The following is a 115,343-nucleotide window of genomic DNA, read 5'->3' on the forward strand; positions in this document are numbered from 1 at the left end:
GCGATGATCATCGGCGCGACCGTGTCCGCCGCCACGTCCGTGCCCCTGGAGAACGCCCTCGGCGGCTGGCGCGGCTCGCTGGCCTCCTGGGCGCTACTGGCCGCGGTGGCCGCAGTGCTGTGGATACCGCAGGCGGTCATCGCCCGGCGCGGCGTACGCCACGGCCAGCCCGCCGCCACCCGGAACCCGGCCGCGAACCCCACCTCCCCGACTGCCGACCCCGCCGCCTCGCGTCTCTCCCGCACCCCGCTGGCCTGGCAGATCACCCTGTTCATGGGGTCGCAGTCGTTCGTGGCGTACGTCGTGATCGCCTGGCTGCCGACCGTCTTCACCGACAACGGCATGAGCAAGTCGACGGCCGGTCTGATCTTCGCTTACAGCACGCTCCTCCAGGGTGTCGGCTCCTTCGTCGTGCCACTGCTCGCCGGGCGGATGCGGCAACAGCGGCTGCTGGCGGTCAGCGTCGCGTCGTTGATGGCCTGCGGCGTCGTCGGTCTGTTGGTCGCGCCGGCGGGCGGGGCCTGGCTGTGGGCCACACTGCTCGGCCTCGGGCAGGGCGGCGCGCTCGGCCTCGCGCTGACGATGATGGTGCTGCGCGCCCGCGACGCCCACACCGCCTCCCGGCTCTCCGGCATGGCTCAGACCTGGGGATACCTGTTGGCCGCCGCGGGCCCGCTGGCTCTTGGCGCGCTGCACCAGGTCACCGACGGCTGGACGCTGCCGCTGCTCCTGCTGCTGGGCGTCTGCGCGGGCCTGGCCGCCCTGGGTCTGGGCGCGGGCCGCGACCTCAAGGTCTGAGCGACCGGCCGCGCCCCGGGCCGGTGGGCCCGCCAGAAACCCACCGGCCCGGTGCGGGCCCACTCCACGACGGCCCGCCCCGGCGTCCCGCTCACTTCACCTCGCTCAACCTCCCGGTCGCCACGTCGAAGACGAATCCGCGCACGGCGTCGGTGTGCGGCACGAACGGGCTTGCCTTGATGCGTCGCAACGACTGCCGCACGTCCTGCTCCACGTCGCCGAACGCCTCCGCCGCCCACGCCGGCCGGATACCCGTCTCCTCCTCGATCTGCTGCCGGAACGCGTCGTCGGTGAACGTCAGCATCCCGCAGTCGGTGTGGTGGATGAGCACGATCTCCCGTGTGCCCAGCAACCGTTGGCTGATGGCCAGCGACCGGATCTCGTTCTCGGTGACCGCGCCTCCGGCGTTGCGGATGACGTGCGCCTCTCCCTCCTGGATGCCCAGCGCCGCGTACACGTTCAGCCGCGCGTCCATGCACGCCACCACCGCGATGTTGCGCGAGGGCGGCAGCGGCAGCGGCCCCTGGAAGGTGGCGGCGTACGTCTCGTTGTTGGCCAGGTACTCATCGGTGACGGACATGACACGACCTCCCGTAGCAACGTTCTGTGAGCGTCACAGCACGGTACGGGTCCGCGAAACACCCACGGAAGCCGCCAGGCCCCGCGTACACGCGCCTGTAGCACGCCCGCAACAACCCGACCCCGCACGCTAGTTGACTCCCCCCGCACCTCGCCTCCCGCGCGGGCCGGATGACCGGCCGGACCTCCACCGCCCCCCGGCGAACGGCTCACCGACCGGCCCCGATGAACCACCCCGCAGGGCTACTCGGTGGGCGGCCCGGCGAGCCGGTCGAGCCCGCGACAGGTTGGCCGGCCAACCTGTCGCGGTTACGTCCGCCCCTCGCGCGCCACCTCGTGCAGGCGCTGTGTGTCCACGTCGTAGACGAAGCCCCGCACCGCCTTCTTGTGCGGTACGAACGGGTTCACCAGGACCCGTGCCACCGACTGTCGTACGTCCTCCTCAAGTCGCTCGAAGCCCTCGGCCGCCCACGGTGGTCGGACGCCCGTCTCCCGCTCGATGTCCCGCTTGAACGCGTCGTCCGAGAGGCCGAGCATCCCGCACTTGGTGTGGTGGATCAGCATCACCTCGCGCGTCAGCAACTCCCGCTGACTGACCACGAGCGAACGGATCGCGTCGTCGGTGGCCGCGCCTCCCGCGTTGCGAATGACGTGGGCTTCGCCGCGTTCGAGGCCGAGCATGGCGTAGACGTCGATCCGCGCGTCCATGCAGGTGATCACGGCCAGGTGCTTGGTGGGTGGTTCGCCGAGGAGCGCGGCGGCGGGGGCGAGCGCGTACGACTCGTTGTTGGCCAGGTAGACGTCGGTGACGGACACGGGGAGCCCTGCTTTCTGTAGCCGACTCCCCGCACCGTAGGAACTCCCACGGCCGTACGGAACGCGCGCGCCGACACGTACACGCGAGGGCGGTACCGCGCACCCGCCAGCCGGCCGCATCCCCGTCCCGACCAGGCCGACCCGCGCCGGACGCCCCAGCCCGACGTGCGCCCGGCCTCCGCCACGACCTCTCCCCGGTGCCGCTTCCTCAGTGCCGCTCTCCCAGCCTCCCTCCTCGGTACCGCTCGCGTCGCCTCCTTCCCCTTGGGTGCTGCTCGTGTCGGTGGCTCCCCCTCTTTGCGCCGTGCTCGTCGGTGCGGGTCAGACGGTCAGGCCGGGTGCGGGGGTGGCGTCGGTCCGGCTCAGGAGCGGGTGGACGCCGAGGCGCTCCAGGGCGTGGCGCAGCTGTTCCGTCTCGGAGGGGGGCAGGGGGAGCAGGGGCGGGCGGGGCTGGCCGACGCCACGACCCCGGAGCTCCAGGCCCGCCTTGATCGTCCGTGGGAGACCGTGGCTGACGATGAGCTTCAGCAGGGGCAGCAGGTTCGCCCACATCGCGTCGGCCCGCTCCGGCTGGCCGCCCGTCGCCGCCTCGTACAGGTCCCGGCACGCGCGCGGGGCCAGGTTGGGGGCCGCTGTGCACCAGCCGACCGCGCCGGATCGGAAGGCGTCCAAGGCCAGCGGATTGCTCCCGTTGTAGACCGACAGCGCGCCGTCGGACAGCTCGCGGAGGGCCCGGAAGCGTGTCGCGTCGCCCGAACTCTCCTTGACCATCGTCAGATTCGGGATGGCACGGGCGAGAGCCGCCACCGCTCTCGGCGGCAGGTCCACACCGCTGGTGGCCGGGTTGTTGTAGAGCATGACCGGCAGGTCGCTCGCCTCGGCGACGGCGGCGAAGTGCCGTGCCAGCTCCGCGTCGGTCAGCCGCCAGTACACCTGCGGGAGCACCATGATCGCGGTGGCCCCGTGCCGGGCGGCCACCCGGGCCCGGCGTACCGTGCCCCGCGTGCTGAAGTGCGCCACACCGACCACGGTGGGCACCCGCCCGGCAACGGCGTCCAGCGTCGTCTCGCAGACCGCGTCCCACTCCGCCTCGGTCAGATAGGCACTCTCGCCCGTGCTGCCCAGCGGGGCGATGCCGTGGCTGCCCGCGGTCACCAGGTCGTCGGCGAGCCGACGCAGCGCGTCCAGGTCGAGCCCGCCGTCGGGGGCGAACGGGGTGACGGGGTAGGAGATGATCCCGGTCAGAAGTGGCTTCGCCATCAGAGGTTCACCTCTCCCGTGACGCAGTCGGGGTGACGGCGCAGCGCCTTGCGCGCGTAGTAAGCGAAATTGGCCTGGTTGCGGCGCTCGGTGGAGGTCCAGTCGTGGGCCTCGCGGGCCAGCTCCGGAGGCAGCGGCTTTATCGTCCCGGCCGCCATGGCCAGGAGTTGCAGGCGGGCCGCACGCTCGATCAGGAGCGCCAGGTTGCACGCTTCCTCGACAGTGGTCCCGGTGACCAGCTGGCCGTGGTGGGCCAGCAGGATGGCCCGTTTGTCACCGAGGGCGGCCGAGATGATCTCGCCCTCCTCGTTGCCGACCGGGACGCCGGGCCAGTCCTTGAGGAAGGCGACGTCGTCGTAGAGCGGCGTGGTGTCCATCTGCGAGACCACGAGCGGGACTTCGAGCATGGCGAGCGCGGCCGTGTGCAGCGCGTGCGTGTGGACGATGCAGTGCACGTCCTCGCGGGCGCGGTAGATCCAGGAGTGGAAGCGGTTGGCGGGGTTGGGCATGCCGTCGCCCTCCAGCACCTGGAGGTCCTCGTCGACGAGCAGGAGGTTGTCCTCGGTGATCTCGTCGAAGCCGAGGCCGAGGCGCTGGGTGTAGTAGGTGCCGGGCCGGGGTCCACGAGCGCTGATCTGGCCGGCCAGTCCCGAGTCGTGACCGCCGTCGTACGCGATACGGCAGGTCAAGGCGATCTTCTGACGCGTGGTGAGCTTCGAGTCCGCGAAGTGGCCGTTCATCAGCCGCTCGGCGCGGTCCACGAGCACGGTCTTCGAGTCCCGCAGCGTGTTCGCCATGGTCTGCTCCAGTTCCGGGGCACACGCCGTCGCCGGCAGGCCCACCGTCCGGTGCTGTGGCACAGCACCACCGAGAGGAAACTGTGTTCACCATAGGACACCAGGTGTCATGACGGCAAGGGGTGTCCGCCACGAACCCGCGCGGCCGGTTCCGACTACGCCACCGACGGCTGTGCCAGGTCGACTCCGAGGCCGGTGCGGTTCGGCGCGTACCGCTCGTCGCCCACCGCTCACCGGCTGGCACCGCCCGCCGTTCGGAGCTCGCTCGGCCGGGCTCGTCCGGGGTGGCCGGGACATACTTGGGTTCCCGCCCGGCCGATGCCAGCCCGCGCGGAGCGGTGTGCGAAGGGGAGAAGACAGTGATCAATCGGGTCCGGCAGCTTCGTAAGGAACGACTGCTGACACTGGAGGCTCTCGCCGAGCGCTCCGGGGTCACCAAGAGCTACCTGTCCAAGGTCGAGCGCGGCCAGAGCACGCCGTCCATCTCCGTCAGCGTGTCACTCGCCAAGGCCCTGCACGTCCCGCTGGGCAACCTGTTCGCCGACGCCACGGAGCCCTCCGAGATCACCGTCACCCGCGCCGGCGAACGTCAGGTGCTCTCCTCCGACGAGGAGCCCGGCAGTCGGTACGAGGGGATAGCCCTGGAGGCCCGCGACAAGCGGATGACGCCCTTCATGCTCTATCCGCCACACGGGGGACCCGCACCGTTCCGGGACCACCCGGGCGAGGAGTTCGTCTTCGTCCACGCGGGCAACGCCGAGCTCATCTTCCCCTCGATGATCATTCCCCTCGGCCCCGGCGACTCCGTCTACTTCCAGGCGACCACCCCGCACAAGGTCCGCTCCACCAGCGCCGAGCGTGCCGCCGTGCTGCTCATGGTCAGCGACGACCGCGACGCGGCGGAGACCGCTCACCCGCACCTGCCCTGACCCCCACCCGCCAGTCGGGCACAGACGCCGCCATCCCCAGCCCGCCCGCACCGCCGCGCTCCGGCCGAGTCGGCCCGCTCAGCCGGCCCGGTGCACCTCCACGCCCTCGGGCAGGCCGAAACGCTGGAGCAGGTCCGAGTACCAGCCGTCCCGCAGGGCCGTTTCGACCGGCTCCGGCTCGCAGCACGTCAGCCCCGCCTCCTTGGCCCAGGCCAGCGCCCCCACGACGGCCCGCGCCCGCTGGTAATGAGCCGGTGTCACCTCGTACGCGGCGGCTGCCTCCTCGCTGAACACGCCCTCCCAACGGCGGCCCGACGGCGTCGCCCCGTACGCCACCGCGCAGTCCTCGTCCCGCACGTAGATCGCCATCGCGGGCGCGCTGGTGGTCGCGACGACCTCCGCCACCGACGGGCTCGGCCGCGCCCCCCAGCGGTCGTTGAGCCACAGCTCGCGCCAGTCCCCCCGGACGTACTCCGCCAGGATCGCGCTCCCGTGGGCGACGACGGCGGACTCCTTCGACAGCGTGTCATCGCCCTTGGCGACGATGATCCAACCCGAGTACCCCATGCCTCAGACGCTACTCGCCACCTCTGACAACACCCCCTGCGTGAGCCCCACTCCTGAAGGTCAAAAGCTGTTCAACCTTTGGCTTGTGCCGGTGGCGCGCGGATGGCCCGCCAGGCACGACCATCAGCCAGTGACATGCACATGGCTATACGGTGAAGAGTCAACAAACGGGCTCACGCGGTCGATCACACCACGCGCGCGGGTGAGTTCGGCACACGCGGAGCGGCTCGTACGGGAAGCCCGACCGCGCCCCCGTACGAGCCGCGCGCCTCGTACGTCTCAACTACCCCGCACCCGAGGGCGACCGGGGCCGTACGTCACTCCTCGCCGGCCAGCGTGAGGCCGCGCAGCTTCTGTCCCGCGTACCAGGTGGCGACCACCGTGACGCCGATCAGCAGCACCACGGCCGCCGGCAGGCCCACGTCCGAACGGATCACGTCGCCCTGGCCGATCCTCTCGGCCGCCGCCAGCGACCACTGCTGGACGCTGAGTTGGCGCGCGCCGGAGACGTACGTGCCGAACACGGACTCCCACACCAGCGCGTAGACCAGACCCGCGACGACCGCGTGCTTGGTGACGGTGCCGAGCAGCAGGAAGATCGCGCTGTAGGCGATGGAGGCCATGGCGGCGGCCGAGGTGTACGCGCCGGCGATGCCCTGGCTGTTGCCGTTCAGGATCAGGCCGGCGATCAGGGTGGGTATCGCGGAGAAGGCCATCGTGACGCCGACCGCGACGAACAGCTTGGTGACGATGATCGTCGGCCGCTTCACCGGCTTGGCCAGCAGATACACCACCGAACCGTCGTCGATCTCCGGGCCGATGGCGCCGGTGCCCGCGATCACGCCGATCAGCGGGACCATCACGGACAGCGCGAAGCCGCCCAGGATGGCGTCGGCGGTGTCGTCGTCGGCTCCGGTCATCACCCGGATCGCGATGGAGATGACGATCAGCAGCGCGGGCAGTGAGCAGAGGATCAGCGCGCGGCGCCGGCCGAGCAGCGCCCGGTAGGTGAGCCGGGCGACCGTGGGGTTGTACATCGCTGGGGCTCCTTGCGTTATGCCGCGACGAGGTAGGAGAAGACGCTCTCCAGGGACTCGTCCGATGGCGAGACCGTGAGGAGCCTGATGCCGTGCTCGCGGGCGACGCGCGGCAGGAGTTCGGTGAACCGGTTGAAGTCGACGGCCTGGACGCGCAACGCGCCCTCCGCCGTGTCCACCTCGATGCCCGTCGTCGACGCGTCCGCGATCAGCGCGGCGGCCAGCGCCCGGTCATCGCTGGAGCGCACCAGGTAGCGGTGCGGGCGGTCGGTCATCAGGCGGCGGATCTTGCGGAAGTCTCCCGACGCGGCGTGCCGGCCAGCGACGATCACCTCGATATGCGCGGCCAGTTGCTCGACCTCCTCGAGGATGTGCGAGGAGAACAACACGGTGCGTCCCTCGGCGCCCATGCGCCGCAGCAGATCCATGAGCTGCATCCGCTGACGCGGGTCCATGCCATTGAACGGCTCGTCGAGCAGCAACACCGACGGCTCGTGGACCAGCGCCGACGCCATCTTCACGCGCTGGCGCATGCCCTTGCTGTACGTGGAGATCTTCCGGCCCGCCGCGTACTCCATCTCCACCGTGGCCAGCGCCCGCCGCGCGGCGGCCTTCGGCTCCGCCAGCCCGTGCAACTCGGCGTTGGCCAGCACGAACTCCTGCCCGGTGAGGAAGTCGTACATCGACTCGCGCTCGGGAACGATGCCGATGTGCCGGTAGCTCTGCTCGTTGCGCCAGATCGGCGTGCCGTCCAGGGTGACGGAGCCGGTGGACGGCGCGAGGAAGCCGCCCATCATGTTGATCAGCGTGGACTTGCCCGCGCCGTTGGGGCCGAGTAGACCGGTCACGCCCGGACCGATGGTCATCGTCACGTCGTTGACGGCGACGACGTTCCCGAACCAGCGGGAGACGTTGTCGATGAGGACAGTACTCATGGGCGCGGCCCGTTCCTTCGAGGGGTGGTGGCGAGGGCGGGGCCGTGGGCGGCGGGGTGACCAGGGACGTGCAGCGTCCTCAACCGGTCGGCTACGGCCACCCCTCGATCGGCCGGGCGCGCCGGGTGGTCCTGGCTGGTCACAGGCCGACCTTCCGGTAGCGACGGACCAGCAGCCCGTACGCGCCGGCGGCCAGCGCGGCGTACACCAGCAGGTAGACGACGCCCACGGCGGCGTCCGGGCCGTACTCGCCGGGTGCGGCGGACGTCGCGGCCAGGAAGGCCGAGCCGATGCCGTCGATGAGCGTGATGGGCGAGAAGAGGCCGAGCCACTCGATCGCCCCGCTCTCCGCCTGCTCGTCCGCGATGCCCTGCATGACGCTGACGGCGCCGTAGGAGATGGTCAGGACCGCGATGATGGCGGCGACGCCGAAACCCCGGCGCGGCGTGAGCGCGGCTATCACCAGGCCGATGCCGGCGAAAAGAATCGAAAGCAGAGCCACGGAGACCATTCCCTGTGCGAACCCCTTCGTCTGGTCCACGAAATCGAGCTTGGCGAGCAACGCCCCCACGTAGAGGATCGCTACGGGTGTCGCGGTGAGCAGGAAGATAGCCGAGGCCAGCGCGGCGAGCTTCGCCACCACGTAGTCCACGGTCTCGATCGGCCGCGAGAAGTACAGCGGGATGGTCTTGAACCGCAGATCACGCGAGACCGATTGTGGCGCCTGCGAGGCGACGAACAGACCGATCACAGCCTGCAGGATGATCGCGTACCGCGTGTACTCGACCGGAAGCTTGTTGACGTTGGTCGCCACGGCGACCGCCACGATGATCCCCGCGGGCAGGCACATCACACCGAGCAACAGCATCGGCAGCACCTTGGACTTGGCGGAACGGCCCAGTCCGTAGGCGCCGCGCAGGCTCTGTGAGAAGAGCGACCGGCGGGCGTAGGCGCGACCGAGGCGCGGGCCGTCGTAGTGCCGGTAGCCGATGTTGTGGATGACATCGGCGGTCGGCGCCGCGCCGCGCGCGGCCTGCCACGCGCCGGCTTGCGCCGAACCTGCCCGCGTGGTGCCCGACCGCGTCGTGCCGGCTGGCTTTTCAGGCGACATCGCCGCTGCCTCCTTCCTGGTGCTGACGCGCGGCGTGCCGCTGCGCGGAGTGCTGATGGGCGGGGTCCGCCTGCGCGGCGGCACCCCGGGCGGAGGTGGCCTGGTCCTCGGCCGTGGGGCCTGGGGCCGTGCGGCTCGGGGTGGCATGGCTGGGGGCGGCCTGGGCCGCCGGATCGGCGCGGAAGACCTCCGCTATGCGGTGCCTGCGCTGCTCCATCCGCACCAGCCCGAGCCCGAGCCCGGCGACCGCGTCCCGCACCGCGTCGTAGGTGTCGTCGCCGGTGACCTCGACGAACAGCACCCTGGCCGACGCCGGCGAGCCGTCCGCCTCCCGCTCGGCCGTGGCGACCGCGAGGCCGGCCCGCTCCAGCGCGTCGCGCAGCGCGGTCGTGCCGTCCGGGTGCGTGTCGCTGTCCGTGACCTCGACCGCGAGCGACGCCGTGGCCTGGGTGAAGTCGTCCGTCGAGGACGATCGCAGCAGCGTGCCGCCGTCGATGACAACCACGTGGTCGCAGGTACGCTCCAGCTCGCCGAGCAGGTGCGAGGTCACCAGGACGGAGATGCCGAAGTCGGTGTGGACGCGGCGGATCAGGCCGAGCATCTCGTCCCGGCCGACCGGGTCGAGGCCGTTGGTCGGCTCGTCGAGCAGCACGAGCTGCGGGTCGTGGACGAGCGCCTGAGCGAGCTTGACCCGCTGCTTCATGCCGGTCGAGTATCCGCCGATGGGGCGGTACCGCTCCTCGTAGAGGCCGACGTGGCGCAGCGTGTCAGCGGTGCGCTCACGGGCGGCGGACGGTGGCAGTCCCGACATACGCGCCATGTGCACGACGAACTCCGTCGCCGACACGTCCGGTGGCAGACAGTCGTGCTCCGGCATGTACCCGACGCGTTCCCTGATCGCCCCGCCCTCGCTGGCGACATCGAGGCCGAGCACGGCGGCCTTCCCCTCACTGGCAGGGGAGAGGCCGAGCAGGATCTTGATCAGCGTGGACTTGCCGGCGCCGTTGGCGCCCACCAGTCCGGTCACGCCCGGGGCGATGTCGAGGGAGAGCCGGTCCAGCGCGGTCACCCGGGGGAACCGCTTGCTCAGACCTTCGGTAGCGATCACAGTCACGTGTTCGAAGGTAGTGCCGGTCACCGTTTCCGGCGTCCATCCAGAGGTCCCCACCTCCTACGACTGGAGTCGTAGAGGCCCGTAGGGGTACAGGCTCGAAGGAGAACACCCGTTGTACTCCTTGGTCGCTATCCATGGGTCTGAGCTGGGGTTTTCGTCCAAGGGTCACCCTCGGTGGACAGGTGGGGGCGCGGGGGCGACACGACCCGGCGCACGGGCGAAGGGCCGCCCACAAAAGAGGCGCACCACCGGGACGGGAACGCGCCGGGGCGCGGAATGAGTGACGCGAGAGCCCGTCGGGCGGCCGTGTGACGACGGTCCGGTGGGGCGGCGGGCGGGGCGCCTGGGCCTGTGAGGTGCGGTGGGGGCGGGCGGGCTCGTGGGACGGGTCGAGGACCGGACCCGGGGGTGGCGGCGGGGCACGAGACGCCCGCGCTTCCGGTGTTACCCACGGTTTTCCACAGGCGGGTCGGGCCTATTGACGTAGCCGCCAGCCATTGTCACATTCATCAGTGTCAAGTTGCGGGGCCGGAACAGGGACACTCCCCCGCGTCTTCCGGCCCTGTGGGCTGGCCTGCGGGCCAGGTCGGGGCCGGGGGGCGCCGGGGCCTCATCGCTCAGGGACGGACGGGAGCCATGACCACAACGGTGGACGATCGACTCGGCACGCGCGGTGCCGGACTCGCGCCCGAACTGCGCGGTTTCCGCGCGGTGCAGCGGCTCGCCTACGAGTGCGCGGAGGCCGTCGCCGCACAGCTGCGGCCCGGGGTGACCGAGCGCGAGGCGGCGCGGATGCAGCGCGAGTGGCTGCGCGAGCGGGGTGTGCGCGACTGGTTCCACCTGCCGTTCGCCTGGTTCGGCGACCGCACGGCCTTCACCGACTTCCGCGTCCCGCTCCAGTTCTTCCCCACCCGGCGGGAGCTGGAGCCGGGCATGCCCTTCATTCTCGACATGGCCCCGGTGTTCAACGGCTACACGGCGGATATCGGGTACGCGGGGTGCCTTGGCCCCAGCCCACTGCACGACAGGCTGGTGGCCGACCTGGAGGCACACCGCGAACTGATCCTGCGTGAGGTGCGGGAGCGGCGCCCGCTGCGCGAGATATACGAGGACGTGGAACGGCTCATGGTCCGCCAGGGCTACGCCAACCGGCACCGCGCCTACCCCTTCGGCGTGATCGCGCACAAGGTGGACCGGGTGCGGCAGCGTCGCTGGTCGCCGACGGCGTTCGGGTTCGGCACCCAGAGCCTCAAGGGACTGGCCAGCGACGCCCTGCACGGACACCGGGAGGGCTGGTCCCCGCTGTGGAGCCCGCACCGATTCTCCGACCATCCGCCCCGCCCCGGCCTGTGGGCCGTGGAGCCGCACCTCGGATTCCGGGGCGTGGGAGCCAAGTTCGAGGAGATCCTGGTCGTCACCGACTCCCGGGACCCCGAGCAGAGCGCGTTCTGGCTGGACGACGATCTGCCGCACGTTCGGCGCTGGGCGGAGGAGAAGGCCGTGTGAGCGCGGGCGACACCAGCCCGCCCGCGTCCGACCTCGCCGACGCGACCGGGGCCGCGAGCGAGGGCGGCCGACCGCCAGTGAGGACGGCGCCACGGGGAGCCCGATCGCGGATGGTGAGTCCGCGCGCGGCGAACCCGTGAGGGTGGGGATGTGCACGGCGGCGCAACGAGGGAAGGCGGCGAAGCGGCGGGGCGGTTGAATCCGCCGGGGCGGTGGACGGCTCCGGCGGGACGACGGCCGGTAGGGCCACGGCAGCGAACGAGGCCGTGGAAGCGAGCGAGAGGGAGGCGAACACAGTGGCAGCGAGCACCGGTGCGCGGGGCACGGTGGCAACGGGGGCCCTGGCCGGGGCGACCGAGCGGTGGGTCAGCACGGGCGGGGTGCGGTTGTGCGTCGCCGAACTGGGCGACCGCCAGCGCCCGACCATCGTCCTGGTGCACGGCTTCCCCGACAGCAAGGAGGTGTGGAGCGAGGTCGCCGGACGGCTGGCCGACCGGTTCCACGTCGTCCTGTACGACCTGCGCGGCTGCGGCCGGTCAAGCGCGCCCAGGCCCCTGCGCGGGGGGTACACGCTGGAGAAACTGACCGACGACTTCCTGGCCGTCGCCGACGCGGTCAGCCCGGACGAACCGGTGCACCTGGTGGGGCACGACTGGGGCTCGGTACAGGGCTGGGAGTTCGCCACCGTGGGGCGCACCGAGGGTCGTATCGCGTCCTTCACCACCATGTCCGGCCCCAGCCTGGACCATCTGGGCATCTGGCTGCACAAGCGGGCCGTGCGTCCCACGCCCCGCCGCGTCGGCCAGCTCCTCGGCCAGGGCGTCAAGTCCTGGTACGTGTACGCCTTCCACACCCCCGTGCTCCCCGAAGCGCTGTGGCGCGGACCGCTGGCCAAGGCGTGGCCGAAGCTGCTGTCCCGCGTGGAGAACACCCCCGGCCGTGGGGAACCCGGTGGCGACTACCCGACACCCTCGCTCCCGCGCGACGGAGCCCGCGGGGTGTGGATGTACCGGGACAACGTGCGTGCCCGACTGCGCCGCCCGCGTACCGACGCCTACGCCCACGTGCCCGTGCAGCTCATCCACCCCACCGGCGACGTCTTCGTCTCCGAGCGGGTCTTCGACGAACTCGACCAGTGGGCACCCCAGTTGACGCGCCGCCGCCTGGCCGCGAAGCACTGGGCGCCACGCACCCGTCCCGACCAGATCTCCGCCTGGATCGCGGAGTTCGTCACCGGCGTGGAGGACGGCGCGTCCGCCAGGCAGCCGCAGGCCAAGAGCGCGTACGCGGCTCGGTTCGGCGGCCAGTTGGTGCTGGTCACGGGCGCCGCCAGCGGCATCGGCCGAGCCACGGCGTTCGCCTTCGCGGAGGCGGGCGCGCGGGTGGTGGCCGTGGACCGGGACGCCGAGGGTGCGGCCCGTACCGCCGAGCTGGCGCGCCTCATCGGCGCCCCACGGGCCTGGAGCGAGGCCGTCGACGTCTCCGACGGGGACGCGATGGAGAAGCTGGCCACCAAGGTCGCCGACGAGCACGGAGTGGTGGACGTGCTGGTCAACAACGCGGGGATCGGCATATCCGGCCCGTTCATGGACACCCGCCCCGAGGACTGGCAACAGGTGCTCGATGTCAACCTGTGGGGCGTCATCCACGGGTGTCGCACCTTCGGTAGGCAGATGGCCGATCGTGGCCAGGGCGGCCACATCGTCAACACGGCCTCCGCGGCGGCGTTCCAACCGACCCGGATGCTGCCGGCGTACGCCACGTCCAAGGCGGCGGTACTGATGCTCAGCGAGTGCCTGCGCGCGGAGCTCGCGGACAAGGACATCGGCGTCTCCGCGATCTGCCCCGGCATCGTCAACACCAGCATCACCACGACAACCCGCTTCGTCGGCGTCGACAGTACGGAGGAGCAGCGCCGCCGGACCCGCAGCACCCGCCTGTACGGCAAGCGCAACTACCCACCGGAGAAGGTCGCCGACGCGATCCTGGACGCCGTGGCCCGTAACCGGGCCGTGGTGCCCGTGACCCCGGAAGCGCGCGGCGCGTACCTGATGTCCCGCTTCACGCCCAAGGTCCTCCGTGGTCTGGCCAGGCTCCAGCCCAAGGACTGACCCCGCCCGCAGGCCGGGCCCGCCACCAGCCACCGTGTCACGCACGGGCACCAGGAGCGGGCCGTTGGCCGGCCAACCGCACCACGCCGACCGCACCCCACCCAACCCGGAGCAGCCCGTCCAAGCCGGCCAGCTCAGCCCGGCCCAGACCAGCCCGAGCCGGGACAGCTCAACCCGGGCCAGCCCAGTCCAAGCCAACACGACCCAGCCCGAACGAACGACACGATCTGGCCTGGCCCGGCCCAACCCAACACGGCCCGGCCCGCCCCGGACCTGAGCCACCGACCAGCGGCCGCCAACCACCAACTCCCTCCCTCACGAACGACCGAACCGCCGAACGACCGAATCACCGAATCACCGAACCGCTGGACGACCGAACCGCCGGACGACTGAGCCACCGAACGACCGAACCGCCGGACGACTGAACCGCTGAGCTGAAGGAACGGAAAGAAAGGGGTAGGACGTGTCGGAACCGTCCGCCGAGCCGGCCGCGTCCCCCGAGTACCGGATCGAGGACCTGGCCCACCACAGTGGCGCCACGGTCCGCACGATTCGGGCCTACCAGGACCGTGGCCTGCTGCCCAGGCCCGAGCGGCGGGGTCGGGCCAACGTGTACGGGGGCGAGCATCTGGTCCGACTCCAGCGGATCGCGGCCCTGTTGGAGCGGGGCTACACCCTCTCCAGCATCAAGGAACTCCTCGCGGCCTGGGACGCGGGCCAGGATCTGGGCGGGGTGCTCGGCCTGGTCGCCGAGGTCGAGGGGCCGTGGACGGACGAGAAGACCGCCCGGATCACCCGGGCGGAGCTGGCCGAGCGGTTCGGCGGCGACCCCGACGAGACGGCCATCGCGGAGGCCGCTGAGCTGGGCATCCTGGAGCCCGACCCCGGGGACCCGGAGGTGTTCCTGGTGCCCAGCCCCCAGGAGCTGTCCGTGGCGGCTGAACTGCACGCGGCCGGGGTGCCGCTGCTGGCCATCGCCGACCACGTACGGGAGCTGCGCGGCCAGATCGAGCACATCGCGGTCCGCTTCCTCGACTTCACCACGGAGCACGTGTTCCAGCAGTACCTGGACCACCCCCCGACCGACGCCGAGGCCCAGGAGGCGGCGTTCCTCATCCGCCGCTTCCGGCCGCTCGCGCAGCAGACCATCGACGCGGAGCTGGCCCGTGCGATGCGCTCGGTGGCCACCCGTTACCTGCACCGGCACCTGGGCCAGTTCGGCCACCTGCCCAGCCCAGCCCCCACCCCCGCCACGGCACCCCGGCCAGGACCGCGACCCGAGCCCCGACCCGCCGACGCACCGGCGACCAGACCCTCACCACGGGAGGCCCGACCACAACTTGAGGACGACGCGGCACAGGTGGCGCTGCCCAGCGAGACCCTGCGCGCGGTGCGCGAGTTGGTCGGCGACGCGCACGCGGCCACCTTCATAGCCGGCGCGGCGGAGCGCGAGGTCTGGGCCCGCCGCATGGACCGCCTGACCCCACCCGAGCCACCCCGACCAGGGCCGAGTGACTGAGCCGTGGCGAGCCGAGCCGGCCCTGCCGGGAGACGGGCCGCCCGTCACGCGACGTCGTATCCGAGCCCCGTACGGCATCATGGGAAGGCATGAGACCCACGGATGAGCCACCCGGTTCGAGCAGCGGAAACAGCGAGCACGGAGTGGGCGGGGCAGGGGCCGGCGACCCTCGGATCGACAGCACCGAGCGTGCCGTGGCCGCCGTGGTGGCCGTGGCGGAGCGGTACGGGCGTCAGGTCGACGTGGAGCACTCCATCGGTGCCGACCAGTCCGGTCGGCGACTGGCCGCCGGTGCCTTCACCGTCACCGACCCGGACGGTTCGCTGCCGCACGAGGCGTTCATCGAGTTGCCGGGCCGCCCCGAGGTCCAGGTCCAGGTGTTCAGCGAGGGCGACGCCACCGTCACCGTGGACGAGGTGGAGTTCTCCGGTGTACCGCGCGCACAGCTACCCGCCTTCCTCGACTCCGTCTACGGCGGGCGGGCGTGGGTGCGGGCCCGGACGTTCACCCAGACACTGATCATTCCGCTGCCCGGCGACGTCACGTACAAGGAACTGCTGTTGGGCCCGTGGAGCCTGACGCCCTGGCTGCGCAGCGTCACCCGGTGAACCCACGACCCGCCGAGCCCGCGGTCCACTGACCCACCACCCATCGAGTCCGACCCGACCGAGGCCCAACCCCACCACCCCACCCTCATCGAGCCCCGCCCGGCCGAGCGCCCCCGACCCCGCCCCGTCCGATCGAGCCCGCCCCCGCCGAAGTGGCCACCGGCTGGGTTGGCCGTCACGGCGCGCACCCGTCGCATGGCTGGTACGCCACCTGCCGGCGTCTGAGCCCGTCCCCGCCCTCTCCCGCCCACGCGGTCGACAGCCGGCGCGCGGCACCCTGGGCTCAGAGGCCCGGTGCCCCCCACACCGGGAACCAGCGGCCCAGGTCCTTCTCGATCCGCAGGTCGTCGGCGAGCAGGGCGCGGGTCTGGAGTTCGAGGCCGTTGTCCCGCTTGTCGCTGGCGTCGGGCAGCGGGGCGAAGGGGTAGAAGGTGCCGCGCTTGTAGAGGTAGACGAGGGCGAGGGGGCGGCCTCGCGCGTCGCGGAAGCTCAGCAGCGAACAGAGCAGTTGCGGCCCGAACCCGCCGTCGCGCAGTGTGGTGTTGACCGCGTGCAGGTCGTTGACCAGGGCCGCGGTGTCGTCCGGGGCGTGTTGGGTGAGCAGCCAGGTGAAGCCGTAGGCGTCCTGGCTGAACTCGACCGGGATGCCGCCGCGCTCGGCGTCGGCGTCGAGCAGGTCGCGTACCTCGCGTTGGAGGCCGGCGAACGCGCCGCCTTCCACGCTCGCGAAGCACACCGAGCCCTGCCCGGTCGGCGTGAACCCCGCACCGGCCTCCAACGTGATCGCCGCCGACGGCAGCGCGAAGAGCTGGTCGAGGTCGGGGCGGGCCGGCTTGCTACGGCCGAGCAGGGCGTCCAGAAAGCCCACGAGAATCGTCCTTCCAGGGTGACGCGGGGCGGTGGGGGTGGCGAGAGGCGGAGCCGGCGCGAGCCAGACCGGCGGGGCGGAGGGGGAGGCGGGAGGGGGAGGGGGAGCCCCCCGTCAGGGCCGGCCCAGTTGGGCGGCGATGCGTCCGAGCTGGTCCAGTCGCTGTTCCAGCGTGGGGTGGGAGGACAGCAGCTTGCTGAAGCTGCTGCCGGAGAAGGCGGGGGCGAAGTAGAACGCGTTGTACGGCTCGGCTCGGCGCAGGTCGCGGGTGGGAATCCGGGCCATCTCACCGGTCACCTTGGTCAGCGCGGCGGCGAGCGCGGACGGCCGGCCCGTCAGCAGGGCGGCGGCGCGATCGGCGGAGAGCTCGCGGTAGCGCGAGAGCAGCCGGGTCAGCAGGAAGCTGATGGCGTAGACGACGGCGCTGACCAGCGGAATGACCAGCAGCGCGATGCCCAGACCGTTGTCCCGGTTGTTGCCCCGGGTCAGGCCGCCCCACAGGGCGACGCGGGTGATCAGCCCGGCCAGCACGCCGAGGAAGGACGCGATGGTCATCACCGCGACATCGCGGTGCGCCACGTGTGACAGCTCGTGCGCGATGACGCCTTCCAGTTCCTCGGGTTCCAGCCGTCGCAGGAGTCCGGTCGTGGCGCAGACCAGCGACTTGCGCTGGCTGCGCCCGGTGGCGAAGGCGTTCGGTACGTCGCTGTCGGCTATCGCCACGCGAGGCTTGGGCATGTCGGCGAGCGCGCACAACCGGTCCACGGCGCCGTGCAGCTCGGGTGCCTGCTCCGGGGTGACCTCGCGCGCGCCCATGCTGAACGCCGCGATCCGGTCACTGAACCAGAACTGGGCGACGAACATCCCTCCCACGAGCAGCACGATCATGGGCCACGCGTTGCCGAGCAGCGCCACCAGAACACCGATGAAGATCACGTAGAGCAGCCCGATCAGGAACATCGTGCTGACCATGCGGGTGGCCAGGCCCCGGTCGGGCGCGAATCGCGTACGCGACATAAGCCCCTCCTCTGCGCTCTCCTACGATTCTCCCCCTTTACGGGGTATTCGTGAGATAAGCGCAGAGCTCGGGCGATGTCTCGCAGCCCATCACCCGGCGCGCAACCGGCCCGCCGGACCGCACCGCGCGGCGCCTGGCGGGGCTGGCGGCTCCGCCATCCGGGGGGATGCGCAGGTGGGCTTACGCCGGGCTCCGCGGGCACGGTGACGGCCACCACCCCCGGTCGGCGAAACCGCAGGTCAGCGAAACCGCAGGTCAGCGGGCCAGGCGTAGAAACGTACGACGGTAGACAGTACGACGGCGGACGCGAGGCCGGGCCGTGCCACCCTGAGCTCAGGCCCCTACCGGTCCCCCGAATCTCGGACCCCCGGCCCCGGGCCCAGACCCCCTGGGCCCCACGCTCCGAGCCACGCGCCTCGGCCTCGCGTCGGCCACGACCCCGCGCCCGTGACCCCGAGCTGTCGCGTCCCCCACTACGCCCCACCACGCCCGCCCGCCCTACCGCGCCCCGTCACGCCCCTACCGCGCCCGTCATGTCCCCCGTCGCGCCGGCGGCGGTGTCTCAGCCTTCGACTCCCGCGCCCCGTTCGACTGGCCGTCGGCGGCCGGGACCGGCTGACGGCCGAGACAGCCGGGCCCGGCCGGGCCGGGGAACGGGTCAGAGGGCGGGTGGGCCACGGCGACACGTAGGCCAGGCGGACGGGTGGACCAGGCAGGCGAGGGGGCCAGAGCGACGGGTAGGCCAGACGGACGGATAGGCCGGACAGGCGAGTGGCCAGAGGGGCGGGTGGGTCAGGCGGGCGGGTGGGTCAGATCGCGCGGAGGAAGGCGCTGGTGGCGACCTGGCCGATCATGCGCAGCCGGGTATCGCCCGCGAGCCGCTTCTCGGTGGCCTCGCGCACGCCGGCCCACCGGCCGTCGCCGAAGTCGTCCATGACGATCACCGCACCCGGCGCGGCGACCCGCTCGGCCCACTCCAGGTCGGCCGCCACCCCTTCGAAGGAGTGATCGCCGTCGATGATCAGGACGCCGTACTGCCGGTCGGACAGCTCCTCGCGGACGGCGGGGTCCTCGGAGAACCCCTTGCGCAGCCGCAGCCGCGCGTCCTCGACTCCGGCGTAGGCCAGGTTGGCGCGCACCACGGCCTCGGTGACGGGGGTGCCCGAGGGGTCGGAGGAGATCTCGAAGCCGGGCTGGAGCTGCACGGGGTTGAGCGGGTCGACGATGGTGAGCTGGTAAGAGAGGCCGCTGCGCAGCAGCTGGCGGGCCATGCCGCCGGCGAACAGCCCGTAGAGCGTGCCGATCTCCAGGACCTCGCCGTTGGGCGGGCCCAGCAGCGGCGTGGCGGCGAGCTTGCCGAGGATGTTGCGGGTGGAGCCGGCGATGCGCCCGACGCCCCGGTTCTCCAGCTCGACCAGGGTCCGGTAGGCCAGAACGGTTTCCTTGTACGCGCTGTCGCGGCCGGTCACCACGGCGATCTGGGCGGCGAGTTCCACGATCTCCTCGCGGCTTGGCTGCCGGTCGGTCAACCTGCCGTCGCGGCCAAGCAGCAGGTCAGTGGAGTGCTTGCGTTGCAGCTCCTCGCGGAGGACGGTGAGTTCACGGCGGGCTGAGCGGAGCTTTCTGTCAATGCGCTGGTCGAGCTGGTCAAGTACGGGCCGCAGCGCGCGACGGGCGGAACGGGAGGCGATCAGTGTGCTGTGGAACTTCACACAGCGGACCCTAGGTGCGCGTCCGGGCGCTGTGAAGCCGTGTCAGCCAGCCGTCGACGGCCGTCAGTCAGATGAACTAGATGGTCAGCGTCCATCCTTCGGGCGTTCACCGAACATTGCCCCCTGAGTCACTCTCCGGCCATCCGATCAACCGGGCCGACCACGCCCCGAGCCCTCTCCCGTCCCACAGTCACTCAACCACCTCGCCCGTAACGCCCTCAGCCCATGACCACCAGCCACGCGTCACGGCGGGCACCGTCACGGCAGCGGGGTCACCGGCGGGTCCGGGCGCCGCGGCGAGGCCGCCGCGGCGAGGCGGTCGCCTCGGATTCCGCCCGCCTCGCCTCGGGCTCCGCCCGCCCTCGCGCCGGGCCGGATCGCCGCCACGTCCGGGCGCCGCGCACCCCGGCGCCGCACTCCCAGACGCCACGCTGCCAGGCCCCGCACTCCCGACGCCATGCCCCCAGGCGCCGCACTCCCAGCTCCCGCGACTACGGTCCCGCGGCCGACGTAGGCTCGGTGCCATGAGCCTGCGCCTGAGCACCGTGATCCTTCCCACCGACCGCTGGCACGAGGGAGGACGCGCGAAGTGGCAGCGCGCCGAGGAGCTCGGCTTCCACGCCGCGTACACCTACGACCACCTCTCCTGGCGGACCTTCCGCGACGGCCCCTGGTTCGGCGCCCTCCCCACCCTCACCGCAGCCGCCACGGCCACGGACCGCCTGCGCCTGGGCACCCTCGTCACCTCAGTCAAGCCTTTTTCACCTATCCCATGTTGAGCTGCTGCGTTGCAGAGGCGGATGAGTCATACATGGTTGAGGGGCCGGAATCGCGCAATCGCGGGACAGCGGTTGAGTGATCGTCTTAGTATGCATTCGTGGTAGTTGGTGAGGATGCCCAGCTCAAGGGCTTTTCGGGGGCGCGCAGAGCCAAGCAGTGGCTCGAGAGCACCATGCGCATCCGTGCCGCCTATGCAAACACGGACTCCCCGTCCTGTGGCCGTCGCCTAACCGTGCCGTGGCCGTATGGCGGCCACACGTTCTCCTTCGACCTGGGGGGAGTAATGCGCGGCGAGCCCTATCATCACGACGCCTTCTGCGCGTAGATCAAGAACTACAGCCAGCCCGGCGATCAGGGAGTTCAGTTCGACGCCTTCCTGGCAAAGTGTTACGTCGCGGCTCAGGCTGGACACCACCTGAGCGATCACTTCATGTGGATCACTTGGGCGCCGTTCCGTGCCAACTCGTGGTCCACGCTTCAGTCGCCGGAGCAGGTTGAGTTGGCCGTTCTGCAAAATTGCGAACGCATCTTCGGTACCGCTGATGTCGCCCAGGCTCGAGAGAAGCTCGATCGCGCTCTTGCGCGGTCCGTCGCGGAACGGCTCTGGCTGATCGTGCTTTCGGAGAAGCAGGAGACGCTCGTGCCTCTCAGGGACTGGGAAGCCATCGTGGCCGCTGAACTCACACACAGGGGGGATGGCTCGTGGTGAACATCGTTGAGCAGTCGATCGCGCAGGCAATGAGCCAACCCGATGATCGTGCCATGGTGAACGGAATCAAGAGTGCTGTGGCCAGCCACCTGAGGAGGCTGGACCCTCATGCCACTGTCACCCTGACCGAGTTCTTCAACCACACATATGTGCCCGATATGGTTGTGCAGTGGCCTACTCAGCCGAGCACTCCCCGAAGGTTCATTTATCTGCGGACCACCTCGAACCAAGACGAGCTACATGATGACTTGGATCGCCTTCCAGTAAGTGAGAGCCCGGTACTGCTGGCTCTTGGACAATTCTCATCTCAGCGCAGTCCAATGGACTCCCCTCTACGTGGTGGGACGGACCCCAAACTGCTGCTTGATACACCGGCCCTTGGCGCCCTGCAGCCGGAAGTTGAACGCCCAGGCCTTCCGCAATTGGTGTCGCGATCCGTCCTCGAAGGTGGACGAGGCAGGCTCGATGGCCCTGAAACCAAGCGGTTTGTTGCCACTGTCGCCAGGGGCGCCGAGGCGGCGCGTGAAGGGGACGCAGAGCCGACTCGTCAGGCCATTCATGCACTAACAGAGCAGATGACAGCCGATGTATCGAACCGCATGTCGGCCTTCCTCGCAGCGCTCTGGCAGGGGAGCGGAGCCACTCTTGCAAGCTTTCCTGGGCCGCAGAGGCTTCTTGGCCAACTTGACGAGACAGCGCTAACGTACCTGCTGGAGTCCGAAGCGATCCCGGACACGCGATTCTGGAACCGAGTGGTCCGAATGCTCAGCCTGTCCACGCTGCTGCGGACAGCTGTTCCCGATTCCGACAACCTGCAGCACCTGATGCGTCAGGCCATCCAAGTGTGGAAGAGTCGGGTATGCATGATTGTGCCGGACTCGGCTCCTTCGGATTCCACTCCATGGCGGTGGCAAGTCAGGTCAGGTCAGGTCAGGTCAGGTCAGCTAATTCTGCAGATCCCAGGCTTCCATGTCATGGCTGCCCAATCCAGGCGTCAACTTCCGTTAACGGAAGAGTATGACCTGCCTCTTCTGAACGAAGTGAGAGCTCGCGCCGCTCGATTTTCTATTCCGCTCACCTCGCTGAGCATGGTGGTCACGAATCGCCACGTAGGATATGGCGGACCAGGGGACGACATCTCCCGCGATGTACAACTCGATGGAATCAGTGATGCTCTTGGGCAGGCAGAGGGTGTTATCGAAGCTGACGCGAAGGTTGCATCTGGCGTGACGCTGCAATGTGCCTTTGGAGCTCGAACGGCCAGTGTGCGTGGCGCTCGTACGCAGGTGCGCCTCGACACGCTGTTTGGCACGACGGTTCGTATGTTGCTTCCGCTCTCGGATGACGAGACCGGGCGGGTTACGGACTTGCTGGGGGCACAAGAGCCGCCGCCGGACCAGCCCTGGACTCAGCCGACATTCGACGATATGTAAATAGCGGGGCGGCGTCGCTCCTCAGCCGAGGCGCTCGATGGCCTCAGTGGCGATGGCCTCGAAAATGCTCAGATCGGCGGCAAAGTCGGAGCCCGGGATCGGCCAGTGGATCACGACCTCGGTGAAGCCGAGCTCTTGGTGGCGGCCGGCGAAGTCGACGAAGGCGTCTACGGATTCCAGTGGCCTGTTCCGGTCGGGGGTGAAGCCGTGGAGCAGGATCTTGTCGAGGTCGGCCACGTCCCGGTCGGCCTCGGCGCACGCCTTGCTGAGCCTCTCGATCTGTCCGCGCAGTGCTTCCACAGACTGCTCCGGGGTGCCTGTCTCGTACAGCTTCGGGTCACCCGTCGTCACCCACGCCTGCCCATGTCGCGCGGCGAGCTTCAGGCCGCGTGGGCCGGTCGCCGCCACCGCGAACGGCAGACGGGGCCGCTGTACGCAGCCGGGGAGGTTGCGGGCCTCCTCGGCCGTGTAGAAGTCGCCCTTCTGTGAGACCGCGCCCTCGGTGAGTAGACGGTCCAACAGCGGCACGAACTCGCCGAACCGGTCCGCCCGCTCCTTCGGCGTCCACGCCTCCTGGCCGAGTGCGGTGGCGTCGAAGCCGCTGCCACCCGCGCCGATGCCGAGGGTGACCCGCCCGCCGGAGACGTCGTCGAGCGAGATCAGTTCCTTGGCGAGCGTCACCGGGTGCCGGAAGTTGGGCGAGGTGACGAGGGTGCCCAGGCGCAGGCGGTCCGTGGCCGTGGCGGCTGCGGTGAGGGTGGGAAGGGCGCCGAACCAGGGGCCGTCGCGGAAGGTGCGCCAGGAGAGGTGATCGTAGGTGTACGCCGTGTGGAAGCCGAGCTCCTCGGCGCGCTGCCACTTCGCGCGTCCTCCCTCGTGCCAGCGGTCGGTGGGAAGGATCACGGTGCTCAGGCGCAGGCTCATGCCGGTGAGCCTACGTCGGAGTCCTAGGGATTCCTGATACGCGTGTGGTTTCGAGGCGTCAGCCTCACCGATCACGAGATGACCCGCTCACAGGAGCTTTCGCCTCGAAGCGCTTGCTCCGCGATCAAGGTGATGCGCGGCTGACCTGCTGGCAGCTGGTCCGGATCAGTTCACCTGGGCAGTAGCGGCGTGATCACGGAGGGCCCGGTGAAGTCGTCGGCGGTGGCGTCCATGACGATCTCGTCGCAGACCTGGCCGAGCCAGTAGCCGGCCTGGCGCATGGCGCCCACGGTGCGGAAGCCGGCCTTCTCGTAGGCGCGGATGCCGGGCTTGTTGGGGGCGAGGACCTTGAGCCAGACCATGCGGAGGTTGGTGATGTGGAAGGCGTAGTCGAGGGTGAGGCGGGTGGCCTGGGTGCCGAGGCCGCGTCCGCGGGCCTCGGGGGCGAGCATGATGACGTATTCGGCGGTGCGGACGGAGTCGTCGGGGAGCAGGGTGGTGACTCCGGCGGGGACGGGTTCGCCACCGACGAGGTCGTAGACGGTGAAGCGGGGGTTACCGCCGCGGAGCTGGTGGGCCATGCCCTCGGTGCGGGCTTCCAGGGACTCGGGGGTCTGGCGGCCGTAACCGACGAGGAGGGCGGGGTCCTGTTCCCAACGCCAGTACGTCTCGACGAGGTCGGAGCGGTAGGGGCCGAGGGCGCAGGTGTCGTCGGAGATCCACAGGATGGGGTCAGTGCTGGTGCTGATGACGGGCTCCGATGGTGAGGGCGGGGCTGAAGGCCAGGGTCGAGGGTGGTTCGGCGGCCGGGGCTCCGTCGTCGGTCTGGATCCAGGCGTGCAGCCGGACGGGGTCGGGTGCGACGCCGTGACACCAGGTGACCGAGAGACGGCGGGAGGCCAGAAGTAGCACGGCGGCGGCTGATTCCTCCAGGCATGCGGTCCGAGCCGGTGAATACCAGCCAGCCCGGCGTACGGCGTTGACGGCCGAGCCCGCCTCAGTGGGGGTGGCCGGGCGGCGCGTGGTGGCTGTGGCTCGCTTGATCACGGCTGTGAGCCGGTGCATGGCGGTGTGCCGGGTACCCGCGCGTTTGATCCCGAGTACGGCTCCGAGGGCGGCCACGGCCGTTGGGGAGGCTATGCCCAGACGGGTCGTGCCCGCTGTGTGTTCGCTGCCACCCCAACTCGCGACGGGTGCCCTGGCGGTCATGGGCAGGGGCCATGGGGTCGGAGCGGTGGTCGGCACCAGAAGGCCGGCGTCGAGGAGTCGCGTGGCGAGGGCGGGCGCCATCGAGTCCAGACGTCCCGTGGTGGCGGCCTCGTGCCACAGGGCGGCGGCTGCGGGGAGAAGGCACTGGACCCGTCCGGTCCGGTAGTCCAGGAGCACCAGGACGTGCTCGAAATCCACGGAGCGGACGTCACCAGGTGCGCTGGCGAATTCGGGCAGGTCAGTCATGTGCGATCCCCACGGGCTCGTACGTCCAGACGGGGGCGGGTTCGCGGTGGTGGGCGACGAGCCAGGCTTCGGCCATGAGCACCTGCTCCACCGTGGCCAGCGGCATCGGCACACCTGCCGCCGATTCCCGCAGGCAGCGGCGGAGCCGGTCCGGTGAGAGGAGACCGAAGGAGGCGAGGTGCCCGTCCGTGAGGGGCAGCAGATCGGGGAGGTTGGCGCGCATCCCCGTGTAGTGGTCGGCCTCGAAGCTGCCCTTGGTGATGCGGGCCGCGACCTCCGGCGGCAGAAGGTCCGTCATGGCACGTCGCAGCAGCGGCTTGTACTCGTGGATGGCCGGGCGGCGGTCGATCGGCGTCCGGAGCACGGCGTTCACCACGACGGCGTCGAGGAACGGGTTGTGGAGGTCGATGCCGCAGCTTCGCGCCAGGCCGGCATCGGCGGTGGCGGTGCGGGCTATCTCGCGGATTTCGTCCACCAGGGTCCGTACGGAGAAGTCAAGACCCGGCAGCTGATCAGGTATCGCTGCGGCCTCATGCGCGGCGGCGAGCAGCTTCCTCCGGGCCGCCGGTTCGGCCCAGGAGGGGAACGGCACCACGGGGAACCAGCGCACCAGCCCGTGATCGTCCCGGCCGGGAGCGCCCACCGTGCGGGCGAGCTCGGCCAGTGCCTCGTGCCGACTGGTTTTGGCGACCGCTGCGGCGTCCTGTAGCAGGGGAAGCGCCGGCCTCCTCCGTAGCCGGGCCCACCCGAAGGCTTCGCCCACCGCGCGTCCGATGCTCCGATGCCGTAACAGGTCGGCGAGTCGGATCGGTGGCTGGAACAGGACGCTGTCGCCTCCGTCGCCGGTCACATGGGTCCGGGTGCCCAGCTGTTCCCTCATCCATCGGAACTGTCCGGTCAGACGGGCCTGGGTCAGGGTCGAGGGCGCGGGCTCGTCGGTCGCGGGGACGGTGGTGATCCGGGTGTACGGGCGGTGCTCGGCGGTCAGCGGCAGCAGGTGATGGGCGATGCGGCCCGCGTGCGCGGCGGCGGTGAGACGGGCGTACCGCAGGTCTGCCCCCGTCTCGACGCCGGCGGGATGGATGGTGATGGCGTTCAGTTCGCTGCCCGGCGGGAGTGCCTGCGCCGCCAGAACGGCGAGGGATGTGGAGTCCAGTCCGCCGGACATGTCACACGCGAGGTTCGGGTCGGCTGCCGTACGCAGGACCACGGCCTCGTTCAGGGCTTGGCGGAGGCGTTGAACCGGTGCGCCTTCGGAGGTGGGGCGCCACACGGTGGCACGGCGCGGGGCGCCACCATCTCTCGGCAGCTCGATCCGGCTGCCGGGCGGAAGCTGCTCCACCCCGGTGAAGAAGGTCCGCCCACTGGAGAGCGCGGGGACCGAGGGCAGGAAGACGGTGCAGGCCAGCCGCTGGGTGTCGATGCCGGCTCCGGTGAGCGCGGCCAGGGCGCGGGCGGAGCTGCACCACACCCAGTCGTTCTCGTGCCGGGTCAGGTAGACGGGCTGGGCGGCGGCCGGGTCGGTGTACAGCACCACCGCCTCTTCGTTCTCGTCCACCACGGTGTACGTGCCGGGCCATCGCCATGTGATGTCGGTGGGCAGCGGGGCGTCCACCAGACGGCCAACCTCCTGGTCCGAGCCGCCGGACCAACCAAGGACTGCGACCCGGCGTCTGCCGCCGCGAGTAGGGGAAACCCGTACTGGTCCCGGGCCGAGCCGCCAGACAGACGAACCGGCGGCGACAGGCTCCGCGCCCGCCGGGCGGGGTCCGGCGGAACGGGCCGTACAGGAACCTCCGAAGATCATGTATTCCTCCAGGGACGGAGTCGGCGAACGGGAAGAGGTGGTGCGGCCCTGCCATGGGCCGCACCACCTCGCGGACGTCAGTTGTACATACGCCGCTTGTCCTCGCTTCCGGTGCCGCCCTGACCCTCGGTCAGCTCGGCGATCTCACCGATCTCGACCGGCAGCAGCTCGTCCTCGGTGTTCACGGTGGTGCTCAGCGGTTCGCTCATGACGGGTTCCCTTCTTCTGGGTGATGGAAAGTGCGGTGGTGCTGACCGATCTACTCGGTGATGTCGCCGCGGATCGGACGATCAAGGGCCGGGGCGGCGCGTCAGGCGCCCTTCCCCGGCGGAGGGACGGTCGGTCGAAGAGGCGTGGGTCGCCGACGAGAGAACAGCCGGTACCGGGTCTGGGGCTGTCGCGGGATCGCGTTCTCGGCCCAGACCCGGTGGCCCACGCCGGTCCGCTGGGCGCCGTGGCGGGTGACGAGCCGGTCGACGAGTAACAGCCCGCGCCCGCTCTCGACGTAGAGGCCTGCGGCTCGGCGGTGTGGCAGGGCGAGCGAGTCGTCGTACACCTCGACAGGACTCGGCGGTGTCCGAGGTCGATGCGTACCCCGACGGTGAGCATGGTCCCGGCGCCGTGCAGTACACCGTTCGCCACCAGCTCCGAGGTGACGGTCGTCAGCGCGATCTCGGAGTCCTCGTCCAGGCGTAGTCCCCACTGGGTGATGAGGTCGCGGAGTCGCCGGCGGCTCAGCGATACGGAGGAAGGGGCACGGGCCAGGAAGAAGCTTCTGCTGCGTATACGCATGACGGACCCCTTCGATGGCCGACGGACCTGGGCGGTGAGGTGGGCCGCGTCGCGGGAGGGTATGGGTCGTCTTCCGCCTGCTGACCGGCCGCTATCCAGTCAACTCCGTGACCGGTCCGGCCTCCGGTGCCAGGAAGGGGTGCGTTTCCGCGTGGGGGGCCGCTTCAGGGGGCCAGGATGAGAGACGGGACTTTCAGACGCTTGGGGGACGGGCATGATGGCACCAGAGGGCATCGGGGTCTTACTGAGGAAAATCCGGGACGACGATGGACGTTCCCGTGAGGAGCAGGCCCTGGTGCTGCAGGAGGCCCAAGGGGGAAAGTGGTTCGACCCGGAGAACCTCAAACGCTGGGAGACCGAACGCCGTCTGCCGACACCGGTGTGGCACGAGCTGCTGGCGAAGGGCTACGGGCGTTCGGTCGAGGAGATCGTCCACGCTGTGGCCGCGAGCAGGCGCTGGCGCAGGCAGCAGCGCCGAGCGGCCCCGGGCGGTGAGGGGAAGGAGGAGGCGGCGGTGGAACGACGACGATTCTTCGGTGTGGCAGCGGTGACGGCGGGAACGGCCGCACTGTCAGGCATCGCCGAGGCACGGCAGGGCATCGACGCCGGCCTCTCCGGGTCCGACGCCGGTGATCTGGCCTATCTGGCGGGCGCTTTCGAGAGGCACCGGGGCGGATACCACGGGCGCGCGCCGAGCGTCGTCCTCGATGAGATGACCGCAGACCTCGGCCTGCTACGAGAGGTCCTCAGTCGCCCGCATCCGGCGGCCACCCGGGCGGAGCTGGCCCGTACGGCTGCGGGTATCACCGGTCTGGTGGCGATCATCCAGCACGACCGGGGAGACCAGCGGGACGCCTACGGATGGTTCGCGACCGCCGAACAGGCAGCCCGGGAATCCGGGGACCGGCACATGCTGGCCTGGGTCCTGGCCCGACACGCCATGGTCCCGCTCAACTACGGGGCGCCGAAGACCGCGGCGGCGCTGGCCATGCGCTCCCGTACGGAAGCCGGGAAGTCCCCGACCGCTGCCGCCGCGCTCGCCGCAGCCGTCACCGCGCGGGCCCTCGCCTCGACCGGGGACCACCAGGCCGCTCTCCGTGCGGTCGCCGACGCCCGTTCCATCGCCGACCGGCTGGACACCTCCCAGGCCGCCGACACCTGGTTCGGCTACCCGTTCCAGAAGCACCACGTCCACCTCTCCCAGGCGTTCACCCTGATGGGCCGGACCCGTGAGGCGTACGAGGAGCAGGAAGCGGCACTCGCCCTGACCCGGTCCCCCTCGGTGATGACACGCGCCCTCCTCTCCATCGACACCGCTCTGTGCCTGTCGGCGGACGGCGATCAGTCGGCAGCGGCGGAGCTGGCTTCGGACGTCTGGACGAGGCTTCCTGAGGCATACCGCCAGGGGCTGGTCCGGTCACGAGCGGAGTCGTTGCATCGAACGATGTCCGGAGCGGCCCAGAGCAGGTTCGGGGACGCACTGGTCGGGCGCTGACCGAGGCCGTCACACGAACAGGGGTGATCACCCGTGCGGTGATCACCCCTGTCGCTTGTTGCCCTCTACCGCCGGGGCCTGGGGCGGGGATCCGCGAGTGGAGTCGCCTTGGTGGGCGACGAGCTGTTGGCGTGTGGGGCGCGCGATAGAAGTACGGCTTGGGTCGTACGGCTGCGGGCTGCTTCGGCGCGACGGTTGGCCGCTGGGTTGCGTGCGGTGTACTGGATGCGGGTGATGAGGACGCGGGCGGGTTGGTGGGCGGTGGTGAGTTCGCGCTGGGCTTCGGCTTCTCGCAGGAGTTGGTGGGGGTGGTGGCCTCGGACTTCGGCATCGGTGGGGGGGTGGGTGCGGCGGGCGGGTTTGACGGCGATGTCGGCGGCGGCGAGGTAGGCGAGGAGTTCCTCGGTGTCGGTGACGTGGGGGATGGCGGCGCGGGTGCCCGTGCGGTCACCCTTCCTCAGTTCCCGCAGGCCGTAGTCCTTCTCGATCTTCAGAGGCGGGGAGGCCGCGGGGGTTGGACCCGACCGGTTTGATGGCGGCGATCACGCGGCGAGACCCGTCCCTGTATCGGTCGGCCAATGGAGAGCTTCGGCGATCAGCTCCAGCAGGTCCTGGAGTTCCGTGAGGCACTGCCGGATGTCAAACGGGTTCCGGTCGCTGTTGAGGGCGTGGGCGACCTGGTTGCTGTTGTGGCTGGTGCGGTTGCGCTGCCGCAGGGCCTGGGCGCGGAACATGTGGGGGTGGCGGCGGTCGCCGGACAGCGGGAGGAACTGATCTCGCTCGACGACGTCTCCGGTGGGCGGGTCACCCTCGGCATCGGCGCGGGTGGCAGCGGCTTCGACGCCACCGCGCTGGGGCAGGAGGCGTGGACGCCGCGGGAGCGGGCGGACCGGTTCGGCGAGTTCGTGCCGCTGCTCGACCGGCTGCTCACCGAGAGCGCGGTCTCGCAGCGGGGTGACTTCTACGCGGCCGAGGAGGCCCGGAACCTCCCCGGGTGCGTGCAGCGGCCCCGGCTGCCGTTCGCGGTGGCGGCGACCGGTCCGCGTGGGCTGAGCCTGGCGGCCCGGTACGGGCAGGCGTGGGTGACGACCGGCGACCCGAAGCTGTACGAGACGGGGACCCCGGAGCAGTCGGTGAAGGCCATCGGGGGCCAGGTCGAGCGGCTCGGCAGCGCGTGCGCCGCGATCGGCCGGAGCGCGGCGGAGCTGGACAAGGTCCTGCTCCACGGCTTCACCCCCGACCGGAACAGGCCGCTGGAGTCCGTGGACGCCTTCGTCGACTTCGCCGGCCGCCACCGGGAGCTCGGCTTCACCGAGATCGTGATCCACTGGCCCATCCCCGACTCCGACTTCGCTGGCGACCAGACCGTTTTCGAGACCATCGCCACCGAGGCCCTCGCCCAGCTCGGCTGAGCGAACGTTCGCCACTCGTCACGCGCGCCCGCCCGCAGGCGAGATGGGGCGCCGTCCCGCGCGGACCACGCCGCCCCACGCCTTCCACGGATCACGCCACCCCGGACGGGGACGAATCCTGCGACCCTTCGGGGCACGTGTGCGGTGGCGAGTCCGGCGAACTGTTGGCGGCGGCGCCCACTCGGAATCGTCCCCCGAAGAACGAGGGGCCGTGCGACGACGATATCGGCCGGGCAATCGAGGCGCGGCGGGAATGCTCGACCAATTCTGTACTACCGTAATGGAGTTCACAGGGAATCGCCGGGGGAGAAGCGTTGAGCGCTCGCATTCTGGTCGCCGAGGATGACGAGAAACAATCCCGGCTGATACGGGTCTACCTGGAACGGGAGGGCAACGCGGTGCAGGTCGTGGCAGACGGTCGCGCCGCGTTGGACAAGGCGCGGTCGAGCCGGCCGGATCTCATCGTGCTCGACGTGATGCTGCCGTACGTCGACGGTCTCGACGTGTGCCGCATCCTGCGGACGGAGCCGGGCACCGAGGACGTCCCCATCCTGCTGCTGACCGCCCGCACGACCGAGGAGGATCTGCTCCTCGGGCTCGACCTCGGCGCGGACGACTACCTCACCAAGCCCTACAGCCCGCGCGAACTGGCGGCGCGGGTGCGGGCGTTGCTGCGGCGCGCCAGGAAGTCCGCGTCGGCCGGGTCGACGCTGCTGCGGGTCGGCGAGATGGAGCTGGACGCCGCGCGGTTCGAGGTCCGGGTCGCGGGCCGGCCGGTGGCGCTGACCTCGAAGGAGTTCTCCATCCTGGAGTCACTGGCCCGCGAGCCCGGACGGGTCTTCACCCGGGCCCAGATCATCGAGCGGGTCTTCGGCTTCGACCACGACGTACTGGAGCGGACCGTCGACGCGCACGTGATGAACCTGCGGCGGAAGCTGGAGGCCCCGGGCGGCCCACGACTCCTGGAGACGGTGTACGGGCGCGGCTACCGGCTCGTGGACCGAACCTGAGCGGCCTCGGGGGCACCGGGTACGCCCGGTTCCGGGAGGTCAGGAGGCCGAGGGGCCGGGAACCCGGGGGCCAGGCGGCCGGGGAAACCGAGGGAGACCGATTCCGGCGCCTCGCGACGTACCCGGCTCCAGGGCGTCGGGACCTGGGTGGGTCGGCGGGCCGGGCGGGTCAGCGGGCCAGGCCCGGGCGCGCGCTCAGGACGATGGTGAACGTCGTGCCCGCCCCGACCGTGCTCGTCACGTCGATGGTGCCCTGGTGGTCGTGCACGATCTGCCGGGCGATCGCCAGGCCGAGGCCGCTGCCGCCGGTCGCCCGGCCCCGTGACGCGTCCGACCGCCAGAAGCGGTCGAAGACGTGCGGCAGGTGTTCCGCGGGTATCCCCTTGCCGGTGTCCCGAATCTCGACGATGGCCAGCTCCCTGTGCGGGACCAGGGTCAGGGTGACGCGTCCGCCGGGCGGCGTGGCGCGCAGCGCGTTGCCGACGAGGTTGCCGACGACCTGGCGGAGCCGGTCCGCGTCGGCGTTCACGTACGCCGGATACGGGGCGGCCACGTCCAGCGTCACGCCCGCCGTCCCGGCGTGGGCGCGGTGCGCGGTGCGGGCGGCTTCGAGGAGGTCCCGCAGGTCGATCTCGGAGCGGTGGTAGGTGAGGGCTCCGGCCTCGGCGAGCGCCAGGTCCTGGAGGTCGTCCACGATCCGCTGCTGGAGCAGCGCCTCCTCGTGGAGCGAGTCGAGCAGGTCGGGTGTCGGCTCGACGACGCCGTCCCGCAGGGCCTCCAGGTAGCCGCGCAGGTTGGCCAGGGGGGTGCGCAGCTCGTGCGCGATGTCGCCGGTGAGACGGCGCTGGCGGTCCTCACCCGCCTGGATGGAGCCGGCCATGCGGTTGAACGCCCGTCCGAGCCGCGCGATCTCGTCTCCCCCGGCGACGGGAACACGCCGCTCCAGATCGCCTTCGCCGAGCCCCTGCGCCGCGAGCGTCATGGCCCGCACGGGCCGCAGCACGGCCCGGCTCAGCAGCAGTGCCCCGAGGATCGTGGCGAGCGCGACCCCGACGGCGGCGACGACGGTGGGGGCGGCGGCGATCGTGGGCGGGGACTCGTTCTGGTACCCGAGGCTCACTTCGAGGCGCGGCGGGGCGACGGAGGCCGTGCGCTCGTTGAAGACGCGCTGGAGGCAGGGGGTGAGCGGCCGGACGGGTTCGCAGTCCCAGGCCACGGTCGCGTCCTGAGCCTGCCGCGGGTCGCGTTCGAGCGGGCTCACCGTGCACGTGGCCGGCCGACTGTCGGTGGTGACCAGGGGGACGCCCATGGCGTCGGTACGCACCGTCACCGCCGCCCCCGCCCGGGTCAGGCAGGCCGCGTCGGCCGCTGTCGAGCGGTACGTCGCGATCGCCACCATGCCCAGCTTCACGGCGACACGCGGCGCCAGGCCCCGGTCGAACCGCAGCACCGGGCGCGGGTCGACCAGGACCGGGGGCTGGCCGCCCAGCGGGCGCGGCGCGCCCCCCGCGAGGGTGTCGGAGTCGGCGAGCGGGACGCCGGACTCCGTGGTGACCTGGATGCGCTCACCGGTCTCCTTCGACAGCGCGCCGACGACCGCCGCGATCCCGTCCCAGGTGCCGTGCGCGAAGCCGTAGGCGCGGAGCTTGCCGGTGACCACGGAGACGTCCTCCTGGCCGGCGGTGACGGCCTCCCGCACCTGCCGGTTGGCCTGGCGCAGGGTGAGCCAGGCGGTGGCCGCGGTGGCGGTCAGGGCGATCAGCGTCAGCAGGGCGAGCACCCGTAACCGGAAGCTCACCGGGCGCCTCCCGCCCCGGGCTCCGCGACATGTGCGCTCAACGAGACTCCTTCGATCGGGTTTCCACGCTACGGGACGGCCGTCCGGGCGCGGAACGTGCTCCGCGAGGGCGCGGAACGGGTCAACGAGGCGCGGGGCGGCGGGAATTGGCTCACACCGCTTTCGCCCTCTCGTGTACGGGAGCGAGTCCGCCGACAGCGGATCACGCTGTTTCCGGAGCGCCATCTGGTGAGCCTCCGAATGGCGCGATGTCCCTCACCGGTCTTTCGCTCGCTCGCCTTTCGGCGACCGCCTTTCAGTCGCCTGCCTTTCCCACGCCGGCCTTTCGCTCAACCGCCTTCCGGCGGCCCGCCTTCAGCCGCCGGCCTTTTCCTCCCCGTCCTTTCGATAGCCCGCGTACGAAACTGAGCCCACCGGCAGCGGATCGCTTTCTTTCGGAGCGTCATCTGGCGAGCCTGTTCACGCCGGATGACGCTCCGCCGCGAGGAACGTCGCGTTGTTCTCCCCCGGGCAGTGGACTCCCGGGTACGGCGCCGACGAACGACACGGCTGGTGGGTCGGACGGAATGTCGGCGGGCGGCCGCCACCGCCGGGTCCGTGGCGGCGGGCTTCCCGACGGCGGCTCGTACCCCGGAGACCCGGCCGTGGCCGCCCCCGCCCAGGGCACCGCCCCCACCCGGGGCACCGCCCCTCATCATGTGCCGGACAGCGCCTCCGTCGGTGCCAGTCCGCTCGCCCGGACCGCCGGGTACAGGCCGGCGATCATGCCGATGAGCAGCGTCGAGCCGATGCCGGCCGCGCTCGCCCACACGGGGACGACCGTCGGCCAGTCCCGGCTGACGGCGTACCCGGCCGTGATCAGCGTCCCGAGTACGGTGCCGCCGAGGCCGCCGATCAGGGACAGCAGTAGGGACTCCGTGACGAACTGCGTGCGGATCTGGCCCCTCGTGGCTCCCAGGGCCCGTCGCAGGCCGATCTCCGGTCGGCGTTCCAGGACCGAGATGACCATGGTGTTGCCGACGCCGACCCCGCCGACCAGGAGTGCCACGCCGCCGAGGCCGAGCAGGAGGCCGGTCAGGGTGGACCGGGTCGCCTCGCGGGCCGCGAGGGCGTCGGAGGGCCGCGAGATCCGCACCTCGCCGGGGTTCGCGGGGTTGGCCGTGGCCGGCAGCACCGCCCGTACCGACACGACCTGGCTGTCCTCCGCGCGGACGTAGACCGTCGAGGGATGCCCGTCGAAGCGGAGGTACGTCCGGGCCGCGGGCCAGCCGACCAGCGCGGCGCTGTCCAGTTCCGGTGCGAGCGGCACCGGGTCGAGGACGCCCACCAGCGAGAACCACCGGCCGCCGAGCCAGACCCGGGTGCCGGGGGTGCGGACGTCGAGTCGCTGGGCGGCGGTCGCGCCGAGCACGACGGCCGGGTACGTCTCGGTCGCGGGGTCCAGCCAGCGGCCCTGGCGGACGTGGCCGCCGACGGCCGGGAGGAGGTCGGAGCCGGCCGCCAGGACGTCGAGGGAGCCGGTGCGGCCGACGGCGATGCGCTCGTTGCGGTAGACGTGTGCCCCCGTCGACCCGGTGGCGGCGACCTGCCGTACGGGCGGGACCCGCCCGATCATCGCCACGGACTCCACGGGGAGTGTGGCCTCGGTACCGTCCAGGGCCTCTCCCGGCGCGACCCGCAGCAGGTTCGTGCCGAGTGCGTCGAGCTTTTGGTCGACCTCGGCCTGTCCGGACCCCGAGATGCCGACCACCGCGATCATCGCGGCGACGCCGATGGCGATGCCGACGGCGGACAGGAAGACCCGCAGCGGGCGGGTCCGCAGACCGGTACCGCCGAGCCGGACGACGTCCACGGGGCGGAGCCGGAGGGCGCGCGGCCGGGCCGGTGACCGCGTCGGCCGCCAGGCGACCCCGGGCTCGGGGGCCGGGGGCTCGGGGGCACCGGCGCGCGGCCGACCGGTCTCGGCGCCCCGCCCCCTGGCGCCCCGCCGGGTGGAGCCCTGCTCGCGGCCGGTCATCGGGGTACTCCGATCGTCGTGCGCCGCGCGATGTCGGCGACCAGACGGCCGTCGCGCATCTCGATACGGCGCGGCAACCCGGCGGCGATCTCGCGGTCGTGGGTGATGACGACCACCGTCGTGCCCGCCGCGTTCAGCTCGCGCAGCAGGGCCAGCACCGTCGCGCCGGACGCCGAGTCCAGGTTGCCGGTCGGCTCGTCCGCCAGCAGCACCGACGGCTGCCCGACCACGGCGCGGGCCACGGCCACGCGTTGGCGCTCACCGCCGGAGAGCTGGTGTGGGAGGTGGTGGACGCGGTGGCTGAGGCCGACCCGTGCCAGGGCGGCCGACGCCCGGGCGCGGCGCCGGCGCGCGGGCACGCCCGCGTACAGCAGCCCGTCCGCGACCGAGTCCAGCACGGGGACGCCGACGGCCAGGTGGAACTGTTGGAAGACGAAGCCGATCCGGGTGGCCCGCAGGGCGGAGACCTCCCGGTCCGACAGGCTCGCTATGTCGTGGCCGTCGACGAGGACCCGGCCCGTGGACGGGCGGTCGAGACTGCCCATCAGGTTGAGCATGCTCGACTTGCCGGAGCCCGACGGGCCGACGATCGCGACCAGTTCGCCCCGTTCGACACGCAGACTCACGTCCCGGACCGCGGCCACACCGCCCGGATAGGTCTTGGAGACCGCCTCGAACTCCACGACCGGGGCCGCACCGCCGCTCACTCGGGAATCCTCACCTTCGCACCCTCGCGAACGGGGCCGCTGACCTCCACGTCCCCGTCGGCGAACAGCCCGGTCCGCACGGCGACGAGTCGGCCGTCCTCGGTCTCCAGGCCGTGTCCACCCTCGGCGAGGGCGACGAGCGCGGCGACCGGGACGGTCAGCGCGTTCCTGACCTCCTTGCCCACGTACTCGACCGTGACGGGCCCGCCCTCCAGCGGGCCGACGGCCTTCTGGTCCTCGATGGTGACGGTGACCGGGATCGTGGCGGCCGGGCCCGTCCCACCGCCCTCGTCGCCGTCGCCGCCCTCCGGCGCGGTCGCCTGTCTACCGAGCGCCGACACCCGGCCCCGTACGGAGTCGCCGTCGGGCAGCTTGATCGCGACGCGCGCGCCCCGCACGGCCCACGCGGCGTCCGAGGCCGAGGCGCCCACGACCACCTTGCGGTCCGTGCCGGTGTACGTGAGGGTGCTCTCGCCGACGGCGGAGCCGAGCCGGGTGCCGGGCCGGCCGATGCGCACCTCGCTCGCGGAGTAGATGACGTCGCCCGCGTCGACCACTCCGGTCTGGTCCACACCGAGCGACTTCTGCCAGCGCTTGACGGCGTCGGACGTACGGCTAGTGAACCTCTCGTCCACCGTGAACCCGCCGTAGCCCAGGGCGGCGAGGTTCGTCTCGAACTGCATGACGTCCATGCCCGTGAGCTCGCGTGCCCCTCGGGAGGGGCCGGGGCCCTCACCGCCTCCGGCGCCCCCGGGTCGCGGTGTGTCCCCCGCTTTCGGCGTGCCGGCCTGGCCCGGCGTGCCGGCGGGCCCTGCTGTGCCGGCGGGGTCCGCTGTGCCGGCGGGGTCCGGGGGCTCGCTGGCCCCGTCGCCCTCGGCCCGCCGCCGCCCGGCCGGTTCCTGGTCGCCGGAGCGCGGCTCGTCCTCCTGGGCCGACAGCCCCAGGGTCCGGTACATCGGCAGGCTTCCGTACATCAGGACCACCGGCCGGTCGTCGACCCGGAGCAGCGCGTCGCCCCGCTTGACCGTGGAGCCCGTCTCGGGCAACCAGGTCACGGTTCCCTCCGCCTTGACGGGCAGCGGCAGTTCCGTGCCGTATCCCAACTGACCCTCCACCGTGGTGCGTTCCGTCAGCGTCGCCCGGGTGACCGGGACGACGGAGCCGGAGCGGGGCAGGGCGCCCGGCTCCCCGCCCGCCCTGCCGCCGAGCCCGAGCGCGCCCACCACGGCGACCGTCGCCACGACGACCACGGCGGCGGCGGTCAGCGCCGTACGCCGCCCCCGCCGGGCACTCGGCGGCGGGGCGGTCGTGCCGGGCTCGTCCTCGTCGCGTGTCACCGTCTCGGTCACCGTCAGCCCCTGGCCGGCGCCGGGTTGGTCGGGGCGCCGATGAGGGGCCCGCAGACGCGGGTCGCGCGCGTCGCGCTGGCCGAGCTCTGGTCCCACTCCGACACCGCGGAGTTGTCGTCGCCGCCGTACCCGTCGGGGCCCGGATCGGGGAAGTCCGGGGCGCCGTTCTTCTGCATGCACGCGGCGTACTCGCGCTTGACCTTGATCTGCTCGGGGGTGAGCTTGGGCCGGCTGGCCGCCTCGACGCTCTCGGGCACGGCGGGCTGCTTCGCGGCACACGTGGTCGACGCTTCCAGGAACTTCGGGTCCTTCTTCAACGCGAGCGCCTGGCCGTCGAGGTCGACCTGCCCGTTCTCGCTCGGATCGGGGATGTCGACGCCGTTGTCCCGCATGCACTTCACCCACACGCGCTGCCCCTTGACGTACGCGGCCAGCTCGTCCCCGGCGTCGCCTCCGCCGCCGGTCGCCCCCGCCGAGACGGCCCCGTCAGCGCCGCCGGCCGAAGGAACCTTCGCGCCGTCGCCGCCGCCGCACCCGGCCAGCGTGAGGGCCAGGGCCGACGTCACCACCGCCAGGAGCACCCGGTTCGTTCTCATCAGTTCTCCGTCTCCTCCTGTCACACCCGGCCGCGGGTGCGGCGGGCAGGGGGACCGTAGGCCGCGAGCCGTGAAGAACCTTTGAAGAACCTGTCACGCGACCATGCGATCGCCTCGCACCCGCGCGGGGGCGTACGGACCGGGGCTGAGGCGTACGCGGCGCACCCGCCCGAACCGCACACCCGGGTGCTCGCGCCCCGCGCGTCCGGGTCCGCCTTCCGGACCCGCGTGCCCGGGTCGTCCGCGCCCCGGGGCATCATGGGCGACCTGACCTCGGCGGCGGGGCGGCGACGGAGCGGGAAGGCCGGGGAGGCTGACCGTACGGGCGCGTGAAGCCCGCTCGCACGCCCGTACGCACACCTGTGCGCGACCATGCAGGAGGATGGAGGCCGTGACTCCAGCTACCGAGCAGCCCAAGCAGCCCGAGCCCGCCACGTTCGCGGGTGCGGAGCCCACGCCCGTGGCGCCCACCATGCCCCGGCTCATCGCCACCGACCTCGACGGCACCCTGTTGCGCGACGACAAGTCCGTGTCCGAACGCACCGTCGCGGCACTGGCCGCAGCCGAGGCCGCGGGCATCGACGTCTTCTTCGTCACCGGCCGCCCGGCCCGCTGGATGAACGTCGTCAGCGACCACCTGCACGGCCACGGCCTGGCCATCTGCGCCAACGGGGCGGCCGTCGTCGACCTCCACCAGGGCATACGGTTCGTCCTGGTCCGCCCCCTGCTCGCCGAGGACGCGCGCGCCGTCGTGCGGGCGCTGCGCGCCGTCGCGCCGGGCACCGCGTTCGCGGTCGAGCGCACCGGCGGCATCCACCACGAGCCGGGCTACCCGCCCCTGTCGTTCGACACCCCCACGACCATCGGCCCGGTCGACAAGCTGCTGTCCGAGGACGCGGACCAGGCCGAGCAGCCCATCCTCAAGCTGCTCGCCCACCACCCCGACCTCGTCCCGGACGACTTCCTCGACCTGGCCCGCACCTCCGCCGGGCAGCACGCGACGTTCACCCGCTCCAGCCCCAGCGCCCTGCTGGAGATCAGCGGCCTCGGTGTCAGCAAGGCCAGCACGCTGGAGCGGTGCTGTGCCGAGCGGGGCATCACCCGCGACCAGGTGATGGCGTTCGGGGACATGCCCAACGACGTGGAGATGCTGAACTGGGCCGGCATGTCGTACGCCATGGCCAACGCGCACCCCGAGGTCCTCGCCGCGACCAGCCGGCACGCCCCGGGCAACAACGAGGACGGCGTGGCGACCGTCATCGAGAGCGTGCTGGGCCGGTAGTCGCCCGGGGTCGCCTCGGGGCCCCGGCGGGGGGAGCCCCGGGATCCCCGACGGCCGGGCGGCCCGGCCGTCGGGTGACCCGCGTCGGGCGCCCCGTCCGTCAGGGGAGCGGAGCGGCCTCCTCCGCCCGGTCGTGTGAGATCGCGGGCGTACGCGTGCGACCGGTGACCGTCAGCAGCGCGACGACGCACGCGGCGCCGAGCAGGATGCCGAAGGCGACCATGAGCGCCGTGGTGTAACCGTGCACGGTGGCCGCGGTCGGTGTGCGGTGGCCCGGTCGGGCCAGGTAGGACGCGGCGGCGCTGGCCGCCACCGTGTTGAGCAGGGCGGTGCCCAGCGCCGCCCCGAGTTGCTGGGCCGCGTTGTAGGCCGCCGAGGCGGCGCCGATGTCGCGCCAGGGCATGTCGGCGGTGGCCAGGCTGGCGGTCGGCGGCATGACACAGCCGAGCCCGAGCCCGGTCAGGACCAGCGCCGGCGTCAGGTACAGCGGCAGGATGTGCGAGCTGTCGGCCGTCAGCCAGGTCAGCAGGAACATCCCGGCCGCCGCCGCGAGCAGGCCCGGCAGGATCAGCGCGGCGGGCGGGACGCGGCCGTGCAGCTTGCCGGCGATCAGCGTGGAGCCGAGCAGCGCGGCCACGGCGTTGATGATCAACGTGAGGCCGGCCTCGACCGGCGAGTAGCCGAGCACCGTCTGCGTGTAGTAGCTCATGAACAGGTAGAAGCCGAACATCGCGACGAACATCAGCGTGATCGCGGCGAACGCGGTGCCACGGGCGCGGTGGACGAGCACGCGGAGCGGCAGCAGCGGGTGGGTGGCCCGCGACTCGACGACGGCGAACGCGGCCAGCAGCACCACCCCGCCCACCAGCGGCGCGAGCACCTCGACCGAGCCCCACCCGTGCGCCTCGGCCTCGTTGAAGCCGTAGACGAGGGCGGCGAACCCGGCCGCGCTGAGCAGGGCTCCCGCGACGTCGAGCCGTCCGCCGTCCCGGGCCGGGCTGTCACGCGGCACCAGGGCCGTGCCAGCCACCGCGAGCAGCGCCAGGGGCACGTTGATGTACAGGCACCAACGCCAGCTCACGTACTCCGTCAGCAACCCGCCCGCGACCAGGCCCAGCGCCGAGCCCGCGGCGCCGACGGCGGCGAACACGCCGAAGGCGCGCCCGCGCTCCCGGGCCTCGGTGAAGGTGATCGTCAACAGCGAGAGCCCGGCCGGCGCGAGCAGCGCGGCGAACACGCCCTGGAGCGCCCGTGCCCCGAACAGCATCTCGGAGTTGGCGGCGGCCCCGCCCAGCGCGGACGCGGCGGCGAAGCCCAGCAGCCCGACGCGGAACGTACGGCGGTGCCCCAGCGCGCCGCTGACGCGCCCGCCGATCAGCAGCAGGCCGCCGAAGGCCAGCGCGTAGGCGGTGATGGCCCACTGCCGGCTGGCGTCCGACATGTCGAGCGCGCGCTGCGCCGACGGCAGCGCGATGTTCACGATCGTGCCGTCCAGGACGACGAGGAGCTGCGCCGTGCTGACCGCCAGCAGCGTCCACCACCGCCGCCGCCCCGCTGAGACCGGCTCTCCCGGCGTGTCTTCCATGACCCAGATACCGCCTAACAATGTATGGGCTTGCCGAACAACGTTAGAGACGGCGAACACCGTACTACACTGACGGGACCGGTCCGGGTCGCCAACGGCGCGCCACGTACGCTCGCGAACGCGCCCCTCGGGGCAGCCGGTTGCACGCACCACGAGCCCTCGCGGCGGGCGCTCGCGACGGGTGGCCGCAGGCCCTCGCCGCGAGGAACGACGGGGCACCAGGGCGCCGGAAGCGGTCGGGTGCGGTCACCCTCCGCACGCGAACGAAGCCGCCTCCGACGACCCAGGCCACAGGACGACCAGCGACGGACCCGACACCACCCACGTCGGACACCACGCGACACGCGGTACGCGGTACGCCGGCCCGTGGTACGCCGTACGCCGGTACGCCTGGTACGCGGCACCAGGCAGCAGGCAGCAGGCAGCAGGCAGCAGGCAGCAGGCAGCAGCGGAACGACCAGGGCGCCCGGGGCGCCGAGCGAAAGGGAGGAACACCGTGGGCGGAGCACGCGGCCAGCGAAGCGGCGACGGCGACGTACGAAGCGTGTGGTTGCGACCGCGCCGCACCGCGCGCGGCGAGCCACCGCTGACCCGCGCGCGCATCGTCGAGGCCGCCGTCGCGCTGCTCGACGAGGAGGGCATCGAGCGGCTCACCATGCGCCGGCTCGCGGAACGGCTGACCGTCATGGCCCCGTCCCTGTACTGGCACGTCGACACGAAAGACGACGTCATCGATCTCGCCGTGGACGCGATCTTCGGCGAGGTGCCCCCGGCCACGGACGGCTCCGCCGACTGGCGGGCGGAGGTGATCACGGTGCTCACCGCGTGGCGGGCCGCGCTGCTCCGCCATCCCTGGGCCGCCGCGGTCCCGGCCCGGCGCCGGCCGACCATCGGCCCGCACTTCCTGGCCTGGATGGAGATCCTGCAGGCCACGCTGGTGCGCGCGGGCTTCACCGACAAGGGCCTGTCCGCGGCGACGTGGGCGCTCTACAACCACGTCATGGGCTCGGCCGCCGCCGAGACGGCCCTGCACATCACCGACGAGGAGCGCCGGGTGGGCCAGGAACAACTGCGGGCCAACAGCGACCGCTACCCGACCCTCGCGGAGCGCGGCTACCTCTACGACGACGACTGGGACGGCAGCTTCACCACCGGCCTCGACTTCCTCCTCGACGGCCTCGCGGCGCAGCTTGCGCGAACACCCTGACCAACAGCCACGGCCCCGGCCGCCCCGCGCTGACCGCGCGCTGCGCCGACCCGCCTGGCGGAGCGCGCGATGTGAGCGACTCGGGTGAGGCCGCTCGACGGCTCAACGCGCTCGCCCCCGGCGGTCAGCGGCCCCGCGCTCCGGGCACCGCGGCACACCCCAGCCCACGTGCCCGCCCCGCCGGCCCGACCAGGGCCGGCTACCGGCCGCCAGCTGCACCGATGCGGACGCGAGGGCGCGCACACGGCTGTCAAACCTCCAGCCGTCGCACAGCTTTCACATCCGGTGAAACCGGGCGGCCCGCCGACCGGCTCCGGCACCCGGCGAGCTCCCCGGCCGACACGCGCACGAGCCGACCACCGGGGAAGTCCGTTCAACTCGCCGGCCCCGCCGCACGGGTCACCCCCGCTCGACCACCGACCCACCGGTCCGCTGACCTGCCGGTTCGCTGACACACCGCCCCATTGACCCACCGACCCACCGCCCCACCGGTCCGCCACCGCTCGGCCACCGAGCCCGCCACCGCTCCGACCGCCGGCCGCAAGCGCCGCTCGCTCCGTCGGTCCCGCCGCCACCCGGCCGCCGGTCCGGCTAGAGCGGTGCCTCCCACGTCACCGTCGTCCCACCACGCCCATGCCCGCTACCGCCCTCGCGGCCAGCGGCGGCGGCCTCGTCGGTGCCACCGCCCCCGCCGACAGCGCCAGCCCCGCCGTCCCGACCCGCGTCGCCGCCCTCACCAGCGCCGGCCTGCCCCCAGCCGCCCGGGAGCAGGCCCGGTCCGTAGCCGCTGGAACCGCCGAGCGCCTCCGCGCGGCGGGCCAGGTTGCGCAGCCCGCTGCGCCGGCCGCCCTCCGCGATGCCCACGCCGTCGTCGGCGACCGTCAGGCGCACCCCCTCACGGCCGTCCGGCAGGCGCACCGTCGCGTCCACGACCACCTCGATACGCGACGCGCGCGCGTGCCGGAACGCGTTGGACAGCGCCTCGCGCAGCGCCGCGATCAGGTTCTTGCCGGTCAGCTCCCCCACGCGCGCGTCCACCGCGCCCACGAACCGGGCCGACGGCTGGAAGCCCAACGGCACGGCCGCCGTCCCGATCTCCCGCAGCACCCGCGTACGCAGCCCGGCCGGCGCCTCGGCCGGGCCCTGCTCCAGGGCGAAGATGGCGGTGCGCACCTCCTGAATGGTGGCGTCCAGCTCGTCCACGGCCTTGCCGATCTTCTCCTGCACCAGCGGTACGACCGCCTTGCGCTGTGCGCTCTCCAGCATCATGCCGGTCGCGAACAGCCGCTGGATGACCAGGTCGTGCAGGTCACGGGCGATCCGGTCGCGGTCCTCGTACACCGCGAGCCGCTCTCGGTCGCGCTGGGCCTCGGCGAGGAGGAGCGCGAGCGCGGCCTGGGCCGCGAACTGCGTGGCCAGCGTCCGCTCGGTCTCCGTGAACGGGCGCGCGCCGCGTTCGCGCGGCGTGCTCAGGATGCCCAGCACCCGGTCGCCGCTGCGGAGCGGCAACATCATGCTCGGCCCGAACCGGGCGGAGATGTCCGTCGTCATGCGCGGGTCGGTCGCCGAGTCCTCGACGAAGACCGGATCGCCGGCCATGAGGTGCGGCACGATCGGCGCGTCGGGTGCGACGACCGTGCCCAGCAGCCCCGCCGGCTCCTCGGCGTCCACCGCCACGATCTCCAGGCCGCCGCTCTCGGTCGGCAGCAGCACGATCCCCGCCGTCGAGTCCGCCAGCCGCCTGGCCTTCTCGGCCACGACGACCAGCGCGTCCTCCGCGTCGCCCGCGGAGAGCAGGGCCGTGGTGATGGCGACCGAGCCGTCGATCCAGCGCTCGCGCTGTCGCGTCTGTTCGTCGTGGCGCGCGTTGCCGATGGCGAGCGCGACCTCGACCGCGAGCACCCGCACCAGGTGCCGGTCCGCCTCGTCGAACGGGCCGCCGTTCTTCTCCGCCAGGTAGAGGTTGCCGAAGAACTCGCCCTGCGCCCGGAGCGGCACCCCCAGGAACGTCCGCATCGGCGGCCGGCTCGGGGCGAACCCCGCGGCCCGTGGGTCGTCCGTCAGTTCACCGAGCGGGACGGGTTCGGGCGGTTGGAGGAGTCCGCTCGGCAGGTGCGGTGGCTCCGCCGGCAGCTCGGCGGCCCGCTCCCGGGCGTCCTCGCCGACGCTGTAGGAGACGAAGTCGGTGAACCGCGTGCCCGTGGCGTTCACGACGCCGATCGCGGCATAGCGCGCGTCGACCAGCTCGGCGGCGGTCCGCACCAGCCGGTCGAGGGTGACGTGCAGGTCGAGGCCCGTGCCGACCGACCGCATCGCCTCCAGCAGGCGCGGTACGCACGCGGTCAGCTCCGACGGCAGGTCCTGCAGGCTGCGCGTGGCGGCGGTGGCCGCCTCCAACGACTCGTGCGCCCCGGCACCCGCCCCAGCGCCGGCCCGTGTCCCCGTCCCGGCACCCGACGCGTGACCGCCACCGCCCGACGCGGCCGGCCCCGGCGTGGCCGCCGTCGCGGCCGGGGGGTCGGCTGGTCCGGTGGGCTGGGTCGCTCCCGTGGGTGCCATGAGAACGAGCGTAGTTAGTCCCTTTTGCCAGGGAAAGGAGGAGCTTCGGCCCGTTGCCGGCGCCACCTCCCTGGCCCCGCCCACCACTCACCCGGCCAACGCCGGCAGCGACACCGGCCCCCGCCACCTAGACCGCCGAGGCGCCCGCGTCGACATGCGGGCCGACACCGTCGCCGACGCCCGCGCCGACACCACCGGCCGGACCCCGGTGAGCACCCGAGCCGGCCCGGCCCGCCGGACCGGCGGGAGCGTCCGAGCGGCCCATACCGCCTGGACCAGCGAGTTCGGCCGACCCACCGTCGCCGCCCGACCGGTCGTACGCTCCCGCGTCGACATGCGTGAGGTGCCGGGTCTCCGTGGCCCGCTCGCGCTCCAGCATGCGACGGAACGGGCCGGCGGAGCGGGCCAGTTCGGCGTACGCGCCTCGCTGCGCCACCCGGCCCGCGTCCAGCACGATCACCTCGTCCACGGCGTCGAGCCCCGCCAACCGGTGCGTGATCAGCACGGTCGTACGCCCCTCGGTGGCCGCGAGCAGGTCGCGGGTCAACGCGTCCGCCGTGGGCAGGTCGAGGTGCTCGGCGGGCTCGTCGAGTACGAGCACGGGGAAGCCCGCGAGCAGCGCCCTGGCCAGTGCCAATCGTTGGCGCTGGCCCCCGGAGAGCCGCGCGCCGTGCTCGCCGACCAGCGAGTCCAGGCCGTCGGGCAGCCCGTCGGCCCACGCCGACAGCCGAGCCCCGGCCAACGCCGCCCGCAACTCGTCCTCGCTGGCGTCCGGCCGGGCCAACCGCAGGTTCTCGCGCAGCGAGCTGTCGAAGAGGTGCGCGTCCTGGGCACACAGCCCGACCAGCCGCCGCACCGCGTCCCCGGACAGCCCCGCCGCGTCCACGCCGGCCAGCGTGTACGTCCCCGCCTCCGCGTCCAGGAAGCGGAGCAGCACCTGGGCGAGCGTCGTCTTCCCCGACCCGGACGGCCCCACGACGGCCACCCGCCGCCCGGCCACCAGCTCCAGGTCGAAGCCGTCGACAGCGGGCCGCCGCTGCCCCGGATGGCGCGCCGTCAGACGCCGTACGACCAGCGGGTACGGCTGCTGTGGCGGGGTCGCGGCCGACTCCGGCTCGCGCACCGGCGCCGGCGCGTCCAGCACCTCGCGTACCCGCTCGGCGGCCCGGCCCACCCGCTGCCGGTAGCGCACGGCGCCCGGCAGCCCGGCCACCGTCTCGAACGCGGCGAGCGGAGTGAGGACCACGACCGCGAGCCACAGCCCGTCCAACCGCCCGTCCGCCACGGCCCGCACCCCGACCCACGCCGTGGCGCAGACGGTGAGACCGCAGCTCAGCGCCGTCAGCCCGGCGCCCAGCGCGCCCGCGGCGGACGCCCGCCGCGCGATCGCGGTGAGCAGCCCGTCGGCGCGTCGCACGGCGGCCGTACGCGCGGGCAGCGCGCCGGCCACCGTCAGCTCGGCCGTGCCGGTGAGCAGGTCGACCACGCGTACGGACAGCGCGCCCCGGGCGGGCGCGAGCTGCCGCTCAGTACGCCGTGCCCACGCGCTGGTCAGCAGCGGCACCCCGACGCCGGCCACCAGCAGGCCCGCCGCGAGCAGGGCGCCCGCCTCCGGCAGCAGCCAGGCCGTGAACCCCACGGACGCGACCCCCACGAGCAGGGCCGAGCCGACCGGCAGCAGCCAGCGCAGGAAGTAGTCCTGGAGCGCGTCCACGTCCGCGACCAGCCGGGACAGCAGGTCACCGCGCCGGCTCTGGCGCAGCCCGGCGGGCGCGAGCCGCTCCAGGCGCCGGTAGACCGCCACCCGCAGATCGGCCAGTACGCGCAGCGCGGCATCGTGGGAGACCAGCCGCTCCGCGTACCGGAAGACCGCCCGTCCGATGCCGAAGGCCCGGGTCGCCGTCACCGCCACCATCAGGTACAGCACGGGCGGCTGCTGCGACGCCCGCGAGATCAGCCAGCCGGAGACGGCCATCAGCCCGACGGCGCTGCCCAGCGCGAGGCTGCCGAGCAGCAGCGCGAGCGCGAACCGCCCCCGCCGCTCCCGACCCACCGCGCGCACGAGCGCCAGCCCACCGCCCCCACCACGGGCGAGGCCCCGGCCGAAGCCACCACGCGACGCGGCCGGACGGTCCGCGCCTCCGGCCCTCTCCGTCGGCCCGGCGTCGGCGACCCGGTCCGCCCGCGCCCCCGCCCGCTCCACCTGCTCGGATGTCGACCACTCCGCTGTCCCCTGCTCCGGCACCACGGGTTCCCCGGCCGTGCGGGCCGGCCCGGACGCCGGTTCCCGCGCCGCGTCGCGGCGCTCCTCGCCCGCGCCCCGGGACCGCGCCCGGACACCGTGAGCCGGGGCCGAGGCGTCGAGTGCGGGCCGCGCGTCCTGTCCGTCGGCCGGCGCGGGACCGTCCGCCCGCCCCACGCGCACCACGCGGTCCGCGATCGTCAACAGGGCCGGCCGGTGGACGACCAGCAGCACGGTGCGGCCGACCGCCAGCCGCCGCACCGCGTCCACCACGAGGGCTTCCGTCTCGCCGTCCAGGTTCGCGGTCGGTTCGTCGAGCAGCAGGACCGGCCGGTCGGCGAGGAACGCCCGCGCGAGCGCGAGGCGTTGCCGCTGCCCCGCCGAGAGACCCGCGCCGTCCTCACCGAGCTCGGTCCGCACCCCGTCCGGCAGGGCCGAGACGAAGTCCAGCGCGCTGGCCGCGCGCAGCGCGTCCCGCACCGCCTCGTCGTCGGCGTCCGGTCGCGCCAGCCGTACGTTCTCCTCGATCGTGCCCGCGAACAGGTAGGGCCGCTGCGGCACCCAGGCGATCTGGTCCCGCCAGCCCCGCCAGCCCGCCGCCGAGAGCGCCGCCAGATCGGTCCCGCCGACGCTCACCGTGCCTCGCTCCACACCACGGCCCGGCCCCGTGAACCCGAGCACCGTGTGCAGCAGGGTCGTCTTGCCGGCACCGCTCGGCCCGACCACGGCCACGGTCTCGCCGGGCGCGACGGTCAGCGAGGTCGCGTCAAGGGAGGGTGCGGTACGCCCCGGGTGTCGCACCACCAGCCCGTCCACCACCAGCGCCGCCGCCCGCGCGTCGGGTACCCGGTCCCCCTCCGACGCACCACCGACCGACTCCGCGCCGGGCGGCACAGCGCCGGGCCGCGCCGCATCGGGCCCCGCCGCCACGCCGGGCCGCCGGGAGCCCTCGGCCCCACGGACCGCGCCGGCCCGGGCGACCTCTCCGGCCGGGTCGGTCTCCAGTACGGCGAAGACCTCGTCGGCCGCCGCCAGGCCCTCGGCCGCCGCGTGGTACTCGGCCCCGACCTGACGCAGCGGCAGATACGCCTCGGGCGCGAGGATCAGCACCACGAGCCCGGCGTAGAGATCCATGTCCCCGTGGACCAGCCGCATCCCGATGCCCACGGCGACCAGCGCCACCGACAGCGTCGCCAGCAGCTCCAGCGCGAAAGACGACAGGAAGGCGATGCGGAGCGTCTTCAGCGTGGCCTGACGGTAGTCGGAGGTGATCGCCCGAATGGACTCGGCCTGCGCCTTGGCACGACCGAAGACCTTGAGCGTCGGCAGCCCGGCCACCACATCGAGGAAGTGCCCGGAGAGCCGCGACAACAGCCGCCACTGCCGGTCCATCCGATGCTGAGTGGCCCAGCCGATGAGCATCATGAAGACCGGGATGAGCGGCAGCGTGATCACGATGATCAGCGCCGACACCCAGTCCTCGGTGACGATCCGGGCCAACACCGCCGCCGGGACCACCACGGCGAGCCCGAGCTGTGGAAGGTAGCGGGAGAAGTAGTCGTCCAGGGCGTCGACGCCCCGGGTGGCGAGCGTGGTCAGCTCACCGGTCCGCTGCGTGCTCAGCCAGCCGGGCCCCAGCTCGGTCGCCCGCGTCAGCAGACGCATCCGCAGCTCCGACTTGACCTCGGCACTGGCCCGATGCGCAGCCATCTCGGTCAACGCGGAGACCACGGCCCGCCCGACGGCGACACCGGCCAGCAGCGCCAGCGGCCTCGCCAAGGCACCGACCGAGTCGCCATCCCGGAAGGCACCCACCACGATCTCGGCGATGAGCATCGCCTGGGCGATCACGAGACCGGCGCCGATGAGCCCGAGAGCCACCGAAGCCAGCAGGAAGAACCGGGTGGCGCGCGCGTACCGCAGCAGCCGAGGGTCGATGGGTTTCACGTGAAACACCGACCTGGTTTCACGTGAAACACGCGCGCGGCCGGTTTCACGTGAAACACGGACGGGCTCTGTTTCACGTGAAACACCCGACCAGCCGAGCGCCACCCGACGGCGCCGACGGTGCCGACGACACCGACCGCGCCAGCGCCGGCCCCGCCACGCCAGGTCATCCCTCGGTCCGCGTCTCGGCCTGTCCCGCCGCGCACGCGTCGCCGCGAAGGCCGGTTCATCCGTCGATTCATGGCGGGTCCGCCCTCAGTGCGCGTCGGCCGGGATGTGCTGGGTGCCGATCCGCTGCCGGAACACCCAGTACGTCCATGCCTGGTAGGCCAGCACGACGGGAGTCATGATGCCCGCGACCCACGTCATGATCTTGAGCGTGTACGGGCTGGAGGCGGCGTTCTCGGCGGTCAGGTTCCAGGCCGGATCGAGCGAGGAGGGCATGACGTTCGGGAACAGCGACAGGAAGAGCATCGCCACCGCCGCCGCGATGGTCAGCCCGGAGAGGGCGAAGGCCCAGCCCTCGCGGCCCCGGCCGTTCAGCACCAGCGCCGCGACCAGCGCGAGCACGGCGACCACCAGCGCCACGAGGCTGCCCGTGCCGCCCGAGTCCACCTGCGTCCACACCAGGAACACCGTCGCCAGACCGGCCGCGACCAGGCCCAGCCACCCGGCGAGCCGTCGCGCCCGGGTACGGATGTCGCCCACGGTCTTCAGGGCCGCGAAGACCGCGCCGTGGAAGGTGAACAGCGTCAGCGTCACCAGACCGCCGAGCAGCGCGTACAGGTTGGTCAGGTCGAGCAGGTCGCCCGCGTAGTTCTTGTCGGAGCCGATCGGCACACCGCGCACCATGTTCGCGAACACCGCGCCCCACAGGAACGCGGGGATCAGTGAGCACCAGAAGATGGCCTGCTCCCAGTTGCGCTGCCAGCTCTCCTCGCTGCGCTTGTGCCGGTACTCGAAGGCCACCCCGCGCACGATCAGGCAGATCAGCACGACGAGCAGCGGCAGGTAGAAGCCGCTGAACAGGGTCGCGTACCAGTCAGGGAAGGCGGCGAAGGTCGCGCCGGCCGCCGTCAGCAGCCACACCTCGTTGCCGTCCCAGACCGGGCCGATCGTGTTGATCAGCACCCGTCGTTCGATGCGGTCACGGGCGAGCAGCTTGGTCAGTACGCCGATGCCGAAGTCGAACCCCTCAAGGAAGAAGTAGCCGGTCCACAGGACGGCAATCAGCACGAACCAGACGTCGTGGAGGTGCATGGTCGGTCTCCGTTCCAGCCGTGTCAGTACGCGAAGGTCATCGGCTTGTCGGCGTCCTCGGCCGCCTCAGCGTCCGTGCCGCCGGGCGCTCCGGGATCGCCGGGCCTCGGGAAGCGCAGCTTCGGGTCCTTCGTCGGCGGCTTCTCGTCGACATCGACCCCGGCCTTGGCGTACTTGGTCAGCAGCCGTACCTCGATCACCGCGAGCACGCCGTACAGCAGCGTGAAGACGCCCATCGAGATCAGCACCTCGGTCTGGCTGACGCCGGGGGAGACCGCGTCGGAGGTCCGCATCAGGCCGTAGACCACCCAGGGCTGACGGCCCATCTCGGTGAAGATCCAGCCGAAGGAGTTGGCGATCAGCGGAAAGCCCATGGTCAGGATGCCGATCCGCCAGGACCAGGTGGTGAAGTAGGCGCTCATCTCGCGGTTCCTGGTGAGCATGAGGCGTGGCACCTCGTCCTCGCCGGTGCGCTTGTCGGGGGCGAGCCACAGCTTTCGCCGCGTGGTCCAGAGGCCGATCACACCCGCGGCGAAGGAGACCATGCCGAACCCGATCATGAGACGGAAGCCCCAGAACGTCATGAAGATGCTCGGGATGTAGTCCTCGGGCTCGCCGCCGTAGAGCTTGGCTTCCTGCTCGGCGATGTCGTTGATGCCGGGCACGGAGGCCGAGAAGTTGTCGTGGGCGAGGAAGGACAGTATTCCGGGGACGCTGAACTCGACGCTGTTGTGGCCCTTGCTCACGTCGCCGATCGCGAAGACGGAGAAGGGCGCCGGCCCCTCGGTCTCCCACAGCGCCTCGGCCGCGGCCATCTTCATCGGCTGCTGCTCGAACATCACCTTGCCGAGCCGGTCGCCGCTGAGCGCCGTGCCCAGCCCCGCGATCACCGCGATCACCAGCGCGGCCCGCAGCGACGCACGCATCGCGCCGATCTGCCGCCGCTGCTTGGTGGGCATCTCCTCGCCCCGGTCCTGGGCGCGCTTGGCACGCAGCAGGTGGTACGAGGCGATGCCGATGACGAACGCCGCGCCGGTGAGGAAGGCGGCGGTCAGCGTGTGGAAGACGACGACCAGGGTGGTGTTCTGCGTGAGCACCGCCCACATGTCCGTCAGCTCGGCCCGCCCCGACGCCTTGTCTATCGTGTAGCCGACGGGGTGCTGCATCCAGGAGTTGGCGGCCAGGATGAAGTACGCGGAGAGCATCGTGCCGATCGCGACGATCCAGATGCACGCACAGTGGATCTTCTTCGGCAGCTTGTCCCAGCCGAAGATCCACAACCCGATGAAGGTGGATTCGAAGAAGAAGGCGATCAGCGCCTCCATCGCGAGCGGGGCTCCGAAGACGTCACCGACGAAGCGCGAGTAGTCGGACCAGTTCATGCCGAACTGGAACTCCTGCACGATGCCGGTCACGACCCCCATCGCGATGTTGATCAGGAAGAGCTTTCCCCAGAACTTCGTCGCGTGGAAGTACTTCTCCTTGCCCGTGCGTACCCAGGCGGTCTCCAGACCGGCCGTGAACGCCGCGAGGCTGATCGTCAGCGGAACAAAGAGGTAGTGGTAGACGGTCGTGATGCCAAATTGCCACCGTGCCAGGGTCTCCGGAGCCAGAGCCAGGTCCACGTCGTGTCTCCTTGCCGTCTTGCTGAGCCGCACGCCGTCGAGGCGATCCGCCCCATTGATCACGGTCAAAGGGGGATGCAACAGGCGCGCTTGTGAACGCGTTCACATTCACAAGGAATTATGACGCACATGCCTTCCCTCCCCCGCACCGGGGGGTGCCCCTCCGTCAACCCCCCGGACCACCCCACACGGCCCGCACCCGGGTGGCCCCGCCCCACCCCGAGCGCCCGCTCCCGACCCCGAGCGAAGCGTCGAACAGCCCCTCAACAGCGCGGAGTACGGCATTCCGGAAGGCCGCCCCCGCCCTCCCACCGCGCCCCCGCCGACCCCATCCGCGCCCGCCGAGCCCCGGCCCGCCACCCGCCGAACGCCACCACGCCACGCACCCCCGCCCCCGCTCTGTGGCGAACCCCACTCGCCCCGCCCGAAGCCAGAAGCCCGTGCCCGGCCCGGCCCGGCACCACGCTTACGCCCGCCGCCGCGCGTACGACACGCCCCACCACGCACCCCGTACGCCCCACACACCCGGCCCCCGGCCACCGAGCGCGCGCCCTGACGAACCCACCCGCCCCCACACAGCGCGAGGGCGCGGCCGAAGCCGCGCCCTCGCACACACCGCCACCGACGCGCCGTACCCCGGAGCCGCACGGGCTCCGGGGTCCGACGGCCCGGCTCAGAGCTCCTCGCGGAACGCCTCCGCCGCCTTCAGGAAGAGGTCGTTCGCCTCGGTCTCGCCGATCGTGATCCGCACGCCGTCGCCCTGGAACGGCCGGACCATCACGCCGCCGCGCTCACACGCCGCCGCGAAGTCCAGCGCCCGGTCGCCCAACCGCAGCCAGACGAAGTTGCCGTGCGAGGCGGGCACGGTCCAGCCCTGCGCGACGAGCGCCTCGTACACCCGCGCCCGCTCCACGACCAGCGCCTCCACCCGCTCGCGCAGCGCGTCCTCGCTACGCAGCGAGGCGATCGCCGCCTCCTGCGCCACCTGCGTCACACCGAAGGGCACCGCCGTCTTCCGCAGCGCAGCCGCCACCGGCTCGTGCCCCACGGCGAAGCCGACCCGCAGCCCGGCCAGCCCGTACGCCTTGGAGAAGGTCCGCAGCACGCACACGTTGGCACGGTCACGGTAGAGATCGAGGCCGTCCGGCACGTCCTCGTCGCGGATGAACTCGCGGTACGCCTCGTCCAGGACGATCAGGACGTCGGAGGGCACCGCGTCGAGGAAGCGCTCCAGCTCGGCCCGGCGGACCACGGTGCCGGTCGGGTTGTTGGGGTTGCACACGAATATGAGCCGGGTCCGGTCGGTGACCGCCGCGAGCATCGCGTCGAGGTCGTGCCCCTCGTCGGCCGTCAGCGGCACCGGCACCGGCGTCGCGCCGGCGATCTGCGTGACGATCGGGTACGCCTCGAAGGAGCGCCAGGCGAAGATCACCTCGTCGCCCGGCCCCGCCGTGGACTGCACGAGCTGCTGCGCGATGCCCACCGAGCCGGTACCGGTGGCCAGGTGCTCGATCGGCACGTCGAAGCGGGTCGACAGCTCGGCCAGCAGCCCGCTGCACGCGAGGTCGGGGTACCGGTTGAGCGCGCCGGCGGCGCGCACCGCCTCCTCCAGAACCCCGGGCAGCGGCGGGTAGGGGTTCTCGTTGGAGGACAACTTGTACGTGGTGGCGCCCCCCGGCGCCGCCGAGGCGGGCTTGCCAGGCTTGTAGGTCGGAACGCCGTCGAGCGCAGCGCGCAGCTTGGGGCTCTTCTCAGACACCGCAGATCCTCCTTGAACCATCCCGGGCACAGCAGTCAGCAACAGCAGACACGCAATACTGTTTACCTTATGAGGATTCCCCGGGGTCCCGTAAAGACCAGGGGGAGCGTTCTTCTTCGTGGAGTGCGCCGGTGGCGGGCGCCGTGGCGCGCGTCACCCATGAGAGTGAGTTGAGACCTCTCCGAAACATAAGCCAATCAGCAGGCGCGACCACCACATGGCCGGGCAGAGACCCAGAAGATCCACCAACTCCCTTGGTTTCCAAGGTTATTAAGGGTTGTTGCTCATGCAGAATCGTGCCTGTTGACAGTGGGCTGCCGATTCCTCCGAACGCACCCCACGAGCCCTACTATCGGCTCGCCATGACAGCAGCAGGGAAGCACCAGGTGAGCCGGTCGGCCGGCCGCCGGTTGGGGCGGGCAGGCATCCGGGACGTGGCCGCCGCAGCCGGGGTCTCCATCACGACCGTCTCTGACGCGCTCAACGGCAAGGGACGGCTACCGGATGCCACCCGCCGCCACGTCCGCGAGGTCGCCGACCGGCTGGGCTATCGCCCCTCCGCCGCGGCCCGCACGCTCCGTACCGGCAAGTCAGGTCTCATCGGACTGACGGTGACCACGTACGGGGATGAACCTTTCACCTTCACCGAGTTCGCCTACTTCGCCGAGATGGCCCGCGCGGCCACCTCCGCCGCGCTGGCCCGCGGCTACGCCCTCGTCATCCTGCCCGCCACCTCACGCCACGACGTGTGGTCCAACGTGGCCCTGGACGGCACCGTGGTCATCGACCCCTCCGACCAGGACCCGGTGGTGGCCGAGCTGGTCCGCCACGGCATCCCCGTCGTCTCCGACGGGCGCCCGGCCGGGTCGCTCCCCGTCACCGCCTGGGTGGACAACGATCACCACGCGGCCGTGTGCGGCCTGCTCGACCACCTCGCCGAGGCGGGCGCGCGCCGTATCGGACTGCTCACCGGAACGACCACGGACACCTACACCCGGCTCTCCACCACCGCGTACCTCTCCTGGTGCGAGCGGGTGGGCCAGGACCCGGTCTACGAGGAATACCCCGCGCACGACCCGTGCGCGGGTGCCGTCGCCGCCGACCGGCTGCTCGCCAGGCCGGACCGGCCCGACGCGGTCTACGGCCTCTTCGACCCCAACGGCACCGATCTGCTCGCCGCCGCCCGGCGCTACGGGCTGCGCGTACCGGATGACCTGCTGCTCGTGTGCTGTAGCGAGTCCAGCGTGTACACCAGCACCGATCCCCCGGTCACCACCCTCTCCCTCAAGCCCCGCCGCATCGGTACGGCCGTCGTCCAGCTCCTCATCGACGCCATCGAAGGCGTGGACGGCGGCGGGCCGATCGAGCAGGTGATACCGACAGAGCTCATCGTGCGCGCGTCGTCACAGCGACGCTCGCCACGCACCACCGTCAGCGCCCCACGCGGACCCGCGGGCGCCTAGTTCCAGCCACTCCCTCACCCCCGGCCCACCGACCCCACCCGCCCTCGCCCCACGCCCCGTGCCCCGCACGGCGCGCCCCGCCCCCTCGCCACACCCGGCCGCACTGAGCCGGCCGGCCCTCACCCGAACCGGTCGGCGCCGCCTCGCGACGGCGTAATGCACCCCTGCCAAGCGGCCAATTCGGGAGAAATGACCGGCGAACCCTGCGCTGGGCCCATTTCGCGACCCCTGGTGCGTCACAACCCCCGACGGTCATTCCTATGATGGGCGGACGACACCGCGGACCGCCGTCGACCAGGCAAGGTCCAGAAGGTGCACGGCGGCGCGATGGTGGAGGGGTCGATGACTCAGGGGGCCGGTCTGGGACCCACGGCACGGACCACGTCTTCGCATCCGGATGCGGAGCCCGACGCGCGACCCGAAGAGCGCCAGGCGGAGCACCCGGCCGCCCAACCGGCGCCCCCCGCCCCGGCGCTGGCCGCGCCCACCGCACCACAGCCGACCCCGCCGACCCACCCGGCCCACGGCACGCCCGGCGCGGAGCCGACGGGGCCCGACGCCGGCCGCACGGCGGGGCCCGACGTGGCCTCCGAGCCGCCGGCGCCCACCCTGCGCATGTCCCACGTCAGCCCCGCCTCCGCGCGGGTGCGACCGCTGGCCGCGCACACCGGCCTGCAGATCGTGCCCCAGGTCCCGGCCTCCGCCCAGCGGGGGCTGGTGCCGCCGCCCACGTCGCCGGCCCAGCGGACACACCGCCCCCCGACCCAGCGCGCGCCCCAGACCTACGCGCCGAACCCGCCCCAGACCTCGACCGGTCCGACCGGCGCGACCGAGCTGAGCGCGACGCACCAGCCGTCCGAGGCACACCAGCCACCGGAGACCCAGCAGCCACCGGCGCACCCGACGCGGGGGGTCGCGCCGCGGCCGGCCTCCGCCTCCCAGTCCGCCACGCGGCAGCCGAGCAATCCGCAGTCGTACGCCCCGGGTCAGGGCTCCGACCACCCGACGACGCCTCCGCGAGGCCAGGTGCCGGTACAGGCCCGGCCGGCCCCGCAGGGCCAAGGGCAGGGTGCCCCGCCGGCCGGGTACGCGCCGGGCACCGTGCCCGCGCCCCGGCAGCCGGTCGCCACCGCGCCCCCCGCCCAGGCGGCGCCAGGCCAAGAAGCACCGGCCCAGGCGGTGCCGGCGCAGGCGGTGCCGCCCCAGGCCACCGCGCGGGCCGAGCACGCCGGCGCGTCCGCCCCCGGGCACAGCGACCCCGAGTACACCCCCACCGAGCGCGACCTGCCCGTCATCGCCCGTGGCGTCGGACCCGGCAGCACCATCGCGGACCTGTCCACGGCCGGTTTCGCCGACCCGGTCGAGCCCGCTCCCGCGCCCGCCGCGGCCCCCGTCGAGCACGACGGCCTGGGCCCGCTGTACGTCGTCGGCGACGTCCACGGCTACCTCGACGAGCTGCGGGCCGCGCTGGCCGAGCAGGGGCTCATCGACGCGGAGGGCAACTGGTCAGCCGGCAACACCCGGTTGTGGTTCCTCGGCGACTTCACCGACCGTGGACCGGACGGCATCGGCGTGATCGACCTGGTCATGCAGCTCTCCGCGCAGGCCGCCGCCGCCGGCGGCTACTGCAAGGCCCTGATGGGCAATCACGAACTGCTGCTGATCGGCGCCAAGCGGTTCGGCGACACCCCGGTCCAGTCCGGCGCGGGCACCGCCTCCTTCCAGGCGGCGTGGCTGCTCAACGGCGGTCAGCGCACCGACATGGAGCGGCTTGAGGACCACCACGTGCAGTGGATGTCGCGACTGGACGCCATGGTCGAGGAGGACGGCCACCTGCTCCTGCACTCCGACACCACCGCCTACCTGGAGTACGGCGACTCCATCGAGGCCGTCAACGACACCGTCACCGAAACGCTCCAGCGCAGCGACGCGGACGAGTGCTGGGACCTGTTCCGCAAGTTCACCAAGCGGTTCGCCTTCCGCGACGAGGCCGGTTCGGAGGCCGTGCGCGAACTCCTCGACACCTACGGTGGCGAACGTCTGGTGCACGGGCACAGTCCGATCCCGTACCTGCTCGGTGAGGTGGGCGCCGAGGACGCCGACGGCGAGGACGCCCGCCCCCTGGTCAGCGGCCCCCACGTCTACGCCGACGACCTCGCCATCGCCATGGACGGCGGCGTGACCATGGCCGGAAAGCTACTGGTCGTGCAATTCCCCCTGCGCGGTTGAGGGTTAGCCCCCCGGGTAGACGGGCACATGAGAATCCCACTCTCGTGCGGTGATTTCGGATAGCACTCTGTTGTCCCGCGCCGCCACGGCTCTACCATCGGCTCATCCGTAGCAGGCTCTCCTCCGTTTCCGCCCGTGACCGGTGAAGCCGGCATCAAGGCCCTACGGAGCATCGGGGGATGCACACATGAACAGCGCTCCACACCTGCTCACCGAGGATCGCCCGGACTTCGAGCGCGTTCTCGACGAGGCGCTGCGCACCACGGAAGCGCATCCTGGCCCGCACCCCGCGAGCCAGCGGCCCACCACACCCCAACTGCGCACGATGGCGCTGAGCGCGATCACCGCCATATCGGCGTGCGCGGCGGTCGAATACGAACGGTACGTCCAGGCGCGCGACGCGCTGCGTACGTCCTCCGCCCCGGTTCGGCCCGGGGGTGAGCGGGGCGAGGCGGACGGCGAGGCGGTCTCGTTGCCCGGGGTCGTGGGCGACGTCGCCGGCGGGTCCGGCGCGGGGCTCGTGGCCGTCCTCGCCGTTCTGGCACCGGTGCTCGCCGGTGCCGCCGCGGTGATCTTCCTGCTCGTCGGCTACGTCCTGCGGGTGTTCGCACCCGACGCGTCCGTCAGCGGCCCGCTGGTCACCGCCGGTTGGGTGTTCGCCGCCTGCGCCGCGATCGGCGTCCTGCTCGCCGCCGCGGGCCTGCTGATCATCGCCGTACGCAACGGCGGCGGCCGACGCTCCCGGGCCAGGGTCGCCGAGGTGGACCAGGCGCGGGCGGAGTGGCATCAGGCCCTGCTGGAACAGGGCATGGTGCCGTTCCTGCGGGAGGCACTGGCCCACGGCGAGACGGCGGCCCCGGGCCGGGTCCGCCCGGCCGAGAGCCCGCCGCCCCACGCCGACCTGCGCACCACCCACTCCGGCTCGGCCGGCCGTACGCCCCATCTGGGCTACAGCCGACCGGGGTTCACCAGCCCCGGAGACGGCGGGGCCGACACCGCCCCCGGACCGCGCTACAGCAGCCCGGACTTCACCGGCCCGGAACTCGGCGGCCAGGACCACCGCTCACCCTGACCCACCCGCCCCCACCACCGCCCGGGCCCCGGCCCCAGCCGGGCCCCGGGCGCCCTCGGGCCATGACGCCGCGGTCCCGCCCCACGCCTGCCTGTACGCCACGCCTGCGCCCGGGCCCGTACTTGCCCCTGGGCCAGCGCCCGTACCCGTACCTGTGCCTGTGCCCGGGTCGTCAGGGCGATCCCCCTCGGGGGGCGAGGTGATGAGCGGCCACTGGCTTCGGCGACAACCAGCCATGGTCGGCACGGGGGTCGAGACGGGCCTCCTGGCCGGATGCCGTCCGCGCGCTCGACTTTCCCCAGCGTTCTCTGAGGAATATCCATCGTGGTCGATGTGGATCACTTCCCCCTACACTTTCTTGACTCAAGCCCGGCTTGAAGATGGGGGATCTGATTCGTGTTCACTTTCGTCATACCCGCCTATAACGAAGAGGCCACCGTAGCCACGATCGTCGAGCAGGCACACAAAGCCGCACAATCGGCCGACCGTGTCCTGGTCGTGGACAGCGCCTCGACCGACGGCACCGTGGAGGCGGCTACCCGGGCCGGCGCGGAGGTTTTGCGCGGGCCACGCGGCAAGGGGGCGGCGATGAGCGCCGCTCTCGCCGAGGTGCGGACCGAGTGGGTCTGCTACCTCGACTCCGACCTCGTGTCCTCGACCGAGAACGTGCCGGCCATGCTGCGTGAGGCGGCGGCGTCCGGCACGAGCGACCATGTCGTCGGCGACTACGAGTACGACTATCCCGGGACCATTCTGAGTTCCACATTCACCATCTACGAGCCGCTTGCCGCCGCGTTCTTCCCCGAAGTCGGCTCACACGGCGCCAACTCCCTGACGGGATATCGAGCGATTCGCACCGCGTCCATCCCGAAGCCACTGCCGTCCGATTTCGGTGTGGAGTCGTTTCTCAACATCTCCGTCGCCGTCGCTGGCGGCAAGGCCAGCGTTTGTCATCTGGGCGTCGTCAGCAGCCGTTTCCGATACAACGGCGGCACCATGGCCCATGAGATAGGCAGGACGATTCTCGACCTGGCCATCGCACACGGCCGCCTGGCGCCGGACCAGCGACCCGCGTGGGACCGGTGGCTGGAAGAAGGCGTCCGCGCCCTCGCCCACCACGAGGCGGACAGCGGCCGTTCGGCCACCCTCGCCCGCCTCTTCGCCGCCGTCCGGCGCCCCATGCCGTCCCGCACCCACGCCCCGGCGATCTGACCCCGAGCGGCCCCGACCGCGCCCGCGACTGACCCGAAGGGCCGGAACAACGAAGGCGCGGCGGAACGCCGGACGTACTGGGTCGCAGAGGCTCGGCGCGAGCGGCGGCTCGGTGTGAACGGCGAACCTCACACCACGGCGCCCGTGCGGGGGCGGGGCGCCTCCGGGCCCTGCCCGGGGGTTGTCCCGTCGCCCGCCGGCGTCGCGTGGCGCGGCGGGGCGCCGCCCCGGGCACCGTGGCCGCCCGGAACGGCGTTCAACCGCCAGGCGGTCAGTCGGCGATGGGCAGGTACACCCGGTTGCCCGCCTCCGCGAACTCCCTGGACTTCTCCGCCATGCCCGCTTCGGCCTCGGCCGCCGCCAGGGTGCCGCCGTGCTCGCGACGGATGTCCTGGGAGATCTTCATCTAGTGGAACATGGCAGAAAGCACCACACGACGAGCTAGCGCGGAGCGTCGCGGACGCTGCGTTGAAGGACGTCGGTCAGCACCCCAGCAGCGGTGGCGAAGTTATTGTCGTCGTGCAACACGATCAACCCGTGGTGGGCCGCGGTGGCGCAGATCATCAGATCGACGGTGGACAGCGCCCGGACAGCTCCACCGCTCTGGGCGAGCCTGAACTGGGCGGACTCGATCCAGCCCCACGTGTTCTTCGGCAGGGGCACATCGGGATACAGGTCGGCGAACATCTCGCCCATCTGTTCGTAGTGGGCGAGGTTGCGGGCGGAGCGCCGGAACTCAGTGCGCTGGGGAGCACACGAGCCGATGACACGGAGATCGATGTCCTCGCCCCACGCGTCGTTCAGGTGCTCTTCGCGCATCAGCCGCCACACGGCGGTCGAGTCCGCGAGGTAGCGGATCACCCGTCCCCCCGCTTCTCGGCCTCATGGAGTTGCTTCCACCCCTCGTAGTCCCACTCCTGAGCGGCCTGGAAGTGCCGAGCCCGCCGGGCGGCCCGCTCGTGTCTCTCGGCGTACTCGCGCAGGGCCTCGTTCACCACCTCCTTCTTGGTCGCGCCCCCGGAGAAACGAAGGGCCTTCGCGAGGGCGTCGTCGTCCAGGTCGATGGTCGTCACGCTCATATTTACCTCCGCTATATAAGACCAATAGCACTCTTGAATATAGCCAAGGCCGCCCGATTCCGGCCCGTGAACGCGCCCGAGCGCCGTCCCGGGTGGGTCGGGACGGCGCTCGGGGGGATGGTGGGTCAGTCGGCGATGGGCAGGTACACCCGGTTGCCCGCCTCCGCGAACTCCCTGGACTTCTCCGCCATGCCCGCTTCGGCCTCGGCCGCCGCCAGGGTGCCGCCGTGCTCGCGACGGATGTCCTGGGAAATCTTCATCGAGCAGAACTTCGGGCCGCACATCGAGCAGAAGTGCGCGGTCTTGGCGGGCTCGGCCGGGAGCGTCTCGTCGTGGAAGGCGCGGGCCGTGTCGGGGTCGAGGGCCAGGTTGAACTGGTCCTCCCAGCGGAACTCGAAGCGCGCGTCGGAGAGCGCGTCGTCCCAGTCCTGGGCACCGGGGTGACCCTTGGCCAGGTCAGCGGCGTGGGCGGCGATCTTGTACGTGATGACGCCGGTCTTCACGTCGTCGCGGTCCGGCAGGCCCAGGTGCTCCTTGGGCGTGACGTAGCACAGCATCGCGGTGCCCCACCAGGCGATCATCGCGGCACCGATGCCGGAGGTGATGTGGTCGTAGGCCGGCGCGACGTCCGTGGTCAGGGGGCCGAGCGTGTAGAACGGAGCCTCTTCGCAGATCTCCTGCTGGAGGTCGATGTTCTCCTTGATCTTGTGCATCGGGACGTGGCCCGGGCCCTCGATCATGGTCTGCACGTGGTGCCGCTTGGCGATGGTGTTGAGCTCGCCCAGCGTCCTCAGCTCGGCGAACTGGGCCTCGTCGTTGGCGTCCGCGATGGAGCCGGGGCGCAGCCCGTCGCCGAGCGAGAACGTGACGTCGTAGGTGGCCAGGATGTCGCAGAGCTCCTCGAAGTTCTCGTAGAGGAAGCTCTCCTTGTGGTGGGCCAGGCACCAGGCCGCCATGATCGAGCCGCCGCGCGAGACGATGCCGGTCTTGCGGCGCGCCGTGAGCGGTACGTAGCGCAGCAGTACGCCGGCGTGCACCGTCATGTAGTCGACGCCCTGTTCGGCCTGCTCGATGATGGTGTCCTTGTAGATCTCCCAGGTCAGCTCCTCGGCCCGGCCGTCGACCTTCTCCAGGGCCTGGTAGAGCGGGACGGTGCCGATCGGGACGGGGGAGTTGCGCAGCACCCACTCGCGGGTGGTGTGGATGTTGCGGCCGGTGGACAGGTCCATGACCGTGTCCGCGCCCCAGCGGGTCGCCCAGGTCATCTTCTCCACCTCCTCCTCGATGGAGGAGGTGACGGCGGAGTTGCCGATGTTGGCGTTGACCTTCACCAGGAACCGCTTGCCGATGATCATCGGCTCGATCTCCGGGTGGTTGACGTTGGCCGGCAGCACGGCGCGACCGGCGGCGATCTCCTCGCGGACCACCTCGGGGGAGACGTTCTCGCGCAGCGCGACGTACTCCATCTCCGGGGTGACCTCGCCTCGGCGGGCGTAGGCGAGTTGGGTGACGGCTTGGCCGTCGCGGCCCCGGCGCGGCTGGCGCGGGCGGCCGGGGAAGACCGCGTCGAGGTTCTTGAGGCCACCGCGCGGCGAGGTGTGCTTGATGCCGTCGTCCTCGGGGCGCAGCGGCCGGCCCGCGTACTCCTCGGTGTCTCCCCGGCCGATGATCCAGTTCTCGCGCAGCGGCGGCAGCCCGCGCCGTACGTCGGTGTCGATGTTCGGGTCGGTGTACGGGCCCGAGGTGTCGTACAGCGTGACGTCCTGGCCGTTGGTGAGGTGTACTCGTCGCACCGGCACCCGCAGGTCGGGCCGCGAACCGCTCAGATAGCCCTTGTGCCATCCGATGTCGCGCGGTTGCCCGTCGGTGTCGTTCGACTCTACGGAGGCAGGCGTGCGTGCGTCCGATACGGTCATGAGACCTACTCCCTACGCCGGCATTACCCGGTAACAGGTTCGGCGGTCGACGCAGCCGTTTCCGTAGTCGGTTCACCGGCGTCGGCCGGTCGTCCCGTACGGAGGTCAGCGCCCTCTCAGCCCGGTGCTCCGAGCTCCCGCGATTGCAAAGGTGCCACCACGCTAACCGCTCCGCGACGGATTGGGCCAGGGGGCCTTGCGATGATCGGTCCATGACTCCCACCGAGCCAGGGCCACCCGGGCGGCCAGGCCCCCACGGCCGGCCGCCCGCCCACACCCCGCCGCCCGGCACCGGACACGCGCGGGGGCCCGGCCCGACCGCGCCGACACCCCCGCCCCCCGGCGTGCCCCCGCGACCGCCTAGCGGCGGCCCCGCCGACGAGGGCGCGGGAACCGGCGGAGGGAGCGGCGTGGGAGCGGGCACGGGGGCCGACGGTCCGTACCCCGGGCGCGGGTCGGGGTACGGACAGGAGCGGGGGCGGGGGCACGGGCCGGTTCCCGGCGCGCGGGGGCCCGACGCGCGCCGGCAGGGGCGTACGGGGCCCGACCACGGGCTGCCGGAGAGCGACCACCAGCACGACAACGGCCCCACGGGGCACGACCACCACCCCGCCCCCACCGGCCACGGACACGGTCACGCACCCGGCCAGGGCCACGGCCACAGTCACAGCCACGGGCCCGCCGCGCCCGTCTCGCGTCAGCTCCGCAAGGTCATCGCGGCGGTGCTCATCCCGTTCAGCGTGGCGGTCGTGGTCGGGCTGGTGGTGCTGTGGCCGGGCGGCGCGCCCGACCACCACGGGCCGTCGGGGCTCGGCTTCGACCGGCACACCGAGTCGGGGCGCGTGGTGCGGGTCGACGAGGTGCGGTGCGCGGACGTGCACGCCCAGCCGCAGGGGCAACAGCCGCCGGGCGAGCAGCCGGGCGATCCGGCGGCCCAGCCCGAGGCCAAGGACGAGACCTGCGAGAAGGCCACGATCGAGGTGACCTCGGGCAAGGGCAAGGGGCGTACGTTCACCGAGATCGTGCAGCCGTCCGCGTCCCGGCACTACGAGAAGGGCCAGAAGCTGATCCTGGCGTACGCCCCCAAGGCGCCGGAGAACCTCCAGTACTCGGTCTCCGACGTCGAACGGAAGCTGCCGATGGCGCTGCTGGCCGGGCTCTTCGCGCTGGCCGTGGTCGTGGTGGGCCGGATGCGCGGGGTCTTCGCGCTGGTGGCGCTCGTCATCAGCTTCGGCGTGCTGACGCTGTTCATCCTGCCGGCCATCCTCCAGGGTTCGAACCCGCTGGTGGTGGCCGTGATCGGGGGCAGCGCGATCATGCTGATCGCGCTGTACACCTGTCACGGCCTGACCGCCAGAACCTCGGTCGCGGTGCTCGGGACGCTGCTCTCACTGCTGCTGATCGGCCTGCTCGGCTCGGTGTTCATCGGCTGGGCGCATCTGACCGGCAACACCGACGACCAGACCGGACTGGTGCACGGCCTCTACCCCGACATCGAGATCCAGGGCCTGTTGCTGGCCGGCATCATCATCGGCTCGCTCGGTGTGCTGGATGACGTGACCGTCACCCAGACCTCGGCGGTGTGGGAGCTGAAGGAGGCCGACCCGTCGGCGCACTGGCGCACGTTGTACGCGGCGGCCATGCGCATCGGTCGGGACCACATCGCCTCGGTGGTCAACACGCTGGTCCTCGCCTACGCCGGTGCCGCGCTGCCGCTGCTGTTGCTCTTCTCGATAGCGGACAGCGGTGTGAGCACGGTCGCGACCAGCGAGATCGTCGCCGAGGAGATCGTCCGCACCCTCGTCGGCAGCATCGGTCTGGTGGCCTCGGTGCCGGTGACCACGCTGCTGGCGGCGCTGGTGGTCTCCGCGGACCGCAGCCCGACGAGCGTTCCCGGCGCGGGCGGTGGCGGCGGAGTCGCCCCGGAGCGCGCCGCTGTCCCGGGGCGCGGGGTCGGGCCCGGCGCGCCGGTGGGTCAGCGGGGCGTGGGTGGCGCGGAGGCCGGAGCGAACCCGGGCGCCGGGCGCGGCGCGGGCGCGGTGGCCTCCGGGCTCGCCTCGGGTCTGCCGGGCCGGGGGAAGGGTCGCCGCCGCCGGGCGAAGTAGCGCGTGCCGGGTGCCGTGCGGCATCGCGTCGGCCCCGGGCGGGCGATGCCGGACCGCCCGGCCCCAGGTGCCGGGCCCCGCGGGGGCGGGCCAGCCGGGTGGAGGCGTCGAACTCCGGCCAGGCCGCCGGGGCCTGGGCCGATGCGCCGGGGCCGGGCGGATGCGCCGAACCCCGGGCGGGCCGGCGCCGGAATCCGGTCGGGCGCGCCCGGCAGAGGCGTCACGCCGCGTCGTACGCGCCGGCGTTGGGTCCCCTGGGGCGGGTCGCGAGGGGCGCGGCGGCCCGGGCGTCGGGGGCGGTCACGCGCGGGGGGAATTCGCGCTTCCGAGTGGCCGGGCGAAAAAACGTCCAGGCAACGCACCGTGACCGACGGCCCGGTTCACCCTGCGTAGCGGTCTCCCGCCAGGATGCGGTCCAGGACCGCGTCCAGGCCGCAGGCCGGATCGCTCGCCTCCTCCTCGCAGCCGAACGGGACCAGTCGGTCCGTCCGGTCCAGGAAGGCCACCAGCGGAGCGGCGCCGACCCGGAACAGGGCTCCCTCGACGCCGACTTGGAGCCGGATCAGCACATCTGACAGCTCGTCCGGGCCCGTTGGGCAGATGTGCACGTCGCCTTCGCCGATGGGCCCGCAGAGCCCGTCGAGGAGCAACTCCCGGGCGAAAGCCCAGCTCACCGGGGCATCGCCGGGCAGATGGAAGGTGAATCGCACGGCATACGGATCGGCCTTGTCGTAGCCGAGATCGACCGGAATGCGGAAGGAGAGATCCTCGGAAACGAGGAAGGTCATCGTCACCTCTGCCTGGACTGTGTCACGCATCGTTCGCCGCCCCGAGTCGGTGGGAATGGCCGGGTTTCAGCCAACCTGGCCTTCTTGACGCCATCGTCCGCTAACACTCAGCGGATCACAAGGAGTGAGTTTTCAGATACTGATAGAGAACGACAGGGAGCTGATGAGCGCTCCGACTCTGGAGCGTAGCGAATCGACAGCGGGGCGGAGTCGTTCCGCTCGAGCCAGGGGGGTGGAAACCGCCAGGGTCGCCGCCGTCCCCCCGGTCGTGAGGGGAAAGGCGGCGCAGGCCGTGCCGAGCGCGTACTCCTCCCGCTCGCAGACCGGCTGAAAACGCCGTCTCGCGGCGGCCTTCTCCCTGAATCCTGCCTCGTCACGCACCGAGTACGGGGTGATGGCCCGCACCGGATAGCGCGCGAAGTGGTCGGCGCGTTCGCTCTCGTCGAGCTGGGCGAGCAGGCACTGTCCGATGGCGTGCGCGTGAGCGGTCTGCCGGAAGTCGGCCCACTCTTCGACGACCGACGCCCCGGGCGCGTCGGCTGTGGCGAGCACCTCGACCTCACCCTCGCGGTAGACGGCGAAGTAGACGGCCACTCCCAGCTCGCCGGCGAGTGTGGTGACGGTGTGCGCGAGGCCCGCGCGCGGGTCCGGGACCGCGTCGGCCGGCCCGGACGCGGACAGCGCCCCCGGGCTGTCGCCCAGCCGGCGGACGGCCTCGCCGTAGCGGAAGACGCCGTGGTCGCGGCGGAGGTACCCCTCGTGGGTGAGGGTGCGCAGCAGGTGGTACGCGGTCGGCAGGGGCAACCCCGCCTCGCGCGCGAGTTGCTTGGCGGGGGCGCCGTCCGCGTGCGCGCCCACCGCTTCCAGCAGGCGCAGCGCCCGCTGGACGGAGCTGATGAGCGTGGGCTGTGTGTCCGCACACGGCCGTCGGCACTGTCCGTGGTCGCGGGCCGGTCGGTGCGACGGTCCCGTGCTTGCTGACGCCACAGTCACCCCCAGAGCTGCGGGCGGGTGGGCACCCCCCGGGCGGGGGCCGTCCCCGCGCTCGCCGCGGCATCCGGCGCGTGCCCGCCGGGGCCGGGCCGGACCGCAACGTTTCCGCACTCTAACCGGAAGAGCGACTTCTATTTCAAGAAGTGAAGGGTTGTCACACGATGCGTCATGTGCAAGGCGGAAACACGCCGTTGAAGGACTGGACCATGGGCATGGGCCGCGTGGCGGCTACCAGTCGTCGCGTGAGGACCGCGAGGAGGAGGTGAACTTGCGCACCACGTACACCAGGCCGCCGATGATGGCGACCAGCAGCAGGGCCCGGAACAGCAACCAGGCGACGAAGCCGACGACGCTGGTGATCAGACCGCCGAAGACCACGATGATCAGAAGGGGCACGACGACCCACTTCACCCACCACGGCAGTCCCTGGAGTATCCGCTTCGCGGCCACGATGGCACCCTGCTTTCTGCTCGCCCTGCTCGATCCCGTGATCTCGCTGCTTCGTTGGAGTCCCCCTCGTACTCCCGATGCTAAGGCGGCGCGGCGACTCGTGGGGCCCGGTCAGCCCTCGTACTCCCCTGAGCCGTCCCCTACGGGACCACCGGCCCCGCCTCGCCCTCACGGGCTACGCCACGGGGGCGGCGGGGCCCCACACGGCGCGGCGCGGGCCGGTCGGGGCAGGGCCCGCCCCTGTCAGGGGCGCCCGCCGCCGACCCGCAAGCCACCCCCGACGCGCGGGCGCCGGCCCGCGTCGGACCGCGCGGGCCGGCGCGAGCGGAAGGACCCCGCCGGCCGGGGCGGCGGGCCCGGTCCGCGCCGGCTCAGCTCTCGGGCGGCGAGAAGACCACCATGACCCGCAGGTCCTCCGTGATGTGGTGGAACTTGTGCGGCACGCCCGCGGGAACGTAGACGACGCTGCCGCGCGCCACCGGCGTGGTCTCGGCGCCCACGGTGATCGCGCCACGGCCGCTCATCACCAGGTAGACCTCGTCCTGCCGGTGCGGCTGCTGCGGATCGACGGTGCCCGCGTCCAGCGCGTACAGGCCCACCGACATGTTGCGCTCCCGGAGGAACTGCAGGTACGCCCCCTGGTTGGCGGCGCGCTCCGCCTCCAGCTCGTCTAGCCGGAACGCCTTCATGCCCTCTCCACCCCTTGCTGTCTCATCTGCAACGATCGCTTCCATGAGGAACTTCGTAGTAAAGACGCTCGCGAACGCGGCGGCCCTGTGGGTCGCCATATGGCTACTCAAAGACATCACCTTGACCGGCGAGAACACCGGTCGCAAGACGCTCACCCTGATTCTCGTGGCCCTGCTCTTCGGGCTGGTGAACTTCATCGTCAAGCCGGTGGTGAAGTTTCTCTCGTTTCCCCTGTTCCTGGTCACGCTCGGCCTGTTCACCCTCGTCGTGAACGCCCTGATGCTGATGCTCACCTCGTGGCTGGCCGACTCGTTCGACCTCAGCTTCCACGTGGACGGCTTCGGTGCCGCGTTCGTCGGCGCGTTGATCATCTCCATCGTCTCCTGGGCCCTGAACGCGGCCCTCCCCGATCAGGACTGACCCACGACCTACGGCCGGCGACCACGGCCGCGACACCCGACAGGCACGGACCCGCGCGCGAGTCTCGCGGGGGCACGGACGGAAGGAAGAAGGCCATGGACAGCCCACCGGAGGAGGACGCTTCGCGGGTCGGGGCGCGCGGCGACGGCACCCGCGCGGTACGGGCGGGACTGCCCGCTCCGGCCGCGTACGAGCCGACGCTGCCCGGACCCGTCTTCGCCGCCCACTTCCACCTGCCCGGCGACGCGGACCCGCTCGGCGGGCCGTACACCTACGGCCGCGACACCAACCCGACCTGGACGCTGCTGGAGCGGGCGCTCACCGAGCTGGAGTGCCCCGCCGAAGCGGCGCGCCCGACCGAAGCGGACCCGGCGGCGACCACCGGGCCGGTGCCGCGCCCCGAGACCGTCGTCTTCGCCTCCGGCGCCGCCGCCATGTCGGCCGTGCTCTTCTCCCAGCTGCGCCAGGGCGACACGGTCGTGCTGCCGTCCGACGGCTACCACCTGCTGCACGGGCTGCGCGAGCGGCTGGCCGGCTTCGGCGTCACCCTACGCACCGCCCCCACCGGGGGCGACGCACAGCTCCCGCTCGTGGCCGGGGCACGGCTGCTGTGGCTGGAGACGCCGTCCAACCCCGGGCTCGACGTCTGTGACGTACCCCGGCTGGTCGCCGCGGCCCGCGCGCACGGCGCGCTGGTGGCGGTCGACAACACGCTGGCCACCCCGCTCGGCCAGCGCCCGCTCGCGCTCGGCGCCGACTTCTCGCTGGCCAGCGGCACCAAGGCGGTCACCGGGCACGGGGACCTGCTGCTCGGGTACGTGACCTGCCGCACCCCCGAGCTGGCCGCCGAGGTGCGGGCCTGGCGCAAGAGCGTGGGCGCCGTCCCGGGCCCGATGGAGAGCTGGCTCGCCCACCGCTCCCTGGCCACCCTGCAGCTGCGGGTGGACCGGCAGGCGGCGAACGCGCTGGCCCTGGCCCGTCTGCTGGCGCAACGGCCCGAGGTCACCGGCCTGCGTCACCCGGGGCTGCCGGGGGACCCCGCGCACGAGGTGGCCAGCCGGCAGATGCTCGGGGGGCGCTTCGGGTGCGTGGTCTCGTTCACCCTCCCCGACCGCGACCGCGCCCAGCGCTTCCTGGCCGCCCTGCGCCTGGTGAGCGACGCGACGAGCTTCGGCGGCGTGCGCTCGACCGCCGAGCGGCGCCGACGCTGGGGCGGGGACGACGTACCGGAGGGGTTCATCCGCTTCTCGGTCGGCGTGGAGGACGCGGAGGACCTGCTCGCGGACGTACGCCAGGCCCTGGACACGGCGGCGGCCGGCGCCACGGTGTGACGCGTAGCGCGCGGCGCGTGGCGGAGTGGGACGCACGGGGCGCGCGCCGCGGGTGAGTCACACGGGGCGCGCGGGAGCGGCGGGGCGGAGAACGCGGCTGGCTGGCAGAACCTCCCCCCTCGTGGCTCTGCCAGCCACGGTTCCACGCTCGTCGAACCGCGCGATCCAGGCTAGTTGACTGTGCGTCAGTGTCCAATCACCCTAGCGACATGAACCTATCGACATATTTATAGTTGAGGGGCGGCGGGGCATCCGATACTGAGGGGAATCGATGGACTTGGCCCTGCTTCGCACGTTCATCGCGGTGTACCGCGCCGGGTCCCTCACCCGCGCGGCCACCCTGCTCGGACTGTCGCAGCCCGCCGTCACCGGGCAGATCCGGTCCCTGGAACGCCAGTTGGGTCGCCCACTGTTCATCCGTGGGGCCCGGGGCGTCACCCCCACCAGCGCCGCCGACGAACTCGCGCAGCGGGCCGCGCCGCACATCGACGCGCTCCTGGAGATCACCGAGTCCGACAGCGCGGACGTCACCGCCCGCCGCACGCTCCACCTGGGCGGGCCACCGGAGTTCACGACGCTGCGCGTGCTGCCCGCGCTCGCCCACCTCACCCTGGACGGGCTGGCCGTACGCACCGCCTTCGGCACGGCCGACGAGCTGTTCGCCGGGGTGTCCGCCAACCAGTACGACCTGGCCATCACCACCACCCAGCCGCGCGGGCGCCTGCTGACCGCGACCCCGCTGTGCGACGAGGAACACGTGCTGGTCGCCGCCCCGCGCTGGGCGGCCCGGCTCGGCACCTCGCTGCTGCGCGCGGGCGGCGGTCCCTCGGTCCTGCGCCACGCGCTGGAACCGGTGCCGATCGTGGAGGTGCACGAGAGCCTGCCGTTGGTCACCGCGTACTGGGCGGCCGTGTTCGACGTGCCCGTCACCGCCTCGGCCACCATCGTCGCACCCGACCTACGGGCGGTGCTCGCCTGTGTGATGGCGGGCTGCGGGCTGGCCGTCCTGCCGCGCTACCTGTGCATGGAGGCGCTGGACAAGGGCGAGGTGGTGGCACTGATCGACCCGCCGGTGCCGCCCCTGCGCACCTACTTCCTGGTCAAGCGCACCGGCTCGCCGGCCCCGCACCTCGCCCGCGTCCACGAGTGGCTGCTGCGCGCCGCCGTCGACTGGTGAGGGGCGCCGGGCCGGGCGAGGGAGCAGCGGATACGGCCGAAGGCCGGTCCGGGTCGGGTGGGGGCGGTGGCCCGCCTGGCCACGCCCGCGACGCCCCTACCAGGCCGATCGGGGTTTCGCGAGGCGCCACGCGCGGCAGACCTCCCCTATGACCGAACGGCCCGTGGTCAAACGCACCGCCCGCGCCATCCTGCTCGACGGCGACCTCGACGCCACGCCCCAGCTCGTCCTGATCAAGCGGACCAAGCCCGGCGAGGCCCCGTACTGGATCACTCCGGGCGGTGGGGTGGAGCCCGACGACCCCACCGTCGTCGACGCCCTGCACCGGGAGGTGGACGAGGAGCTGGGGGCCAAGGTGACCGATGTGGTGCCGGCCTTCGTGGACACCGTGCTGATCGACGCGACCCGCGACGCCCTCCCCGAGCGCGACGTCCCCGACCGGGGCGTGAAGGTCCAGCACTTCTTCGCCTGCCGGCTCGCCTCGATGGACCTGACCAAGCGCCACGGCCCCGAGGTGGACGCCCCGCGCGGTGCGTACGAGGTGGTGCGGGTGCCGTTCACCCGCGAGGGCGTCGCCTCGGTGGACGTGGTGCCGCCGGCGCTCCGTGACTTCCTCGACGCCAACATCGAGGGCGTACGGGCCCTGCTCGCCGGCGACCTCGGCTGACCGCCAGCCCCGCCCACCCCGACGGCGCCCCGCGACGACGGGCCGTACCGGGTGTCGTCGGCGCGGACTACCGGTCGGGCGCGCCGGGCGGCCAGGTCACGGTCACGGGCGGCGCCGGCTCGGCGTCCGCCCGGGGCGGTGGGGCGAGCGAGCGGCCGGCGTCGGGGAGCCCGTAGATGTCGACTGGCTGACCGTATGCGTCAACGGTCGTCGCATAGGTGTCGGTTGGTTGTCGACAGGCGTCGTCGCGCTGTCCGTAGGTGTCGTTCGGATATTCGTATCCGTACGCGTCGGTGGGCGGCCGGTAGGGCTGGTCTGCCGGGGCGTACGCGGTGTGCGGTGAGCCGTACGCCGGGTCGGGTGGGCCGTACGGGACGCCGGGCTGTGCGGACGCCTCCCCGCTGGAGCGGCCGTACGTGCCGTCCGGTGGGTCGTACGCGGTCGGGGGCGGGCCGGCCGTCGGGGGGAAGGCGTCCGTGGTGGGCGCGGGGGCCGCGCCGTACGGATCGGCGGCGGGGGGCGGGTAGGCGTACGCGTGCGGCGCGGCGTAGCCAGGTGGTGCCCCGTCGCCGTACGGGGCGGGCGCGGGGTCGGCCGGGGGCGGGGCGGCCTCCGACGGGGGCCTGGCCGGGGCGTCCGGTTCCACGAACCAGCCCGCGAACGGCCGCTGCCGCGCCTCGTCCTCGTCCCCCGCACGCGGGTGCCGGGCCCGGTCCAGCACCCGCTCCACCGCCTCCTGCCACACGTGGGGTTCCTCCTGCCCGTCCGGGGCAGGGCCGGCGGTCGGGTGCGGCGGGGCCGGCGGCCAGGCCGGCAGCGGGGGCCCGGCCGGGGGCGGCCAGGCCGGAGGCGGCGGCGCCGGGTTGGCACGGTGCCGCGCGGTGTGCGGGGGCGCGGGAGGCGCGGGCCACGTGGGGGAGGGCGCGGCGGCGTGCGGAGGCGCGGGCCACCCGCCCGTGAGCGGGTCGGGGGCGACCCGTTCGGCGGCGAACTCCTCGGGCGGCGGGGCGGCGGGATGCCGCTCGGCGGTGAGGTGGTCGGCGGTGAGGTGGTCGGCGGTGGCGGGCCGCTCCGTCGCGCGAGGTCGCTGGGGCGGGGGGAGCTGCTGGGTGATGAGGTGCCGCTGAGGCGCCGGCTGCCGCTCCGCCATCGGTGCGTCGTACGGCGGACGCGGCGGGGGGAGGTCCTCGGGGTCCTGGTGGGCGAGGTTCTGGTCCCGGTGGGCGGGGGGCCGGTGGGTGGTCGGGTGGGGGTCGGGGGCCGGGCGCCTGTCGGCGCTCCGGCTCTGGCCACGGCGGGCGCGCGCGTCGGCCGCCGCGCCGAAGTAGTCGCCGCCCTTGCGCCGGTGGTCGTCGCTGTCGCCGGCTCGGGCCTCGCCGTGTGCCGTCCGCTCCACCTTGGCCAGGTGCGGGATGTGCTTCGAGCAGTGCACGTACGCCTCTTCGACGGTCACCTCGACCCAGACCGCCGCGCGCCGGCCCGGCACCGGGTCGACCGGCAGGTGCGCGTGGCGCTCCCGCATGGCGTCGTCCGCGACCACCCGCGCCCGGCCGTTGATGTGCAGGCCGATGCGGTCCCGTTGGAAGTCCAGCAGGAGCAGGGCGACGTGGGGGTTCTCCTCGATGTTCCCCAGGCTCGCCAGGACGCCGTTTCCCCGGAATTCGGGATAGGCGACCGTGTGTTCGTCCAGGACCTGGACGAACCCGGGAGCGCCGGCCCGGAACGAACTGTCGCACTCGCCGTTCCTGTCCGAGGTCGCCAGGAACAGCATTTCCTGGCGCCCCACGAACTCCCGCATGCGTGCGTTGAGATGGCCCAGCATCTGCTCGTCGTAGAAACGCCCGGCCCTTTGCTGGGTGCCGAGTTGTTCCTGTAGTACGCGCTCCCCGGCGCTGCCCCACCGTCGCTCGGACGGGTCACCGACATGCGCGTCGGATTCCGTGTGCGGCTGGTGGCGCGGTCCGGGAGCGGTGTTTTCCTGGGGGTCAGCCGTGCCTGCGGCGGCGCGTTCCGACTCGGTCTCCACGTGTTCCACCGTCCCCTGTCCTCATTCGCTCCCCATCCCCCGCTCGTCGCCCCCGCTGTTATGCGCGGTGCCTTCGCGCCGTGCCTAGTCGAGCGCACCCACCAGTTCGTCGAGGGAGTCGTGGCGAATGCGGTGTGGTGGTATGCCGATGCCGCGCAGGGTGGTCACTCCGCTGCGGATCAGCCCGGGTGGCCCGGAGAGGTAGGCGTCGAACGCGGTCCACGGGCCGTGCTCGCGCACGGCGTCCGGGAGCGGGCCGCTCAGTCCGCTGGTGGGCGCGTCCGAGACGACGGGGCGCACCGAGAGCCAGGGATGCTCCCGCTCCAGGCGCGTCATGGTTTCGATGTCGTACAGATCGTGATCGCTCCGGGCACCGTAGAAGACCTCGACCGGTCGCTTTCTGCCGTGTACGGCGACGTCCTCGACCAGTGCCTTGATGGGCGCGATGCCGGTCCCGCCGCCCAGGCACAGCAGCCCGTTGTCGCTCTCGTGGTCCACCACCATCGAACCGGCCGGCGATCCGAGCTTGATCACGTCGCCCGGGTTGGCGTGGTGGACCAGGGAGGTGGAGACCCAGCCGGCCGGCACCGCCTTCACGTGGAAGGACAACAGCCCGTCCGAACGCGGCGCCGCCGCGAACGAGTAGTGCCGCCACACCCGTGGCCACCAGGGCGTCTCCAGGCTCGCGTACTGGCCGGCGCGGAAGGGGTACGGCTGGTCCGGGCGCACCGTGACGACCGCTATGTCCGGTGTGCGGAGCTCGTGGCGCACGATCTCGGCGTGCCACCAGGCCGGCGCGTACAGCTCGTTCTCGGCCGCCGCGTCGATCATCGTCTGCGAGATGGTGGTGTACGCCCGCACCCACGCGGCCTCCGCCGCCTCGCCCCAGGTGTGCGGCGCGTACCGGGCCAACGCCCCCAGCAGGCTCTCGCCGACCGCCGGGTAGTGGTCCGACCGCGTGCCGTACTTGCGGTGGCCACGGCCCAGGTGCCCCAGGTACTCCTCCAGGACCGCCGGTTCGTCGGCGTGCCGCGCGGCCGTGAGCAGGGCCTTGAAGAGCCGGTCGCGCTGGGCGTCCATGGAGGCCGGGAACAGGTCGCGCAGGTGGGGGTGGTTGAGGAAGAGCAGGGCGTAGAAGTGCGAGGTGACCTCGTCCGCGATGGGCTCGATCTCGGCCAGGGTGCGCCGGATGAGCTGGGTGTCGGCCGACGCGCTCGCCGACAGGTCGCCGAACGCCCTCGCCGGGGCGCGGTCGACGGCCGCGTCGCCCCGGAGGGCGAGTGCGCCACCGGCGGGGCCGGCGCCCTCGCGCGGCCGGTCGGAGCCGGGCGCGTCCAGCGGGCGGCGCGCCGGGGCGGGCCACGGCAGGGGTCTCGCGGCAAGCGCCTCCGCCTCGGGCGCCGGCCGCATCGCGGGAACCGAGTGCGCTCCGCGCGCCTGCCGTACGTCCTGGTCGGGGCGGTCCGGCAGGGCGGTACGCGGCGCGGGTCCGACGGGTTCGAGACGGCCCGGCCCGGCGGGTTCGAGACGGCCGGAGGTGGCTGGTTCGAGACGGGCCGGCGCGGCGGGGTGGGGCGGGCCGGGCGGTGTCACGCGGCCCGTCGCGGGCTCGGCGGCCCGCTGGTGTTCGGCGTGCTGGCGCGGGGCGTCGTACTCCCCGGGAGCGGCGCGGCGCGCGGGGGCGGGCGGGGGGAGTTCGCCGCGCCGTGGACCGTCCGGGCGGGGGGCGGCCGGGGCGGTGTGGCCGGGGGCCGGCGGCGCGGCGCCCGCGCCGCGCCCCACCGGCCTGATGGCCGCGACGGAACGCCCGCGCGCCCGCGCGCCCGTGGCCGGCACGGCGCCGCGCGCGCCGGCGTCGTCCACTGGACGGCCGTCCGCGCCCCGGGTCGGTGGCGGCGCGTCGGCTACCTGCCGGGTCGGGGTGAACCAGCCGCGTTCACGGTCGTCGCCATGGTTGTCACCAGAACCACCGGACTCGCTGTCGTCGGCTGACGTGGTGGTCGGAGCGTTCATGGTTGCCTCGCCTCGAACATCTCTCTGCCGGACTTCGTCAGTCTGCGTCGCTGTCGCTCTTCGTCGGGCCCGCCCGCCCGGGCGCGGACACCCGGCGCACGCCTCGCGGCCCCGCCGCCCCCTCTCCCTCCCCGTCGGGGGCTCCTCGTTCAGCGACACGTGTACGGAAAAGGGCCGCCCGCGCGACCCACCCGCCGTGCGGCCCTCACTGGTTCCCACGCGTACCGCGCGGGGCCAGTTCCCGAACCGCTCCCCGCACCTCGCGGCCCGCCGCCCGACCGCCTCCGCCGTCACCCGGCGTGCGCTCCGGCCACCGGACGGCGATACGCCCAGGTGCGTGGTGTTTCGTCGGTCAGCGTGCCACCCGCACCCAGGGCGCGGGGGCAATAGCCCGAACTCCCGCTTCCCGTACTCCCGTTCCCGCTAGGCTGGGCTCACCGGTGTACCCACACAAGGGCGCCGATGACGTTCTCACGTTCGAACGGGTTGACCATACCCGCCCCGGTTGAATGCACAAGTCCCGTGCTCGCCGGCCCCTATGTCCGCCTTATCAGCGCAATTACCGGTGGTTGCCGGTCAATTCGTACGCGGCGCGGAGATCACGCCCCACATACGTATACGAGGCCAGCCCACTCAGGTGCTGGTCAGCGTTGACCGCGACAGTCGTCGGCAGCACCGCGAAGAGTTCGGCGTCCGACATCGAGTCCCCATAGGCCACACATTCCGACCGCGTCACCCCGAATCTCTCACACAGTTCATCCGCGATCTTCACCTTCGCCGCTGGACTGAGGATGCCGCCCGGGCTTACTGGCTCGCGAAAGGGGACGGCCGGAAAAACCGAACCGTACGTCGCATGGGCACCCCACTCCAGCAGACGGCGTACGAAGAAGTCCGGCGAGAGCGATATCACCGCGCACCGTTCGCCGCGCGCCGTGATGTCGGCCCACACCTCGCGTATCCCGGCCAGCCACGGGGCCCCGTCGAACGCCGCGACCACCTGCGCCTCCGTGAGCTCCGCCCACAGCTCCCGTACCCGCGACGCGAACTCCGGCGGCCCCAGCACCCGGCGCGCGAACGCCCGCTCCAGGTCGGCGATCTCCGCTTCGAGGCCCAGTTGCCGGGATATCTCCACGGGCGCGGCCGATCCGTACATCAGGGTGCCGTCGAGGTCGAACAGGTGAAGTCGGGTCATGCCTGTCGAGCGTAGGCGTAGGCACCCGGGGCCGGGGCTGCTCCCTACGGAGGCCCCGGGGATACTCCCGCCGTGCGACGCCGGGCGGGGGCGAAGGCGGCACCGTGAGAGGCATGCGCCAGCTCACCAGGCCCGCCCGTCGTGCCCTTCTCGTCGTCCATGTCGTCGTCTCCGTCGGCTGGCTCGGGGTGACCCTCGGGCTGCTCGCCCTCGCCATCGCCGGGGCCGGGGCCGACTCGGCGGCGGCCGCCGAGGCCGCGTACCGGGCCATGAAGGTCTTCGGCGACTGGCTGATCATTCCGTTGAGCCTGCTCGCCCTGGTCAGCGGGCTGGTCCTCGCGCTGGGGACGCCCTGGGGGCTGGCTCGACACCGCTGGGTCTACACGAAGTTCTGGCTGAACCTGGTCACCGCGGGGCTCTCGGCGTTCTCCCTGCGGGCCGGCATCGACGACGTGGCGGCACGGGCGGCGGCCGGCGAACACGTGGCGGACCCGGTCGATGTGATCGTCCCGCCGGCGGTGGCGCTGGCCACCTACGTGTTCGTCACGGCCGTCTCCGTGCTCAAGCCCTGGGGGCTGACGGCCCGGGGCCGCCGCCACCGGCGTCAGAGCGTCAGGTCCGCGGCCGGCTGACGGGCGGCGTCCTGGGCCGGTACGCGCGCCTCGGGACCGCTTGCCCGGGCCGGGGCCACCGTCGTCGGCGCGGCGTCCGCCGCGACCGGTCCACTCTGGGCGACCGGGTCGCCGGCGCGGACGACGCGGCTGTGCGGGACCGGCCCGGTCCCCTGTCGGCGCTCCAGCCAGGCCGCGAAGACCGCGACGCCCAGGGCCGACAGGGCCAGACCCACGCCGACCACGTTGGGCGCGGTGTAGCCGAAGCCGGCGGAGATGACCAGCCCGCCGAGCCACGCGGCCAGCGCGTTGCCGAGGTTGAAGGCGGCGATGTTGGCCGCGGAGGCCACGGTGGGGGCCTCGGCCGCGTGGTCCATGACACGCTTCTGGAGCGGCGGCACGGTCGCGAAGCCGAAGAACCCGATCAGTACGAGGGTGATCGCGGCGGTGACCTTGACGTGGGCGGTCAGCGTGAAGAGGCCGAGGACCACGGCGAGGCCGACGAGGCTGACGTACAGCAGCCGCATGGTGTGCCGGTCGGCGTACCGGCCACCGACCACGTTGCCCGCGACCATGCCGACGCCGAAGAGCGCCAGCAGCCACATCACGCTGGACTCGGCGAAGCCCGCCGTCTCGGTCATCATCGGCGTGACGTAGGTGATGGCGGCGAAGACGCCACCGAAGCCCAGCACCGTCATCGCCATGGACAGCCAGACCTGCGGCTTGCGGAAGGCGCCGAACTCCTCGCGCAACCGCGCCGCCGCGGGTTCGGGGCGGGCCGGCACCAGCTTGGCGATGCCGAGCAGGCCGAGCACGCCCAGCGCGGCGACGATGAGGAAGGTGACGCGCCAGCCCGCGTGCTGCCCGATGAGCGTGCCGGGCGGGGCGCCGATGACGTTGGCGAGCGTGAGACCCATGAACATGCTCGCGATGGCCCCGGCCCGCTTGTCCGGGGCGACCAGGTCGGCGGCGACCACGGCGCCGACGCCGAAGAACGCGCCGTGGGCGAGCGAGGCGAGCACGCGGCCCACCAGCAGGACGCCGAAGGCGGGCGCCAGCGCGGTGATCAGGTTGCCCGCGATGAACAGTCCCATCAGCATCAACAGCATCTGCTTACGGGTCAGCCGCGTCCCGATCGCCGTCATGAAGGGAGCCCCCACCACGACGCCCAGGGCGTACCCCGTGACGGCGAAGCCGGCGGTCGGAATCGAGACCCCGAAGGCGTCCGACACCTCGGGGAGCAAACCCATGATCACGAACTCGGTCGTTCCGATGCCAAAGGCACCTACGGCCAGGGCCACCAGGGCGAGCGGCATAACGGCACCTTCCAGAACGTTGCAGCCAGCGTGTACAAGCACAGACAATAATTGCAGGCGCGGGATAAATGCAAGCGCGGGCTATTTCGCCGGTGGCCTATCCTGGGTCGTACGACACCGAAGGGGGCGTCTCATGGCACAACAGCTCGGCTCGGCCACGGACTACCGGCACGCCGCTGACCAGGGCGAGGACCAGCACCTGGACCTCGACCCGACCCCGGCGGCCACGCGAGAGACCCACCAGACCTCGACCAGGACCGCCGGGGCGCCCGCGCGCCCACCACGGGCCCCGGCCTCGGCCCATGGCAAGCGACCGGCGCCCCAGGCCGCCGACCGCGACCAGGGACAACGAAGCGACACGGCACCGGCGCCGCGCCCCGGGCGTGCCCTCGCCCAGGGCTGGTGCGCGCTCTCCGCACTGCACAGCCGCCTTGAGGCGCACATCGAGCGCGCCCTGGAGGCGGCGGCGGAGCTGAGCGTGCGCGAGTACTCCGTGCTCGACGTGCTGAGCGACCAGCACGACGGCGAGGGCGGCCATCTGCGCATGAACCAGCTCGCGGATGTCGTCGTCCTCAGCCAGAGCGCCACCACGCGCCTGGTCAGCCGGTTGGAGGACCGTGGCCTGCTGGTCCGCTACCTGTGCCCGACCGACCGCCGAGGCATCTACACCGACGTCAGCGACGACGGCCGAAAGCTGCTGGACCGGGCGCGCCCGGTCCATGACGCCGCACTCAGCGAGGCCCTACAGGAAGCCGCCAAACGCCCGGAATTGGCACCTTTGGTAACGGCTGTCCGTACTCTGGGGCCGACACCGACCCGCGTGTGACCGAGGCGTAGCCTCCGGATCATGAGCGATTTCGAGCAGTCCGGGACGCCCGTCGAGTTTCGGCGGGCGCGCGCGTCGGACATCCCCGCCATCGTGGCGATGCTGGCCGACGACGCGCTCGGCGCCCAGCGCGAGACACCCGACGACCTCGCTCCGTACCAGGCGGCCTACGAGCGGATCGCCGCCGACGCCAACCAGTGGCTGCTCGCGGCCGTCCGGGACGGCCGCCTGGTCGGAACGCTCCAGCTCACGTTCGTCCCCGGCCTGTCCCGGCGCGGCGCCACCCGCTCGATCATCGAGGGGGTGCGCGTCCACGCCGACGAGCGCGGCGGCGGCCTCGGCACGCAGATGATCGAGTGGGCCATCGCCGAGTCCCGCCGCGCCGACTGTCACCTGGTGCAGCTCACGTCGGACGCCACCCGCATAGAGGCCCACCGCTTCTACGAACGCCTCGGGTTCGAGGCGTCCCACCTGGGATTCAAGCTGCACCTGTGACCGCGGCGGCACGCGGCCCGCGCCCGCCGGGCGCGACGGTGGTCACGCCGCCAACGGCGCGGGCGTGCCCGAGCCCGCGATCCGCGATCCGCGATCCGCGATCCGCGATCCGCGACGGGCTCCTGATCGCGGTCGCGACCGCCCCTGACGTGGCGCGTGTCCGCGCCTACGCGCCCACTGCCCCTCGCCGGGATCGCTCGCTCGCGGGGGGGGGGGAGGGCTTGCCGATCCGGCCTGACTGCCGCGTGGTGCGTGCGGCGCGTGGTGCGTGCTGCGTGGTGTGCGGCGCGTGCTGCGTGGTGCGTGGTGCGTGCGGTTCCGGCCTCGTACGGCGCTCGCGGGGTCCTGCCTCTTCCGTCACTCACGGGACCCGCCTCGTCTGGCCTGTGCGCCTCGTCCGCCGCGTGCGGTGCGGTGCGCTGCGCGCTGTGTGGTGTGTGGTGTGCGCCGTCTCCGATGCGCGCTGTCCGCATGGGCCCGACTGGTCCCACCGGCCTCACCGGCCTCGTGTCGTAGCAGGGGAGTGCGTCATGGGGACTCCCGCAGTGGGGTGGGCACGGGAGGGCGGCGGGTCGGGCCCGCCGGGGCGGTCGGGCGGCAGCCGGCGCGTACCAGGGCGGCGCGGGCGGGACTTCGGCATCGGCATCGACATCGACAGCGGGCGGGGTCTCGGCGTCGAGCGGTCCGTACGTCGAGCAGGACCGGGGTCGGGCGGAGCCGTGCGTCACGCAGGACCGAGTGTCGAACCGGGCCAGGCGTTGGGCAGAGCCGGATGTCGGCCAGGGCCGGGCGGCGGGCGGAGCTGGATGTCGACCGCGTAGCCGGGGCCGGGGCCAGGCAGTGGTGTGCGGTCGCTCACGGCTCGCCCCTCGGGTGGTGCGACGCGCGGGTGGTGCGGCGCGCGGGGCTCGGCCATGGGGCGGCCCCCGAGGGGCTTCCCTCGGGGGCCGGTCGCTGGGGTTGGTGGGACTGTGGCGCCGCTGGTGGTCAGAGGGTGTCGAGGTCGATCGCCTGCGCCATGACCCGGTAGCCGGCGTCGTTGGGGTGCTTGTGGTCGCCGCTGTCGTACGCGGGGTTGAGCGCCGTCGGGTCGGCCGGGTCGGCCAGCGCGGCGGCGAAGTCGACATGGTCGTCGAACTCACCCGACGTGCGAATCCACTCGTTGACCCGCTCACGCTTCGCCTCGGCGCGCGGTGTGTGGTACTCGGCGCCCTTGAACGGCAGGATCGTCGCGCCCACCACGCGTACGCCCCGTGCGTGCGCCCGGTCGATCAGCTCGCGGTAGCCCTCGATCAGTTCCGCCGCCGAGATTTGCGGATTGGGCTTGTAGGTGGGCAGGTCCACCTCGCTGAAGCCGATGTCGTTGAGCCCCTCGAAGACGATCACCGAGCTCACCCCGGGCTTGTCCAGCACGTCCCGCTGGAAGCGGTCCCCCGCCCGGTCGCCGAACCAGGCCGAGTCGTTGAGCAGCAGGTTCCCGCCGATGCCGGCGTTGAGCACCGGGCGCGGCCTGCCGGCGGCGGCCAGCCGCTCGGCGAGCTGGTCCGGATAGCGGCGGTCGGCGTCCACCGTGGAGCCGAAGCCGTCGGTGATCGAGTCACCGAACGCGACGACGGTCCCCCGGCGCGCGGCGGCCGAGCCACCCGGGCCGGTGGCCCCGCCCGCACGGCCCGCGTGGGCCGGCCGGCCGCCGGTCAGCTCGACGTCGGAGAGGTAGTACCAGGAGTGGGTGCGCTCGCGGAACGCCTTCCCGGTACGGTCCCCACGGTGGTCGCCCCGGGCGCGGTAGCTGGTCGCGTACGCCTGGGAGTGGAAGGTCGCGGGGCCGGTGGGCTCGGCGAAGTACAGCGTCACGGTCACCGTGTCGAACGCCTTGACCCGCAGCGGGGCCGTGTCGCTGACCCCCTCGGCGCCCGCCGGGATGGTCAGCGCCGTCCGGTCGCCGAACGTCAGCTTCCGCTGCGTGCCCGGCCGTACGGACGCGCCGTCCGCGCCGCGTGCGATGGTCGCCCCGGATATCCGGAGCGGCTGGTCGCCGTAGCGGTTGGAGAGCCTGATGCGGGCGGCGCTGCCACCGTTGGTGACCCGCACCACCTGGCGCACCGTCTGGTCGGCGAAACCCGTCTCGGACCAGTTCTTCTCAAAGCCGGTGCTCGGTCGCTGCACGGGCGCCGCCCACCCCGCTGACCAGTCCGTATGTGCCCGGGACTGCTGGGTGTCAGCCGCACCGACACCGGACGGGGTCGCGGTCGTGAGCCGGGAGTGGGCGCCGGCGACGCCCGATGCGGCGAACACGGCGGTGAGGGCGACAAGCGAGATGGCGAGCCGGGGGGAAGCGGAACGCATGACTGTTCTCCAGGGTGTGAGTGACGCGGCGCCCGTGCGGTCGATGCGCGGTTGCGCCTCGCGAGCCGTCTGGAGAACAGCCTGTGCCGCGCGGCGCCGCGCACCCAGCCACCGCCGGTGCGTACGCGCGTCCCGCGTACCACCAGCAGGGTTAGGCAGGGGCGCTTCGCGCGCGAGGGGGTGGTGTACAGCGGCGGGGGCGGCGCGGAAGGGTGCTCCGCGCGCGGGAGGGGCGGGGGAGCGGCGCGACAGGGGCGCTTCACGCGCGCGAGGGGCTGCGGATGGGGGGCGGGGACGCCGGGTGCGGCCTGGCTCGTGTGGGTGTGTGGGGGCGGCGGGGTGTGTGCGGGCGGGCACTTCGCGGGGAAGGGGCGCGCCGGGTACGCAGAGGGGCGCCGCACCCGGTGCGAAGGGCACGGCGTGTGGTGGGTGGGTGTGTGGTGGGTGGGGCGCCAGGCGCTCAGGTGGGTGCGAGTGCGCAGGTGAGTGCGGGCGCCCGGCCGGATGGGAGGTGCTCGGGTCGGTGCGAGGTGCGCATGGGGTGCGCGGCGCGCACGTGGGTGCGGCGTGGCCGGTGGACGTGTGCGCCGGCGGGGGCGTACGCCGGCGGGGGCGCGGGGGCGCGGTGTCCCCGCCGGCGTCGGCGTGGCGTCGGGGGCGGATCGGGGGCGGGTCGGGGCGTACGGTGCCGAGCCGGGGCCGGCCAGCAGGCGTCAACGGGCGAGTGCGTCCGGGTCAGGGAACCGCACGCGCCGGCCACATCCGGTCAGTTCGAGTCGGCGACGGTCAGACGCCGTGCCAGCCCTCGGGGTCGAGCGTGCCGGGCACGGACTCCGTCGGCTCGTACGGCTGGCGGGTGAAGACGAAGGAGCCCAGGTCGAGATGGGTGCTGGCCGCCGCCCCGGCGGTGGCGTCGGCCGCTTCCGTACGCACGACGCGCAGCGTCTCCCCGGCGTAGTAGCCGTCGAGCCCCGTCCAGGTGCCGTCGGCCTCCGGGCGGAAGCGCGAGCCACGGCCGCCACCCCGCAGCGGGCCGAGTTCCAGCCAGCGGTCGGCGCTCAGGCGGACCACGATGGTGGAGGTGCCCCAGTACCAGGCGCCGGTCAGCGCCAGCAGCTCCGCGTCCACGTCCGGCAGCGGACGCCAGGGCTCCGGTAGCGGCGGCTCGTGCTCGGCGACGATGCGTACCAGGTCAGTGGCGATGGCCGTGGTGAACGGGCCCGACGTGGCGTTCGCCAGCACGATGGCGGCGAGGTTCTCGTCGGGGCTGACCCACACGGAGCTGAGGAAACCGGGCATGGAACCGCTGTGGCCGAAAAGCTCCCGGCCGTCCCGGCGGATCACCTGGAGACCGAGCCCGTACGAGTCCTCCCAGACGGCACCCTCGGGCGCGCTCGCGGGCCGGCGCATCTCGGCCAGCGTCGCGGCGCTCAGTACGCGGTCGTCGCCTCGTGCGAGGAACGTGACAAAGCGGGCCAGATCCGCCGCCGTGGACCACAACTGCCCCGCCGGCCCCATCAGTCCGATGTCCTCCACGGCTTCGTGTTGCACCGCGTCCGCCCATGGGTGCACCGCCCAGCCCCGTGCGTGCGGGGCCTCGGGCAGGGCGGACGTGCGGGTCATCCCGAGCGGCGTCCACACCTCGCGGCGCAGCACCTCGTCCCACGGCGCTCCCCGCAGCCGCTCGACCAAGGCGCCGAGGAGTGCGTAACCGGGGTTCGAGTAGTGGAACGTGTGCCCAGCGGGATGGCGTTGCGGGCGCTCGCCGAAGATCTCGCCCAGCTCGGGGCGCAGGTCACCCGGGGTGCGCTCCCACCACGGACCGCGTGCCTCGGCGGCGAGGCCGCTGCGGTGGGACAGCAGGTCGGCGATGGTCTGGCTGCCCACGGACGGGTCCGCCCCCTCCGCCGCCAGCCGGTCCGCCAGGTGCGTACGAATCGGGTCGGCCAGGTCGAGCAGCCCCTCGTCGCGCAGCCGCATCACCAGCACCGCGACGAACGTCTTGGTGATCGAGCCGATGCGGTACTGCGTGTCGACGTCGGGCGTCTGCCCGTCCAGCGCGCTCCGCACCCCCGACCACACCAACTGCCCATCCCGTACCACCGCTCCCACCACCGAGGGGGCACGTCCCTTGGCCTGTCCGACCGCGACACGGTGCAGCAGAGCGCGACGGGTGGCGGGAAGTAGTTCATCAAGCGGGGCGGTCTCGGTCATGCTGCTCCTCGTCGGTGATCGATCCTGCGGTCCCGTCCCCGGACCCTAACCACCACGGCACACGCCCCGACACCGAGAATCGCGTCCCCGCCCCGCCCGGCCGGAGCGGGGGGGGAGCGGGGGCGGGACAGGGCAGGGTCGGCGTGGGTCCGCGTGAGCGTACGAGGCGCTTGGTGACCGTGACACGTCCGATTCCTTCAAGACCGGGCCCGCCACGCCTGCCTAACGTGATCGCATGACACCTCGATTCGACCTCATCGGCATGGTCGTGGACGACATGGCCACCTCGCTCACCTTCTACCGCCGCCTCGGCCTCGACCTCCCGGCCGACGCCGACGACCAGCCACACGTCGAGACGACGCTGCCCGGCGGGCTGCGGATCGCGTGGGACACCGTGGCGACGGTCAGGTCCTTCGACCCCGACTGGACCCCGCCCCCGGGCGGGGGTCACCGGCTGGGTCTGGCGTTCGCGTGTGACAGCCCCGACGAGGTCAACACGCTGTACGCGGAGCTGACCCGGGACGGGTACGCCGGTCACCGGGAGCCGTGGGACGCTTTCTGGGGCCAGCGGTACGCCGTGCTCCACGACCCGGACGGCAACACCGTGGACCTCTTCGCCGCGCTACCCGACGCCGCACCCGCCCCCTGAATCCGCCCCTGCGCGCCACGGCCCGCGCCCACCGCGCTGGTCTCCGTGGCGGAGCGCTGACCAGCGACGCGACCAGCGCTGCCGCTTGCCACCCGGCAGCCGCACTTGGCACCGACACCGAACCGGCACCGGCACCGAACGTCGGCCGGCGACGGCGACGGCGAGACAGACGAGGCGGCGCGCCGGGCCGCACGCGGGAGTGCCGAACCGCGTGACGGAGCCCGAGGGCGGGGCCCGGTCGCGCGGCGTACGCCGGCGGCCTCGTCAGCCGGCGGCCAGCAGTTCCGTCACCGACACGCCCGCTAAGGCGCGGATCTCGCGGGCGAGATGCGCCTGGTCCGCGTACCCGGCCCGGTCCGCGACCAGGGCGAGCGGCTCCCCCGCGCGGGCCAGTTCCAGCGCGCGCCCCATGCGCAACACCCGGGCCAACGTCTTCGGCCCGTACCCGAACGCGTCCAGACACCGACGCCGCAGCTGCCGCTCGCTGAGCCCGACATCGCGCGCCAGAGCGGCCACCGTGCCACCCGCGCGCAACCCCCGCACCACCCGCGCGTACGACGGCGCCAACTCGCCGCCGCGCGCCGGCCCGGCACGCCACCGCGCGGCCACGGCCGCCTCCAACACCCGGGCCCGATCCGCCTCCGGCCCAGCCGCGACCCGCTCGGCCAACCGCGCGGCCTCCGCCCCCGGCCACACCTGGTCGAGCGGCACCCGCTGGTCCCGCAACTCCGACACGGGCAGATCGAACACGGCCGGTCCCACACCGGGCGCGAACCGCAACCCGGTGTGCGCCGCCCCCGGCCGGTCCGCGAAGAGATGGGCCCGCGTGTCGGGGCCCGCGACCAGGAGCCGCCCCGCGTACCAGATGAGATCCGTACACCCGTCGGGCAGCACCCGTACATCACCGGCGCACGCCGGGGCGCGGCGCTCCCACACCACCGTCCCCGCGAGTCGCGACCGCCGCTCTCGATACATGTCCCCAGCATGCCTCGCCGGCGCCGCCCAGCCCCCGGAGACCGCGTCCCACCAGCGGCGCCGATACCCGACGCCCTTGGTACATTGCCCGCCCGGCTCCCCGACCACCCCGTGGGGGCCCGGTCCGGCGCCGCGCGCCGGCCACGACGACACCCGCCGGCGGGGGCGATGGGGGAGAGCCGCTGCCCGCCGCGCCGGCGCACCCGCGAGGAGAGACGTGAGCCCCGAAACGCAGGCCGACCCGACGCCGGGCACCACACCGGACGCTGCGGCCTGGCTGGAAACCGCCAGCATCGACCCGGCCGTCACCGCCCTGCGCCCCGACTACCGCGCCCTGCTCGTCACCGCCGAGGGGCTACGCCCCGGCCCGAGCGACGCGTTCAGCGAAGCGCTGCTCACCCAGGCCGAGGCCACCGCGCGCGAACGCGTCGGCGACGCGCCGCTGGAGGAGCACCCGCACCTCGCCGCATGGCGCGAGGCGTTCCGCTCCTTCGGCGCCAAACCCCAGCGCACCCGGTCCAGCGCGGAGGCCCTGCTGCGCCGCGCCGCCGACGGACTCCCCCGAGTCGACCGGCTGACCGACATCTACAACGCCGTATCGGTAGGCCACTTCCTGCCACTCGGCGGCGAGGACCTGGACCACTACGCGGGCCCGGTCCGACTGGTACGCGCCGACGGTACGGAGGTGTTCGACACCACCGCCGGCGGCGAACCAGCCACCGAACACCCCTCGGCCGGCGAGGTGGTCTGGCGCGACGACCTCGGCGTGACCTGCCGCCGCTGGAACTGGCGCCAGTGCACCCGCACCCGCCTGACCCACACCACCACCCGCGCCCTGTTCATCCTGGACGCCCTCGGCCCCCTGAACGACCAGGCCCTCTCGGCCGCGGGCACCGCACTCACCGACGCGCTGTCCACCAGCAGCCCCGGCGTCCGCCTCACCACCCGACTCCTACGCGCCACCCCAACCACACCCTGACCTCCGAGCCCCTCGTCTTGGCGTGCGGGCTTGGCGGGGCTTGGCGGGGCTTGGCCGGGGGGGCTCCCCCTCCCCCCTCCCCCTCCCTCCCCGAGCCCCCTCGCCCCACCCCACCTCCGCCTCCATCGGCATCGCGCGTCGTCGAGTGGCCCTGCTCTCGGGCCACTGCTGCCCGGAGGCGCTGAAGGCCCCTACCGGCGTACAGGCGCCTGCCGTGGCGTCACCATTCCGGCAAGGCAAACATTTCGTTCACCATAAGTCGTTGACAACGAACCAGGCCCTCGTCAAGCTGGCCGTATGACTTCGCCCAGTGAGCAGCCCGCCGCGTCCTTCGCGCCGCCGCACCCCGACCAGGCCCGCGCTCAGCGCGTCTACCCCTCGCTCTTCCGCATCGCCGAGCGCCACGCGGCCAGCGACGAGCAGCGTCAGCGGCAGGTACACCCCTCGATCATCGGGGCCCACGAAGCCATCCGGCTGGTCTCCTTCCTCCTCAGCGGCGCCGCGCAGCGCGACGCGGACGAGCCCGAGGTGGACGCCACCGACATCACCGCCGCGCTGACTCTCGTACCGCTGGCTCGCGGCGAGATGGACGAACTGGAGGTCGGCCTCCTCCAGATGGCGCGAGGTCGTGGCATGACCTGGCCGGAGATCGCCTTCGGCCTCGGTCTCGGCACACCGCAGGCCGCCAGGCAGCGCTACGAACGCCTCCTGGCGCGCACCGCCAGCGAACCGGACGACCAGACACCGGACTCGCCCCAGAACTCTCAGCCGAACTGACCCGCACCCCGCACCCCGGACCCCAGCCCCCAACGCCCTGCCCCACCTCGCCGGCACACCGGCCACCACCCGCCACACGAGGCCCGGCGCTCGGCCCCCCACAGCAACCACCAGGCGCCGGCTCCCCGCCAGCCGAGGGCGCCCCGCCACCTGCCACCGGCACTCCCATCTACCGCGGCCAGCCTCACCCCGCCTCTCCTCGGAGGGTCTCGAACACCCAGCCGCGCAGACACCCATGGCCAACCGAAGCCGCCCTCTCGACACACCCTGCCCCCCAACGTGCCCACCCGCGGCATCCCACCGCACGGGCCCTCGCCGAAGGCTCCTCATCGCGGCGCACGCCCACCAACGAGCCCCCTCGCCCCCCCGCTCCGGATGCGCCACCCCAACGCGTCGCCTCAGATCGGACCGAGTCGCCCCACGTCGCACCCTCGCCCGCCACAACGCGGCGTCAGCAACCACCAGGCGTCAACCGAGCTCCCCGGGGCCGTAGTAGGCGGCCGACGCTCCACTGGCCAGGGCCCAGTAACGGTCTCCGTAGGACCAGTGCCACCACTCCGTGGGGTAGTTGACCAGGCCGGCGGAGGTCAGCGCGGTGCCGAGGATGTCCCGGTGTCGGCGCGCATCGGCGCTGATGGTGTCCGCGTGCGTGTAGCAGGCCCCGTCACTCTCCTCGGGCGAGGCGTTCATCCGGGTGCCCAGGTCGAGTTCGCGGCCGTCGTCGTCCGCGAGCGTCAGGTCGACGGCCGCGCCCGCGCTGTGCGGGGCTATCTCGGGCGGTGACACGTAACGGCTGGCCGCCGTGTGGAGCCGTTCGGCCGGCCACTCGGGGTGGGCTCCGCGCAGCTCGTCCGCGTACTCGTCGAAGTACTGGCGCTGCAACGACGGCGGCCGATAGCCCTCGACGAACAGCAGCCGCAATCCCCCGGGGAGCTCCGCCTGCGCCGTGCGGAGCCGGTCGAGCACGCCTTCCCGCAGGTAGGCGAAGGCGCCGACGGCGTCATGCCACTTGCGCTCGTCGACCAGCAGGTGGGCATCCTGGCGCACGTCCACGAGCCGTTCACCGCACTCGTGCACCGGCACCGACGCGACCCGGGGGTCGGACATCAAGACGATCTCAGTCATGACGCCATCATCGCGCGGACTCGTCCAGCGCGGATTTGCCTGTGGATAACCCCGCTCGCGCGGGGACATGAGGTGTCCGACACGGGCGGCGTTCCCGGAGCGCCGACCGGCGCCCCACCGGGGAACACCTCCCAGGAGGGCACTCCCACCTGGCCTTTTCGTTCCGGCCCTCCGTCACCGAGGGCGCGCACACGCGTTCGTGGGAGAGCTGGCCCGTCGTGGGCGACAGCGGACCTCGAACCCGCCGTCGTGCGCCGGCCGTCGCGCCGGGGCGGCGCGCGCAGCCCATGGGCTTCCCTTCCGACCGGCTCGTCAGGACCGCGCGCGCCGCCGCGCGAGGCCCTACTTCACCGTGTACTGGCAGGTCGACTTGCCGCCACGGTTGTCCGCGACCTTCTTGCCGTCCACGGTGATGACGCAGTCCGCCGGGCGGAGCGTGCCACCGGAGTCAGCCACGGAGCCGGGCGCGACGGACACGGCGAGGCCGACCTTCTTCTCGGCCTCGGTCGTCAGCGAGAGCGTTGACGTCTTCTTCCAGGGGAGCGTCACCGTCTCCATCTTGTTGGTGTCCAGGTTGTAGTAGATCTGCGACGAGCCGGTGCCGCGCACCTCGAGGGTGACCTCGCGCTTGACCGGGTCGCTGGCGCTCTCCGCCGCGCCGTCGGCCGTCGGCTTCCCGCTCGTACTGACAGCCTTGTCAGCCTTGTCGGACGTGCTGTCCTTCGACGAGTCGCCGTCGCTTCCACACCCCGCCAGCAGGGCCGTGGTCAGGGCCAGTGCCGCGCCAATGACGATCTTCCGCATGCTTCCCCCTCTTCGAAACGAGCACCGATCGTAGACCCGGCCCGGACCGGGCCCACGCCAGGCACAGAAGTCGGCACAACGCCCCACAGCGGCGACGGCACGCCTCGCGACGCGCACACCCGGCGCCCGCGCGTCCACACCCCCGGCGACGCGCCGGCAACCACACACCCACCCCACAGACCCCACGATCCCGCCGCGACACCCACACCCGTCCCGCGCGTCCAGCACACGCGGCCGACATCCGACGATCCGACGATCCGACGGCACAGCGTCCGGCAGCGCCGGCCTCACCCCCGGTCCACGCACACCGACGCCGACGTGATCGACAGGGGCACCGCCCGAGCTACGCCACCGCGGGAGGGGCCACCACCGCATTCGACGCATGAGCGATCGGACACCGCACCGGACCCAGCAGTCGCCGCGCACCCCGGCCGCACGCCCGCGCCCGGCCGTGACGCCGTCGCGGCAGCCGAGCACCGGGAACTCCCCTGGTCACCCGGCGGACGAAGCCCGCCACCACGGGGAGGACCGGCGCCCGCACCCCCCGTGACCAGCAAAGTCCCCACGGACCGCTCCGATAACATGTTTGAACTCACGGCGATCACCTCATTGCCAACCCTTCACCGAAAGACGCGCAACCCGGTACGAAGGGTGACCAATTAACTGACACCTAACACATCGGCCAAACAATTGATATCTGTAGCCTCGCGGGTATTTTCACGAATAAAAAACAAAACTAAACTTGTCGACTGGCGCCAACCACGGGTGATGCTGTGGGCTGCGGCAAGCGTAGTGACCCTCGCATTCCTTATCGCGCTGGAAATAGCCGCGCGGCACTTCGGCGTACGAGGGCCGATCAGCAACCAGGTGCGAGAGGTAGTTTTCGTCCCCAAATCGGGGCCGCTGCTGTATGCCAGCATGGCGCTGATGATGGTCGTGCTCACCTGGCGGCAGCGTTTCGTCGCCATGGGCGCCGCGATCGGAATCGATCTCGTCTTTCTGCTGGTGCGCTGGCTGGCCGACGCTCAGTTGGGTTTTGGCAACGGCGCACTGTGGGTGCTTTTGGCACACGGAGTCATGGCCGTGGTTCGCCGCACCGGACAGGAACGCCTGCTGCTCCTGAAAGGCGTGGGACTCGGCCTGTTGCTCGTGGCCGGACGCAAGACCGGCGACGCCTGGTTGCTCATTACGTGGAAAACCCGCCCGATGGTGCTCGACCAGTACGTGGCGACCGCCGATCACGCGCTGGGCAACCCGTCCTGGCTGGTCGGCCGCCTGGTCAGGGCCACCGAGCCGGTCGGTCCGCCGATTCTCGGCTGGGTGTACGGACAGCTCGCCGTGGCCGCCGTGATCTTCGCGCTCTACCAGCTTCGTCATGTGGCGAAGGAGCAGCGCTTTCCGAGCCACCACCTGGTGCGCACCTTCCTGGTGATCGGTCTGCTCGGCCCCGGCATTTACATGCTCTTCCCCGTGGTCGGCCCGATCTTCGCCTACGGCGCCGACGGCGGGCACTGGGCGGTCGCCAATCTCTGGCCGGACACCGCACCGCCACTCAATGCGCCAACCCAGATGCCGTTCGACGACATCACACCGCGCAACTGTATGCCCAGTCTGCACACGGCCTGGGCCACCGCGATTTTGATCCACTCCCGCAAGGGACCGCGCCTTTTGCGGTACGCGGGGATATTCTGGTTCGTCGCCACCCTCGGCGCGACCCTGGGATTCGGCTACCACTACGGCGCGGACATTATCGCGGGCGTGGTCTTCGCGGTCACTATCGAGGGCGGAATGCGCGCTATCGATCGTGGTTGGAACCGGGCGGGAATCCAGTTCGTCGCGTACGGCACGGCCGTGTTCGCCGTGTACCTGGTGGCGTACCGCTTCCTGCCGGAGCAGCTGGCCGACCTGCCGTGGCTGTTCGGGCCGCTGCTCGTCCTGGCGATGGTCTCCGTGATCTACGGCTACGTGCGGACGACCCGGCAGTGGGAGCCGAAGCCGATTCCGGCGCCTCGACCGGAAGCCCAGCCGCAACCGCAGCCCGAGCTCATCTGAGCCGTATCACCGTGGTGCGCAGCGCCGTCGCGCGGCTTCGCGCACCGCGTCCAGCCCGCTGACCTTCGGGGTGTCCGATCTCCCGGACCCCCGGAGGCAGCGCCGGCACCCGCGCGAGCCCGCGCCGGCACGGAACGCCGACTCCCGAGCACCCCCACGCCCCGCGCGAGAACGCCGCCGAACCCGTCCGGCCCCGCCCACCCCAGCCGGACGCCACCGCACCGCCCCGCCAGGCCCCACCCTCCACCACGACACACCGCGCCCCGCCCGCCGGCCACCCGCGCCCTGGCCCCCGCGCCCGCCACGCGGCTCCTCGGCACCCGAGGCCCGCCCCCCACTCCGCGCGACACCTCAGCCCTCACCACTCGGCACCCCCCACGCCCCGCACGCGCCCCCGGGCACCGCCAGCACCGCCAGCACCCCAGACACTTCAGGCGCCGCAAGCACCGCAAGCACCTTCGACACCTGGGCGTACGCGCGCCTGGACGTACGCGCCACCCGGCGGCACCGCGCCCCGCGAACGCTTTCGCGGGGCGAAGACAAGAAGAGGGGGAGTGGGCCGCGAAAGACGCGGCCCGTGGAAGGGAAGGTCCGTGGCGACAGACGAGGAACTGCTGGCGCGCTCGGGAACCGACGCGTCGGCCTTCGAACCGCTCGTGGAGCGCCATGCGAAAGCGCTGCACGGCTACTTCGCGCGCCGCGCGCCCGGCGCGGCGGACGACCTGCTGGCCGAGGCGTGGCTACGGGCGTACGCCGGCCGTGGCACCTACGACGCGGCGCGCGGACCGGTCCGGGCCTGGCTCTTCGGCGTGGCCCGCAACGTCCTGGCCGCGCACTGGCGTGACCGGGAACGGTTCGCGCCGGCCGCCGCGCACGCCGGCGAGGCCAGCAGCGACCCGTGGCACGCCGTCGACCGGAGGCTGGACGCGGCGGCGGTCGCGCCGCTGATCCGCCAGACGCTGGCCGAGCTGCCGGCGGTGGAGCGCGAGTTGCTGCTCCTGATCGCGTGGGAACAGCTCAGCCCCACCGAGGCCGCGGCCGTCGTCGGTGTCCCTGCGGGCACGGCCAGGTCCCGGCTGCACCGGGCGCGCACCCGACTGCGCGCGACGCTCGGCCCCTCCGCTCCGCTTTCCCTGACAGGAGACCTCGCATGACCAGGCAGGACAGTCACCAGGACGGCGCGGACCCGCTCGACTTCCCCGGTGCCCGGCGGTTGCGCGCCGCCGGCAAGGTCGCGCCGCCCTCGGCGGAGGCCGTCGCCGCGGCGCTGGCGGCCGTGCGGTCGGCGGCGAGCTCGGCGGAGGGGGGCGGGCCGGTCATCGCCCTCGACCGCGAGCCGGCGGCCACCGTCGTGCCGATGCGCCGGTGGCGCCGGCGCGTACCCGTGCTCGTCTCGGCGGCGGCGGTCGCGGCGATCGCGCTGGGCGTCGCGTTCCAGCCATGGTCGGGTCCGGAGGAGACGGGGAGCTCCCCGGCGGCGGAGCGGACGGGGGCGGCACCGTACTGGAAGGTGCGCACGTTCCAGTGGAACCGGACCGTCGACCCGGGCCAGCGGCCGGACGAGACGCACCAGACGACCTGGGTGAGCCGGAACGGTACGCGCGAGCAGTCCGGCGACGGTCCGGTGCTGGACTACTCCGTGGCGGACGTGGGGGGCACGGTCTATGTCATCGGCGGCAGGCCGATCTCGTGGGACGACCTGCCGAAGCTGCCCACCGACCCGGCGGCGCTGCGGGCCCGGCTGCTGGGGAAGGCCACCGGGGACTCGGCGATCGAGGACCTCTACGACGGCATCGAGGAACTGCTCGCCCGCTCGCCCGCCGAACCGAAGCTGCGGGCCGCGCTGTTCACGGTGCTCACCGAGCTGCCCGGGGCGCGAGTGACGAAGGGGGTGGAGGACAGCACCGGGCGTAGCGGTACGGCTGTCGCCATCGACGCCGACACCTGGCGTCGGCAACTGATCGTCGACACGCGGGCCTTCCACGCCCTGGAGTCCGTGAACACCGCGCGCGAGGACGGCCTGAAGTGGGGGTCGCGGAAGCTCCGCGCCGGCGACCCCCTGCACCGCACCACCTATCTCTCCGTCGGGCCGGCCTGGAAGGCGCCGAAGCCGGTCAGGGAAGCGCCGAAGCCGGCGTAGCGCGGCCCTGTCCGCCGCCCCCGGCGGGCACTGGTTCCGGAGGGGCATCGCGCCCGCGCCTCGGCGCCCCTCCGGAGTCCGGCGCGCGGGCCAGCGCACCGCGCGCCTGGCCGTCGACGACGCGATCCGGCGCGTACCGGCGGCGCGCGCCCGGGCCTGGCCGATCCCGGCCCCGGAGACGACCGTCGGCGCTCCGATGGCGGTCACGACGTACGCCCGGCGTCGCGGGATGCTCGCGGCGCCCCACGAGCCGCTGGCCGAGGACCCGCCCGCTGGCGGTCTCGCGCTCGCCGCCTTCGCCGAGGCTGTGAGCTGCGACTTCTCGCGGTGTCTCACGCCGCTTCAGCTGCGGTCGTCTCGGTTCGCGGTGCGTCCCCGCCAGGCTTGCTGAGGCCGCTCCGGACGGGCAGATGGCTGACCTGCGGTGCCTCACGACCCGCTGTCACCTGGGAGGGCTGTGCGGCCGGCTGTGTGGCCTCCCGTGCCACTTGGCGCCTCGTGATGTCAGGCGGCGCGCTTCACGTGGCGGACGAGCCACATCAGCAGGGCGTCCAGGTCGGCGGCGGCCGAGAGGACCCGGTCGACTGCCTCGGTGGTGTGCAGCCACTGCTCGCAGCCGAGGAGACGGGCGGCGATCAGCGAACGGTGGCGCAGCAGGTTCGTACGGGAGTGGTCCGAGGGATAGCCGCGCGGGAGGCGTTTCATCACGTCCCCGGAGATGTCGTAGCCCTTCTTCCGCACGTCCTCGACGATGCCGGACAGTTCGCGACCACTCCCCTCGGAGGCCACGGCTTTGCGGAACATGTCCACCTGGCCGGGGTCGGGGTACCACCAGGCGCCCTGGATCCGCAGGCCGTCCAGGGAGAACCGGAGGCCGATCTCGATCTTGCGGCCGAGTCTGATCACCGCGCCCTGGTGCTGCCACCACCAGGAGTCGGTGCGGTAGTGCCAGACGGAGAAGTCCTCGTACCGGGGATCGGTGTCCGCGACCTCGTTGAGCAGGGCGATCATCGGCTGCCGGACCAGGCGTTCGCGGTCCGCGCGGTAGCGCTCGCGGGTCGCGTGGGTCGGTTCGCCCTGGAGCTGCCACAACACGTCCATGGCCTGCTCAGGCCAGCCGGTGAAGTGTCCGCGCATGCGCGCAGGTTAGCTCACCCGTGTTCCGCGCGCGCCGAGAGTGAGACGGGCAGGGAACCCCGGTCACGGTGGGAGGTGCTGCGGCGGGGCTAGCCGGTCAGTTCGATGTGCCGTGCGCGGTGGCCGAGTGCGTCGAGAAGCACGGAGAGTGCAGTCGATACGCGGCGGGCGGTGAGATGGTGCGGCCGAGTTGGAGATCCCACACCCGCTCCGGCTACGTCTGCGCCATGTCCACGAACCGCGAGTAGTGGCCCTGGAAGGCGACCGTGATGGTCGCGGTCGGGCCGTTACGGTGCTTGGCGACGATCAGGTCCGCTTCGCCGGCCCGGGGCGACTCCTTCTCGTACGCGTCCTCGCGGTGCAACAGGATGACCATGTCGGCGTCCTGCTCGATCGATCCCGACTCACGCAGGTCGGAGACCATCGGCTTCTTGTCCGTGCGCTGCTCGGGGCCACGGTTGAGCTGGGACAGGGCGATCACCGGTACCTCCAGCTCCTTGGCCAGCAGCTTGAGGTTTCGCGACATGTCCGACACCTCCTGCTGACGGCTCTCGGGTCTGCGAGCGCCGCCGGACTGCATCAGCTGGAGGTAGTCGATGACCACGAGCTGGAGGTCGTTGCGCTGCTTGAGCCGACGGCACTTGGCGCGGATCTCCATCATCGACAGGTTCGGCGAGTCGTCGATGTAGAGCGGCGCGGCGGTCACCTCGGGCATCCGACGGGCCAGCCGGGTCCAGTCGTCGTCGGTCATGCTTCCGGACCGCATGTGGTGCAGCGCCACCCGCGCCTCGGCGGACAGCAGGCGCATCGCGATCTCGTTGCGCCCCATCTCCAGGGAGAAGATGACGCTCGGCAGGTTGCCCTTGATCGAGCAGGCGCGGGCGAAGTCCAGCGCGAGGGTGCTCTTACCCATCGCGGGACGCGCCGCGATGACGATCATCTGCCCCGGGTGCAGGCCGTTCGTCAGTGAGTCGAGGTCCGTGAACCCGGTCGGCACGCCGGACATCTGGCCGCTGCGGGAGCCGATCGCCTCGATCTCGTCGAGCGCGCCCTCCATGATGTCGCCGAGCGGCAGATAGTCCTCGCTGGTGCGCTGCTCGGTGACGGCGTAGATCTCGGCCTGCGCGTTGTTGACGATCTCGTCGACGTCGCCGTCGGCCGCGTACCCCATCTGCGTGATGCGGGTGCCCGCCTCCACCAGCCGGCGCAGCACCGCCCGCTCGTGGACGATCTCCGCGTAGTACTCCGCGTTGGCGGCGGTGGGCACGGTCTGGACGAGGGTGTGCAGATACGAGGCGCCGCCGACCTTCGTGATCTCACCGCGCTTGGTCAGCTCGGCCGCCACCGTGATCGGGTCGGCGGGCTCGCCCTTGGCGTACAGGTCGAGGATGGCCTGGTAGATGGTCTCGTGCGCGGGGCGGTAGAAGTCGAGCCCCTTCAGGACCTCGACCACGTCGGCGATGGCGTCCTTCGAGAGCAGCATGCCGCCCAGCACGGACTGCTCGGCGTCCAGGTCCTGCGGCGGTACGCGCTCGAAGCCCGAGCTGTCCCAGCCGGTGTCGCGCCCCCGGTCGTGCTGCTCGTCGCGACGTCCGTCACCACGGCCCTCGCCCCGGCGCGGGCGGGGCGCCGTCGGCAGCCGATCACTGGGGCCAGGGTCGGGCCAGGGGTCGTCCATGGGCTCGGGCATGCTCACCCCGCCACCTCCTCCCGTCCGCGACGCGGACCCTCGCCGTGCTGTTCTTTCTTACGGCACGGCTCTGACAAACAGGACGCTCGACTCCGCTTACGGCGCGTCGAGTTCGACGCTCCTCACACCGGAAAAAGAGGGCGGGCGCCGCACCACGGTAGGCCCGCTCAGGCCGTCCGCCAATCTGGTTATCCACAGGCCATGTGGATGATCGAACCCATCCTGTGGAGAACTCCCGAAAAGCTGTGCATGGCGCGGGGGACAGCGCTGTGGACAAGCGCGTACACATCCCGCCCTTACGCCTGTGAGCTGGGGTTTCTTTATCCCGGGGCTGTGCAGGAGAAAAACTTTCCCACTCGGTCGAAGATCGCGACAAACGGCACAGAGGACACCACGGAGAGCAACCCGAAGTAAGGACTACAGCTCTGTTGCGTCTCTTACCTGTGGACGATTAGATTGGGCCACATGACCCAGGCTCCCGTGAAGGACCGGCGCGCGCGCAGCCGCCACGATCGAGAGATCATCGCGCTCGCCGTCCCCGCCTTCGGCGCACTCATCGCGGAGCCCCTTTTCGTGATGGTCGACAGCGCCATCGTCGGCCATCTCGGCACGCCGCAGCTCGCCGGGCTCGGCGTCGCGGCGGCCCTGCTCCTCACGGGCGTCAACGTCTTCGTCTTCCTCGCCTATGCCACCACGGCCGCCGTCGCCCGCCGGGTCGGCGCGGGCGACCTGCCCGGTGCCATCCGCCAGGGCATGGACGGCATCTGGCTCGCCCTGCTCATCGGCGTCACCGTGATCGCGGTGGTGCTGCCCACGGCCCCCTCCCTCGTGGACCTCTTCGGCGCCTCCAGCACCGCCGCGCCCCACGCGATCACCTATCTCCGCATCAGCGCCCTCGGCATCCCCGCCATGCTCATCGTCCTCGCCGCGACCGGCGTCCTCCGCGGCCTCCAGGACACCCGCACCCCGCTGTACGTCGCCATCGGCGGCTTCGCCGCCAACGGCGTCCTCAACGTCACCCTCGTCTACGGCGCCGGTCTCGGCATCGCCGGCTCCGCCTGGGGCACCGTCATCGCCCAGTGGGCCATGGCCGCCGCCTACCTCGTCGTGGTCGTACGCGGCGCCCGCCGGCACGGCGCCTCACTCCGCCCGGACGCCGCCGGCATACGTGCCTGCGCCCAGGCAGGCGTACCGCTCCTGGTGCGCACACTCTCGCTGCGCGCGGTCACCCTCATCGCCACCGGCATCGCCGCCAACCTCGGCGACACCGAGGTCGCCGCGCACCAGATCATCCTCACCCTGTGGAGCCTGCTGGCCTTCGCGCTGGACGCCATCGCCATCGCGGGGCAGGCGATCATCGGCCGTTATCTCGGCGCCGGTGACAAGGAGGGGGCCCGCGCCGTCTGCCGTCGCATGGTCGAGTGGGGGATCGCCTCCGGCGTGGTGCTCGGCGTGCTCGTCGTGCTCGCCCGCCCCCTGTTCATCCCGCTCTTCACCTCCGACCAGGCCGTCCAGGACGTGCTGCTCCCGGCCCTGCTGGTGGTCGCGATCTCCCAGCCCATCTCCGGAGTGGTGTACGTACTCGACGGCGTCCTCATGGGTGCGGGCGACGGCCCCTATCTCGCCGTGGCGATGCTCATCACGCTGGCCGTCTTCGCGCCGGTCGCCCTCCTCGTCCCCACGCTGGGAGGCGGGCTCACGGCCCTGTGGTGGACGATGGCGCTGATGATGGCCATGCGGATGGCGACCCTGTGGGTCCGCACCCGCTCGGGCCGCTGGCTCGTCACCGGCGCGACCCGCTAACCTCCCCGGGCCCGCCCGGCCCCACCTCCACGACAACCGCTGGCCGCAACCCGTCGATGTTTCACGTGAAACGGCGACCCACACCGGGAAACGCCGAGGCCGCTCCCGCGCCCGCTCACGGCCCCACTCCCTCATCGGCGAGGCACCAGCCCCACGCCCACGGGCCGGCCCCCGCCCCACACGCCCCGCAGCCGCACCCCGCCGCACGCGCCCCCAACCGCACCACCGGCGAGTCGACGTCACTCCCCGCATCGTGCCGCCCCCAAACCGACAGCGCTCCCGACCCAGCGCCTCCTACAGATCCGACACCACCTCCCGGATCAGCACCGTTCCACGCGCGGTCGCACTCCACAGGGGACTGTGCTCCACGGGCGGTCGTCGTCCACGGGCGACCGTGCCCCACTGGCAGTCGTGTTTCACGGGTGCCGTGTTTCACGTGAAACGAGCCGTGTCCACACGCCACTGACACGGTCCACAGCTCGCAACCCGTAGCGTGCGGGCATACGAAAGGGCCGCACCCCGTGGGGTGCGGCCCTTCTCGCTGCCGTGCCGTGCGGGCACGGAACGGCGGCGTGCGTGCGATTACGCCGCGACGACCTCGACGCCGACCTTGGCCGAGACCTCGGCGTGCAGGCGCACGGACACCTGGTGGGCGCCCAGGGTCTTGACCGGCGTGCCGAGCTCGATACGGCGCTTGTCCACGTCCGGGCCACCAGCGGACTTGATCGCCGAGGCGATGTCAGCCGGGGTCACCGAGCCGAAGAGGCGGCCGGCCTCGCCGGCACGGGTCACGAGCTGGACCTTCAGGCCCTCAAGCTGGGCCTTGATCTCGTTGGCCTGCTCGATCGTGGCGATCTCGCGGATCTTGCGACCGCGACGGATCTGCGCGACGTCCTTCTCGCCACCCTTGGTCCAGCGGATCGCGAGACCGCGCGGGACCAGGTAGTTGCGAGCGTAGCCGTCCTTGACGTCCACGACGTCGCCCGCGGTGCCGAGGCCGGAGACCTCGTGGGTAAGGATGATCTTCATCTGTCGGTCACCCTTCCCTTATCGCGCGGACGAGGTGTAGGGCAGCAGCGCCATCTCACGGCTGTTCTTCACAGCCGTGGCGACGTCACGCTGATGCTGCGTGCAGTTGCCGGTCACGCGGCGGGCACGGATCTTGCCACGGTCGGAAATGAACTTCCGCAGCATGTTCGTGTCCTTGTAGTCCACGTACGCGGTCTTGTCCTTGCAGAACGCGCAGACCTTCTTCTTCGGCTTGCGCGGAGGCGGCTTCGCCATGGTGTTTCTCCTGTGTGATCAAGAAGGGTGTGATCGCCCCTCGCGAGCTCGCGCTCTAGAAGGGCGGCTCGTCCGAGTAGCCGCCGCCCTGCTGGCCGCCGCCGGAGCCACCGCCCCAGCCGCCGCCACCCTGCTGCTGGCCGCCGCCAGCGGGCGCGCTGGTGGCCCAGGGGTCGTCGGCGGGAGCCCCGCCGCCGCCCTGCTGGCCGCCGCCGGAGCCACCGCCCCAGCCGCCGCCACCCTGGCCGCCACCGCCCTGGCCACCGCCGAAGCCGCCACCCTGGCCCCCGCGACCGGAGGTCTTGGTGACCTTGGCCGTGGCGTTGCGCAGGCTGGCGCCGACCTCGTCGACGTCCAGTTCGTAGACCGTGCGCTTGACGCCCTCGCGGTCCTCGTAGGACCGCTGCTTCAGTCGGCCCTGCACGATGACGCGCATGCCGCGCTGGAGCGACTCGGCGACGTTCTCCGCTGCCTGTCGCCAGACCGAGCAGGTCAGGAAGAGGCTTTCGCCGTCCTTCCACTCGTTGGTCTGACGGTCGAAGGTGCGGGGAGTGGACGCGACACGGAACTTCGCGACCGCCGCGCCGGACGGGGTGAAGCGCAGCTCGGGGTCGTCGACAAGATTGCCGACGACCGTGATGACGGTCTCGCCTGCCATTGGATGAACCTCTCGGCGGGTGTGCTGCTGGCTGCTGTGCTACTCAGGACGCGTCCCGAGCACCGCTGAACGCTTGCGCGGTCAGTGGGTCTCGGGGCGCAGGACCTTGGTCCGGAGGACCGACTCGTTCAGGTTCATCTGGCGGTCGAGCTCCTTGACGACCGCAGGCTCGGCCTGCAGGTCGATGACCGAGTAGATGCCCTCGGGCTTCTTCTTGATCTCGTACGAGAGACGACGACGGCCCCAGGTGTCGACCTTCTCGACCTTGCCGTTGCCCTCACGGACGACGGAGAGGAAGTTCTCGATCAGGGGAGAGACAGCGCGCTCCTCCAGATCGGGGTCGAGGATGACCATCACCTCGTAGTGACGCATGTGGAACCCACCTCCTTTGGACTCAGCGGCCACGGTCGTTCCGTGGCAGGAGGGTCGTGATGCGTAGCACCGGGTGCGTACCAGGTACCCGTGAGGGCTCTGGGCAGACACCGGCGCAGACGGTACACACTACCCGGGCCGGTGCTTCCGGTTGAAATCCAGCCGCGTCTGCCCGCAACCTTGAGTCGATGAGTGTGAGCGGCGTTACTCCTCGCCGCCCCGCGTCCCGCGCAGGACCGGAGGTTTCCCATGGCTCAGACAGCGCGTTCCCGACACGGTCTTCTCTCCTTCCTCGACACCGACGGCCGGCCGCATCCGGTGGAGAACACGTTCGCCGCGGCGACCATCGTGCTGGGTGTGGTGGCTTTCGTCACAGCCATGTTTCACGACCTGCACCTGATCAGCTCCTGGACGGGGCTGGTCGGCATCGTCACCGGCGCCTGGGGGCAGTTCATCTCGGCCACGACGGCCGAGCGGTTCGTCCTGATCATCGGGTTGGGCGCGTCGGCCGTGGGCTTCTTCCTCGGTATGGCGCACGGCGGCCTCTTCGGCGGCGTGCTGGGCTGACGCCCACCGCGGCGCCCGCCGCCCGGTGGCCCCGCGACGGGGCCACCCCGTCGTGGCCGCGCGCGCCGCTCCCGCCCCGCCTCCGACCCGGGCACCTCCACCGCGCCCGGGCCCGTGGGCGGGGCGTCGTACGCCCCTCCTACCAGGAACCGCAAGCGTTCTTCACCGTAGGCCCGGCCGGTGTCACGCCCCGTCGCAGTAGGCTTCGGCGCGAGAGCCGGAGCCCCGACACTGGGGACACACCTGCCGAGGAGCGCCCCGCAATGAGCCTGACCCTGAGGACCATCAGCCGCGAGCAACATCTGGCGTACATCCAGAGTCTGCCGTCGGCGAGCCACATGCAGGTCCCGGCGTGGGCGGACGTCAAGACGGAGTGGCGCTCGGAGAGCCTTGGCTGGTTCGACAGCACGGGCCAGGTCGTCGGCGCCGGCCTGGTGCTCTACCGACAGCTTCCCAAGATCAAGCGGTATCTGGCCTATCTGCCAGAGGGCCCGGTGCTCAACTGGTACGCGCCGAACCTGGAGGACTGGCTGCGCCCGATGCTCGCGCACCTGAAACGCCAGGGCGCGTTCTCGGTGAAGATGGGCCCGCCCGTGATCATCCGGCGCTGGGACGCCGCCGCGATCAAGTCCGGCATCCAGAACCCCGACGTCAAGCGGCTGCGGGACGTCGAGGCCACCCACATCGAGCCGCGCGCCTTCGAGGTCGCCGAGCGGCTGCGGAAGATGGGCTGGCAGCAGGGCGAGGACGGCGGCGCCGGCTTCGGCGACGTACAGCCGCGCTACGTCTTCCAGGTACCGCTGGAGAACCGTTCGCTGGAGTCGGTCCACAAGGGCTTCAACCAGCTGTGGCGACGCAACATCAAGAAGGCCGAGAAGGCGGGCGTCGAGGTCGTCCAGGGCGGCTACGAGCACCTGGGCGAGTGGCAGCGGCTGTACGAGATCACCGCCGAGCGGGACCACTTCCGCCCGCGTCCGCTGAGCTACTTCCAGCGCATGTGGACGACGCTCAACAGCGAAGACCCCAACCGGATGCGGCTGTACTTCGCCATGCACGAGGGCGAGGCCGTGGCCGCCGCCACGATGCTGATCGTGGGCGGGCACGTGTGGTACTCCTACGGCGCCTCCGCCAACCACAAGCGCGAGGTACGCCCGTCGAACGCGATGCAGTGGCGGATGCTGCGCGACGCGTACGCACTGGGTGCCAGCGTCTACGACCTGCGCGGCATCAGCGACTCGCTCGACGAGAGCGACCACCTCTTCGGCCTCATCCAGTTCAAGGTCGGCACCGGCGGGCAGGCGGCCGAGTACCTGGGCGAGTGGGACTTCCCGCTCAACAAGCTGCTGCACAAGGCGCTCGACATGTATATGTCGCGCCGCTGAGCCACGGCCGGCCCGGCACGTCCCGTACGCGCCCCGCCGCCCGCTCGCCCCGCGAGAGCCGGAACCCGCCGGCGTATCCCTTCCCAGCACGACCGCAGACAGAGCCGACTGACGAGAAAGGTCTCCCCCCAGCCATGGCGCTCACCCTCTATGTCGACACCGCGCGGTGGCGGGCCCACCAGCAGAGCGTCCTCCAGCAGTTCCCCGGCATGGTCCCGGTCTGCAAGGGCAACGGCTACGGCTTCGGCCACGACCGGCTGGCCGAGGAGACCACCCGCATCGGCTCCGACATCCTGGCCGTCGGCACCACCTACGAGGCCGCGCGCATGAAGGACTCGTTCAGCGGCGACCTGCTGGTGCTCACCCCCTTCCGGCGCGGCGAGGAGCCGGTGCCGCTGCCCGACCGGGTGATCCGCTCGGTCTCCTCCGTCGATGGTGTGTACGGCCTGGTCAACGCCCGCGTCATGATCGAGGTCATGAGCAGCATGAAGCGGCACGGGGTCACCGAGGAGGACCTGCCCAAGCTGCACCAGGCGATCGAGAACGTCCGCCTGGAGGGCTTCGCCATCCACCTGCCGCTGGACCGCACCGACGGCTCCGACGCGGTGGAGGAGGTCATCGGCTGGATGGACCGGTTGCGCGCGGCGCGGCTGCCGCTGCACACCATGTTCGTCAGCCACCTCAAGGCCGACGAACTGGCCCGGCTCCAGCAGCAGTTCCCGCAGACCCGCTTCCGGGCCCGGATCGGCACCCGGCTGTGGCTGGGGGACCACGACGCGACCGAGTACCGCGGCTCCGTCCTGGACGTCACCCGCGTCTCCAAGGGCGACCGGTTCGGCTACCGCCAGCAGAAGACGGCGGGGGACGGCTATCTCGTCGTCGTCGCGGGCGGCACCTCGCACGGTGTGGGCCTGGAGGCCCCCAAGGCGCTGCACGGCATGATGCCGCGCGCCAAGGGCGTGGCCCGAGCGGGGCTCGCGACCGTGAACCGCAACCTGTCGCCGTTCACCTGGGCCGGCAAGCAGCGCTGGTTCGCCGAGCCGCCGCACATGCAGGTGTCCATCCTCTTCGTGCCCAGCGACGTGCCGGCGCCCCAGGTGGGGGACGAGTTGGTGGCCAGCCTGCGGCACACCACCACGTCGTACGACCGGATCCTGGATCGCTGACCACCCGCCCGGCGGGCGGGACCGGGGCGCTCGCACGCGCCCCGCACCCTGGACGGGCCCCGCGCTCTCGCGCGGGGCCCGTGGTGTTTCACGTGGAACACCGGCCGCGCGCTACTCCAGGTACGTGCCGCCGTGCGTGCCCCGGCCGGGGGCGCTCCAGTGGATGTCCTGGCCCGTCAGGACCTTGTCGGGGCGGCGGCGCAGCGTGAACGCGTCCGGCGCCCCGTCGAGGACGCCGCCCGAGGGGTCGTCGGAGCCGTCGCGGCGTACGGGGTCGTGCTCGGGCCGCAGCACGTCCCGTACGACCATGGCGCACAGGTAGAGCGTGCCGAGCAGGTGCAGCACGATGGCCAGTTGGTAGCCGTCGTCGGGCAGCCCCTGGTGCTTGTCGCCGCTGCCGGTGTACGCCAGGTACATCCAGATCCCGAGGAAGTAGAGGATCTCGCCGGCCTGCCAGACGAGGAAGTCGCGCCAGCGCGGTCGGGCGAGCGCCGCCAGCGGCAGCAGCCACAGCACGTACTGGGGCGAGTAGACCTTGTTGGTCACGACGAACGCGGCGACCACCAGGAACGCGAGCTGCGCCAGGCGGGGGCGGCGCGGCGCGCACAGGGCCAGGGCGGCGATGCCGACGCAGGCCACGAGCATCAGGAGGGTGGCGTAGGTGTTGGCGTCGTCCAGCGGGTTGCCGGAGCGCTGCGAGACGATCAGCCAGACGGAGCCGAAGTCGACGGGCCGCTCCTGGCTGAAGGTGTAGAACTTCGTCCAGCCGTCCCTGATGCCCAGGTCGCCGTTCTGGTCGCGGGTGAGCATGACCGGCAGGTTGACCACGAGCCAGGCGGCGACGGCGCCCGTGGTGGCCGTCCAGAACGCGCGCAAGCGCCCCGCGCGCAGGCACAGCAGCAGCAGCGGGCCGAGCAGCAGCACGGGGTAGAGCTTGGCGGCGGTGGCCAGTCCGAGGAGGATGCCGGCGGCCAGCGGTCGGCCACGGGACCACAGGAGCAGGGCGGCGGCGGTCAGGGCGACCGCGAACAGGTCCCAGTTGATGGTCGCGGTCAGTGCGAAGGCGGGGGCCAGGGCCACCAGCAGCCCGTCCCAGGGGCGGCGGCGGTGGGTGCGGGAGACGCAGACGGCGACGACGGCGGCGCAGACCATCAGCATCCCGGAGTTCACCAGCCAGTAGATCTGGGCCCGGTGCTGCGCGCTGCCGTCGTGCGGCGTGAGCCAGGAGGCGACCTCCATGAACAGCCCGGTCAGCACCGGGTATTCGAGGTAGTCCATGCCCCCGGAGACGTCCTGCGGGATGCGGTCGAAGTAGGGGACGAGGTCGATGGAGAAGCCGCGTCCGCTGTACAGGTGCGGGATGTCGGAGTAGCAGGCGTGCGTGTACTGGGCGGTGGCGCCGAAGAACCAGCCGCCGTCGTAACAGGGCACCTTCTGCGCCATGCCGAGGGCGAACATGCCGATCGCTACGAGCGCGATGATCCGCACCGGGGTCCACCAGTTGACGCCGGACAGCGCCCGGCGCCCCAGGGGGCCGCCGATCAGTTCGCTGCCGGCGGCGGCCACCTCGTCCTCGGCGGTGGGTCGGACGGGGTTCCGGGCGGCGGTGGCGCTCGTGTGGGGGCCGTGGACGCTCGTCATGCGCACATCCTGCCGTACGGGGCGGACGGCGACGGCGAGAGCCGTCGCCACGGGCCCGGGCCCGCCGCCGCGAACCGGGGGGCGCCACGGTGGCCCCGGGTGCCGCCGGCCGGACCCGGGAACGCCACAGGGCGGGCCCGCGAACGGACCCGCCCTGTGCTCTTCGGTGGTGTCGTGGCCCCGTGGCGCCCGGCCCGACCAGGCCGGACGCCGTCGGTCTAGAGCCAGCCGCCGCTGTCGTCCTCGTCCGGGGGCGTCGTGGTCGGGGTGCCACTGCCGCCGGGCCCACCGGGCCCGCCGGGCCCACCCGGGCCACCCGGATCACCGCCCGGGCCACCCGGGTCACCGCCCGGGCCGCCGGGATCACCCCCGGGCCCGCCGTTGTCCCCACAGGTGGGATCGAGGGGTCCGCAGGTGTCGGTCGGCGTCTGCGTGGGCGTCTCCGTCGGCTCCTTCGTCGGCGTCTCCGTCGGCTCCTTCGTCGCCGTCTCCGTCGGCTCCTTCGTCGGCGTCTCCGTCGGCGTCTGCGAGGGCGGCGGTGCCTCGGTGGTGGGCGGCGGGCTGGCGCCGTCACCGTAGATCTTCTCGCCGATCGGGCCCGGCTTGGGGAAGGTCTTCTTCTCCTCGTTCTTGAGCGCTTCCCGCATGTACCCGGCCCAGATCTTCGCCGGGTACGAGGCACCGTGGATGCTCTCGCTGCCGGTGTCGGAGCCCACGCCGTACATCGGCAGGAACTTCTGGTTCTTGGCCTGGTCGTCGACCCGCCACATGCCGATCGCGGTGGACAGCTGCGGGGTGTACCCGGCGAACCACGCCGACTTGTTGTCGTCGGTGGTGCCGGTCTTGCCCGCCGCCTCGCGGCCGATCCGCGCCGAGGTACCGGTGCCCTTCTCCACGACGGTCTTGAGCACGTCGGTGACGTTGTCCGCCACGTTCGGGTCAAACGCCTGCTCGATCTTCTCCTCGTGCGCGTACTCCTCGGCGCCGTCCCGCTCGACCTTGGTCACGGAGTACGGGTCGACCCGCTTGCCGCTGGCCGCGAACGTGGCGTACGCGCTGGCGAGTCGGATCGCGCTGGGCGAGGACGTGCCGAGCGAGAAGGTCGGCGTGATGGAGGCGAGCTGGTTCTTGCTGAGGCCGGCCGCGAGCGCCGCGTCGCGGACCTTGTCCGTGCCGACGTCCATGCCGAGCTGGATGAACGGCGTGTTCACCGAGAACTGCATGGCGGTGCGCAGGTCGATCTTGCCCTTGCTCTCGTCACCGTCGTTGCGCTGGTGCCACTCCTTGCCGTCCTTGTCCAGCCACACCTCGCCCTTGTAGTCCCGCAGCTTCACCTTGTTGTCGCCGTTGTAGACGCTCTTGGGCGAGACCAGGGTGCGTTGCTCTCTGGACTGCTCGGGTGGCAGGGCCGGGTCACGCTTGCCGTCCGTCATGGCCGCGGCCAGCACGAACGGCTTGAACGTCGAGCCGACCTGGACGCCGGTGTCGTCGGCGTTGTTGGTGTAGTGCTCCAGCGCGTTCTTGCCGCCGTATATGGCGAGGATCTTGCCGGTCCCCGGCTCCACCGAGGCGCCGCCGAACTGGACGTGCTTGTCCTGGGGGCGCTTGCCGGGCTTGATGTTCTCCTTGGAGACCTTGTTGACCGTCTTCTCCAGCGCCTGCATCTTCTCGCGGTCGAACGTGGTGTGGATCTGGTAGCCGCCGCGGTCCAACTCCGCCTTGGAGATGTTGGAGTTGTTGATGATGTAGTTGTCGGCGAGGTCGGTGAGGTAGCCGATCTGGCCACCCTTGTTCGTCGCCAGGCGCGGCTTCTGCGGCTCGGGGAACTTGGTGATCTTCTCCCGCTCCGCGCTGTCGAGCCGGTCGACCTTCACCTCGCGGTCCAGCGTCCACGACCAGCGTTCCTCGGCCCGCTTGCGGTTCTTCTCCTTGGTCGCCGCCAGACCCGTGCCACCGGCCGGGTCGTACAGGTTGGGACCGTTGAGTGTGGCCGCCAGGAACGCGCTCTCGCTGGTGGTCAGGTCCTCGCAGTCCTTGTCGTAGTACGCGCGGGCCGCCGCCTGGATGCCGTACGCGCCACGCCCGTAGTAGGCCGTGTTCAGGTAGCCCTCGAGGATGTCGTCCTTGTCCTTGGTGGCGCCCACCTTGATGGAGATGAACAGCTCGGTGACCTTGCGCTTGAGCGTCTGCTCCTGGCCCAGGTAGGTGTTCTTCACGAACTGCTGGGTGATGGTCGAACCACTCTGGGTCTGGCCGCCCTTGGCCATGTTGACCACCGCGCGCGCCACGCCCATCGGGTCGACGCCGGCGTCGTCGTAGAACGACGCGTTCTCGGCCGCGATCACCGCGTTGCGCATCGACTTGGGGATCTTGGACAGCGGCACGATCTGACGGTTGAGGTCGCCTCCACCGGAGACGACCATCTGCTTGCCGTCCTCCCAGTAGTAGACGTTCTTCTGCGTCTTGGAGGCGGCCTGCGCGGTGGGGACCTCCACCACCATCAGCCCGATGCCCACCGCGCCGACCAGCAGCGCGAGGAAGACCAGGAAGGTGCCGGTGACCAGCTTCCAGGAGGGCATCCAGCGCCGGAAGCCCTGTTTGCCCGCCCGTGGATAGTCGATAAACCGCTTCTTCGTCCGGCCCGTCTCGCCGGCTCCACGGCCGCGTCCGCGACCTCCGCCGGCCGGGCCGCCGGTGCCGCCGGCTCTCCGTCCCCCGCCGTGGCCGCCGGCGCCACCGCCAGCGGGCGCGCCGGGCCCGCCGGTACCGGCGGCGCCGTGGGCCGCGCTGGCACCGGCTCCGGCGCCGGCCCCCACTCCCGCGGCCCCGGCTCTGCGGCGGCCCCCACCGCCGCGGGCCGCGCGGCGGGATTCGGCCCGGCCGCCACGGGGCTGGCCCGCGTCGGGTGCTGCGTACGGCTCGGAGCTTGGCCCAGGGCTACTGGGCGGTGGCGCAGCGCGGCGGCCTGGCGGCTGCTGCGCCGCGCGCCGGGCCGCTGCTCGTCCGCCGCCCTGGGGCTGCGGCGGCTTGCGACGGTGCTCGCTCATGGAACGACTACTCCTCGGGCAGGCGCGATCGCCTGGAAGCGGCAAGTGGCTTGCGGTCCCCCCAACGTGCGCACCAGCGCCGAAGGGCGGCCGGACGCACGGCATCCAGGACGAAGACGCCTGGGGGCGTCACACGGTTCCCGGTGGTCTGCATGGCGAACAGAGTACGCACGGTCAAATCCCGCCCACTCATCATCTTCTTTCCAAAACAGGCACGTTGGGTCGCACGAATCGGTGATGTGACCTCGTTCACCGTGATCGCTCTTGTCCCGGGGGGTGCACCGTTCTATCGTCTGGATGTATCGACTCGATACATCAGCTCGGCATAATTCACAGCGGTGGACCACTGGTAGTCGCGGAAGGGGCGGGGGATGAGCAGGCGTTCCGGCGTTCTGGAGTTCGCCGTCCTGGGCCTGTTGCGCGAATCCCCCATGCACGGGTACGAGCTGCGCAAGCGGCTCAACACCTCGCTCGGGGTCTTCCGTGCCTTCAGCTACGGCAGCCTGTATCCCTGCCTCAAGACGCTGGTCACCAACGGCTGGTTGATCGAGGAGACGGCCGGCGCCTCCGAGGACGCCCCCACGACCGCCGGCCGGGTGGTGCCCCCGGCCGCCGCGCTCGGGGGACGACGGGCGAAGATCGTCTACCGCCTGACGGCTGAGGGCAAGGAGCGCTTCGAGGAGTTGCTCTCCCACACCGGGCCCGACGCCTGGGAGGACGAGCACTTCGGCGTTCGCTTCGCCTTCTTCGGTCAGACCTCGCGTGACGTGCGGATGCGTGTGCTGGAAGGGCGGCGCAGCCGCCTGGAGGAGCGCCTGGAGAAGATGCGGGCCTCGCTGGCGCGCACCCGCGAACGGCTCGACGACTACACGCTGGAGCTCCAGCGGCATGGCATGGAGTCGGTGGAGCGCGAGGTGCGCTGGTTGAACGAGCTGATTGAAAGCGAACGGGCAGGGCGCGAACAGCGCCAGCCCGAGCAGGACACATCGCACGACACGGGCGGCCTGCCCCGGCACCGGGGTGGTACCCGGCCGGACCCGTCCGACGATACGACCAAGTGAGGCCCTGCACTCCGCAGGGCTTCGTCGAATACACACAGGGAGCAACCGGAATGGGTTCGGTTCGCGTAGCCATCGTTGGCGTGGGCAACTGCGCCGCCTCGCTGGTCCAGGGCGTCGAGTACTACAAGGACGCCGACCCGGACAGCCGCGTCCCGGGTCTGATGCACGTGCAGTTCGGCGAGTACCACGTGCGGGACGTCGAGTTCGTGGCTGCCTTCGACGTGGACGCCAAGAAGGTCGGGCTGGACCTCGCGGACGCGATCGGCGCCAGCGAGAACAACACCATCAAGATCTGTGACGTGCCGCAGAGCGGCGTCACCGTCGAGCGCGGCCACACCCACGACGGCCTGGGCAAGTACTACCGCGAGACCATCGACGAGTCGCCCGAGGCGCCCGTCGACATCGTGTCGATCCTCAAGGACCGTCAGGTCGACGTCCTCGTGTGCTACCTGCCGGTGGGCTCCGAGGCCGCCGCCAAGTACTACGCGCAGTGCGCCATCGACGCCAAGGTCGCCTTCGTCAACGCGCTGCCGGTCTTCATCGCGGGCACCAAGGAGTGGGCCGACAAGTTCACCGAGGCCGGCGTGCCGATCGTCGGTGACGACATCAAGTCCCAGGTCGGCGCGACCATCACGCACCGCGTGATGGCCAAGCTGTTCGAGGACCGGGGCGTCATCCTGGACCGCACGATGCAGCTCAACGTCGGCGGCAACATGGACTTCAAGAACATGTTGGAGCGCGAGCGCCTGGAGTCCAAGAAGATCTCCAAGACGCAGGCCGTCACCTCGCAGATCCCCGACCGCGAGCTGGGCGAGAAGAACGTCCACATCGGCCCGTCGGACTACGTGGCCTGGCTGGACGACCGCAAGTGGGCGTACGTCCGCCTGGAGGGTCGCGCCTTCGGTGACGTCCCGCTGAACCTGGAGTACAAGCTCGAGGTCTGGGACTCCCCCAACTCGGCCGGCGTGATCATCGACGCGCTGCGCGCCGCGAAGATCGCCAAGGACCGTGGCATCGGTGGCCCGATCCTGTCCGCCTCCTCGTACTTCATGAAGTCGCCGCCGGTGCAGTACTTCGACGACCAGGCGCGGGAGAACGTCGAGAAGTTCATCAAGGGCGAGGTCGAGCGCTAAGCACTCCCACTCGGCACCCTCAGCGCGTGGCCCCCGGGGACGATTCCTCGGGGGCCCGCGCGCTGTGTGAAGCTGTGGGCCATGCCCGTTGTGCGAGGTCTGCGCGTACTCCTGCGGATCGGCGACTTCCGCCGACTGCTCACGGTCCGGCTGCTCTCCCAGGGGGCCGACGGCGTCTTCCAGGTGGCGCTGGCCTCTCATGTCGTCTTCTCACCGGAGAAGCAGACCTCGGCGACGGCTATCGCCTCCGCCATGGCCGTACTGCTTCTGCCCTACTCCCTGCTCGGCCCGTTCGCCGGCGTCCTCCTGGACCGCTGGCGGCGCCGCCAGGTGCTGCTGTACGGGAACCTGGCCCGGGTCGTACTGGCCACGGGCACCGCCGCGCTGATCGTCGCGGAGGTGCCGGACGGACTCTTCTACGCCTCGGCCCTCACCGTCACCGCCGTCAACCGCTTCGTGCTGGCCGGACTCTCGGCCGCGCTGCCGCGCGTGGTGAGCACCGACGAGCAGCTCGTCCTCGGCAACTCCCTCTCCCCGACGGCCGGCACGCTCGCCGCCACCGCGGCCGGTGGCCTGGCCTTCGTGGTCCGCCTCGCCGCACCCGCCGGCGCGGCATCGGACGCGCTCGTCGTCCTGCTCGGCTCCGCCCTCTACCTCTGCGCGGCCCTGGCCACCCTGCGCATGCCACGCGACCTCCTGGGCCCCGACCCGGAACGCCTCCCACCCCGGGCCATGGAGGCACTGTTGAGCACCGCACGCGGCCTGCTCACCGGCCTACGTCACCTCACCGCGCGCCCCACGGCCGCTCGGGCGCTGTACGCCGTGACGCTCATGCGGTTCTGCTACGGGGCCCTCACGGTGATGGTCCTCATGTTGTGCCGGTACGCCTGGAGCGACAACGACTCCGACGGCCTGGCGCTGCTGGGGCTGGCGGTGGGCATCTCCGGCGTGGGGTTCTTCGTCGCCGCGCTGTGCACTCCCTGGGCCGTCGCACGTCTCGGCCCGCTGGGCTGGGTGGCCGTCTGCGGTGTGGTGGCGGCCGTTCTGGAGCCCGCGCTGGGACTGCCCTTCGCCTCAACCCCCATGATGGTCGCGGCCTTCGTGCTCGGGTTCACCACACAGGGCGCGAAGATCGCCACGGACACCGTGGTGCAGTCGAGCATCGAGGACGCCTACCGGGGCCGGGTCTTCTCGCTCTACGACGTGCTCTTCAACGTCGCCTTCGTGGCCGCCGCCGGAGTGGCGGCCCTCATGCTGCCGCCCGACGGCACCTCGACGGCGCTGGTCCTGACCGTGTCCGCGCTCTACGTGCTCGCGGTGAGCCTGGTCGTGTTTCACGTGAAACACGACCGTCCCGCGGTTTCACGTGAAACCGAGCGCCGTTTCACGTGAAACAAAGCACGCTGAACCGCAGCGGCTCCCGTACGCCGTCCAGCGTGCGGGAGCCGCGTTCACACCGGCGCCTCAGTCCTGGGCGGCCCACCACTCCTTGAGCGCCGAGATCGCGGCCTCGCGCCCCATCGGACCGTGCTCCATCCGTAGGTCGAGCAGGTGCTTGTACGCCTTGCCCACCTGCGGCCCCGGGGGCACGTCCAGGATCCGCATGATCTCGTTGCCGTCGAGGTCGGGCCGGATCGCGTCGAGCTCCTCCTCCTTGCGCAGCCGCGTGATCCGCTGCTCCAGCCCGTCGTACGCCTGGGACAGCGTGGCCGCCTTGCGCTTGTTGCGGGTCGTGCAGTCGGAGCGGGTCAGCTTGTGCAGCTGGTCGAGCAGCGGTCCCGCGTCACGCACGTACCGGCGCACCGCCGAGTCCGTCCACTCACCCATCCCGTAACCGTGGAAGCGCAGGTGCAGTTCGACCAGCCGGGAGACGTCCTTGATCAGCTCGTTGGAGTACTTGAGCTTGGTCATCCGGGCCTTGGTCATCTTGGCGCCGACGACCTCGTGGTGATGGAAGGAGACCCGGCCGTCCGACTCGAAGCGCCGCGTCTTGGGCTTGCCGATGTCGTGCAGCAGCGCGGCGAGCCGCAGCACCAGGTCCGGGCCCTCCTTCTCCAGGGCCATGGCCTGCTCCAGCACGATGAGCGTGTGCTCGTACACGTCCTTGTGCCGGTGGTGCTCGTCCCGCTCCAGGCGCAGCGCGGGCAGCTCGGGCAGGATGCGGTCGGCGAGCCCGGAGTCCACGAGCAGCTTGAGGCCCTTGCGGGGGTGTGGCGCCAGGATGAGCTTGTTGAGCTCGTCGCGCACCCGCTCGGCGGAGACGATCTCGATGCGGTCAGCCATGTCCTTCATGGCGGCGACGACCTCGGGGTCCACCTGGAAGTCGAGCTGGGCCGCGAAGCGGGCGGCGCGCAGCATACGCAGCGGGTCATCGGAGAAGGACTCCTGCGGCGTTCCCGGCGTGCGCAGCACCCGGGCGGCGAGGTCCTCCAGACCGTGGTGGGGGTCGATGAACTCCTTCCGCGGGAGCGCGACAGCCATGGCGTTGACGGTGAAATCTCGTCGGACGAGATCTTCCTCGATGGAGTCTCCGTAGGAAACGTCCGGCTTCCGTGAGGTCCGGTCGTACGCTTCCGAGCGGTACGTGGTGATCTCGATCTGAAAGCTCTGGTTCGCCCCGTCCTGGCCGGGCCCCTGCTTCTGACAGCCGACCGTGCCGAACGCGATTCCGACCTCCCAGACCGCGTCCGCCCACGGTCGCACGATCTTCAGCACCTGCTCGGGCCGGGCGTCCGTGGTGAAGTCCAGATCGTTGCCGAGCCGACCGAGCAACGCGTCCCGTACCGAGCCGCCGACCAGGGCAAGTGAGTGCCCGGCCTGCTGGAAGCGGGTGGCGAGATCGTCGGCGACGGGGGAGACCCGCAACAGTTCGCTCACCGCGCGGCGCTGCACCTGGCTGAGCTCGTGGGACGGCTGCGAGGTCTGGGTGTCATGGTTGGCGTTCGGCACAACAGAAAAGGGTACGTTGCCTGGCGACCGGCGGCCTCCCCGATGCGCGCGGGCCGGCCAGGCTGGCGTCGCCCGCCCTGTGGCGATCATGTGGAGCACTCCCCAGCACTTCGCCACATCGGATCTCGTTACCATGCGTGGACGCACAACCGACGACCACTGACGACGACGAGGGACGGGCGAGCGCGTGGCCGAGGCGGCAGAGCTCCAGGGGACGACTTCTGCTCCTGCCCGACGATGGCTGCGGCGTGCCACGGCACTGCTGGCCGCCGTCCCCCTCCTCGCGGGTCTGGTCCACGTCACGGCGCCCTCCGAGGCCGCCGCCGCTCCCAAGCCCACGGGCTCGCACACGGTGGACGTGGCGATCGACTCGCTGACCCCCGCGACGCCCACCGGCGACGACACCCTCTCCATCAAGGGGACGGTCACCAACAAGGGCGGCACGGCCATCAGCGACGCGCACGTCGGGCTGCGGCTCGGTTCGGTGATGCGGGGCCGCAGCGCCATCGACACGGCGGCCACGCGAACCGGCTACTTCCCGGGCGCCGACGGGGTCGAGATCGACAGCAGGTACGCGAGGAGGGTCGGCAAGCTGCCCGCCGGCGGCAGCCAGGACTTCAGCCTCGCCGTGCCACTCGGTCAGCTGGCGCTGAGCCAGGACGGCGTCTACCAGATCGCCGTCTCGCTCGTGGGCGAGACGCCCGACCAGCCCGCCTACCCCCGGGTCCTGGGCATCCAGCGGACGTTCCTGCCGTGGCAGACCACCCCGCCGGGGAAGAAGACCAAGCTCAGCTTCCTGTGGCCGGTCGTCTCCAGCACGCAGATCACCGCCCGCACCAAGGCCGACGACCAGCAGACGCCCATCTTCCGCAGCGACGACCTGGCCAAGGAGCTCGCGCCGGGCGGTCGGCTCCAGCAGATCGTCGCACTGGGCAAGGACCTGCCCGTCACCTGGGTGCTCGACCCCGACCTGCTCGCCACGGTGGACGCGATGACGCGGGCGTACGAGGTGCAGGACGGGGAGGGGACCACGGCGGGGCGTGGCCAGAACGTCGCCCGCCAGTGGCTGGCCACCCTGGACAAGACGGTGGAGGGGCACGAGGTGGTGGCCCTGCCGTTCGCCGATCCCGACCTGGCCTCGCTGGCCCACCGCGGCAAGGTCGTCTCCGGCACGCTCGGCCACCTCAAGCCGGCCACCGATCTGGCCTCGCGCACGGTGGAGTCCATCCTCCAGGTCAAGCCCAGGACCGACTTCGCCTGGCCGGTGGACGGCGCCATCGACGCCTCGATCGTCGACGTCGCGACCTCGGCGGGCGCCCACCACGTCATCGCCCGCGGCGACAGTCTCCGGGAGAGCGACCAGCTCCCCTACACCCCCACCGCCGCCCGCCCCATCGGCGGTGGCACCACGGCCATCGTCGCCGACGCCCGCCTCTCGACGGTCTTCGAGGGCGACATGTCGCGGGCCGAGAACTCCACGCTGGCCATCCAGGAGTTCCTCGCCCAGACGCTGATGATCACCCAGCAGACGCCGGAGCGGCAGCGCAGCATCGTCGTCGCTCCGCCGCGTATGCCCACCGCCAACCAGGCCCAGGCCATGGCCACCGCGCTCGGCGGGCTTGAGTCGCGGCGCTGGAGCGAGCCGCAGAACCTGGGCGAGGCGGCCAGGGCCAAGCCCGACCCGGCGGCCAACCGGCGCGTCCCGGGTCGCGGCGCGTACCCGAAGTCGCTGCGCGGCCGGGAGCTGCCGACCTCCGCCTTCTCCCAGATACAGCAGACGCAGCGCGCCCTGGACCGCTTCCGCAAGGCCCTCACCGTCGAGGAGCGGGTCGTCCCCCCCTTCACCACCGCGATCATGCGGGACATGTCCACCTCCTGGCGCCGCGACCCCGGTGGCGCCAGGGCCTTTCGCGACGACGTGACCGACCACCTCCAGAAGCTCACCGAGCAGGTCGGCATCATCCAGAAGTCGCCGGCCACCCTCTCCGGGCGCAGCGCCACCATTCCCGTCACGGTCAAGAACGAGCTCGTGCAGGGCGTGGACGGTCTGCGCCTGGTGCTCACCTCCAGCCAGCCGCTGCGCCTCAAGGTCAGCGATCCACAGGAGATCAGGATCGACGGCGGGCACAGCCAGTCGGTGAAGTTCGAGGCGTCCGCCCGCGCCAACGGCCGCACGACGATCGTCGCGCAGCTGTTCACCGAGGACGGCCAGCCCTACGGCGCCCCCATGACCTTCGAGGTCAACGTCACCTCGATCACCTCGACTGTGATACTGGTCATCGCGGT

The 115,343-nt window shown here is 72.0% G+C and carries 93 protein-coding genes, 2 pseudogenes and 1 riboswitch (2 of these 96 running past the window's edge); of the genes and pseudogenes, 40 read left to right on the plus strand and 55 right to left on the minus strand.

Annotated features, from left to right (window positions below; all coding sequences use genetic code 11):
* Positions 1-798: the 3' portion of an MFS transporter gene (locus ACFVFR_RS07170; RefSeq protein ID WP_383698676.1), read on the plus strand. It extends 510 nt beyond the left edge of the window; 798 of the gene's 1,308 nt are visible here — the last part of the coding sequence; its start codon lies beyond the left edge, outside the window; its stop codon occupies positions 796-798.
* Between the two features lie 91 nt (positions 799-889).
* Here ACFVFR_RS07170 and ACFVFR_RS07175 read toward each other — a convergent pair whose 3' ends face one another.
* The 4 genes from ACFVFR_RS07175 to ACFVFR_RS07190 all read right to left on the minus strand — a co-directional run bounded on the left by ACFVFR_RS07175 (position 890) and on the right by ACFVFR_RS07190 (position 4,250).
* Positions 890-1,378, minus strand: coding sequence for a beta-class carbonic anhydrase (locus tag ACFVFR_RS07175; RefSeq protein WP_383698677.1), 489 nt, complete (start codon positions 1,376-1,378; stop codon positions 890-892).
* Between the two features lie 308 nt (positions 1,379-1,686).
* Positions 1,687-2,193: a beta-class carbonic anhydrase gene (locus ACFVFR_RS07180; protein WP_383698678.1), complete on the minus strand. Its 507-nt coding sequence runs from the start codon at positions 2,191-2,193 to the stop codon at positions 1,687-1,689.
* Positions 2,194-2,514: 321 nt separating this feature from the next.
* On the minus strand, positions 2,515-3,453 hold the full coding sequence (locus ACFVFR_RS07185; RefSeq protein WP_383698679.1) for a dihydrodipicolinate synthase family protein: 939 nt from the start codon (positions 3,451-3,453) through the stop codon (positions 2,515-2,517).
* Positions 3,453-4,250 (minus strand): aldolase, encoded by a 798-nt coding sequence (locus ACFVFR_RS07190; RefSeq protein WP_383698680.1) that lies wholly within the window; start codon positions 4,248-4,250, stop codon positions 3,453-3,455. The genes ACFVFR_RS07185 and ACFVFR_RS07190 overlap by 1 nt, the downstream gene beginning before the upstream one ends.
* 359 nt (positions 4,251-4,609) lie before the next feature.
* Between ACFVFR_RS07190 and ACFVFR_RS07195 the strand changes: the two genes are divergently transcribed.
* A complete protein-coding gene (locus tag ACFVFR_RS07195) occupies positions 4,610-5,179 on the plus strand; it encodes a helix-turn-helix domain-containing protein (protein ID WP_383698681.1) in 570 nt (189 codons plus the stop codon).
* A gap of 78 nt (positions 5,180-5,257) precedes the next feature.
* Here ACFVFR_RS07195 and ACFVFR_RS07200 read toward each other — a convergent pair whose 3' ends face one another.
* The 5 genes from ACFVFR_RS07200 to ACFVFR_RS07220 all read right to left on the minus strand — a co-directional run bounded on the left by ACFVFR_RS07200 (position 5,258) and on the right by ACFVFR_RS07220 (position 9,937).
* On the minus strand, positions 5,258-5,746 hold the full coding sequence (locus tag ACFVFR_RS07200) for a hypothetical protein (RefSeq protein WP_383698682.1): 489 nt from the start codon (positions 5,744-5,746) through the stop codon (positions 5,258-5,260).
* Positions 5,747-6,063: 317 nt separating this feature from the next.
* The gene (locus tag ACFVFR_RS07205; protein WP_383698683.1) at positions 6,064-6,783 is read right to left on the minus strand and encodes an ABC transporter permease; all 720 of its coding nucleotides are present in this window, start codon (positions 6,781-6,783) and stop codon (positions 6,064-6,066) included.
* Between the two features lie 17 nt (positions 6,784-6,800).
* Entirely contained in the window at positions 6,801-7,718 is a 918-nt protein-coding gene (locus tag ACFVFR_RS07210) for an ABC transporter ATP-binding protein (protein ID WP_383698684.1), read from the minus strand.
* A gap of 139 nt (positions 7,719-7,857) precedes the next feature.
* Positions 7,858-8,829: an ABC transporter permease gene (locus tag ACFVFR_RS07215; RefSeq protein ID WP_383698685.1), complete on the minus strand. Its 972-nt coding sequence runs from the start codon at positions 8,827-8,829 to the stop codon at positions 7,858-7,860.
* Positions 8,819-9,937 (minus strand): ABC transporter ATP-binding protein, encoded by a 1,119-nt coding sequence (locus tag ACFVFR_RS07220; protein WP_383698786.1) that lies wholly within the window; start codon positions 9,935-9,937, stop codon positions 8,819-8,821. Before ACFVFR_RS07220 ends, ACFVFR_RS07215 begins: the two co-directional genes overlap by 11 nt.
* A gap of 642 nt (positions 9,938-10,579) precedes the next feature.
* Between ACFVFR_RS07220 and ACFVFR_RS07225 the strand changes: the two genes are divergently transcribed.
* The 4 genes from ACFVFR_RS07225 (at position 10,580) to ACFVFR_RS07240 (ending at position 15,687) form a co-directional block, all read left to right on the plus strand.
* Positions 10,580-11,449, plus strand: coding sequence for a M24 family metallopeptidase (locus tag ACFVFR_RS07225; protein ID WP_383698686.1), 870 nt, complete (start codon positions 10,580-10,582; stop codon positions 11,447-11,449).
* 296 nt (positions 11,450-11,745) lie between these two features.
* Positions 11,746-13,560, plus strand: a complete 1,815-nt coding sequence (locus ACFVFR_RS07230; protein ID WP_383698687.1) for an SDR family oxidoreductase — start codon at positions 11,746-11,748, stop codon at positions 13,558-13,560.
* A gap of 463 nt (positions 13,561-14,023) precedes the next feature.
* Positions 14,024-15,079, plus strand: coding sequence for a MerR family transcriptional regulator (locus ACFVFR_RS07235; protein ID WP_383698688.1), 1,056 nt, complete (start codon positions 14,024-14,026; stop codon positions 15,077-15,079).
* Between the two features lie 89 nt (positions 15,080-15,168).
* The gene (locus tag ACFVFR_RS07240; protein ID WP_383698689.1) at positions 15,169-15,687 is read left to right on the plus strand and encodes a hypothetical protein; all 519 of its coding nucleotides are present in this window, start codon (positions 15,169-15,171) and stop codon (positions 15,685-15,687) included.
* Positions 15,688-15,970: 283 nt separating this feature from the next.
* Here the strand turns inward: ACFVFR_RS07240 and ACFVFR_RS07245 are convergent, their stop codons facing one another.
* From ACFVFR_RS07245 to ACFVFR_RS07255, 3 genes are all read right to left on the minus strand, one after another.
* The gene (locus tag ACFVFR_RS07245; RefSeq protein ID WP_383698690.1) at positions 15,971-16,555 is read right to left on the minus strand and encodes a hypothetical protein; all 585 of its coding nucleotides are present in this window, start codon (positions 16,553-16,555) and stop codon (positions 15,971-15,973) included.
* 114 nt (positions 16,556-16,669) lie between these two features.
* Positions 16,670-17,572, minus strand: coding sequence for a zinc metalloprotease HtpX (gene htpX / locus ACFVFR_RS07250; RefSeq protein WP_383698691.1), 903 nt, complete (start codon positions 17,570-17,572; stop codon positions 16,670-16,672).
* Between the two features lie 810 nt (positions 17,573-18,382).
* Positions 18,383-19,285: a class I SAM-dependent methyltransferase gene (locus tag ACFVFR_RS07255; RefSeq protein WP_383698692.1), complete on the minus strand. Its 903-nt coding sequence runs from the start codon at positions 19,283-19,285 to the stop codon at positions 18,383-18,385.
* Between the two features lie 524 nt (positions 19,286-19,809).
* On the opposite strand from ACFVFR_RS07255, the pseudogene ACFVFR_RS07260 reads away from it, so the two are divergent.
* A pseudogene (locus ACFVFR_RS07260) lies at positions 19,810-20,034 on the plus strand (LLM class flavin-dependent oxidoreductase); the annotation flags it as partial.
* A gap of 257 nt (positions 20,035-20,291) precedes the next feature.
* On the opposite strand, the gene ACFVFR_RS07265 reads toward ACFVFR_RS07260, so the two are convergent.
* Positions 20,292-20,753 carry a hypothetical protein gene (locus ACFVFR_RS07265; protein WP_383698693.1) on the minus strand — a complete coding sequence of 154 codons (462 nt, stop codon included), beginning with the start codon at positions 20,751-20,753 and terminating at the stop codon, positions 20,292-20,294.
* A 17-nt stretch (positions 20,754-20,770) separates the two neighbouring features.
* On the opposite strand from ACFVFR_RS07265, the gene ACFVFR_RS07270 reads away from it, so the two are divergent.
* Positions 20,771-22,207, plus strand: coding sequence for a hypothetical protein (locus ACFVFR_RS07270; protein WP_383698694.1), 1,437 nt, complete (start codon positions 20,771-20,773; stop codon positions 22,205-22,207).
* 21 nt (positions 22,208-22,228) lie between these two features.
* Here the strand turns inward: ACFVFR_RS07270 and ACFVFR_RS07275 are convergent, their stop codons facing one another.
* From ACFVFR_RS07275 to ACFVFR_RS07295, 5 genes are all read right to left on the minus strand, one after another.
* Positions 22,229-23,131 (minus strand): LLM class flavin-dependent oxidoreductase, encoded by a 903-nt coding sequence (locus ACFVFR_RS07275; RefSeq protein WP_383698695.1) that lies wholly within the window; start codon positions 23,129-23,131, stop codon positions 22,229-22,231.
* Positions 23,132-23,301: 170 nt separating this feature from the next.
* Positions 23,302-23,880, minus strand: a complete 579-nt coding sequence (locus tag ACFVFR_RS07280; RefSeq protein WP_383698787.1) for a GNAT family N-acetyltransferase — start codon at positions 23,878-23,880, stop codon at positions 23,302-23,304.
* A complete protein-coding gene (locus ACFVFR_RS07285; RefSeq protein WP_383698696.1) occupies positions 23,864-24,586 on the minus strand; it encodes a lasso peptide biosynthesis B2 protein in 723 nt (240 codons plus the stop codon). Before ACFVFR_RS07285 ends, ACFVFR_RS07280 begins: the two co-directional genes overlap by 17 nt.
* The gene (locus tag ACFVFR_RS07290) at positions 24,579-26,393 is read right to left on the minus strand and encodes an albusnodin/ikarugamycin family macrolactam cyclase (RefSeq protein WP_383698697.1); all 1,815 of its coding nucleotides are present in this window, start codon (positions 26,391-26,393) and stop codon (positions 24,579-24,581) included. The genes ACFVFR_RS07285 and ACFVFR_RS07290 overlap by 8 nt, the downstream gene beginning before the upstream one ends.
* Positions 26,394-26,470: 77 nt before the next feature.
* Complete coding sequence (locus tag ACFVFR_RS07295; RefSeq protein WP_383698698.1) at positions 26,471-26,602, minus strand: albusnodin family lasso peptide; 132 nt, start codon at positions 26,600-26,602, stop codon at positions 26,471-26,473.
* Between the two features lie 878 nt (positions 26,603-27,480).
* Here ACFVFR_RS07295 and ACFVFR_RS07300 point away from each other — a divergent pair.
* From ACFVFR_RS07300 to ACFVFR_RS07315, 4 genes are all read left to right on the plus strand, one after another.
* Positions 27,481-28,680, plus strand: a complete 1,200-nt coding sequence (locus ACFVFR_RS07300) for a transcriptional regulator (protein WP_383698699.1) — start codon at positions 27,481-27,483, stop codon at positions 28,678-28,680.
* A gap of 158 nt (positions 28,681-28,838) precedes the next feature.
* The gene (locus ACFVFR_RS07305) at positions 28,839-29,213 is read left to right on the plus strand and encodes a hypothetical protein (RefSeq protein WP_383698700.1); all 375 of its coding nucleotides are present in this window, start codon (positions 28,839-28,841) and stop codon (positions 29,211-29,213) included.
* Positions 29,214-29,258: 45 nt separating this feature from the next.
* Positions 29,259-30,092 carry an LLM class flavin-dependent oxidoreductase gene (locus ACFVFR_RS07310; protein ID WP_383698701.1) on the plus strand — a complete coding sequence of 278 codons (834 nt, stop codon included), beginning with the start codon at positions 29,259-29,261 and terminating at the stop codon, positions 30,090-30,092.
* A gap of 314 nt (positions 30,093-30,406) precedes the next feature.
* The gene (locus ACFVFR_RS07315) at positions 30,407-31,102 is read left to right on the plus strand and encodes a response regulator transcription factor (protein ID WP_383698702.1); all 696 of its coding nucleotides are present in this window, start codon (positions 30,407-30,409) and stop codon (positions 31,100-31,102) included.
* A 169-nt stretch (positions 31,103-31,271) separates the two neighbouring features.
* Here the strand turns inward: ACFVFR_RS07315 and ACFVFR_RS07320 are convergent, their stop codons facing one another.
* From ACFVFR_RS07320 to ACFVFR_RS07340, 5 genes are all read right to left on the minus strand, one after another.
* Complete coding sequence (locus tag ACFVFR_RS07320; protein WP_383698703.1) at positions 31,272-32,900, minus strand: sensor histidine kinase; 1,629 nt, start codon at positions 32,898-32,900, stop codon at positions 31,272-31,274.
* Between the two features lie 694 nt (positions 32,901-33,594).
* Positions 33,595-34,917 (minus strand): ABC transporter permease, encoded by a 1,323-nt coding sequence (locus tag ACFVFR_RS07325; RefSeq protein WP_383698704.1) that lies wholly within the window; start codon positions 34,915-34,917, stop codon positions 33,595-33,597.
* A complete protein-coding gene (locus ACFVFR_RS07330) occupies positions 34,914-35,624 on the minus strand; it encodes an ABC transporter ATP-binding protein (protein ID WP_383698705.1) in 711 nt (236 codons plus the stop codon). Before ACFVFR_RS07330 ends, ACFVFR_RS07325 begins: the two co-directional genes overlap by 4 nt.
* A complete protein-coding gene (locus ACFVFR_RS07335) occupies positions 35,621-36,973 on the minus strand; it encodes a peptidoglycan-binding protein (RefSeq protein WP_383698706.1) in 1,353 nt (450 codons plus the stop codon). Before ACFVFR_RS07335 ends, ACFVFR_RS07330 begins: the two co-directional genes overlap by 4 nt.
* Before the next feature lie 2 nt (positions 36,974-36,975).
* A complete protein-coding gene (locus tag ACFVFR_RS07340) occupies positions 36,976-37,569 on the minus strand; it encodes a hypothetical protein (RefSeq protein WP_383698707.1) in 594 nt (197 codons plus the stop codon).
* 382 nt (positions 37,570-37,951) lie between these two features.
* Between ACFVFR_RS07340 and ACFVFR_RS07345 the strand changes: the two genes are divergently transcribed.
* Entirely contained in the window at positions 37,952-38,851 is a 900-nt protein-coding gene (locus ACFVFR_RS07345) for a Cof-type HAD-IIB family hydrolase (protein WP_383698708.1), read from the plus strand.
* 100 nt (positions 38,852-38,951) lie between these two features.
* On the opposite strand, the gene ACFVFR_RS07350 is transcribed toward ACFVFR_RS07345, so the two are convergent.
* Positions 38,952-40,436: an MFS transporter gene (locus ACFVFR_RS07350; protein WP_383698709.1), complete on the minus strand. Its 1,485-nt coding sequence runs from the start codon at positions 40,434-40,436 to the stop codon at positions 38,952-38,954.
* 496 nt (positions 40,437-40,932) lie between these two features.
* Between ACFVFR_RS07350 and ACFVFR_RS07355 the strand changes: the two genes are divergently transcribed.
* Positions 40,933-41,643: a TetR/AcrR family transcriptional regulator C-terminal domain-containing protein gene (locus tag ACFVFR_RS07355; RefSeq protein ID WP_383698710.1), complete on the plus strand. Its 711-nt coding sequence runs from the start codon at positions 40,933-40,935 to the stop codon at positions 41,641-41,643.
* Between the two features lie 591 nt (positions 41,644-42,234).
* Here the strand turns inward: ACFVFR_RS07355 and ACFVFR_RS07360 are convergent.
* The 5 genes from ACFVFR_RS07360 to hisC form a co-directional block, all read right to left on the minus strand.
* Positions 42,235-44,040, minus strand: a complete 1,806-nt coding sequence (locus tag ACFVFR_RS07360; protein WP_383698788.1) for a GAF domain-containing protein — start codon at positions 44,038-44,040, stop codon at positions 42,235-42,237.
* A gap of 289 nt (positions 44,041-44,329) precedes the next feature.
* Complete coding sequence (gene cydD, locus ACFVFR_RS07365) at positions 44,330-48,391, minus strand: thiol reductant ABC exporter subunit CydD (protein ID WP_383698711.1); 4,062 nt, start codon at positions 48,389-48,391, stop codon at positions 44,330-44,332.
* Positions 48,392-48,646: 255 nt separating this feature from the next.
* Positions 48,647-49,651, minus strand: coding sequence for a cytochrome d ubiquinol oxidase subunit II (gene cydB, locus ACFVFR_RS07370; RefSeq protein WP_383698712.1), 1,005 nt, complete (start codon positions 49,649-49,651; stop codon positions 48,647-48,649).
* 23 nt (positions 49,652-49,674) lie between these two features.
* A complete protein-coding gene (locus ACFVFR_RS07375) occupies positions 49,675-51,276 on the minus strand; it encodes a cytochrome ubiquinol oxidase subunit I (protein ID WP_383698713.1) in 1,602 nt (533 codons plus the stop codon).
* A gap of 673 nt (positions 51,277-51,949) precedes the next feature.
* Entirely contained in the window at positions 51,950-53,035 is a 1,086-nt protein-coding gene (hisC, locus tag ACFVFR_RS07380) for a histidinol-phosphate transaminase (protein ID WP_383698714.1), read from the minus strand.
* Positions 53,036-53,397: 362 nt separating this feature from the next.
* Here hisC and ACFVFR_RS07385 point away from each other — a divergent pair, with 362 nt between their 5' ends.
* From ACFVFR_RS07385 to ACFVFR_RS07400, 4 genes are all read left to right on the plus strand, one after another.
* Positions 53,398-54,498 (plus strand): LacI family DNA-binding transcriptional regulator, encoded by a 1,101-nt coding sequence (locus ACFVFR_RS07385; protein ID WP_383698715.1) that lies wholly within the window; start codon positions 53,398-53,400, stop codon positions 54,496-54,498.
* A gap of 1,026 nt (positions 54,499-55,524) precedes the next feature.
* Complete coding sequence (locus tag ACFVFR_RS07390) at positions 55,525-56,727, plus strand: metallophosphoesterase (protein WP_383698789.1); 1,203 nt, start codon at positions 55,525-55,527, stop codon at positions 56,725-56,727.
* A gap of 187 nt (positions 56,728-56,914) precedes the next feature.
* Entirely contained in the window at positions 56,915-57,799 is an 885-nt protein-coding gene (locus ACFVFR_RS07395) for a hypothetical protein (RefSeq protein ID WP_383698716.1), read from the plus strand.
* Between the two features lie 396 nt (positions 57,800-58,195).
* A complete protein-coding gene (locus ACFVFR_RS07400; protein ID WP_383698717.1) occupies positions 58,196-59,011 on the plus strand; it encodes a glycosyltransferase family 2 protein in 816 nt (271 codons plus the stop codon).
* A gap of 271 nt (positions 59,012-59,282) precedes the next feature.
* Here ACFVFR_RS07400 and ACFVFR_RS07405 read toward each other — a convergent pair.
* From ACFVFR_RS07405 to thiC, 4 genes and pseudogenes are all read right to left on the minus strand, one after another.
* Positions 59,283-59,417, minus strand: a pseudogene (locus ACFVFR_RS07405) (hypothetical protein); the annotation flags it as partial.
* Between the two features lie 35 nt (positions 59,418-59,452).
* Positions 59,453-59,872, minus strand: coding sequence for a PIN domain-containing protein (locus ACFVFR_RS07410; RefSeq protein WP_383698718.1), 420 nt, complete (start codon positions 59,870-59,872; stop codon positions 59,453-59,455).
* Positions 59,869-60,090 carry a type II toxin-antitoxin system VapB family antitoxin gene (locus ACFVFR_RS07415; protein WP_383698719.1) on the minus strand — a complete coding sequence of 74 codons (222 nt, stop codon included), beginning with the start codon at positions 60,088-60,090 and terminating at the stop codon, positions 59,869-59,871. Before ACFVFR_RS07415 ends, ACFVFR_RS07410 begins: the two co-directional genes overlap by 4 nt.
* Before the next feature lie 125 nt (positions 60,091-60,215).
* Complete coding sequence (thiC, locus tag ACFVFR_RS07420) at positions 60,216-62,006, minus strand: phosphomethylpyrimidine synthase ThiC (RefSeq protein WP_383698720.1); 1,791 nt, start codon at positions 62,004-62,006, stop codon at positions 60,216-60,218.
* Positions 61,999-62,157, minus strand: a riboswitch (TPP riboswitch). (Overlaps the previous gene by 8 nt.)
* A gap of 259 nt (positions 62,158-62,416) precedes the next feature.
* Here thiC and ACFVFR_RS07425 point away from each other — a divergent pair.
* Positions 62,417-64,111 carry a YibE/F family protein gene (locus ACFVFR_RS07425; RefSeq protein ID WP_383698721.1) on the plus strand — a complete coding sequence of 565 codons (1,695 nt, stop codon included), beginning with the start codon at positions 62,417-62,419 and terminating at the stop codon, positions 64,109-64,111.
* A gap of 380 nt (positions 64,112-64,491) precedes the next feature.
* Here the strand turns inward: ACFVFR_RS07425 and ACFVFR_RS07430 are convergent, their stop codons facing one another.
* The 4 genes from ACFVFR_RS07430 to ACFVFR_RS07445 all read right to left on the minus strand — a co-directional run bounded on the left by ACFVFR_RS07430 (position 64,492) and on the right by ACFVFR_RS07445 (position 67,031).
* A complete protein-coding gene (locus ACFVFR_RS07430; RefSeq protein ID WP_383698722.1) occupies positions 64,492-64,929 on the minus strand; it encodes an SsgA family sporulation/cell division regulator in 438 nt (145 codons plus the stop codon).
* A gap of 102 nt (positions 64,930-65,031) precedes the next feature.
* Positions 65,032-65,886: an IclR family transcriptional regulator gene (locus ACFVFR_RS07435; RefSeq protein ID WP_383698723.1), complete on the minus strand. Its 855-nt coding sequence runs from the start codon at positions 65,884-65,886 to the stop codon at positions 65,032-65,034.
* 234 nt (positions 65,887-66,120) lie between these two features.
* Positions 66,121-66,342, minus strand: a complete 222-nt coding sequence (locus ACFVFR_RS07440; protein ID WP_383698724.1) for a DUF5326 family protein — start codon at positions 66,340-66,342, stop codon at positions 66,121-66,123.
* A gap of 371 nt (positions 66,343-66,713) precedes the next feature.
* The gene (locus tag ACFVFR_RS07445) at positions 66,714-67,031 is read right to left on the minus strand and encodes a cupin domain-containing protein (protein ID WP_383698790.1); all 318 of its coding nucleotides are present in this window, start codon (positions 67,029-67,031) and stop codon (positions 66,714-66,716) included.
* A 43-nt stretch (positions 67,032-67,074) separates the two neighbouring features.
* Between ACFVFR_RS07445 and ACFVFR_RS07450 the strand changes: the two genes are divergently transcribed.
* The 4 genes from ACFVFR_RS07450 to ACFVFR_RS07465 all read left to right on the plus strand — a co-directional run bounded on the left by ACFVFR_RS07450 (position 67,075) and on the right by ACFVFR_RS07465 (position 70,627).
* Positions 67,075-67,452 carry a phage holin family protein gene (locus ACFVFR_RS07450; RefSeq protein WP_383698725.1) on the plus strand — a complete coding sequence of 126 codons (378 nt, stop codon included), beginning with the start codon at positions 67,075-67,077 and terminating at the stop codon, positions 67,450-67,452.
* Between the two features lie 95 nt (positions 67,453-67,547).
* Positions 67,548-68,783 (plus strand): cystathionine gamma-lyase, encoded by a 1,236-nt coding sequence (locus ACFVFR_RS07455; protein ID WP_383698726.1) that lies wholly within the window; start codon positions 67,548-67,550, stop codon positions 68,781-68,783.
* 271 nt (positions 68,784-69,054) lie between these two features.
* Complete coding sequence (locus ACFVFR_RS07460; protein ID WP_383698727.1) at positions 69,055-69,960, plus strand: LysR family transcriptional regulator; 906 nt, start codon at positions 69,055-69,057, stop codon at positions 69,958-69,960.
* A 148-nt stretch (positions 69,961-70,108) separates the two neighbouring features.
* The gene (locus ACFVFR_RS07465; RefSeq protein WP_383698728.1) at positions 70,109-70,627 is read left to right on the plus strand and encodes an NUDIX domain-containing protein; all 519 of its coding nucleotides are present in this window, start codon (positions 70,109-70,111) and stop codon (positions 70,625-70,627) included.
* Positions 70,628-70,694: 67 nt separating this feature from the next.
* On the opposite strand, the gene ACFVFR_RS07470 is transcribed toward ACFVFR_RS07465, so the two are convergent.
* The 3 genes from ACFVFR_RS07470 to ACFVFR_RS07480 form a co-directional block, all read right to left on the minus strand.
* The gene (locus tag ACFVFR_RS07470; protein ID WP_383698729.1) at positions 70,695-72,662 is read right to left on the minus strand and encodes a pyridoxamine 5'-phosphate oxidase family protein; all 1,968 of its coding nucleotides are present in this window, start codon (positions 72,660-72,662) and stop codon (positions 70,695-70,697) included.
* Between the two features lie 75 nt (positions 72,663-72,737).
* Positions 72,738-74,666, minus strand: coding sequence for a globin domain-containing protein (locus ACFVFR_RS07475; RefSeq protein WP_383698730.1), 1,929 nt, complete (start codon positions 74,664-74,666; stop codon positions 72,738-72,740).
* A gap of 559 nt (positions 74,667-75,225) precedes the next feature.
* Positions 75,226-75,858 carry an HAD family hydrolase gene (locus ACFVFR_RS07480; protein WP_383698731.1) on the minus strand — a complete coding sequence of 211 codons (633 nt, stop codon included), beginning with the start codon at positions 75,856-75,858 and terminating at the stop codon, positions 75,226-75,228.
* Between the two features lie 113 nt (positions 75,859-75,971).
* On the opposite strand from ACFVFR_RS07480, the gene ACFVFR_RS07485 reads away from it, so the two are divergent.
* Entirely contained in the window at positions 75,972-76,490 is a 519-nt protein-coding gene (locus tag ACFVFR_RS07485) for a DUF2269 domain-containing protein (protein WP_383698732.1), read from the plus strand.
* On the opposite strand, the gene ACFVFR_RS07490 is transcribed toward ACFVFR_RS07485, so the two are convergent.
* Positions 76,463-77,785, minus strand: a complete 1,323-nt coding sequence (locus tag ACFVFR_RS07490; RefSeq protein ID WP_383698733.1) for an MFS transporter — start codon at positions 77,783-77,785, stop codon at positions 76,463-76,465. The two genes, ACFVFR_RS07485 and ACFVFR_RS07490, sit on opposite strands and share 28 nt — an antisense overlap.
* 418 nt (positions 77,786-78,203) lie before the next feature.
* On the opposite strand from ACFVFR_RS07490, the gene ACFVFR_RS07495 reads away from it, so the two are divergent.
* Together ACFVFR_RS07495 and ACFVFR_RS07500 are read left to right on the plus strand one after the other, a co-directional pair.
* Positions 78,204-78,611: a MarR family winged helix-turn-helix transcriptional regulator gene (locus ACFVFR_RS07495; RefSeq protein ID WP_383698791.1), complete on the plus strand. Its 408-nt coding sequence runs from the start codon at positions 78,204-78,206 to the stop codon at positions 78,609-78,611.
* A gap of 21 nt (positions 78,612-78,632) precedes the next feature.
* Positions 78,633-79,106 (plus strand): GNAT family N-acetyltransferase, encoded by a 474-nt coding sequence (locus ACFVFR_RS07500; protein ID WP_383698734.1) that lies wholly within the window; start codon positions 78,633-78,635, stop codon positions 79,104-79,106.
* Positions 79,107-80,093: 987 nt separating this feature from the next.
* Here the strand turns inward: ACFVFR_RS07500 and ACFVFR_RS07505 are convergent.
* Together ACFVFR_RS07505 and ACFVFR_RS07510 are read right to left on the minus strand one after the other, a co-directional pair.
* Entirely contained in the window at positions 80,094-81,452 is a 1,359-nt protein-coding gene (locus ACFVFR_RS07505; RefSeq protein ID WP_383698735.1) for a GDSL-type esterase/lipase family protein, read from the minus strand.
* Between the two features lie 786 nt (positions 81,453-82,238).
* Complete coding sequence (locus tag ACFVFR_RS07510; RefSeq protein ID WP_383698736.1) at positions 82,239-83,666, minus strand: serine hydrolase domain-containing protein; 1,428 nt, start codon at positions 83,664-83,666, stop codon at positions 82,239-82,241.
* Between the two features lie 235 nt (positions 83,667-83,901).
* Between ACFVFR_RS07510 and ACFVFR_RS07515 the strand changes: the two genes are divergently transcribed.
* On the plus strand, positions 83,902-84,315 hold the full coding sequence (locus tag ACFVFR_RS07515) for a VOC family protein (RefSeq protein ID WP_383698737.1): 414 nt from the start codon (positions 83,902-83,904) through the stop codon (positions 84,313-84,315).
* 264 nt (positions 84,316-84,579) lie between these two features.
* Here ACFVFR_RS07515 and ACFVFR_RS07520 read toward each other — a convergent pair whose 3' ends face one another.
* Positions 84,580-85,290: a helix-turn-helix domain-containing protein gene (locus ACFVFR_RS07520; RefSeq protein ID WP_383698738.1), complete on the minus strand. Its 711-nt coding sequence runs from the start codon at positions 85,288-85,290 to the stop codon at positions 84,580-84,582.
* Positions 85,291-85,507: 217 nt separating this feature from the next.
* Between ACFVFR_RS07520 and ACFVFR_RS07525 the strand changes: the two genes are divergently transcribed.
* Together ACFVFR_RS07525 and ACFVFR_RS07530 are read left to right on the plus strand one after the other, a co-directional pair.
* Positions 85,508-86,269, plus strand: coding sequence for a B3/4 domain-containing protein (locus ACFVFR_RS07525; RefSeq protein WP_383698739.1), 762 nt, complete (start codon positions 85,508-85,510; stop codon positions 86,267-86,269).
* A 297-nt stretch (positions 86,270-86,566) separates the two neighbouring features.
* Positions 86,567-87,046 carry a DNA-binding protein gene (locus ACFVFR_RS07530; protein ID WP_383698740.1) on the plus strand — a complete coding sequence of 160 codons (480 nt, stop codon included), beginning with the start codon at positions 86,567-86,569 and terminating at the stop codon, positions 87,044-87,046.
* A 468-nt stretch (positions 87,047-87,514) separates the two neighbouring features.
* Here the strand turns inward: ACFVFR_RS07530 and ACFVFR_RS07535 are convergent, their stop codons facing one another.
* Complete coding sequence (locus ACFVFR_RS07535) at positions 87,515-88,171, minus strand: M15 family metallopeptidase (protein WP_383698741.1); 657 nt, start codon at positions 88,169-88,171, stop codon at positions 87,515-87,517.
* A gap of 342 nt (positions 88,172-88,513) precedes the next feature.
* The gene (locus ACFVFR_RS07540; protein WP_383698742.1) at positions 88,514-88,975 is read right to left on the minus strand and encodes a hypothetical protein; all 462 of its coding nucleotides are present in this window, start codon (positions 88,973-88,975) and stop codon (positions 88,514-88,516) included.
* A 768-nt stretch (positions 88,976-89,743) separates the two neighbouring features.
* Between ACFVFR_RS07540 and ACFVFR_RS07545 the strand changes: the two genes are divergently transcribed.
* The 3 genes from ACFVFR_RS07545 (at position 89,744) to ACFVFR_RS07555 (ending at position 93,167) form a co-directional block, all read left to right on the plus strand.
* Positions 89,744-91,027, plus strand: coding sequence for a phosphatase PAP2 family protein (locus ACFVFR_RS07545; RefSeq protein ID WP_383698743.1), 1,284 nt, complete (start codon positions 89,744-89,746; stop codon positions 91,025-91,027).
* Positions 91,028-91,620: 593 nt separating this feature from the next.
* The gene (locus ACFVFR_RS07550; protein ID WP_383698744.1) at positions 91,621-92,181 is read left to right on the plus strand and encodes an RNA polymerase sigma factor; all 561 of its coding nucleotides are present in this window, start codon (positions 91,621-91,623) and stop codon (positions 92,179-92,181) included.
* On the plus strand, positions 92,178-93,167 hold the full coding sequence (locus ACFVFR_RS07555) for a hypothetical protein (RefSeq protein WP_383698745.1): 990 nt from the start codon (positions 92,178-92,180) through the stop codon (positions 93,165-93,167). Before ACFVFR_RS07550 ends, ACFVFR_RS07555 begins: the two co-directional genes overlap by 4 nt.
* Before the next feature lie 504 nt (positions 93,168-93,671).
* Here the strand turns inward: ACFVFR_RS07555 and ACFVFR_RS07560 are convergent.
* Together ACFVFR_RS07560 and dnaB are read right to left on the minus strand one after the other, a co-directional pair.
* Entirely contained in the window at positions 93,672-94,304 is a 633-nt protein-coding gene (locus ACFVFR_RS07560; protein ID WP_383698746.1) for a DUF2461 family protein, read from the minus strand.
* A gap of 214 nt (positions 94,305-94,518) precedes the next feature.
* Complete coding sequence (gene dnaB, locus ACFVFR_RS07565) at positions 94,519-96,000, minus strand: replicative DNA helicase (RefSeq protein ID WP_383698747.1); 1,482 nt, start codon at positions 95,998-96,000, stop codon at positions 94,519-94,521.
* 459 nt (positions 96,001-96,459) lie between these two features.
* On the opposite strand from dnaB, the gene ACFVFR_RS07570 reads away from it, so the two are divergent.
* The gene (locus ACFVFR_RS07570; protein ID WP_383698748.1) at positions 96,460-97,797 is read left to right on the plus strand and encodes an MATE family efflux transporter; all 1,338 of its coding nucleotides are present in this window, start codon (positions 96,460-96,462) and stop codon (positions 97,795-97,797) included.
* A gap of 582 nt (positions 97,798-98,379) precedes the next feature.
* On the opposite strand, the gene rplI is transcribed toward ACFVFR_RS07570, so the two are convergent.
* From rplI to rpsF, 4 genes are all read right to left on the minus strand, one after another.
* On the minus strand, positions 98,380-98,826 hold the full coding sequence (gene rplI, locus ACFVFR_RS07575) for a 50S ribosomal protein L9 (protein ID WP_383698749.1): 447 nt from the start codon (positions 98,824-98,826) through the stop codon (positions 98,380-98,382).
* Positions 98,827-98,844: 18 nt separating this feature from the next.
* Positions 98,845-99,081 (minus strand): 30S ribosomal protein S18, encoded by a 237-nt coding sequence (gene rpsR, locus ACFVFR_RS07580; RefSeq protein WP_004950692.1) that lies wholly within the window; start codon positions 99,079-99,081, stop codon positions 98,845-98,847.
* Between the two features lie 55 nt (positions 99,082-99,136).
* Positions 99,137-99,739 carry a single-stranded DNA-binding protein gene (locus ACFVFR_RS07585; protein WP_383698750.1) on the minus strand — a complete coding sequence of 201 codons (603 nt, stop codon included), beginning with the start codon at positions 99,737-99,739 and terminating at the stop codon, positions 99,137-99,139.
* 81 nt (positions 99,740-99,820) lie between these two features.
* The gene (gene rpsF, locus ACFVFR_RS07590; RefSeq protein WP_006604399.1) at positions 99,821-100,111 is read right to left on the minus strand and encodes a 30S ribosomal protein S6; all 291 of its coding nucleotides are present in this window, start codon (positions 100,109-100,111) and stop codon (positions 99,821-99,823) included.
* A 249-nt stretch (positions 100,112-100,360) separates the two neighbouring features.
* On the opposite strand from rpsF, the gene ACFVFR_RS07595 reads away from it, so the two are divergent.
* The 3 genes from ACFVFR_RS07595 to ACFVFR_RS07605 all read left to right on the plus strand — a co-directional run bounded on the left by ACFVFR_RS07595 (position 100,361) and on the right by ACFVFR_RS07605 (position 103,226).
* The gene (locus ACFVFR_RS07595) at positions 100,361-100,678 is read left to right on the plus strand and encodes a hypothetical protein (protein WP_383698751.1); all 318 of its coding nucleotides are present in this window, start codon (positions 100,361-100,363) and stop codon (positions 100,676-100,678) included.
* Positions 100,679-100,941: 263 nt separating this feature from the next.
* Entirely contained in the window at positions 100,942-102,060 is a 1,119-nt protein-coding gene (locus ACFVFR_RS07600) for a lipid II:glycine glycyltransferase FemX (RefSeq protein WP_383698752.1), read from the plus strand.
* Between the two features lie 134 nt (positions 102,061-102,194).
* Positions 102,195-103,226 (plus strand): alanine racemase, encoded by a 1,032-nt coding sequence (locus tag ACFVFR_RS07605; RefSeq protein WP_383698753.1) that lies wholly within the window; start codon positions 102,195-102,197, stop codon positions 103,224-103,226.
* A 111-nt stretch (positions 103,227-103,337) separates the two neighbouring features.
* Here the strand turns inward: ACFVFR_RS07605 and ACFVFR_RS07610 are convergent, their stop codons facing one another.
* Together ACFVFR_RS07610 and ACFVFR_RS07615 are read right to left on the minus strand one after the other, a co-directional pair.
* Positions 103,338-104,867: a glycosyltransferase family 87 protein gene (locus ACFVFR_RS07610; RefSeq protein WP_383698754.1), complete on the minus strand. Its 1,530-nt coding sequence runs from the start codon at positions 104,865-104,867 to the stop codon at positions 103,338-103,340.
* Positions 104,868-105,085: 218 nt separating this feature from the next.
* On the minus strand, positions 105,086-107,914 hold the full coding sequence (locus ACFVFR_RS07615; protein ID WP_383698755.1) for a transglycosylase domain-containing protein: 2,829 nt from the start codon (positions 107,912-107,914) through the stop codon (positions 105,086-105,088).
* A gap of 371 nt (positions 107,915-108,285) precedes the next feature.
* Between ACFVFR_RS07615 and ACFVFR_RS07620 the strand changes: the two genes are divergently transcribed.
* From ACFVFR_RS07620 to ACFVFR_RS07630, 3 genes are all read left to right on the plus strand, one after another.
* Entirely contained in the window at positions 108,286-108,975 is a 690-nt protein-coding gene (locus tag ACFVFR_RS07620) for a helix-turn-helix transcriptional regulator (RefSeq protein ID WP_383698756.1), read from the plus strand.
* A 50-nt stretch (positions 108,976-109,025) separates the two neighbouring features.
* A complete protein-coding gene (locus tag ACFVFR_RS07625) occupies positions 109,026-110,108 on the plus strand; it encodes an inositol-3-phosphate synthase (protein WP_383698757.1) in 1,083 nt (360 codons plus the stop codon).
* A gap of 81 nt (positions 110,109-110,189) precedes the next feature.
* Positions 110,190-111,500 (plus strand): MFS transporter, encoded by a 1,311-nt coding sequence (locus ACFVFR_RS07630; protein ID WP_383698758.1) that lies wholly within the window; start codon positions 110,190-110,192, stop codon positions 111,498-111,500.
* Between the two features lie 72 nt (positions 111,501-111,572).
* On the opposite strand, the gene ACFVFR_RS07635 is transcribed toward ACFVFR_RS07630, so the two are convergent.
* A complete protein-coding gene (locus ACFVFR_RS07635) occupies positions 111,573-113,057 on the minus strand; it encodes a CCA tRNA nucleotidyltransferase (protein ID WP_383698759.1) in 1,485 nt (494 codons plus the stop codon).
* A gap of 187 nt (positions 113,058-113,244) precedes the next feature.
* Between ACFVFR_RS07635 and ACFVFR_RS07640 the strand changes: the two genes are divergently transcribed.
* Positions 113,245-115,343, plus strand: the 5' portion of a protein-coding gene (locus ACFVFR_RS07640) for a DUF6049 family protein (RefSeq protein WP_383698760.1). Its footprint extends 262 nt past the window's final position; only the first 2,099 of its 2,361 coding nucleotides appear in the window; it begins with the start codon at positions 113,245-113,247; its stop codon lies beyond the right edge, outside the window.

Source organism: Streptomyces sp. NPDC057702, from assembly GCF_042799315.1.
GTDB lineage: Bacteria > Actinomycetota > Actinomycetes > Streptomycetales > Streptomycetaceae > Streptomyces.

Bases quoted from the DNA above. Each gene is read 5' to 3' on its own strand.
- ACFVFR_RS07200 (WP_383698682.1), bottom strand. From the start codon at position 5,746: ATGGGGTACTCGGGTTGGATCATCGTCGCCAAGGGCGATGACACGCTG.
- ACFVFR_RS07560 (WP_383698746.1), bottom strand. From the start codon at position 94,304: ATGCGCGGACACTTCACCGGCTGGCCTGAGCAGGCCATGGACGTGTTG.
- rpsF (WP_006604399.1), bottom strand. From the start codon at position 100,111: ATGCGTCACTACGAGGTGATGGTCATCCTCGACCCCGATCTGGAGGAG.
- ACFVFR_RS07215 (WP_383698685.1), bottom strand. From the start codon at position 8,829: ATGTCGCCTGAAAAGCCAGCCGGCACGACGCGGTCGGGCACCACGCGG.
- ACFVFR_RS07535 (WP_383698741.1), bottom strand. From the start codon at position 88,171: ATGACTGAGATCGTCTTGATGTCCGACCCCCGGGTCGCGTCGGTGCCG.
- ACFVFR_RS07345 (WP_383698708.1), top strand. From the start codon at position 37,952: ATGGAGGCCGTGACTCCAGCTACCGAGCAGCCCAAGCAGCCCGAGCCC.
- ACFVFR_RS07520 (WP_383698738.1), bottom strand. From the start codon at position 85,290: ATGTATCGAGAGCGGCGGTCGCGACTCGCGGGGACGGTGGTGTGGGAG.
- ACFVFR_RS07595 (WP_383698751.1), top strand. From the start codon at position 100,361: ATGGCTCAGACAGCGCGTTCCCGACACGGTCTTCTCTCCTTCCTCGAC.
- ACFVFR_RS07600 (WP_383698752.1), top strand. From the start codon at position 100,942: ATGAGCCTGACCCTGAGGACCATCAGCCGCGAGCAACATCTGGCGTAC.
- ACFVFR_RS07185 (WP_383698679.1), bottom strand. From the start codon at position 3,453: ATGGCGAAGCCACTTCTGACCGGGATCATCTCCTACCCCGTCACCCCG.
- ACFVFR_RS07630 (WP_383698758.1), top strand. From the start codon at position 110,190: ATGCCCGTTGTGCGAGGTCTGCGCGTACTCCTGCGGATCGGCGACTTC.
- ACFVFR_RS07480 (WP_383698731.1), bottom strand. From the start codon at position 75,858: ATGACCCGACTTCACCTGTTCGACCTCGACGGCACCCTGATGTACGGA.
- ACFVFR_RS07485 (WP_383698732.1), top strand. From the start codon at position 75,972: ATGCGCCAGCTCACCAGGCCCGCCCGTCGTGCCCTTCTCGTCGTCCAT.
- ACFVFR_RS07585 (WP_383698750.1), bottom strand. From the start codon at position 99,739: ATGGCAGGCGAGACCGTCATCACGGTCGTCGGCAATCTTGTCGACGAC.
- ACFVFR_RS07210 (WP_383698684.1), bottom strand. From the start codon at position 7,718: ATGAGTACTGTCCTCATCGACAACGTCTCCCGCTGGTTCGGGAACGTC.
- htpX (WP_383698691.1), bottom strand. From the start codon at position 17,572: ATGTCGCGTACGCGATTCGCGCCCGACCGGGGCCTGGCCACCCGCATG.
- ACFVFR_RS07290 (WP_383698697.1), bottom strand. From the start codon at position 26,393: ATGATCTTCGGAGGTTCCTGTACGGCCCGTTCCGCCGGACCCCGCCCG.
- ACFVFR_RS07460 (WP_383698727.1), top strand. From the start codon at position 69,055: ATGGACTTGGCCCTGCTTCGCACGTTCATCGCGGTGTACCGCGCCGGG.
- rpsR (WP_004950692.1), bottom strand. From the start codon at position 99,081: ATGGCGAAGCCGCCTCCGCGCAAGCCGAAGAAGAAGGTCTGCGCGTTC.
- ACFVFR_RS07350 (WP_383698709.1), bottom strand. From the start codon at position 40,436: ATGGAAGACACGCCGGGAGAGCCGGTCTCAGCGGGGCGGCGGCGGTGG.
- thiC (WP_383698720.1), bottom strand. From the start codon at position 62,006: ATGACCGTATCGGACGCACGCACGCCTGCCTCCGTAGAGTCGAACGAC.
- cydB (WP_383698712.1), bottom strand. From the start codon at position 49,651: ATGCACCTCCACGACGTCTGGTTCGTGCTGATTGCCGTCCTGTGGACC.
- ACFVFR_RS07190 (WP_383698680.1), bottom strand. From the start codon at position 4,250: ATGGCGAACACGCTGCGGGACTCGAAGACCGTGCTCGTGGACCGCGCC.
- ACFVFR_RS07240 (WP_383698689.1), top strand. From the start codon at position 15,169: ATGAGACCCACGGATGAGCCACCCGGTTCGAGCAGCGGAAACAGCGAG.
- ACFVFR_RS07540 (WP_383698742.1), bottom strand. From the start codon at position 88,975: ATGCGGAAGATCGTCATTGGCGCGGCACTGGCCCTGACCACGGCCCTG.
- ACFVFR_RS07415 (WP_383698719.1), bottom strand. From the start codon at position 60,090: ATGAGCGTGACGACCATCGACCTGGACGACGACGCCCTCGCGAAGGCC.
- ACFVFR_RS07475 (WP_383698730.1), bottom strand. From the start codon at position 74,666: ATGAACGCTCCGACCACCACGTCAGCCGACGACAGCGAGTCCGGTGGT.
- ACFVFR_RS07175 (WP_383698677.1), bottom strand. From the start codon at position 1,378: ATGTCCGTCACCGATGAGTACCTGGCCAACAACGAGACGTACGCCGCC.
- ACFVFR_RS07445 (WP_383698790.1), bottom strand. From the start codon at position 67,031: ATGAAGGCGTTCCGGCTAGACGAGCTGGAGGCGGAGCGCGCCGCCAAC.
- ACFVFR_RS07205 (WP_383698683.1), bottom strand. From the start codon at position 6,783: ATGTACAACCCCACGGTCGCCCGGCTCACCTACCGGGCGCTGCTCGGC.
- ACFVFR_RS07605 (WP_383698753.1), top strand. From the start codon at position 102,195: ATGGCGCTCACCCTCTATGTCGACACCGCGCGGTGGCGGGCCCACCAG.
- ACFVFR_RS07430 (WP_383698722.1), bottom strand. From the start codon at position 64,929: ATGCGTGACACAGTCCAGGCAGAGGTGACGATGACCTTCCTCGTTTCC.
- ACFVFR_RS07620 (WP_383698756.1), top strand. From the start codon at position 108,286: ATGAGCAGGCGTTCCGGCGTTCTGGAGTTCGCCGTCCTGGGCCTGTTG.
- ACFVFR_RS07490 (WP_383698733.1), bottom strand. From the start codon at position 77,785: ATGCCGCTCGCCCTGGTGGCCCTGGCCGTAGGTGCCTTTGGCATCGGA.
- ACFVFR_RS07530 (WP_383698740.1), top strand. From the start codon at position 86,567: ATGACTTCGCCCAGTGAGCAGCCCGCCGCGTCCTTCGCGCCGCCGCAC.
- rplI (WP_383698749.1), bottom strand. From the start codon at position 98,826: ATGAAGATCATCCTTACCCACGAGGTCTCCGGCCTCGGCACCGCGGGC.
- ACFVFR_RS07450 (WP_383698725.1), top strand. From the start codon at position 67,075: ATGAGGAACTTCGTAGTAAAGACGCTCGCGAACGCGGCGGCCCTGTGG.
- ACFVFR_RS07310 (WP_383698701.1), top strand. From the start codon at position 29,259: ATGGAGAGCTTCGGCGATCAGCTCCAGCAGGTCCTGGAGTTCCGTGAG.
- ACFVFR_RS07465 (WP_383698728.1), top strand. From the start codon at position 70,109: ATGACCGAACGGCCCGTGGTCAAACGCACCGCCCGCGCCATCCTGCTC.
- ACFVFR_RS07515 (WP_383698737.1), top strand. From the start codon at position 83,902: ATGACACCTCGATTCGACCTCATCGGCATGGTCGTGGACGACATGGCC.
- ACFVFR_RS07340 (WP_383698707.1), bottom strand. From the start codon at position 37,569: ATGAGAACGAACCGGGTGCTCCTGGCGGTGGTGACGTCGGCCCTGGCC.
- ACFVFR_RS07225 (WP_383698686.1), top strand. From the start codon at position 10,580: ATGACCACAACGGTGGACGATCGACTCGGCACGCGCGGTGCCGGACTC.
- ACFVFR_RS07625 (WP_383698757.1), top strand. From the start codon at position 109,026: ATGGGTTCGGTTCGCGTAGCCATCGTTGGCGTGGGCAACTGCGCCGCC.
- ACFVFR_RS07615 (WP_383698755.1), bottom strand. From the start codon at position 107,914: ATGAGCGAGCACCGTCGCAAGCCGCCGCAGCCCCAGGGCGGCGGACGA.
- ACFVFR_RS07500 (WP_383698734.1), top strand. From the start codon at position 78,633: ATGAGCGATTTCGAGCAGTCCGGGACGCCCGTCGAGTTTCGGCGGGCG.
- ACFVFR_RS07545 (WP_383698743.1), top strand. From the start codon at position 89,744: ATGCTGTGGGCTGCGGCAAGCGTAGTGACCCTCGCATTCCTTATCGCG.
- ACFVFR_RS07555 (WP_383698745.1), top strand. From the start codon at position 92,178: ATGACCAGGCAGGACAGTCACCAGGACGGCGCGGACCCGCTCGACTTC.
- ACFVFR_RS07505 (WP_383698735.1), bottom strand. From the start codon at position 81,452: ATGCGTTCCGCTTCCCCCCGGCTCGCCATCTCGCTTGTCGCCCTCACC.
- ACFVFR_RS07395 (WP_383698716.1), top strand. From the start codon at position 56,915: ATGAACAGCGCTCCACACCTGCTCACCGAGGATCGCCCGGACTTCGAG.
- ACFVFR_RS07385 (WP_383698715.1), top strand. From the start codon at position 53,398: ATGACAGCAGCAGGGAAGCACCAGGTGAGCCGGTCGGCCGGCCGCCGG.
- ACFVFR_RS07510 (WP_383698736.1), bottom strand. From the start codon at position 83,666: ATGACCGAGACCGCCCCGCTTGATGAACTACTTCCCGCCACCCGTCGC.
- ACFVFR_RS07610 (WP_383698754.1), bottom strand. From the start codon at position 104,867: ATGACGAGCGTCCACGGCCCCCACACGAGCGCCACCGCCGCCCGGAAC.
- ACFVFR_RS07570 (WP_383698748.1), top strand. From the start codon at position 96,460: ATGACCCAGGCTCCCGTGAAGGACCGGCGCGCGCGCAGCCGCCACGAT.
- ACFVFR_RS07325 (WP_383698704.1), bottom strand. From the start codon at position 34,917: ATGACCGGCCGCGAGCAGGGCTCCACCCGGCGGGGCGCCAGGGGGCGG.
- ACFVFR_RS07275 (WP_383698695.1), bottom strand. From the start codon at position 23,131: ATGAGCCTGCGCCTGAGCACCGTGATCCTTCCCACCGACCGCTGGCAC.
- ACFVFR_RS07295 (WP_383698698.1), bottom strand. From the start codon at position 26,602: ATGAGCGAACCGCTGAGCACCACCGTGAACACCGAGGACGAGCTGCTG.
- ACFVFR_RS07455 (WP_383698726.1), top strand. From the start codon at position 67,548: ATGGACAGCCCACCGGAGGAGGACGCTTCGCGGGTCGGGGCGCGCGGC.
- ACFVFR_RS07285 (WP_383698696.1), bottom strand. From the start codon at position 24,586: ATGACTGACCTGCCCGAATTCGCCAGCGCACCTGGTGACGTCCGCTCC.